The organism is Streptomyces sp. NRRL WC-3626 (genome assembly GCF_000718785.1).
Classification (GTDB): domain Bacteria; phylum Actinomycetota; class Actinomycetes; order Streptomycetales; family Streptomycetaceae; genus Streptomyces; species Streptomyces edwardsiae.
The window spans coordinates 56,041-170,186 of sequence record NZ_JOCA01000018.1 but is presented as its reverse complement, the minus strand read 5'-3'; the positions used below and the strand labels follow the sequence as shown (position 1 = coordinate 170,186).

The 114,146-nt window shown below is 71.4% G+C and carries 103 protein-coding genes, 3 pseudogenes and 1 riboswitch (2 of these 107 only partly in view); of the genes and pseudogenes, 57 read left to right on the top strand and 49 right to left on the bottom strand.

The annotated features are described in order from the left end of the window. Together IF28_RS0125365 and IF28_RS0125360 are read right to left on the bottom strand one after the other, a co-directional pair. On the bottom strand, positions 1–539 hold the 5' portion of the coding sequence (locus tag IF28_RS0125365; RefSeq protein WP_030224627.1) for an ABC transporter ATP-binding protein. It extends 214 nt beyond the left edge of the window; only the first 539 of its 753 coding nucleotides appear in the window; its start codon is at positions 537–539; its stop codon lies beyond the left edge, outside the window. Further along, positions 536–1,051, bottom strand: coding sequence for a PadR family transcriptional regulator (locus IF28_RS0125360; protein ID WP_030224625.1), 516 nt, complete (start codon positions 1,049–1,051; stop codon positions 536–538). Before IF28_RS0125360 ends, IF28_RS0125365 begins: the two co-directional genes overlap by 4 nt. A 126-nt stretch (positions 1,052–1,177) precedes the next feature. On the opposite strand from IF28_RS0125360, the gene IF28_RS0125355 reads away from it, so the two are divergent. From IF28_RS0125355 to IF28_RS0125335, 5 genes are all read left to right on the top strand, one after another. Beyond that, on the top strand, positions 1,178–2,449 hold the full coding sequence (locus IF28_RS0125355) for an ABC transporter substrate-binding protein (RefSeq protein ID WP_030224621.1): 1,272 nt from the start codon (positions 1,178–1,180) through the stop codon (positions 2,447–2,449). A gap of 182 nt (positions 2,450–2,631) precedes the next feature. After that, positions 2,632–4,254, top strand: a complete 1,623-nt coding sequence (locus tag IF28_RS0125350) for a glycoside hydrolase family 13 protein (protein ID WP_030224619.1) — start codon at positions 2,632–2,634, stop codon at positions 4,252–4,254. 45 nt (positions 4,255–4,299) lie between these two features. Then, positions 4,300–5,631 carry an ABC transporter substrate-binding protein gene (locus IF28_RS0125345; protein ID WP_030224615.1) on the top strand — a complete coding sequence of 444 codons (1,332 nt, stop codon included), beginning with the start codon at positions 4,300–4,302 and terminating at the stop codon, positions 5,629–5,631. A gap of 5 nt (positions 5,632–5,636) precedes the next feature. After that, positions 5,637–6,998, top strand: a complete 1,362-nt coding sequence (locus IF28_RS0125340; protein ID WP_030224614.1) for an ABC transporter permease subunit — start codon at positions 5,637–5,639, stop codon at positions 6,996–6,998. Continuing rightward, positions 6,995–7,834: a carbohydrate ABC transporter permease gene (locus tag IF28_RS0125335; RefSeq protein WP_030224613.1), complete on the top strand. Its 840-nt coding sequence runs from the start codon at positions 6,995–6,997 to the stop codon at positions 7,832–7,834. The genes IF28_RS0125340 and IF28_RS0125335 overlap by 4 nt, the downstream gene beginning before the upstream one ends. 130 nt (positions 7,835–7,964) lie before the next feature. Here the strand turns inward: IF28_RS0125335 and pgl are convergent, their stop codons facing one another. The 5 genes and pseudogenes from pgl to tkt all read right to left on the bottom strand — a co-directional run bounded on the left by pgl (position 7,965) and on the right by tkt (position 14,382). Further along, the gene (pgl, locus tag IF28_RS0125330) at positions 7,965–8,750 is read right to left on the bottom strand and encodes a 6-phosphogluconolactonase (RefSeq protein WP_030224612.1); all 786 of its coding nucleotides are present in this window, start codon (positions 8,748–8,750) and stop codon (positions 7,965–7,967) included. Beyond that, positions 8,747–9,784, bottom strand: coding sequence for a glucose-6-phosphate dehydrogenase assembly protein OpcA (gene opcA, locus IF28_RS0125325; protein WP_030224607.1), 1,038 nt, complete (start codon positions 9,782–9,784; stop codon positions 8,747–8,749). The genes pgl and opcA overlap by 4 nt, the downstream gene beginning before the upstream one ends. After that, positions 9,781–11,137 (bottom strand): annotated as a pseudogene (gene zwf, locus IF28_RS36530) (glucose-6-phosphate dehydrogenase). The gene opcA and the pseudogene zwf overlap by 4 nt, the downstream one beginning before the upstream one ends. Before the next feature lie 4 nt (positions 11,138–11,141). Continuing rightward, on the bottom strand, positions 11,142–12,260 hold the full coding sequence (gene tal, locus IF28_RS0125315) for a transaldolase (RefSeq protein ID WP_030224604.1): 1,119 nt from the start codon (positions 12,258–12,260) through the stop codon (positions 11,142–11,144). Positions 12,261–12,294: 34 nt separating this feature from the next. Beyond that, the gene (gene tkt, locus IF28_RS0125310; RefSeq protein WP_030224602.1) at positions 12,295–14,382 is read right to left on the bottom strand and encodes a transketolase; all 2,088 of its coding nucleotides are present in this window, start codon (positions 14,380–14,382) and stop codon (positions 12,295–12,297) included. 340 nt (positions 14,383–14,722) lie between these two features. Between tkt and IF28_RS0125305 the strand changes: the two genes are divergently transcribed. The 4 genes from IF28_RS0125305 to IF28_RS0125290 all read left to right on the top strand — a co-directional run bounded on the left by IF28_RS0125305 (position 14,723) and on the right by IF28_RS0125290 (position 18,118). Continuing rightward, positions 14,723–15,676: a heme o synthase gene (locus IF28_RS0125305; protein WP_030224600.1), complete on the top strand. Its 954-nt coding sequence runs from the start codon at positions 14,723–14,725 to the stop codon at positions 15,674–15,676. A 103-nt stretch (positions 15,677–15,779) separates the two neighbouring features. After that, positions 15,780–16,112, top strand: a complete 333-nt coding sequence (locus IF28_RS0125300) for a hypothetical protein (RefSeq protein ID WP_030224597.1) — start codon at positions 15,780–15,782, stop codon at positions 16,110–16,112. Positions 16,113–16,204: 92 nt separating this feature from the next. After that, on the top strand, positions 16,205–17,302 hold the full coding sequence (locus IF28_RS0125295; protein ID WP_030224595.1) for an amidohydrolase family protein: 1,098 nt from the start codon (positions 16,205–16,207) through the stop codon (positions 17,300–17,302). 18 nt (positions 17,303–17,320) lie between these two features. Next, positions 17,321–18,118: a nucleotidyltransferase domain-containing protein gene (locus tag IF28_RS0125290; protein WP_078621400.1), complete on the top strand. Its 798-nt coding sequence runs from the start codon at positions 17,321–17,323 to the stop codon at positions 18,116–18,118. Positions 18,119–18,164: 46 nt separating this feature from the next. Here the strand turns inward: IF28_RS0125290 and IF28_RS0125285 are convergent, their stop codons facing one another. The 3 genes from IF28_RS0125285 to IF28_RS0125270 form a co-directional block, all read right to left on the bottom strand. Next, positions 18,165–19,178: a COX15/CtaA family protein gene (locus IF28_RS0125285; RefSeq protein WP_078621398.1), complete on the bottom strand. Its 1,014-nt coding sequence runs from the start codon at positions 19,176–19,178 to the stop codon at positions 18,165–18,167. Between the two features lie 91 nt (positions 19,179–19,269). Next, positions 19,270–19,986: an ABC transporter permease gene (locus tag IF28_RS0125280; protein WP_078621408.1), complete on the bottom strand. Its 717-nt coding sequence runs from the start codon at positions 19,984–19,986 to the stop codon at positions 19,270–19,272. A 142-nt stretch (positions 19,987–20,128) separates the two neighbouring features. Continuing rightward, positions 20,129–21,052, bottom strand: coding sequence for an ABC transporter ATP-binding protein (locus IF28_RS0125270; RefSeq protein WP_030224585.1), 924 nt, complete (start codon positions 21,050–21,052; stop codon positions 20,129–20,131). A gap of 245 nt (positions 21,053–21,297) precedes the next feature. On the opposite strand from IF28_RS0125270, the gene IF28_RS0125265 reads away from it, so the two are divergent. From IF28_RS0125265 to IF28_RS0125210, 12 genes are all read left to right on the top strand, one after another. Next, a complete protein-coding gene (locus IF28_RS0125265) occupies positions 21,298–22,011 on the top strand; it encodes a helix-turn-helix transcriptional regulator (protein WP_030224582.1) in 714 nt (237 codons plus the stop codon). After that, complete coding sequence (sufB, locus tag IF28_RS0125260) at positions 22,008–23,429, top strand: Fe-S cluster assembly protein SufB (protein ID WP_030224579.1); 1,422 nt, start codon at positions 22,008–22,010, stop codon at positions 23,427–23,429. The genes IF28_RS0125265 and sufB overlap by 4 nt, the downstream gene beginning before the upstream one ends. A 58-nt stretch (positions 23,430–23,487) precedes the next feature. After that, positions 23,488–24,672, top strand: a complete 1,185-nt coding sequence (gene sufD / locus IF28_RS0125255) for a Fe-S cluster assembly protein SufD (RefSeq protein WP_030224577.1) — start codon at positions 23,488–23,490, stop codon at positions 24,670–24,672. Continuing rightward, positions 24,669–24,986 (top strand): non-heme iron oxygenase ferredoxin subunit, encoded by a 318-nt coding sequence (locus tag IF28_RS0125250; RefSeq protein WP_030224574.1) that lies wholly within the window; start codon positions 24,669–24,671, stop codon positions 24,984–24,986. The genes sufD and IF28_RS0125250 overlap by 4 nt, the downstream gene beginning before the upstream one ends. Positions 24,987–24,993: 7 nt before the next feature. Beyond that, complete coding sequence (gene sufC / locus IF28_RS0125245) at positions 24,994–25,758, top strand: Fe-S cluster assembly ATPase SufC (protein ID WP_030224572.1); 765 nt, start codon at positions 24,994–24,996, stop codon at positions 25,756–25,758. Next, complete coding sequence (locus tag IF28_RS0125240; protein ID WP_030224569.1) at positions 25,755–27,011, top strand: cysteine desulfurase; 1,257 nt, start codon at positions 25,755–25,757, stop codon at positions 27,009–27,011. Before sufC ends, IF28_RS0125240 begins: the two co-directional genes overlap by 4 nt. A gap of 11 nt (positions 27,012–27,022) precedes the next feature. Continuing rightward, on the top strand, positions 27,023–27,487 hold the full coding sequence (gene sufU, locus IF28_RS0125235) for a Fe-S cluster assembly sulfur transfer protein SufU (protein ID WP_030224566.1): 465 nt from the start codon (positions 27,023–27,025) through the stop codon (positions 27,485–27,487). After that, a complete protein-coding gene (locus IF28_RS0125230) occupies positions 27,484–27,816 on the top strand; it encodes a metal-sulfur cluster assembly factor (RefSeq protein ID WP_030224563.1) in 333 nt (110 codons plus the stop codon). The genes sufU and IF28_RS0125230 overlap by 4 nt, the downstream gene beginning before the upstream one ends. A gap of 114 nt (positions 27,817–27,930) precedes the next feature. Next, the gene (locus IF28_RS0125225) at positions 27,931–28,251 is read left to right on the top strand and encodes a DMT family transporter (RefSeq protein ID WP_030224560.1); all 321 of its coding nucleotides are present in this window, start codon (positions 27,931–27,933) and stop codon (positions 28,249–28,251) included. Beyond that, the gene (locus IF28_RS0125220; RefSeq protein WP_037893969.1) at positions 28,251–28,802 is read left to right on the top strand and encodes a TetR/AcrR family transcriptional regulator; all 552 of its coding nucleotides are present in this window, start codon (positions 28,251–28,253) and stop codon (positions 28,800–28,802) included. The genes IF28_RS0125225 and IF28_RS0125220 overlap by 1 nt, the downstream gene beginning before the upstream one ends. A gap of 58 nt (positions 28,803–28,860) precedes the next feature. Next, a complete protein-coding gene (gene dapD, locus IF28_RS0125215; protein ID WP_030224556.1) occupies positions 28,861–29,850 on the top strand; it encodes a 2,3,4,5-tetrahydropyridine-2,6-dicarboxylate N-succinyltransferase in 990 nt (329 codons plus the stop codon). Between the two features lie 127 nt (positions 29,851–29,977). Beyond that, positions 29,978–30,211 (top strand): hypothetical protein, encoded by a 234-nt coding sequence (locus IF28_RS0125210; protein ID WP_030224553.1) that lies wholly within the window; start codon positions 29,978–29,980, stop codon positions 30,209–30,211. A 27-nt stretch (positions 30,212–30,238) separates the two neighbouring features. Here the strand turns inward: IF28_RS0125210 and dapA are convergent, their stop codons facing one another. After that, positions 30,239–31,171, bottom strand: a complete 933-nt coding sequence (gene dapA, locus IF28_RS0125205; RefSeq protein ID WP_030224541.1) for a 4-hydroxy-tetrahydrodipicolinate synthase — start codon at positions 31,169–31,171, stop codon at positions 30,239–30,241. 133 nt (positions 31,172–31,304) lie between these two features. Between dapA and IF28_RS0125200 the strand changes: the two genes are divergently transcribed. Continuing rightward, a complete protein-coding gene (locus IF28_RS0125200; protein WP_030224540.1) occupies positions 31,305–31,721 on the top strand; it encodes a phage holin family protein in 417 nt (138 codons plus the stop codon). Then, positions 31,718–32,065 carry a DUF3618 domain-containing protein gene (locus IF28_RS0125195; protein WP_030224536.1) on the top strand — a complete coding sequence of 116 codons (348 nt, stop codon included), beginning with the start codon at positions 31,718–31,720 and terminating at the stop codon, positions 32,063–32,065. The genes IF28_RS0125200 and IF28_RS0125195 overlap by 4 nt, the downstream gene beginning before the upstream one ends. A 117-nt stretch (positions 32,066–32,182) precedes the next feature. On the opposite strand, the gene IF28_RS0125190 is transcribed toward IF28_RS0125195, so the two are convergent. Next, positions 32,183–34,000, bottom strand: coding sequence for a hypothetical protein (locus IF28_RS0125190; protein ID WP_030224533.1), 1,818 nt, complete (start codon positions 33,998–34,000; stop codon positions 32,183–32,185). Between the two features lie 185 nt (positions 34,001–34,185). Between IF28_RS0125190 and IF28_RS0125185 the strand changes: the two genes are divergently transcribed. The 4 genes from IF28_RS0125185 (at position 34,186) to IF28_RS0125170 (ending at position 39,908) form a co-directional block, all read left to right on the top strand. Next, positions 34,186–35,622 (top strand): hypothetical protein, encoded by a 1,437-nt coding sequence (locus IF28_RS0125185; RefSeq protein ID WP_030224531.1) that lies wholly within the window; start codon positions 34,186–34,188, stop codon positions 35,620–35,622. Between the two features lie 128 nt (positions 35,623–35,750). Next, a complete protein-coding gene (locus IF28_RS0125180; protein ID WP_030224528.1) occupies positions 35,751–37,187 on the top strand; it encodes an alkaline phosphatase PhoX in 1,437 nt (478 codons plus the stop codon). A gap of 481 nt (positions 37,188–37,668) precedes the next feature. Beyond that, the gene (locus IF28_RS0125175; RefSeq protein WP_030224525.1) at positions 37,669–39,252 is read left to right on the top strand and encodes a TROVE domain-containing protein; all 1,584 of its coding nucleotides are present in this window, start codon (positions 37,669–37,671) and stop codon (positions 39,250–39,252) included. 80 nt (positions 39,253–39,332) lie between these two features. Next, complete coding sequence (locus tag IF28_RS0125170) at positions 39,333–39,908, top strand: TetR/AcrR family transcriptional regulator (RefSeq protein ID WP_030224522.1); 576 nt, start codon at positions 39,333–39,335, stop codon at positions 39,906–39,908. A gap of 36 nt (positions 39,909–39,944) precedes the next feature. On the opposite strand, the gene IF28_RS0125165 is transcribed toward IF28_RS0125170, so the two are convergent. The 7 genes from IF28_RS0125165 to IF28_RS0125135 all read right to left on the bottom strand — a co-directional run bounded on the left by IF28_RS0125165 (position 39,945) and on the right by IF28_RS0125135 (position 47,480). Next, complete coding sequence (locus IF28_RS0125165) at positions 39,945–41,102, bottom strand: TerD family protein (protein ID WP_030224518.1); 1,158 nt, start codon at positions 41,100–41,102, stop codon at positions 39,945–39,947. Positions 41,103–41,288: 186 nt separating this feature from the next. Further along, entirely contained in the window at positions 41,289–42,278 is a 990-nt protein-coding gene (locus tag IF28_RS0125160) for a zinc-dependent alcohol dehydrogenase family protein (protein ID WP_030224516.1), read from the bottom strand. Then, entirely contained in the window at positions 42,275–43,150 is an 876-nt protein-coding gene (locus IF28_RS0125155; RefSeq protein WP_030224514.1) for a carbohydrate ABC transporter permease, read from the bottom strand. The genes IF28_RS0125160 and IF28_RS0125155 overlap by 4 nt, the downstream gene beginning before the upstream one ends. Then, positions 43,150–44,094, bottom strand: coding sequence for a carbohydrate ABC transporter permease (locus IF28_RS0125150; RefSeq protein WP_030224511.1), 945 nt, complete (start codon positions 44,092–44,094; stop codon positions 43,150–43,152). Before IF28_RS0125150 ends, IF28_RS0125155 begins: the two co-directional genes overlap by 1 nt. Next, positions 44,091–45,458, bottom strand: coding sequence for an ABC transporter substrate-binding protein (locus IF28_RS0125145; RefSeq protein WP_030224509.1), 1,368 nt, complete (start codon positions 45,456–45,458; stop codon positions 44,091–44,093). Before IF28_RS0125145 ends, IF28_RS0125150 begins: the two co-directional genes overlap by 4 nt. Before the next feature lie 115 nt (positions 45,459–45,573). Then, complete coding sequence (locus IF28_RS0125140) at positions 45,574–46,356, bottom strand: DeoR/GlpR family DNA-binding transcription regulator (RefSeq protein WP_030224508.1); 783 nt, start codon at positions 46,354–46,356, stop codon at positions 45,574–45,576. A 314-nt stretch (positions 46,357–46,670) separates the two neighbouring features. Beyond that, complete coding sequence (locus tag IF28_RS0125135) at positions 46,671–47,480, bottom strand: NAD-dependent epimerase/dehydratase family protein (RefSeq protein WP_030224506.1); 810 nt, start codon at positions 47,478–47,480, stop codon at positions 46,671–46,673. Positions 47,481–47,703: 223 nt separating this feature from the next. Here IF28_RS0125135 and IF28_RS0125130 point away from each other — a divergent pair, with 223 nt between their 5' ends. Together IF28_RS0125130 and IF28_RS0125125 are read left to right on the top strand one after the other, a co-directional pair. Continuing rightward, a complete protein-coding gene (locus tag IF28_RS0125130) occupies positions 47,704–48,663 on the top strand; it encodes a 5-dehydro-4-deoxyglucarate dehydratase (protein ID WP_324616056.1) in 960 nt (319 codons plus the stop codon). After that, positions 48,660–49,823 (top strand): hypothetical protein, encoded by a 1,164-nt coding sequence (locus IF28_RS0125125; RefSeq protein WP_030224500.1) that lies wholly within the window; start codon positions 48,660–48,662, stop codon positions 49,821–49,823. The genes IF28_RS0125130 and IF28_RS0125125 overlap by 4 nt, the downstream gene beginning before the upstream one ends. Positions 49,824–50,024: 201 nt before the next feature. Here IF28_RS0125125 and IF28_RS0125120 read toward each other — a convergent pair whose 3' ends face one another. After that, complete coding sequence (locus tag IF28_RS0125120; protein ID WP_030224496.1) at positions 50,025–51,212, bottom strand: MFS transporter; 1,188 nt, start codon at positions 51,210–51,212, stop codon at positions 50,025–50,027. A 123-nt stretch (positions 51,213–51,335) separates the two neighbouring features. Here IF28_RS0125120 and IF28_RS0125115 point away from each other — a divergent pair, with 123 nt between their 5' ends. The 14 genes from IF28_RS0125115 (at position 51,336) to IF28_RS0125050 (ending at position 67,092) form a co-directional block, all read left to right on the top strand. Beyond that, positions 51,336–51,929, top strand: coding sequence for a TIGR03086 family metal-binding protein (locus IF28_RS0125115; protein ID WP_030224493.1), 594 nt, complete (start codon positions 51,336–51,338; stop codon positions 51,927–51,929). A gap of 406 nt (positions 51,930–52,335) precedes the next feature. Beyond that, the gene (locus IF28_RS0125110) at positions 52,336–53,025 is read left to right on the top strand and encodes a GntR family transcriptional regulator (RefSeq protein ID WP_030224491.1); all 690 of its coding nucleotides are present in this window, start codon (positions 52,336–52,338) and stop codon (positions 53,023–53,025) included. Further along, a complete protein-coding gene (locus tag IF28_RS0125105) occupies positions 53,022–53,930 on the top strand; it encodes a dihydrodipicolinate synthase family protein (protein WP_030224489.1) in 909 nt (302 codons plus the stop codon). Before IF28_RS0125110 ends, IF28_RS0125105 begins: the two co-directional genes overlap by 4 nt. After that, positions 53,927–55,657: an L-arabinonate dehydratase gene (gene araD, locus IF28_RS0125100; protein ID WP_030224487.1), complete on the top strand. Its 1,731-nt coding sequence runs from the start codon at positions 53,927–53,929 to the stop codon at positions 55,655–55,657. Before IF28_RS0125105 ends, araD begins: the two co-directional genes overlap by 4 nt. Positions 55,658–55,753: 96 nt before the next feature. Continuing rightward, on the top strand, positions 55,754–56,686 hold the full coding sequence (locus tag IF28_RS0125095) for a carbohydrate ABC transporter permease (protein WP_030224485.1): 933 nt from the start codon (positions 55,754–55,756) through the stop codon (positions 56,684–56,686). Continuing rightward, positions 56,683–57,579, top strand: a complete 897-nt coding sequence (locus tag IF28_RS0125090) for a carbohydrate ABC transporter permease (protein ID WP_030224483.1) — start codon at positions 56,683–56,685, stop codon at positions 57,577–57,579. Before IF28_RS0125095 ends, IF28_RS0125090 begins: the two co-directional genes overlap by 4 nt. After that, positions 57,576–58,742, top strand: coding sequence for a Gfo/Idh/MocA family protein (locus tag IF28_RS0125085; protein WP_030224480.1), 1,167 nt, complete (start codon positions 57,576–57,578; stop codon positions 58,740–58,742). Before IF28_RS0125090 ends, IF28_RS0125085 begins: the two co-directional genes overlap by 4 nt. After that, a complete protein-coding gene (locus tag IF28_RS0125080) occupies positions 58,739–59,584 on the top strand; it encodes a PmoA family protein (RefSeq protein ID WP_030224478.1) in 846 nt (281 codons plus the stop codon). Before IF28_RS0125085 ends, IF28_RS0125080 begins: the two co-directional genes overlap by 4 nt. Beyond that, positions 59,581–61,110 carry a glycoside hydrolase 43 family protein gene (locus tag IF28_RS0125075; RefSeq protein WP_030224476.1) on the top strand — a complete coding sequence of 510 codons (1,530 nt, stop codon included), beginning with the start codon at positions 59,581–59,583 and terminating at the stop codon, positions 61,108–61,110. The genes IF28_RS0125080 and IF28_RS0125075 overlap by 4 nt, the downstream gene beginning before the upstream one ends. Positions 61,111–61,179: 69 nt before the next feature. Next, positions 61,180–62,538, top strand: coding sequence for an ABC transporter substrate-binding protein (locus IF28_RS0125070; RefSeq protein ID WP_030224473.1), 1,359 nt, complete (start codon positions 61,180–61,182; stop codon positions 62,536–62,538). 120 nt (positions 62,539–62,658) lie between these two features. Beyond that, positions 62,659–63,453: a rhamnogalacturonan acetylesterase gene (locus IF28_RS0125065; protein WP_030224469.1), complete on the top strand. Its 795-nt coding sequence runs from the start codon at positions 62,659–62,661 to the stop codon at positions 63,451–63,453. A gap of 33 nt (positions 63,454–63,486) precedes the next feature. After that, positions 63,487–64,821: a pectate lyase family protein gene (locus IF28_RS0125060; RefSeq protein WP_030224467.1), complete on the top strand. Its 1,335-nt coding sequence runs from the start codon at positions 63,487–63,489 to the stop codon at positions 64,819–64,821. 83 nt (positions 64,822–64,904) lie between these two features. Beyond that, positions 64,905–66,029: a pectinesterase family protein gene (locus IF28_RS0125055; RefSeq protein WP_030224464.1), complete on the top strand. Its 1,125-nt coding sequence runs from the start codon at positions 64,905–64,907 to the stop codon at positions 66,027–66,029. After that, positions 66,013–67,092, top strand: coding sequence for a dienelactone hydrolase family protein (locus tag IF28_RS0125050; protein WP_030224462.1), 1,080 nt, complete (start codon positions 66,013–66,015; stop codon positions 67,090–67,092). Before IF28_RS0125055 ends, IF28_RS0125050 begins: the two co-directional genes overlap by 17 nt. Here IF28_RS0125050 and IF28_RS0125045 read toward each other — a convergent pair. The 4 genes from IF28_RS0125045 to IF28_RS0125030 all read right to left on the bottom strand — a co-directional run bounded on the left by IF28_RS0125045 (position 67,070) and on the right by IF28_RS0125030 (position 71,928). Continuing rightward, complete coding sequence (locus tag IF28_RS0125045; RefSeq protein ID WP_030224461.1) at positions 67,070–69,280, bottom strand: family 43 glycosylhydrolase; 2,211 nt, start codon at positions 69,278–69,280, stop codon at positions 67,070–67,072. The genes IF28_RS0125050 and IF28_RS0125045 overlap by 23 nt on opposite strands. 277 nt (positions 69,281–69,557) lie before the next feature. Then, a complete protein-coding gene (locus IF28_RS0125040; protein WP_030224460.1) occupies positions 69,558–70,391 on the bottom strand; it encodes a pectate lyase in 834 nt (277 codons plus the stop codon). Positions 70,392–70,477: 86 nt separating this feature from the next. Further along, positions 70,478–71,326 (bottom strand): hypothetical protein, encoded by an 849-nt coding sequence (locus IF28_RS0125035; RefSeq protein WP_030224459.1) that lies wholly within the window; start codon positions 71,324–71,326, stop codon positions 70,478–70,480. Next, positions 71,323–71,928, bottom strand: coding sequence for a SigE family RNA polymerase sigma factor (locus tag IF28_RS0125030; RefSeq protein WP_030224455.1), 606 nt, complete (start codon positions 71,926–71,928; stop codon positions 71,323–71,325). The genes IF28_RS0125035 and IF28_RS0125030 overlap by 4 nt, the downstream gene beginning before the upstream one ends. 266 nt (positions 71,929–72,194) lie before the next feature. On the opposite strand from IF28_RS0125030, the gene IF28_RS0125025 reads away from it, so the two are divergent. Beyond that, entirely contained in the window at positions 72,195–73,646 is a 1,452-nt protein-coding gene (locus tag IF28_RS0125025; protein ID WP_030224452.1) for an NCS2 family permease, read from the top strand. Between the two features lie 81 nt (positions 73,647–73,727). On the opposite strand, the gene IF28_RS0125020 is transcribed toward IF28_RS0125025, so the two are convergent. From IF28_RS0125020 to IF28_RS0125010, 3 genes are all read right to left on the bottom strand, one after another. Continuing rightward, complete coding sequence (locus tag IF28_RS0125020) at positions 73,728–75,182, bottom strand: peptidoglycan D,D-transpeptidase FtsI family protein (RefSeq protein ID WP_030224450.1); 1,455 nt, start codon at positions 75,180–75,182, stop codon at positions 73,728–73,730. A 94-nt stretch (positions 75,183–75,276) separates the two neighbouring features. Beyond that, on the bottom strand, positions 75,277–75,750 hold the full coding sequence (locus IF28_RS0125015) for a GNAT family N-acetyltransferase (protein ID WP_030224448.1): 474 nt from the start codon (positions 75,748–75,750) through the stop codon (positions 75,277–75,279). Between the two features lie 3 nt (positions 75,751–75,753). After that, positions 75,754–76,527, bottom strand: a complete 774-nt coding sequence (locus tag IF28_RS0125010; protein WP_030224445.1) for an IclR family transcriptional regulator — start codon at positions 76,525–76,527, stop codon at positions 75,754–75,756. Positions 76,528–76,669: 142 nt separating this feature from the next. Here IF28_RS0125010 and IF28_RS0125005 point away from each other — a divergent pair, with 142 nt between their 5' ends. Further along, on the top strand, positions 76,670–78,199 hold the full coding sequence (locus IF28_RS0125005; protein WP_078621406.1) for an aldehyde dehydrogenase (NADP(+)): 1,530 nt from the start codon (positions 76,670–76,672) through the stop codon (positions 78,197–78,199). Between the two features lie 3 nt (positions 78,200–78,202). Here IF28_RS0125005 and IF28_RS0125000 read toward each other — a convergent pair whose 3' ends face one another. Together IF28_RS0125000 and IF28_RS0124995 are read right to left on the bottom strand one after the other, a co-directional pair. Then, positions 78,203–78,865: a response regulator transcription factor gene (locus tag IF28_RS0125000; RefSeq protein WP_030224441.1), complete on the bottom strand. Its 663-nt coding sequence runs from the start codon at positions 78,863–78,865 to the stop codon at positions 78,203–78,205. Positions 78,866–78,957: 92 nt separating this feature from the next. Continuing rightward, complete coding sequence (locus IF28_RS0124995) at positions 78,958–80,670, bottom strand: sensor histidine kinase (RefSeq protein ID WP_030224439.1); 1,713 nt, start codon at positions 80,668–80,670, stop codon at positions 78,958–78,960. A 222-nt stretch (positions 80,671–80,892) separates the two neighbouring features. Here IF28_RS0124995 and IF28_RS0124990 point away from each other — a divergent pair, with 222 nt between their 5' ends. From IF28_RS0124990 to IF28_RS0124975, 4 genes are all read left to right on the top strand, one after another. Continuing rightward, positions 80,893–81,489 (top strand): hypothetical protein, encoded by a 597-nt coding sequence (locus IF28_RS0124990; RefSeq protein WP_030224437.1) that lies wholly within the window; start codon positions 80,893–80,895, stop codon positions 81,487–81,489. A 50-nt stretch (positions 81,490–81,539) separates the two neighbouring features. Beyond that, on the top strand, positions 81,540–82,148 hold the full coding sequence (locus tag IF28_RS0124985) for a DUF1349 domain-containing protein (RefSeq protein ID WP_030224435.1): 609 nt from the start codon (positions 81,540–81,542) through the stop codon (positions 82,146–82,148). 82 nt (positions 82,149–82,230) lie between these two features. Beyond that, positions 82,231–82,941: a DsbA family oxidoreductase gene (locus IF28_RS0124980; protein ID WP_030224431.1), complete on the top strand. Its 711-nt coding sequence runs from the start codon at positions 82,231–82,233 to the stop codon at positions 82,939–82,941. 96 nt (positions 82,942–83,037) lie between these two features. Continuing rightward, entirely contained in the window at positions 83,038–84,090 is a 1,053-nt protein-coding gene (locus tag IF28_RS0124975) for an aminotransferase class V-fold PLP-dependent enzyme (protein WP_030224427.1), read from the top strand. Positions 84,091–84,160: 70 nt separating this feature from the next. On the opposite strand, the gene thpD is transcribed toward IF28_RS0124975, so the two are convergent. The 5 genes from thpD to IF28_RS0124950 all read right to left on the bottom strand — a co-directional run bounded on the left by thpD (position 84,161) and on the right by IF28_RS0124950 (position 88,980). Next, on the bottom strand, positions 84,161–85,060 hold the full coding sequence (thpD, locus tag IF28_RS0124970) for an ectoine hydroxylase (RefSeq protein WP_199809037.1): 900 nt from the start codon (positions 85,058–85,060) through the stop codon (positions 84,161–84,163). Positions 85,061–85,063: 3 nt separating this feature from the next. Continuing rightward, positions 85,064–85,462: an ectoine synthase gene (locus IF28_RS0124965; RefSeq protein WP_030224423.1), complete on the bottom strand. Its 399-nt coding sequence runs from the start codon at positions 85,460–85,462 to the stop codon at positions 85,064–85,066. 35 nt (positions 85,463–85,497) lie between these two features. Further along, positions 85,498–86,769, bottom strand: a complete 1,272-nt coding sequence (gene ectB / locus IF28_RS0124960) for a diaminobutyrate--2-oxoglutarate transaminase (RefSeq protein WP_030224421.1) — start codon at positions 86,767–86,769, stop codon at positions 85,498–85,500. 68 nt (positions 86,770–86,837) lie between these two features. Then, on the bottom strand, positions 86,838–87,344 hold the full coding sequence (gene ectA, locus IF28_RS0124955) for a diaminobutyrate acetyltransferase (protein ID WP_030224418.1): 507 nt from the start codon (positions 87,342–87,344) through the stop codon (positions 86,838–86,840). Positions 87,345–87,879: 535 nt separating this feature from the next. Then, positions 87,880–88,980, bottom strand: coding sequence for a pyridoxal-phosphate-dependent aminotransferase family protein (locus tag IF28_RS0124950; protein ID WP_030224415.1), 1,101 nt, complete (start codon positions 88,978–88,980; stop codon positions 87,880–87,882). Positions 88,981–89,166: 186 nt separating this feature from the next. Here IF28_RS0124950 and IF28_RS0124945 point away from each other — a divergent pair, with 186 nt between their 5' ends. The 5 genes from IF28_RS0124945 to IF28_RS0124925 all read left to right on the top strand — a co-directional run bounded on the left by IF28_RS0124945 (position 89,167) and on the right by IF28_RS0124925 (position 93,782). Next, entirely contained in the window at positions 89,167–90,018 is an 852-nt protein-coding gene (locus IF28_RS0124945; RefSeq protein ID WP_030224412.1) for a transporter substrate-binding domain-containing protein, read from the top strand. A 4-nt stretch (positions 90,019–90,022) separates the two neighbouring features. Next, positions 90,023–90,859 carry an amino acid ABC transporter permease gene (locus IF28_RS0124940; RefSeq protein WP_030224410.1) on the top strand — a complete coding sequence of 279 codons (837 nt, stop codon included), beginning with the start codon at positions 90,023–90,025 and terminating at the stop codon, positions 90,857–90,859. Beyond that, positions 90,856–91,653, top strand: coding sequence for an amino acid ABC transporter ATP-binding protein (locus tag IF28_RS0124935; protein ID WP_030224408.1), 798 nt, complete (start codon positions 90,856–90,858; stop codon positions 91,651–91,653). The genes IF28_RS0124940 and IF28_RS0124935 overlap by 4 nt, the downstream gene beginning before the upstream one ends. 21 nt (positions 91,654–91,674) lie before the next feature. Next, positions 91,675–92,766, top strand: coding sequence for an amidohydrolase family protein (locus tag IF28_RS0124930; RefSeq protein ID WP_030224404.1), 1,092 nt, complete (start codon positions 91,675–91,677; stop codon positions 92,764–92,766). A gap of 122 nt (positions 92,767–92,888) precedes the next feature. After that, entirely contained in the window at positions 92,889–93,782 is an 894-nt protein-coding gene (locus IF28_RS0124925) for an SCO1860 family LAETG-anchored protein (RefSeq protein ID WP_030224402.1), read from the top strand. 111 nt (positions 93,783–93,893) lie between these two features. Here the strand turns inward: IF28_RS0124925 and cobC are convergent, their stop codons facing one another. From cobC to cobM, 6 genes and pseudogenes are all read right to left on the bottom strand, one after another. Next, positions 93,894–94,961 (bottom strand): Rv2231c family pyridoxal phosphate-dependent protein CobC, encoded by a 1,068-nt coding sequence (gene cobC / locus IF28_RS0124920; protein ID WP_030224400.1) that lies wholly within the window; start codon positions 94,959–94,961, stop codon positions 93,894–93,896. Then, on the bottom strand, positions 94,951–95,856 hold the full coding sequence (locus IF28_RS0124915; protein ID WP_030224398.1) for a sirohydrochlorin chelatase: 906 nt from the start codon (positions 95,854–95,856) through the stop codon (positions 94,951–94,953). The genes cobC and IF28_RS0124915 overlap by 11 nt, the downstream gene beginning before the upstream one ends. Positions 95,857–95,997: 141 nt before the next feature. After that, positions 95,998–96,078: pseudogene (locus IF28_RS40210) on the bottom strand (precorrin-8X methylmutase); the annotation flags it as partial. Beyond that, on the bottom strand, positions 96,075–97,757 hold the full coding sequence (gene cobJ / locus IF28_RS0124905) for a precorrin-3B C(17)-methyltransferase (protein ID WP_030224395.1): 1,683 nt from the start codon (positions 97,755–97,757) through the stop codon (positions 96,075–96,077). The gene cobJ and the pseudogene IF28_RS40210, both read right to left, overlap by 4 nt. A gap of 113 nt (positions 97,758–97,870) precedes the next feature. After that, positions 97,871–98,026 (bottom strand): annotated as a pseudogene (locus IF28_RS38795) (bifunctional cobalt-precorrin-7 (C(5))-methyltransferase/cobalt-precorrin-6B (C(15))-methyltransferase); the annotation flags it as partial. Next, entirely contained in the window at positions 98,023–98,841 is an 819-nt protein-coding gene (cobM, locus tag IF28_RS0124895) for a precorrin-4 C(11)-methyltransferase (RefSeq protein ID WP_030224391.1), read from the bottom strand. The gene cobM and the pseudogene IF28_RS38795, both read right to left, overlap by 4 nt. 94 nt (positions 98,842–98,935) lie before the next feature. Here cobM and IF28_RS0124890 point away from each other — a divergent pair, with 94 nt between their 5' ends. After that, positions 98,936–99,703, top strand: a complete 768-nt coding sequence (locus tag IF28_RS0124890) for a ZIP family metal transporter (RefSeq protein ID WP_030224389.1) — start codon at positions 98,936–98,938, stop codon at positions 99,701–99,703. Between the two features lie 17 nt (positions 99,704–99,720). Here the strand turns inward: IF28_RS0124890 and cobI are convergent, their stop codons facing one another. The 9 genes from cobI to IF28_RS0124845 all read right to left on the bottom strand — a co-directional run bounded on the left by cobI (position 99,721) and on the right by IF28_RS0124845 (position 112,539). Further along, positions 99,721–100,452: a precorrin-2 C(20)-methyltransferase gene (gene cobI, locus IF28_RS0124885; RefSeq protein ID WP_030224387.1), complete on the bottom strand. Its 732-nt coding sequence runs from the start codon at positions 100,450–100,452 to the stop codon at positions 99,721–99,723. Next, on the bottom strand, positions 100,449–101,888 hold the full coding sequence (locus tag IF28_RS0124880; RefSeq protein WP_030224383.1) for a cobyrinate a,c-diamide synthase: 1,440 nt from the start codon (positions 101,886–101,888) through the stop codon (positions 100,449–100,451). The genes cobI and IF28_RS0124880 overlap by 4 nt, the downstream gene beginning before the upstream one ends. Continuing rightward, positions 101,882–102,481 carry a cob(I)yrinic acid a,c-diamide adenosyltransferase gene (gene cobO, locus IF28_RS0124875; protein WP_030224380.1) on the bottom strand — a complete coding sequence of 200 codons (600 nt, stop codon included), beginning with the start codon at positions 102,479–102,481 and terminating at the stop codon, positions 101,882–101,884. The genes IF28_RS0124880 and cobO overlap by 7 nt, the downstream gene beginning before the upstream one ends. Beyond that, positions 102,481–104,472 (bottom strand): putative cobaltochelatase, encoded by a 1,992-nt coding sequence (locus IF28_RS0124870; protein ID WP_030224376.1) that lies wholly within the window; start codon positions 104,470–104,472, stop codon positions 102,481–102,483. The genes cobO and IF28_RS0124870 overlap by 1 nt, the downstream gene beginning before the upstream one ends. Beyond that, complete coding sequence (gene cobN, locus IF28_RS0124865) at positions 104,469–108,122, bottom strand: cobaltochelatase subunit CobN (protein WP_030224374.1); 3,654 nt, start codon at positions 108,120–108,122, stop codon at positions 104,469–104,471. Before cobN ends, IF28_RS0124870 begins: the two co-directional genes overlap by 4 nt. Further along, positions 108,119–109,630, bottom strand: coding sequence for a cobyric acid synthase (locus IF28_RS0124860; RefSeq protein ID WP_030224372.1), 1,512 nt, complete (start codon positions 109,628–109,630; stop codon positions 108,119–108,121). The genes cobN and IF28_RS0124860 overlap by 4 nt, the downstream gene beginning before the upstream one ends. After that, complete coding sequence (locus IF28_RS0124855; RefSeq protein WP_030224370.1) at positions 109,627–110,568, bottom strand: cobalamin biosynthesis protein; 942 nt, start codon at positions 110,566–110,568, stop codon at positions 109,627–109,629. Before IF28_RS0124855 ends, IF28_RS0124860 begins: the two co-directional genes overlap by 4 nt. 120 nt (positions 110,569–110,688) lie before the next feature. Next, positions 110,689–110,827, bottom strand: a riboswitch (cobalamin riboswitch). A gap of 196 nt (positions 110,828–111,023) precedes the next feature. Then, positions 111,024–111,245 carry a hypothetical protein gene (locus IF28_RS0124850; protein WP_030224368.1) on the bottom strand — a complete coding sequence of 74 codons (222 nt, stop codon included), beginning with the start codon at positions 111,243–111,245 and terminating at the stop codon, positions 111,024–111,026. 40 nt (positions 111,246–111,285) lie between these two features. Next, the gene (locus IF28_RS0124845) at positions 111,286–112,539 is read right to left on the bottom strand and encodes an inorganic phosphate transporter (protein ID WP_030224366.1); all 1,254 of its coding nucleotides are present in this window, start codon (positions 112,537–112,539) and stop codon (positions 111,286–111,288) included. Between the two features lie 147 nt (positions 112,540–112,686). Here IF28_RS0124845 and IF28_RS0124840 point away from each other — a divergent pair, with 147 nt between their 5' ends. Both IF28_RS0124840 and IF28_RS0124835 read left to right on the top strand, forming a co-directional pair. Continuing rightward, the gene (locus IF28_RS0124840; protein WP_030224365.1) at positions 112,687–113,379 is read left to right on the top strand and encodes a class II aldolase/adducin family protein; all 693 of its coding nucleotides are present in this window, start codon (positions 112,687–112,689) and stop codon (positions 113,377–113,379) included. A 136-nt stretch (positions 113,380–113,515) separates the two neighbouring features. Next, positions 113,516–114,146, top strand: partial view of an alpha/beta hydrolase gene (locus IF28_RS0124835; RefSeq protein WP_030224364.1) — the 5' portion only. The gene runs 497 nt beyond the window's last position; 631 of the gene's 1,128 nt are visible here — the first part of the coding sequence; its start codon is at positions 113,516–113,518; its stop codon lies beyond the right edge, outside the window.

Below are 114,146 nucleotides of genomic sequence, written 5' to 3'. Positions count from 1 at the left end.
TCCAGGCTGCCCGCCGGCTCGTCGGCCAGCAGCAGCGGCGGATGGTTGACCAGCGCCCGGGCCAGCGCGACCCGCTGCTGCTCACCGCCGGACAGTTCGCCCGGCATGCTCCGCTCCTTGCCGTCGAGTCCCAGCTCGGCCAGGAGTTCCTCCCGTCCGGCGCGGGCCTTCTTCGGCGACACCCCGGCGAGCAGGGCGGGCAGCTCCACGTTGTCGGCGACGGACAGGCCGGAGACGAGGTTGAAGAACTGGAAGACGATGCCGATCCGCTTGCGGCGCTCCACCGCCCAGCGGGCCTCGCCGTAGCCGTCGGTGCACTCGCCGTCCAGCCAGATGCTGCCGGCGTCCGGCCGCTGCAGCCCGCCGAGCAGATGCAGCAGCGTCGACTTGCCCGCCCCGGACGGCCCGGTGATCGCCACGAACTCGCCGGGCGCCACCCGCAGACCGACCCCGCGCACGGCATGCGCCGGGGCGCCCTCGCCGTGGTGCGTCTTGACCAGGCCTTCGGCGCGCAGCACTTCAGCGGTGCGCTCGCTCACTGAAGCTCCTCCAGCTCCTCCTGGCACCGCTCCAGCCAGTCCAGGTCGGCCTGCAGATGCAGCATGGCGCCCTCGATCAGCAGTTGGGAGATGCGGTTGTCCCGGTCCTCGGCGGCGGCCAGCTTCGACAACTGCCGCATGGTGTTCAGGTACTGGCGCCGCTGTCGGTTGATCAGCGCGATCTGGTCGGCGAGACCGGTCTGCGGGGCCAGGGCCAGCTTCATGAAGAACTCGTCCCGCACCCGCGGTTCGTCCGCCGTCTCCTCGTACCAGGCGCGCAGCGCCTCCCGCCCGGCGTCGGTGAGGTGGTAGACCTTCTTGTTGGGCCGGCTCGACTGCTCGACGTCCTCGCCCTCGATCAGTCCCGCTCTCTCGAGGCGGCCGAGGGTGACGTAGATCTGGCCGACGTTCGGCTGAGGGTACGCGGAGCCCAGCAGTTGCTCAAGGTCCTGCTTGAGCTCGTAACCGTGTGCCGGGCCACGGGCGAGCAGCGCCAGGAGGGGCAGCCGCACTCGAGCTCTCCTCCTCGACGGTGGGTAATGTGCCGCAGGGCCTAGTATCGCGCATACCTAACAGGTATACATGGCCTCTGACCCCCGGACGATGGTGCCCGGGTGCCGGTGTACAGGGAGGAACCTATGCGGTGGATCCATGCCGCCGGTAGGGGCCTCCTCGTCCTGATCATCGTCCTGACCGGTTACGTCGCCTCCGGAGCGCAGGCCGACGAAGCCGCCGCGGAGGGCCGGGGACCACTCACCCTGGCCACCGCCGGCGACCTCACCGGCTATCTCGGCTCGGTGCTCGACGGCTGGAACCGCACCCACCCCGGCGAGCGGGTCACCCTCGTCGAACTGCCCGACTCCGCCGACGAGACCCGCGCGCAGATGATCACCGATCTGCGCGGCGGTGAGCGCGGCCGGTTCGACGTGCTCAACATCGACGTCAGCTGGACGTCGGAGTTCGCCGCCGCCGGCTGGATCCGCCCGCTGCCCCGCGAGCGCTTCCCGCTCGGCACCTTCCTGCCCCGGGTCGTGGACACGGCGACCTACGACGAACGCCTGTACGCGGTCCCGTACGTCACCAACGCCGGGCTGCTCCTGTACCGCAAGGACGTCCTCGACGCCGAGGGCGTCCCGCCGCCGCGTACCTGGGCCGAGCTCGAGGAGGCCGCCGAAACCCTCGCCCCGCGGCACGGACTCGGCGGCTACGCCGGCCAGTTCCTGCCCTACGAGGGCCTCACCGTCAACGCGGCCGAGGCCGTCTACTCGGCCGGCGGCACCATCCTCGGCGACGAGGGCGAACGCGTCACCGTCGACTCACGGGCGGCCAGGGACGGCATCGGCTTCCTCGCCCGCGGCGTCCGCGAGGGCTGGATCCCGCGCGAGGCGCTGGCGTACAAGGAGGAGGAGTCCAAGCGGGCCTTCCAGGAGGGCAGGCTGCTCTTCCTGCGTAACTGGCCCTACGCCTACGTCGCCGCCTCCGCCCCCGGGTCCCAGATCGCCGGCAAGGTCGGCGCCGTACCGCTGCCGGGACCGGACGGCCCGGGGACGAGTGTCCTCGGCGGGTCCAACCTGGCCGTCAGCAGCCACGCCCGGCATCCCGACTCCGCCGCGCGCCTGCTCGCGTACCTCACCAGCGAGCGCGTGCAGCGCCAGGTCCTCACACGCGGAGCGCTGCCGCCCGTACGGGCCGATCTGTACGACGATCCGGAACTGGTCCGGCGGTTCCCCTATCTCCCGACCCTGCGCGAGAGCGTGCTCGCCGCCGCCCCGCGCCCCAAGAGCCCGCACTACGACCAGGTGAGCCTGGTGGTGCAGGCGGTGGTGCACGACGCGATGACCGGGCGGCAGACGCCCGAGGCCGCGGTGCGCCGGCTGGCGGGCGAGCTCGCCGCCGTCTCCGCGCGCTAGCGGAGCCCTCCTAGTTACATGTTAGGTAACGCGGGTGTCTCAAAGGTGCCCGCTATGTCCCTGTAAAGACCTCTCTGTACCGGCCAACTCCCGGGTAGCTTACGTACGTTCATTGACACCCTCGCGACCGTGCTACCTAACATGCATGCATAACAAGCTTCCTCACAGACAGGTCCGATGGGGTGAACAGGCACCACTGGTGGCGTGACGCGGTGATCTATCAGGTCTACGTCCGCAGCTTTCTCGACAGCACCGGCGACGGCATCGGTGACCTCGCCGGCGTCAGGACCGGGCTGCCGTATCTGAAGAAGCTCGGCGTGGACGGGATCTGGCTGAGCCCCTTCTACCCCTCGCCGCAGCACGACCACGGCTACGACGTCGCCGACTACACCGGCGTCGACCCGGTCTTCGGCGACCTCGCCGAGTTCGACCTGCTGGTCGCCACCGCCCGGCGGCTCGGCGTCAAGGTGCTGCTGGACATCGTCCCCAACCACTGCTCCAGCGAGCACCCCTGGTTCCGCGCCGCACTCGACGCGGCCCCGGGCAGCCCCGAACGCGCCCGCTTCCACTTCGCCGACGGCCGCGGCCCCGACGGAGCCGAACCGCCCAACAACTGGCACGCCATGTTCGGCGGACCCGCCTGGACCCGGGTCACCGAGGCGGACGGCCGGCCCGGACAGTGGTACCTGCACATGTTCACGCCCGAACAGCCGGACTGGAACTGGCGCGAGCCCGAGGTCGCCGCCGAGTTCGACCGCATCCTCCGCTTCTGGCTGGACCGGGGTGTCGACGGCTTCCGTATCGACGTCGCCGCCGGCCTGTACAAGCACCCGCGGCTGCCCGACTCCCCGGACCCGGAGGCCGACGCCCGCACCCGCGACTCGGTCAACCCGCTCGCCTGGAACCAGCCCGAGGTGCACGACGTGTGGCGGCACTGGCGCACGGTGTGCGAGGAGTACACCGCCCGCGACGGCCGCGAACGCCTCCTGGTCGGCGAGGTGTCCGTCCCCACCGCCCGCGAACACGCCCGCTACGTCCGCCCGGACGAACTCCACCAGGCCTTCTTCTTCGACCTGCTCGGCGCCCCCTGGGACGCCGACGCCTTCCGCAAGGTCATCTCCGAGGCCATGCAGGACATCGCCGGCACCGGCTCCACCGTCACCTGGGTCCTCAACAACCACGACCAGGTCCGCACCGTCACCCGCTACGGCGAACCCACCCCCGACGGCAGCGGACTCGGCCCGGCCCGCGCCCGCGCCGCCGCCCTGCTGATGCTGGCGCTGCCCGGCGCCGCGTACATCTACCAGGGCGAGGAACTGGGCCTGCCCGAGGTCGTCGACCTGCCCGACGACGTGCTCACCGACCCGATCTTCCACCGCACCGGCAGCCGCGCGCGGATACGCGACGGCTGCCGGGTACCGCTGCCCTGGTCCGGACAGGCCTCGCCGTTCGGCTTCACCTCCGGTGCCGAGGGCGTACGGCCCTGGCTGCCGCAGCCCGAGTGGTTCGCCGAGCACGCCACCGACCGGGCGCTCGCCGACACCCGCTCCTTCTGGCACCTGTACCGCGATGGACTCCAACTGCGATGGGCCCTGGAGCAGTTGGGCGAGGGCACGCTCCGCTGGCTGGACACCCAGCCCGGCGTCCTCGCCTTCAGCCGCGGCGACGACCTGGTCTGCGCCGTCAACTTCGGCACCGCCCCCGTACCCGCCCCGGTGGCCGGCACCCCGCTGCTCGCCAGCGGCCCCTGCCCGCCCGGGACGCTCGCCGGTTCCACCGCCGCGTGGTGGATCGACGGCTCCTGAAGACCCGTACCGACGCAACTCCCGTACCCACGAAGGACATCGACGATGATGCGACGACGTACCACCCTGCTCACCGGATGCACCGCCCTGGTCCTCGCCCTCGGCGCGACCGCCTGCGGCAGCGGCGACCCCGTCACCGCCGGCGGCGGCGAAGGCCAGTCGCTCAGCGGCCAGACCGTCACCGTGGCCGGTGTCTGGTCCGGCAGCGAGCAGAAGAACTTCCAGAAGGTGCTCGACGCCTTCACCGAGAAGACCGGCGCCAAGACCGCCTTCGTCTCCACCGGCGACAACGTCTCCACCGTCGTCGGCAGCAAGATCGAGGGCGGCAACGCCCCCGACGTCGTCATGGTCCCGCAGGTCGGCGTACTCAAGCAGTTCGCCGAGAAGGGCTGGCTCAAGCCGCTCGACGAGAAGGTGAAGAGCCAGGTCGGCGGCAACTTCGCCGACGTCTGGCAGAACTACGGCAGCGTCGACGGCACCCTCTACGGCCTGTACTTCAAGGCCGCCCACAAGTCGACCGTCTGGTACAGCCCCGCGGCCCTCGAACAGGCCGGCGTCACCCCGCCGACGACGTACGACGCCATGCTGGAGAACGGGCGCACCATCTCCGACTCCGGACTCGCCGCGTTCTCCGTCGCCGGACAGGACGGCTGGACGCTCACCGACTGGTTCGAGAACGTCTACCTCTCCCAGGCCGGGCCCGAGAAGTACGACGCCCTCGCCGCGCACGAGATCAAGTGGACCGACCCGACCGTCGTCGGCGCGCTCACCACCCTCGGCAAGCTCTTCAAGGACAAGCAGCTCGTCGCGGGCGGCCAGAAGCAGGCCCTCAACACCGACTTCCCCGGCTCGGTGGAGAAGGTCTTCGGCCCGAAGGCCGAGGCCGCCATGGTCTACGAGGGCGACTTCGTCGCCGGTGTCGCCAAGGACCAGTTCGGCAAGGACATCGGCACCGACGCCGACTTCTTCCCGTTCCCGCCGGTCGGCGACGGCAAGGCCCCCGTGGTCAGCGGCGGTGACGCGGCCGTCGTCCTCAAGGACGGCAAGAACAGCGACGCCGGCATGGCACTCGTGGAGTACCTCGCCTCCCCGGAGGCCGCCGCCGTATGGGCCGAGGCGGGCGGCTTCCTCTCCCCGAACAAGAAGCTCGACCTCGCCTCCTACGGCGACGACGTCACCCGCGCCACCGCCAAGTCCCTGATCGAGGCGGGCGATTCGGTCCGCTTCGACATGTCCGACCAGGCCCCCGCCGCCTTCGGCGGCACCAAGGGCACCGGCGAGTGGAAGATCCTCCAGGACTTCCTGCGCGACCCGGCCGACCCGGCGAAGACCGCCGCCGAGCTCGAGAAGGCCGCGGCCAAGGCGTACGGGAACTGACCGCCATGACCGCCACCCTGGTGAAAGAGGCGAGCCCTCCGGCACCCGCACACCCCGACGGCGCGGGCGGCCGGCGCCTGCGCCGTCGGGGGCGCCTGATCGCCCTGCTGTTCGTCTTCCCGGCCCTGCTGCTGCTGGGCGCGCTCGTCGTGTACCCGGTGCTGTTCTCCGTCGGCCGCAGCTTCTTCGACGCCTCCGGCAACGAGTTCGTGGGCGGCGAGAACTACGCCGAGATGTTCCGCGACCCGACCACCCTCAAGGCCGTCCGGAACACCGCGATCTGGGTCGTCGTGGCTCCGACGCTGCTGACCGGGCTCGGGCTGATCCTCGCCGTCCTGGTGGAGAAGGTCCGCTGGGCCACCGCGTTCAAGCTGCTGCTCTTCATGCCGATGGCCGTCTCCTTCCTCGCCGCCGGCATCATCTTCCGGCTCGCCTACGACGACGACCCGGACAAGGGCGTGCTCAACGCGGCGGTCGTCTCCGTCCACGACGCCTTCGAGGGCTCCTCGTCGTATCCGGCCGCGCGTGCGCGGGAGGGGGAGGGGCTGGTCAAGGAGGCCGACGGGTCGTACGTCACCGGGGCGGAGGTGTCGCCCGGGGGAACGGCCGCCGTGCTGGGGCTGGTGGGGGTGGCGCCCAAGGATCTGCCGGGGGGTGCCGAACCCGCCGCCGCGGCGGGGGAGGCCGGCTCGGACGAGGTACGCGGTGTCGTGTACCTCGACTTCACGCCCGGCGGGGGAGGCAAGCCGGGGGTCGTCGACCCGGAGGAGAGCGGGCTGCCCGGTGTCACGGTCGAGGCGGTGCGGGACGGCGAGAAGGTGGCCAGTACGACCACGGCCGCCGACGGGTCGTTTCGGTTCGCGGGGCTCGACGGAGGGGCGTACGCCCTGAAGCTCCCCTCGTCGAACTTCGCGGCTCCCTACGACGGAATCTCCTGGCTCGGCCCGGCGCTCGTCACCCCCGCGATCATCGGGGCGTACCTGTGGATCTGGACCGGGTTCGCGATGGTGCTCATCGGGGCGGGGCTGTCCGCGCTGCCCCGGGACGCGCTCGAGGCGGCGCGGATGGACGGGGCCAATGAGTGGCAGATCTTCCGGCGGATCACCGTACCGCTGCTCGCGCCCGTCCTCACCGTGGTGTTCGTGACGCTGGTGATCAACGTGATGAAGGTCTTCGACCTCGTCTACATCATCGCGCCCGGCCCCGTGCAGGAGGACGCGACCGTGCTCGCGACGCAGATGTGGCTGGTGTCGTTCGGCGGCGGCAACAACCAGGGGCTGGGCAGTGCGCTGGGTGTACTGCTGCTGCTTCTGGTCATCCCCGCCATGGTGTTCAACGTCCGCCGTTTCCGGAGGAGTCAGCGATGAGTGCGGTGCGGCGTGTGCTGGGCAACGTGGTGGTGCAGGCGTTCCTGGTGGTGATCGGGCTGGTGTGGATGACCCCGCTGGCCGGGCTGTTCCTCTCCTCGCTGCGGTCCGCGCAGGACACGGCGGAGGGGGGCTGGTGGACCGTGTTCACCAGCCCGGGGGAGCTGTCCTTCGACAACTACTCCGCGCTGCTGGGGAATTCGGGGATCACTCAGGCGTTCTGGAACACCGTGCTGATCTCCGTGCCCACCACGGTGCTGGTGGTGGTGGTCGCCGCGCTCGCCGGATACGCCTTCGCCTGGCTGGACTTCCCCGGGCGGGAGCCTGTTTTCCTGCTGGTGGTCGCGCTGTTGGTCGTGCCCGTGCAGATCGGGCTGCTGCCGGTCGCCAAGCTCTTCGGGCAGCTCGGGCTGTTCGGGACCATTCCCGGGGTCGTGCTGTTCCATGTGGCGTACGGGCTGCCGTTCGCGGTGTTCCTGCTGCGGAACTACTTCGCGGAGATGCCGAAGGAGATGCTGGAGGCCGCCCGGATGGACGGAGGGAGCGAGTGGCGGATCTTCACTCGGCTGGTGTTGCCCGTGGGCCGGCCGGCCATCGCCAGTCTGGCGATCTTCCAGTTTCTCTGGGTGTGGAACGACATGCTCGTCGCGTTGTTGTTCGCGGACAGTTCCTCGCAGCCGTTGACCGTGCAGCTGCAGTCGCAGATCCGGCAGTTCGGCAGCAATATCGATGTGCTGGCGCCGGGGGCGTTCCTGTCGCTGGTGGTGCCGGTCGCGGTGTTCTTCGCGTTTCAGCGGCACTTCGTGCAGGGGGTCATGGCGGGGTCCGTCAAGTAGCGGGTGGGGGCGGTGGGGGCTTTTTCCCGCCCCCGCCGCCCCTTCCCGTTCCCGTCCCCTGAGGGCTGCGCCCCCGGACCCCCTTCTTCGGCCCTTCGGGCCTCGTCCTCGAACGCCGGACGGGCTGAATCTACGCCGACGCCGGTGGGTACAGCGCCCTTGGGAGCCGGGACGCCGCAGCGCTGTCCAGCAGCCACAGTGTGCGGGTGCGGCCGTACGCGCCCGCTGCCGGGGACTGGATCTCGCCCGCTCCCGACAGGGCGATCTCCGCTGCCTCCGCCTTGTCCTCGCCGGCTGCCAGGAGCCAGACCTCCCTTGCCGCCCGGATCGCGGGGAGGGTCAGGGTGATCCTCGTCGGCGGGGGTTTCGGGGCGCCGTGGACGCCCACCACCGTGCGCTCCGTTTCGCGGACCGCCGGGAACTCCGGGAAGAGCGACGCCACATGGGTGTCCGGGCCGACGCCCAGCATCAGGACGTCGAAGGACGGGACCGGGGCGTGGTGCGACGGGTCCGCCGCTGCCGCCAGTTCCTCCGCGTAGGCGGCCGCCGCCGTGTCGACGTCCGAGCCGTGCGGGCCGTCCGACGCGGGCATGGCGTGCACGCGCTCCGGGTCCAACGGCACCGCGTCCAGCAGTGCCTCACGAGCCTGCGTGACATTGCGCTCCGGGTCGCCCTCCGGCAGGAAGCGCTCGTCACCCCACCACAGGTCCAGCCGGGACCAGTCGATCGCGTCCCGCGCCGGGGCGGCCGCCAGCGCGGCCAGCAGGCCGTTGCCGTTGCGGCCGCCCGTCAGGACGACGGATGCGGAGCCCCGCGACGCCTGCGCGTCCACGATCCTCGTGATCAGCCGGGCCGCCGCGGCCTGCGCCATCAGCTCCTTGTCCCGGTGCACGACCAGCTGCGGTGCCGTACTCACTTCGCCGCCGCCTTCTTCACCGGGGCCTGCGCCGTCGCCTCTGCCGCGGGAGCTTTCGCAGCCGACTCGACGGGAGTGGGGACGCCTTCTCGTTCCCCTGCTCCTTTGGCCGACTTCAGCCGCTCCACGCCGTAGCGCAGCGCCGACGCGTACGTGTCGTCCGGGTCCAGCCGGCGCAGCTCCTCCGCGATCAGCTCCGCCGTGTCCCGGCGCTTGAGCGCCACCGCACGCTTCGGCTGACCCTGGATGGACAGCGTCGCCAGCGAACCGTCGGCACGGTCCAGCACGATCGGACCGCAGTCGGTGTCCATCCGGACGGCCGTCAGCCCGGGACCGCTGGAGCGGGCGCGCCTGACGGGGACGTCCAGCCGGTCCGCGAGCCACATCGCCAGCAGCTCACAGCTCGGGTTGAACTCCTCGCCCTCCACCTCGACGCCCTGCACCTCACAGGCGACCTGGTCCAGCGCCGCGGCCAGCATCGAACGCCAGGGCGTGATGCGGGTCCACGACAGGTCCGTGTCACCGGGGGTGTAGGCGTCGGCGCGGGCGGCCAGCTCTTGCACCGGCTTCTCGCAGGCGTAGGTGTCGGTCACCCTGCGCTGGCCCAGCGCGCCCAGCGGGTCCTTCGCCGGGTCCAGGGGGGAGTTGACCGGCCACCACACCACCACCGGGGCGTCCGGCAGCAGCAGCGGCAGCACCACCGACTGGGCGTGCTCGGCGACCTCGCCGTACAGGCGCAGGACGACGATCTCGCCGGTGCCGGCGTCCGCGCCGACCCGCACCTCGGCGTCGAGACGGGACTGGGTGCGGTCGCGCGGCGAACGGGAGACACGCTTGATGACGACCAGCGTGCGCGAGGGATGCTCGTGCGAGGCGTCGCCGGCCGACTTCAGCGCGTCGTACGCGTTCTCCTCGTCCGTGACGATGACCAGCGTGAGCACCATGCCGACGGCCGGTGTGCCGATCGCCCGGCGGGCCTGCACCAGCGCCTTGTTGATCTTGCTGGCGGTGGTGTCCGTGAGGTCTGTCTTCATGGCCGGCGCCAGCTCCGTCCGTCTCGCTCGAGCATTTCGTCCGCCTCGACGGGCCCCCAGGTGCCGGCCGGGTACTGGGCCGGCCTGCCGTTGCCGTCCCAGTACCGCTCGATCGGGTCGAGGATCTTCCAGGACAGCTCCACCTCCTCCGTACGCGGGAAGAGATTGGAGTCGCCGAGCAGAACGTCGAGGATCAGACGCTCGTACGCCTCCGGGGGGGGAGTGCGGCGCCCGCTGGAAGACCACCGCGATCTCGGTGACCCGGCGGCCCAGCCGCTTGCCGGTGCGCAGATAGAAGGGGACACCCGCCCAGCGGCGGTTGTCGACGCCCAGCCGGATCGCCGCATAGGTGTCGGTCTTCGAGGAGGCGTCGATGCCGTCCTCCTCCAGATACCCGACCGCCTTCGCGCCGCCCTGCCAGCCGGCCGCGTACTGCCCGCGCACGGTGTCCCGGCCCAGGTCCTTCGGCAGCCGCACGGCACCGAGCACCTTGGTCTTCTCCGCCGCCAGCGCGTCCGCGTCGAAGGAGGCCGGCTCCTCCATCGCGGTCAGCGCCATCAGCTGCAGAAGGTGGTTCTGGATGACGTCACGGGCGGCGCCGATACCGTCGTAGTAACCGGCCCGGCCGCCGATGCCGATGTCCTCGGCCATGGTGATCTGCACATGGTCCACGAACGACCGGTTCCAGATCGGCTCGAACATCGTGTTGGCGAACCGCAGCGCCAGGATGTTCTGGACCGTCTCCTTGCCGAGGTAGTGGTCGATCCGGAACACCTGCTCCGGGGCGAACACCTCGTGCACGAGGGCGTTCAGTTCCTCGGCCGACTTCAGATCGTGCCCGAACGGCTTCTCGATCACCGCCCGCCGCCAGGACCCGTTGGTCTGGTCGGCCAGCCCGTGCTTCTTCAGCTGCTGGATGACCACCGGGAAGGACCGGGGCGGCACCGACAGGTAGAAGGCGAAGTTGCCGCCCGTGCCCTGCGCCTTGTCCAGCTCCTCGATCGTGTCCCGCAGCCGCTCGAACGACTCGTCGTCGTCGAAGGTGCCCTGAACGAACCGCATGCCCTGGATGAGCTGCTGCCAGACCTCTTCACGGAAGGGGGTACGGGCGTGCTCCTTGACCGCGTCGTGGACCTCCTGCGCGAAGTCCTCGTTCGCCCACTCCCGGCGGGCGAAACCCACCAGCGAGAAGCCCGGCGGCAGCAGACCCCGGTTGGCGAGGTCGTACACGGCCGGCATCAGCTTCTTGCGCGACAGGTCGCCCGTCACGCCGAAGATGACCAGGCCCGACGGCCCCGCGATACGCGGGAGCCGTCGGTCGGCGGGGTCACGCAGCGGGTTGCTGCTCGACAAGGTTTCAGCCCTCCGAGGGGGCGAGGCGCTGCAGCTCCGCCTCGGTCGACTTCAGCAGGTCGTTCCAGGCGCCCTCGAACTTGTCGACGCCCTCGTCCTCCAGCAGCTGCACCACGTCGTCGTACGCGATGCCGAGCGCCTCGACCGCGTCCAGGTCGGCGCGCGCCTGCTCGTAGGTGCCGGCGACCGCGTTGCCGCGGATCTCGCCCTGCTGCTCGGTGGCGGCCAGCGTCGCCTCCGGCATGGTGTTCACCGTGTTCGGCGCCACCAGCTCGTCGACGTACATCGTCGCCTTGTACGCCTTGTCCTTCACACCGGTCGACGCCCACAGCGGACGCTGCTTGTTGGCGCCCTCGCGCTCCAGCGCGGCCCAGCGGTCGGTACCGAAGACCTCCTCGTACGCCTGGTAGGCCAGGCGCGCGTTGGCGACGGCGGCCTTGCCGCGCAGCGCCTTCGCCTCGTCGGTGCCGAGCGCGTCGATCCGCTTGTCGATCTCGGTGTCCACACGGGACACGAAGAAGGACGCCACGGAGTGGATCTTCGACAGGTCCAGGCCGCGCTCCTTCGCCTTCTCCAGGCCGGTCAGGAAGGCGTCCATGACCTTGCGGTAGCGCTCCAGGGAGAAGATCAGCGTCACGTTGACGCTGATGCCCAGACCGATGGTCTCGGCGATCGCCGGGATACCGGCCTCCGTCGCCGGGATCTTGATCAGCGTGTTGGGCCGGTCCACCAGCCACGCCAGCTGCTTGGCCTCGGCGACCGTCGCCCGCGTGTCGTGCGCCAGGCGCGGGTCGACCTCGATCGAGACCCGGCCGTCCTGGCCGTCGGTGGCGTCGAAGACCGGGCGCAGGATGTCGGCGGCGTCACGGACGTCCGCCGTCGTGATCATGCGGATGGCCTCTTCGACGGTGACCTTGCGGGCGGCGAGGTCGGTCAGTTGCTGCTCGTAGCCGTCGCCCTCGGAAATCGCCTTCTGGAAGATCGACGGGTTGGTGGTGACGCCCACGACGTGCTGCTGGTCGATCAGCTCGGCGAGGTTGCCGGACGTGATCCGCTTGCGCGACAGGTCGTCCAGCCAGATCGCCACGCCTTCGTCGGAAAGGCGCTTCAATGCGTCTGTCATGGAAATTCCATCTCCTACGTGTCGTATATAAGCGTCAGCGCTGGGCTGCGGCGAGTGATTCCCGGGCCTGCGCGGCCACGTTCTCGGCGGTGAAGCCGAACTTCTCGAACAGCACCTTGCCGTCGGCGGAGGCACCGAAGTGCTCCAGGGACACGATCCGGCCGGCGTCCCCGACGTACTTGTGCCACGTGAGACCGATACCGGCCTCGACGGCCACGCGCGCCTTGACGGCCGGCGGCAGGACGCTGTCCCGGTACCCCTGGTCCTGCTCCTCGAACCACTCCACGGACGGCATCGACACCACACGCGTGGGCACACCGTCGGCCTGCAGCCGCTCGCGCGCCTCCACGGCGACGTGCACCTCGGAACCGGTCGCGATGAGAACGACCTGGGCGTCGCCGCCCTCGGCGTCGAACAGCACATAGCCGCCCTTCGCCGCGTCCTCGTTCGGCTCGTACGTCGGCACGCCCTGGCGGGTCAGCGCCAGACCGTGCGGGGCGCCCTTGCCGAACTCCTTCGTCCAGCGGGTGAGGATCTCCCGCCAGGCGATCGCGGTCTCGTTGGCGTCCGCCGGGCGGACCACGTTCAGACCCGGGATGGCGCGCAGCGCGGCCAGGTGCTCGACCGGCTGGTGCGTCGGGCCGTCCTCGCCGAGACCGACGGAGTCGTGCGTCCACACGTACGTCACCGGCAGGTGCATCAGCGCCGACAGGCGCACCGCGTTGCGCATGTAGTCGGAGAACACCAGGAAGGTGCCGCCGTAGATGCGCGTGTTGCCGTGCAGCGCGATGCCGTTCATCTCCGCGGCCATCGCGTGCTCACGGATACCGAAGTGGATCGTGCGCCCGTACGGGTCCGCCTCCGGCAGCGGGTTGTCCGCCGGGAGGAACGACGACGTCTTGTCGATCGTCGTGTTGTTGGAGCCCGCCAGGTCGGCCGAGCCGCCCCACAGCTCAGGGACGACCGCGCCGAGCGACTGGAGCACCTTGCCGGACGCGGCACGTGTGGCGACGCCCTTGCCCGGCTCGAACACCGGGATCGACTCCTGCCAGCCCTCCGGCAGGTCACCCGCGGCGATCCGGTCGTACTCGGCGGCGCGCTCCGGGTTGTTGTCCCGCCACTGCTGGTAGGACTTCTCCCACACCGCGCGGGCCGCCTGGCCCCGCTCCAGCGCCTTGCGGGTGTGGCCGATGACCTCGTCGGTGACCTCGAAGGACTGCTCCGGGTCGAAGCCGAGGACCCGCTTGGTGGCCGCCACCTCGTCGTCGCCGAGCGCCGAGCCGTGCGCGGCCTCCGTGTTCTGCGCGTTCGGCGCGGGCCAGGCGATGATCGAACGCATCGCGATGAACGACGGCCGGTCGGTGACCTTCCTGGCCTCCTCGATCGCGTCGTAGAGCGCGTTCGGGTCCAGGTCGCCGTCCGGCTTCGGGGCGACCCGCTGGACGTGCCAGCCGTACGCCTCGTACCGCTTGACGGTGTCCTCCGAGACGGCCGTCTCGGTGTCGCCCTCGATCGAGATGTGGTTGTCGTCCCACAGCAGGACCAGGTTGCCCAGCTTCTGGTGGCCGGCCATCGAGGACGCCTCGGCGGAGATGCCCTCCTGGAGGCAGCCGTCACCGGCGATGCAGTACACGAAGTGGTCGAACGGCGACTCGCCCTCGGCGGCCTCCGGGTCGAACAGACCGCGCTCGTAGCGCGCGGCCATCGCCATGCCCACGGCGTTGGCGACACCCTGGCCCAGCGGGCCGGTCGTCGTCTCGACGCCCGTGGTGTGCCCGTACTCCGGGTGGCCCGGCGTCTTCGAGCCCCAGGTGCGGAACGCCTTCAGGTCGTCCAGCTCCAGGCCGAAACCGGCGAGGTAGAGCTGGGTGTACAGGGTCAGGGACGAATGCCCGGCGGACAGGACGAAACGGTCCCGCCCGACCCAGTCGGCGTCCGCCGGGTCGTGCCGCATCACCTTCTGGAAGAGGGTGTAGGCGGCAGGCGCCAAACTCATCGCCGTACCCGGATGGCCGTTACCGACCTTCTGTACGGCATCGGCGGCCAGGACGCGGGCGGTGTCGACGGCCCGCTGATCCAACTCGGTCCACTCGAGGTCTGTGGTGGTCGGCTTTGTGCTCACCCTGAGTCAGGGCTCCTCTCCACATGTCGGATGCCGGTGACGGCCCACCGGCGAGGTCGAGCCTACCCCTCTATAACGTGCGTTTTTCCGAGTCATTCCAGAGTGCGGGCACTCCCGTCGATCCGCCTCCTGGCTGGGAAGTTTCCGCATTCGGCAGATGAATACGGAGCCGCTCATCCGGGTGCTCAATCGAGCTTCGAACCGCACCTCGGAGGCTGCCGGCCAACACGAGCGGACCCCCGCGAATGTCCGGGTCTGGGCAACGTCTACAGTGGCGTGGTACGCGCGAGCCCTTACCCCCGCTTCACCTGGGGAGGCTTGCTGGGATGTCTCTGTAGGGGTGTACGTGACGGCCGTTGAATCCCGTCCAGCCGGGGTGCTGGGGACCAGTCAGAGCACTGCCCGTCGGCCGTTCGGGGCGCGTGTGATGGCCTTCGTGGCGCTCACCAAGCCGCGGATCATCGAACTGCTCCTCATCACCACCGTCCCGGTGATGTTCCTGGCGCAGCAGGGGGTGCCCGACCTGACGCTGGTGCTGCTGACCTGTCTCGGCGGCTACCTGTCGGCGGGGGGCGCCAACGCGCTCAACATGTACATCGACCGCGACATCGACGCGCTGATGGACCGCACCGCCCAGCGTCCGCTGGTGACCGGCATGGTCAGCCCGCGCGAGTGCCTCGCCTTCGGCATCTCCCTCGCGGTCGTCTCGACGCTGCTCTTCGGGCTGACCGTCAACTGGCTGTCCGCGTGGCTCTCCCTCGGCGCACTCCTCTTCTACGTCGTCGTCTACACGATGATCCTCAAACGGCGTACGTCGCAGAACATCGTCTGGGGCGGCATCGCCGGCTGCATGCCGGTGCTGATCGGCTGGTCCGCGGTCACCAACTCGATGGCGTGGGCGCCGGTCATCCTCTTCCTCGTCATCTTCTTCTGGACGCCGCCGCACTACTGGCCGCTGTCCATGAAGGTCAAGGAGGACTACGCGCGCGTGGGCGTGCCGATGCTGCCGGTCATCGCCTCCAACAAGGCGGTCGCCCAGCAGATCGTGATCTACAGCTGGGTCATGGTCGCGGTGTCGCTGCTGCTCACCCCGCTGGGCTACACCGGCTGGTTCTACACGGCGGTGGCCCTCGCGGCGGGCGGCTGGTGGCTGTGGGAGGCGCACGCGCTGCTGAACCGCGCGAAGGCCGAGGTGACGGGCGGCAAGCTCAAGGAGATGCGGCTGTTCCACTGGTCCATCACCTATGTGTCGCTGCTCTTCGTGGCCGTCGCGGTGGACCCGTTCCTGCGGTAACCGCTCCCTGCCCGCTCTTTTCCGCCGACCGGGCGGGGTACGTGGTCAAGGCCACGGACCCCGCCCGTCGCCGTTCGATCTACCCGTCGGTAGCATCCTGGTCATGGCAGACACGCAGCAAGTGGACCCGAAGGCCGAGCAGAAGGCGGCCCGGCTCGCCCGGCAGATCACCGGCTTCGCCACGGCTCACGGCGGCGCCGAGGGACAGATCGCGTACCTCGGGCAGCGCGGCGCCCGTATCGTCCTCGTCGGCGAGGACGGCGACTGGGGGGACGTGTTCGCCCCGTCGATGGAGATCGCCGAGAAGGCCGTCGAGAAGGCGGGCATCACCCGCCACGAGACCTTCGACGGCGAGTTCGCGGCGAAGGTGAGGACCGGGCCGTACGAGTGGAGCCGCATGGCGGGAATCCAGGTCGGCGGGTCCTCCAAGGACTGAGTGAAACCGGCCGGTACCCGGCAGGCGCGCGACCTCTTCCGGGGTTCACCCGTTAGGACTGTGACGGCCACGGTCCATCACGGGGAGCCCGGATGATCGAAACACCCTCACTCGTGGACCAGTACTGCCACGGAGTGCTCCGCACCGAGCTGGGCCTGGGCACGTTCGAGGCCCAGCTCACCCCCACCGAGGGCCCGCCCGCCCCCGGCACCACCCTCTTCGACACCCAGACCGGCTTCGCCGTACGCCGCTGGTGCCCGCCCCTGCTCGGCCTGGAGCCGCACTGCCCGCCCGCCAGCTATCTCGCCCGGCGCCGGGAACTGGGCGTGGTCGAGGCCGGGCGGCGGCTGCTGAGGGGCAGCGGGATCACGGCCTATCTCGTCGACACGGGGCTGCCCGGTGATCTCACCGGACCGACCGAGCTGGGCGTGGCCGGGGACGCCGACGCCCATGAGATCGTCCGTCTGGAACAGCTCGCCGAGCAGGTCGCCGACACCTCCGGCACCGTCGAGTGCTTCCTCGCCAACCTCGCCGAGTCGGTGCACGCCGCGGCCGCGCACGCCGTCGCGTTCACCTCGGTCGCCGGGGTCCGGCACGGCCTCGCCCTCGCGCCCGAGCCGCCCGGGCCGGGGGAGGTGCGGGGGGCGGCGGGGCGGTGGCTGGGGGCGCGGCGGGTCGGGGAAGCGCTGAGCGATCCCGTGCTGTTACGGCATCTGCTGTGGATCGCCGTCGCCTCGGGGCGGCCGCTCCAGTTGCACGCCGGGCTTGCGGCGCCGGGGCCGCGTACCGATCCCGTGCTGCTGATCGACTTCGTGCGGGCCACCGCGGGTCTGGGCACCGACCTCGTACTGCTGCACGGGTATCCGTACCACCGGCATGCCGCGCATCTCGCGGGCGTCTTTCCGCACGTGTACGCGGACTGCGGGGCCGCCCTGGTCCGCACGGGTGCCCGGGCGGCGACGGTCCTGGCGGAGCTTCTGGAACTCGCCCCGTTCGGCAAGATCCTCTTCTCCAGCGGGGCGCAGGGGCTGCCGGAGCTGCATGTGGTCGGGGCGCAGTTGTTCCGCGAGGCGCTGGGGCGGGTGCTGGGCACATGGGTGGCCGAGGGCGCGTGGTCGCTGGACGACGCGCAGCGGGTGGCGGGACTGATCGCCTCGGGGAACGCCGGCCGGGTGTACAGCCTGGACTGAGTTGTGAAGACTGGGCGGATGCGGACCGACGCGTTGCTCGACAGCTTCCTCAACGGCCTGGCGCCGCTCGCCCCCGTCGCCGTGTGGGCGCACGGCTCCCTGGCCGGCGGGGACTACCAGGAGGGCCGCAGCGACCTGGATCTGATCGCGGTCCTGGACCACCCCATCGCGCCCCGGACGGTGTGGCGCCTCGCGCTGCTGCACGCACGGCTGCGGAACGAGCCTCTCGCCGACCGGCTGCACTGCTCGTATTCGACACCGAAGACCGCGGCGGACGCCGGGCGGCGCCACCTCACCTGGGCGCACGGGCGGCTGTTCGAACGGCCGGTCACCCCGGTCACCCGCGCCGAGCTGCACACCTTCGGCCGGGTCCTGTACGGGGTGCCGCCCGCGGACGTCCTGCCGCCGGTGCCGGAGGAGGAACTCGCCGCGTTCGTGGTGCGCGACCAGCGTGACTACTGGCGGCGGGAGGTGGACCGGGCCGCCAACTGGACACGGGACGTATGGGTCGACCTGGGCCTGCTGACCTTCGCCCGCGCCACCGTCACACTGCGCGAGGGCCGGCTGATCTCCAAGCGGGAGGCGCTCGACGTACTGCCCGGCCTCGGCGCGCCCGAAGAGGTCGTGGAGGACATCGGGCGGCGGCGCTACGACGATCCCGTACCGCCCACCGAGGAGTGGATCGCGCGCCGGGCCCGGCTGACCCGCGGCTACCTGGGGCCGGCGATCGACGCGCTGGTGGCGGCTGCCGGGTGCGCCCCCGCCGAGACCGGGGCCCCGCCCCGGACCCCGCTCCTCAAAGGCCAAAGGGGCTGACTCTGCCGGACGGGGTGGAAGGCCGGCGGAGGCGACGCGAGCCCGTTCAGCCGGACGCGGGCTCCAGACGGGGCTCCGAGCCGGGGGCCGACTCGGCCGACGGGCCGGCGGGGCGTTCGCGCAGTGACAGGAGGACCCGGACCACCCAGATCCACATCACGCACGAGCCGAACATGTGCAGGCCGACCAGGACCTCGGGGAGATCGGTGAAGTACTGGACGTAGCCGATCGCACCCTGCGCGAGCAGGATCAGGAACAGTTCGCGGGTACGGGCCGGCGGCCCGGCGGGCGCGTCGACCGCCTTCAGGACGAACCACAGCGCGAACGTCAGCGTCACCACGATCCACGCGAGCACGGCGTGCAGCTTGCTGACCGTCTCCCAGTCCAGCGGCATCCGCGGCACCTCGCTGGAGTCGCCCGCGTGCGGACCCGCACCGGTGACCACCGTGCCGACCGCGATCAGCAGGACCGAGGCGGCGACCATGAACCACACCAGCTGCTGCACGGCCCTGCCGACCAGCGGGCGGGGCTCCCCGTCGCCCTCACGCGTGCGCTGCCACATCACCGTGGCGACCGCGATCAGCGCCGTGGACAGCAGGAAGTGTGCCGCGACCGTGTACGGGTTCAGGCCGACGAGGACCACGACGCCACCGAGGATCGCGTTGCCCATGACGACCCAGAACTGGGTCCAGCCCAGCAGGGTGAGGCTGCGCCGGTACGGCTTCTCGGAGCGCGCGGCGATGATCGCCCAGCCGACGGCGGCGCACAGCACGTACGTGAGCAGGCGGTTGCCGAACTCGATGACACCGTGCAGGCCCATCTCGGAGGTGGTGGTGAGCGAGTCGTCGGTGCACTTGGGCCAGGTGGGGCAGCCGAGGCCGGAGCCGGTGAGGCGTACGGCGCCGCCGGTGACCACGATGACCACCGCCATGACGAGTGCGGCGAGGGCCGCGCGGCGGACGGTCCGGGGGTCCGGGGTCCAGCGTGCGGCGATGAAGGCGAGGGGGTTGCGCAGGGCCGTACGGGCGTCGGCGCGGGTCACGTTTGGCACGTACCCCATCGTAGGGGGCCGCTTGTGCACGCGTTCACGAGGGTGCGCCTTGGGTGACGGGGTCCGTGTCGGCCGGGCGGGAGCGGGGCGGAGGAGGTTCTCACTCCCAGCGGAAGAATCTGCCCGCCGCCGCCAGTCCCGCCACCGCCCACGCCGTCAGGATCCCCAGGTCGCCCCACGGGACTCCCGTGCCGTGTTGCAGGACGTCCCGCAGACCCTCGGACAGGGCCGAGATCGGGAGGAGGCCGAGGACGTCCTGCGCCGCCGGCGGGAACTTGTCCAGGGGTACGACCACCCCGCCGCCCACGAGCAGCAGCAGGAACACCAGGTTCGCGGCGGCGAGCGTCGCCTCCGCCTTGAGGGTGCCGGCCATCAGCAGGCCGAGGCCGGAGAAGGCGGCGGTGCCCAGCAGCAGGAGCAGGAACACCGACACCGGGTCACCCTGCGGGGACCAGCCCAGCGCGAGGGCGATCACCGCCACCAGGATCACCTGGAGCACCTCGGTGACCAGCACCGACAGCGTCTTCGCCGTCATCAGGCCCCAGCGGGGCAGCGGCGAGGAGGCGAGCCGCTTCAGCACGCCGTACCGGCGCTCGAAGCCCGTCGCGATGGCCTGCCCGGTGAACGCCGTCGACATCACCGCGAGCGCGAGGATGCCGGGGGCGAGGAAGTCCACCGTCTCGCCCTCACCGGTGTCCACCACGTCCACGGTGCTGAAGAGCACCAGCAGCAGCGTGGGGATGATCACCGTCAGCAGCAGCTGCTCGCCGTTGCGCAGCAGCATCTTCGTCTCGAGCACGGCCTGCGCCGCGATCATGCGGGTCAGGGGGGCGGCCCCCGGCTTCGGGGTGTAGGCGCCGGTGGCCGTCACGAACGCAGCTCCTTGCCGGTCAGTTCGAGGCTGTGTCTTTCCGGGGGGCGACCCCCGGACCCCCGGCCGGTCTCCGTCTGGGCCGGAATCATGAACGCAGCTCCTTGCCGGTCAGTTCGAGAAAGACGTCTTCGAGCGTGTGCCGTTCCACCGAGATCCGGTCCGGCATCACTCCGTGCTGCGCGCACCAGGACGTCACCGTGGCCAGCAGCTGGGGGTCGATCGTGCCCGTGACCCGGTACGAGCCCGGGGTCACCTCGGCGCCCGAGGAGTCGGGGGGCAGGGCCTTCAGCAGGGAGGCCATGTCCAGTCCCGGGCGTCCCGAGAAGCGGAGCGTGTTCTCGGCGCCGCCCTTGCACAGCTCCTCGGGGGTGCCCTGGGCGATGACCCGGCCGGTGTCGATGATCGCCACGTCGTCGGCGAGCTGTTCGGCCTCGTCCATGTAGTGGGTGGTGAGGATCACGGAGACGCCGTCCGCGCGCAGATCCCGGACCAGGTCCCAGGTGGCGTGGCGGGCCTGCGGGTCGAGACCGGCGGTCGGCTCGTCGAGGAACACCAGCTCCGGGCGTCCCACCACGGCCATCGCCAGCGCGAGCCGCTGCTGCTGGCCCCCGGAGAGCCGCCGGTACGACGTACGGCCGCAGGAGCCCAGACCGAGACGCTCGATCAGCGCGTCCACGTCCAGCGGATGCGCGTGCAGCTTCGCCACGTGCCGGAGCATCTCGTCGGCCCGCGCGCCGGAGTAGACGCCGCCGGACTGGAGCATCACCCCGAGACGGGGCCGCAGGGCCGCCGACTGCCTGACCGGGTCGAGGCCCAGGACGCGCACCGTGCCGGAATCCGGCCGCCGGTACCCCTCGCAGGTCTCGACCGTGGTCGTCTTGCCCGCCCCGTTGGGGCCGAGCACGGCGGTCACGCCGCGCTGGGCCTCCAGGTCGAGGCCGTCCACCGCGGTCTTCGTGCCGTACCGCTTCACCAGGCCCTGCACCTGGACCACGGGCTCACTATGCATGGGTCACGAGTCTAGGGACGCGGACCGGGGGCCGGGGCGCCGGGTGACCAAACTCCTTCCCACGGGGAAAGTGGGCCGGTCGGAGGGGGTACGGGCGGTCCGGCGAGGGCCGCGGGGCGCCATCGGTTTGATCGATCAAAGATCGTTTCCGCAGGTCAATTAGGTTTACCTAAGTGATGCAGCGCACCTCTGGGCCGTTCGGGCGCGGCTTGCCCGGCCCAGATGAATTACGCAACAATGGCGTTGTGAAAAACGTTGGCGAGGCTTCCCACGAGGAACTGGCTACCGGTGAGCGGTCCACCCGCAACCGTGTCGCCCGCTCCGTCCTGGACCACGGCCCGTCGACCGTCGCCGAGCTCGCCGAGCGGCTCGGCCTCACCCAGGCGGCCGTGCGCCGGCACCTGGACGCCCTGGCCGCCGACAATGTCGTGGAGGCCCGCGAGCGGCGGGTCTACGGCGCGCGCACGCGCGGGCGCCCGGCCAAGGTGTTCGCCCTGACCGACTGCGGGCGGGACGCCTTCGACCAGTCGTACGACAAGCTGGCCGTGGACGCCCTCAGGTGGATCGGTGAGCAGGGGGGCGGTGACGACGCGATCGCGGCCTTCGCTCGTGCCAGGATCGCCGCCCACGCGGACGCGTACCGCGAGGCGGTCGAGGCCGCGGCCCCCGAGGACCGGGCCGAAGCCCTGGCCAAGGCCCTCACCGCCGACGGGTACGCTGCGACGGCGCGTCACGCGCCGGTCGGTGAGCAGCTCTGCCAGCACCACTGCCCGGTGGCCCACGCCGCCGAACAGTTTCCGCAGCTGTGCGAGGCCGAGACGGAATTTTTCGCCGAGCTTCTCGGTACGCATGTGCAGCGACTGGCCACCATCGCGCACGGCGACGGCGTCTGTACGACGTTCATCCCCAAGATTTCCCACCAAGCATCCGCAAGCACGTCCGGGAGGAACCCCGCATGACTCTCCCCACGGAGACTGCCCACCCCGAGCTGGAGGGTCTGGGCAACTACGAATACGGCTGGGCCGACCGTGACGAGGCCGGTGCGTCGGCGCGCCGCGGCCTGAACGAGGACGTCGTCCGGGACATCTCCGCGAAGAAGGACGAGCCGGAGTGGATGACCAAGCTCCGCCTCAAGGGCCTGCGCCTGTTCGAGAAGAAGCCCATGCCGAACTGGGGCTCCGACCTCTCCGGCATCGACTTCGACAACATCAAGTACTTCGTGCGCTCCACGGAGAAGCAGGCGGAGTCCTGGGAGGACCTGCCCGAGGACATCAAGAACACCTACGACAGGCTGGGCATCCCCGAGGCCGAGAAGAACCGCCTCGTCGCCGGTGTCGCCGCCCAGTACGAGTCGGAGGTCGTCTACCACCAGATCCGCGAGGACCTGGAGGAGCAGGGCGTCATCTTCCTCGACACCGACACCGCGCTGAAGGAGCACCCGGAGCTCTTCAAGGAGTACTTCGGGACCGTCATCCCCGTCGGTGACAACAAGTTCGCGTCGCTGAACAGCGCCGTGTGGTCCGGCGGCTCCTTCATCTACGTCCCGCCGGGCGTGCACGTCGAGATCCCGCTCCAGGCCTACTTCCGGATCAACACCGAGAACATGGGCCAGTTCGAGCGGACCCTGATCATCGTCGACGAGGGTGCCTACGTGCACTACGTCGAGGGCTGCACCGCCCCGATCTACAAGTCGGACTCGCTGCACTCCGCGGTCGTCGAGATCATCGTCAAGAAGAACGCCCGCTGCCGCTACACGACCATCCAGAACTGGTCGAACAACGTCTACAACCTGGTCACCAAGCGCGCCGTGGCCTACGAGGGCGCGACCATGGAGTGGGTCGACGGCAACATCGGCTCCAAGGTGACGATGAAGTACCCGGCCGTCTACCTGATGGGCGAGCACGCCAAGGGCGAGACCCTGTCCATCGCCTTCGCCGGCGAGGGCCAGCACCAGGACGCGGGCGCCAAGATGGTCCACATGGCCCCCAACACCTCGTCCAACATCGTCTCCAAGTCGGTGGCGCGCGGTGGCGGCCGTACGTCCTACCGCGGTCTGATCGAGATCGGCGAGGGCGCCCCGGGCGCCAAGTCCAACGTGCTCTGCGACGCGCTGCTCGTCGACACCATCTCCCGCTCGGACACCTACCCCTACGTGGACGTCCGCGAGGACGACGTGTCCATGGGCCACGAGGCGACCGTCTCCAAGGTCTCCGAGGACCAGCTCTTCTACCTGATGAGCCGTGGTCTGAGTGAGTTCGAGGCGATGGCGATGATCGTGCGCGGCTTCGTCGAGCCGATCGCCAAGGAACTGCCGATGGAGTACGCGCTCGAGCTCAACCGGCTGATCGAGCTGCAGATGGAAGGCGCGGTCGGCTAAAGCACCACGCCGTTCCGTCAAGCCCCTTACGCAAAGGAAAGCGAGCACTACGACAGCCATGGCTGAGGCTCAGAACATCCCCGTGGGTTCCACCACCGCGGGCTCGATCGCGGTCGCCGCCGAGTCGACCGTCGCGACCCGTATGAGCGCGCCCCCGTCCTTCGACGTGGCGGACTTCCCCGTCCCCCACGGCCGCGAGGAGGAGTGGCGGTTCACCCCGCTGGAGCGGCTGCGCGGCCTGCACGACGGCACCGCCACCGCCAACGGCGGCGGCGTCAAGGTCACCGTCGAGGCGCCCGAGGGCGTCAGCGTCGAGACCGTCGGCCGCGACGACGCCCGGCTCGGCCGTGCCGGCACCCCGGTGGACCGTGTCGCCGCCCAGGCGTACTCCGCCTTCGAGCAGGCCTCGGTCGTGACCGTGCCGAAGGAGACCGTCCTCACCGAGCCCATCCGCATCGCGGTGCACGGCGAGGGCGGCACCGCCTACGGTCACCAGGTGATCGAGCTCGGCGCCTTCGCCGAAGCCGTCGTGGTCATCGACCACACCGGCGACGCGGTGCTCGCCGCCAACGTCGAGTACCTGCTCGGCGACGGCGCCAAGCTGACCGTCGTCTCCGTCCAGGACTGGGACGACAAGGCCGTCCACGTGGGCCAGCACAACACCCTCGTCGGCCGCGACGCCTCCTTCAAGTCGGTCGTCGTCACCTTCGGCGGCGACGTGGTCCGCCTGCACCCGCGCGTCGCCTACGCGGGCCCCGGCGGCGAGGCCGAGCTGTTCGGTCTGTACTTCACCGACGCCGGCCAGCACCAGGAGCACCGCCTCCTCGTCGACCACAACGTCCCGCACTGCAAGTCCAACGTGGCCTACAAGGGCGCGCTCCAGGGCGAGGCCGCGCACGCCGTGTGGATCGGTGACGTGCTCATCGAGGCCAAGGCCGAGGGCACCGACACCTACGAGATGAACCGCAACCTGGTGCTCACCGACGGCGCCCGCGTCGACTCCGTGCCCAACCTGGAGATCGAGACCGGCGAGATCGTCGGTGCCGGCCACGCCTCCGCGACCGGCCGCTTCGACGACGAGCAGCTCTTCTACCTGATGGCCCGCGGCATCGCCGAGCAGGACGCCCGCCGTCTGGTGGTCCGCGGCTTCTTCGCCGAACTCGTCCAGCAGATCGGCGTCCCGGACATCGAGGAGCGCCTGATCGGCAAGATCGAGGAGGAGCTGGAGGCGGCGGTCGCATGACCTTCGTACGCGCCTGTGGGCTCAGCGAGCTGGAGGAGGACACCCCGAAGCGGGTGGAACTCGACGGCACGCCGGTCTCCGTCGTGCTCACCGGGGGCGAGGTGTTCGCGATCAACGACATCTGCTCGCACGCGAACGTCTCCCTCGCGGAGGGCGAGGTGGACGACTGCCACATCGAGTGCTGGCTGCACGGCTCGCGTTTCGACCTTCGTTCCGGCAAGCCCGACGCCCTTCCGGCGACGCGCCCCGTCCCCGTATACCCCGTAAAGATCGAAGGGGACGACGTGCTCGTCTCCCTCACCCAGGAGTCCTGAGGCACCCATGGCAACGCTTGAAATCCGAGACCTGCACGTCACCGTCGAGGCCGACAACGCCACGAAGGAGATCCTCAAGGGCGTCGACCTGACCGTGAAGCAGGGCGAGACGCACGCCATCATGGGCCCCAACGGCTCCGGCAAGTCGACCCTCGCCTACTCCCTCGCGGGTCACCCCAAGTACACGATCACCGGCGGCACCGTCACCCTCGACGGCGAGGACGTCCTCGAGATGTCCGTCGACGAGCGCGCCCGCGCCGGCCTCTTCCTCGCCATGCAGTACCCGGTCGAGGTCCCCGGCGTCTCCGTCTCCAACTTCCTGCGCACCTCCGCCACCGCCATCCGCGGCGAGGCCCCCAAGCTGCGCACCTGGGTCAAGGAGGTCAAGGAGGCCATGGAGCGGCTCTCCATCGACCCCTCCTTCGCCGAGCGCAACGTCAACGAGGGCTTCTCCGGCGGTGAGAAGAAGCGCCACGAGATCCTTCAGCTCGAGCTGCTCAAGCCGAAGGTCGCGATCCTCGACGAGACCGACTCCGGCCTCGACGTCGACGCCCTGCGCGTCGTCTCCGAGGGCGTCAACCGCGTCCGCGAGTCCGGCGAGGTCGGCACGCTGCTGATCACGCACTACACGCGCATCCTGCGCTACATCAAGCCCGACTACGTCCACGTCTTCGCGGCCGGGCGGATCGCCGAGTCCGGCGGTGCCGAGCTCGCCGACAAGCTGGAGGCCGAGGGCTACGAGGCATACACGAAGGGTGGCGCATCCGAGTGACACAGCTGCCGGGCCTCCTCGACGCAGAGGCGCTCCGCAAGGACTTCCCGATCCTGGACCGGGTGCTCCACGACGGCAAGAAGCTCGTGTACCTGGACAACGCGGCGACCTCGCAGACGCCCCGCCAGGTGCTCGACGTGCTCGCCGAGTACTACGAGCAGCACAACGCCAACGTCCACCGCGGCGTGCACGTCCTCGCCGAGGAGGCCACGGCGCTGTACGAGGGTGCGCGCGACAAGGTCGCGGAGTTCATCAACGCGCCCTCGCGCGACGAGGTGATCTTCACCAAGAACGCCTCCGAGTCGCTCAACCTCGTGGCCAACATGCTCGGCTGGGCCGACGAGCCCTACCGGGTGGACCACGAGACCGAGATCGTCATCACGGAGATGGAGCACCACTCCAACATCGTGCCGTGGCAGCTGCTCGCGCAGCGCACCGGCGCGAAGCTGAAGTGGTTCGGGCTGACCGACGACGGCCGGCTCGACCTCTCCAACATCGACGAGATCATCACCGAGAAGACGAAGATCGTCTCCTTCGTGCTGGTCTCCAACATCCTGGGCACGGTCAACCCGGTCGAGGCCATCGTGCGCCGCGCCCAGGAGGTCGGCGCGCTCGTCTGCATCGACGCCTCCCAGGCCGCCCCGCACATGCCGATGGACGTCCAGGCCCTCCAGGCCGACTTCGTGGCCTTCACCGGTCACAAGATGTGCGGCCCGACCGGCATAGGCGTCCTCTGGGGCCGCCAGGAACTGCTGGAGGACCTGCCCCCGTTCCTCGGCGGCGGCGAGATGATCGAGACCGTGTCGATGAGCTCGTCGACGTACGCCCCGGCTCCGCACAAGTTCGAGGCGGGTACGCCGCCGATCGCCCAGGCGGTCGGTCTCGGCGCGGCGATCGACTACCTGTCGGCCATCGGCATGGACAAGATCCTCGCCCATGAGCACGCCATCACCGAGTACGCGGTCAAGCGCCTGGCCGAGGTCCCGGACCTGCGCATCATCGGCCCCGCCACGGCCGAGGACCGCGGCGCCGCGATCTCCTTCACCCTGGGCGACATCCACCCCCACGACGTGGGCCAGGTCCTCGACGAGCAGGGCATCGCGGTACGCGTGGGGCATCACTGCGCCCGCCCGGTCTGCCTGCGGTACGGAATTCCTGCGACCACCCGGGCGTCGTTCTATCTGTACTCCACGACGGCCGAGGTCGACGCACTCGTCGACGGTCTGGAGCACGTACGGAACTTCTTCGGATGAGGGGCTGAGGCGTGAAGCTGGACTCCATGTACCAGGACGTCATCCTGGACCACTACAAGCACCCGCACGGGCGTGGTCTCAGGGACGGCGACGCCGAGGTGCACCACGTCAACCCGACGTGCGGCGACGAGATCACGCTCCGCGTGAAATACGACGGCACGACGATCAGCGACGTCAGCTACGAGGGGCAGGGCTGTTCCATCAGCCAGGCCTCCGCCTCCGTGCTGAACGACCTGCTGGTCGGCAAGGACCTCGCCGAGGCGCAGCGGATCCAGGGGACCTTCCTGGAGCTGATGCAGTCCAAGGGCAGGATCGAGCCCGACGACGCGATGGAGGAGGTGCTGGAGGACGCGGTCGCGTTCGCCGGCGTCTCCAAGTACCCGGCACGGGTCAAGTGCGCCCTCCTCAGCTGGATGGCGTGGAAGGACGCGACGGCCCAGGCGCTGGGCGCCGACGCCGAAAGGACTACGGCATGAGCGAGACCCTGGAGATGAAGCCGGCCTCGGAGGAGGAGCTCCGCGAGGCCCTGATGGACGTCGTCGACCCCGAGCTGGGCATCGACGTCGTCAACCTCGGACTCATCTACGGCATCCACGTCGACGACTCCAATGTGGCGACCGTCGACATGACCCTGACCTCCGCGGCCTGCCCGCTGACGGACGTCATCGAGGACCAGGCCAAGTCCGCCACGGACGGCCTGGTCAGCGAGCTGCGCATCAACTGGGTCTGGATGCCGCCGTGGGGCCCCGACAAGATCACGGACGACGGCCGTGAGCAGCTGCGGGCCCTGGGCTTCAACGTCTGAGACACGGTTCGACGGGAACGGCGGCACCCTCCGGGGTGCCGCCGTTCTCCCGTGTCCGGACCCCTCCGACGCCCGTTGTGTACGCCCGTACATTCGTTGTGTACGCTCGTACACATGGGATACCTTCTGCTGTCCGGCGCCATCGCCGCCGAGGTGTGCGCCACCACCGCGATGAAGTACAGCGACGGCTTCAGCAGGCTCTGGCCCTCACTGCTGACGGTGGCCGGCTACGTGGTCTCCTTCGCCCTCCTCGCCCAGACGCTGCGCACCGTCGCCATCGGCACCGCCTACGCGATCTGGGCCGGTGTGGGCACCGCCGCCATCGCCGCGATCGGCGTCGCGTTCCTGGGTGAGGGGCTCACCGCCGCCAAGGCCGCGGGCATCGCGCTGATCATCGTCGGCGTCGTGGTGCTGAATCTGGGCGGTGCGCACTGATGGCCCGGCGCCACGACCCCGAGCGGCGGCAGCGGATCATCGACGCGGCCATCCGGGTGGTGGGCCGCAGCGGCATCGCCGGGCTCAGCCACCGCAGCGCCGCCGCCGAGGCCGACGTCCCGCTCGGCTCCACCACGTACCACTTCAGGACCCTCGACGAACTGTTGGTCGCCGCCCTGCGCCAGGCCAACGAGGGCTTCGCCAAGGTCGTCGCCGCACGCGGCGGTCTGGAGGACCCGCGAAGCGATCTGGCGGCCGAACTCGCGGGCCTGATGGGCGAGTGGCTGGCCGGCGAGCGCACCGGCGTGGAGCTGGAGTACGAGCTGTATCTGGCCGCGCTGCGCCGGCCCGCCCTGCGCCCCGTCGCCGCCGAGTGGTGCGAGGACGTCGCCGAGCGGCTGTCCCGCCGTACGGACCCGGTCACGGCGCGGGCGCTGGTCGCGTTGCTGGACGGCATCTGTCTCCAGGTGCTGCTGACCGGCGCGCCCTATGACGAGGGGTATGCCAGAGAGGTGCTGGGGCGGGTGATCGTGGCCGGTTCCGGGGCCTGAGCCCGGCAGGTGAGATGCCGGTTCGCGTCCGTGGCCGCCGGGCCGTTAGGTTGCCCTCATGACCGACACGACTGCTCAGAGCACCACCGGCGCAGTGGCCGCCGGCCTCGCCACCATCGCCGCCGACGGCACCGTTCTCGACACCTGGTTCCCCGCCCCCGTCCTGGCCGACGAGCCCGGACCGTCCGGCACCGAGCGGCTCTCCGCCGAGCGCGCCGCCGAACTGCTCGGCGGCGGCGCCGGTGCCGCCGCCGGTCCGGACACGCGCCGGGGCGTCGAGGTGGTCGCGGTCCGTACGGTCATCTCCTCGCTGGCCGAGAAGCCGGTCGACGCGCACGACGTCTACCTCCGCCTCCACCTGCTCTCCCACCGCCTGGTCCAGCCGCACGGCCAGAACCTGGACGGGATCTTCGCCCACCTCGCCAACGTCGCCTGGACCTCTCTCGGCCCGGTCGCCGTGGACGACCTGGAGAAGGTACGGCTCAACGCCCGCGCCGAGGGCCTGCACCTCGCCGTCACGTCCGTCGACAAGTTCCCCCGCATGACGGACTACGTCGCCCCCAAGGGCGTCCGCATCGCCGACGCCGACCGCGTACGGCTCGGCGCGCACCTCGCCGAGGGCACCACCGTCATGCACGAGGGCTTCGTCAACTTCAACGCCGGCACGCTCGGCACGTCGATGGTCGAGGGCCGTATCTCGGCCGGTGTCGTCATCGGCGACGGCTCCGACATCGGCGGCGGCGCCTCCACCATGGGCACCCTCTCCGGCGGCGGCAACGTGCGCATCACCATCGGCGAGCGCTGCCTGGTCGGCGCCGAGGCGGGCGTCGGCATCGCGCTGGGCGACGAGTGCGTGGTCGAGGCCGGCCTGTACGTCACCGCGGGCACCCGCGTCACCATGCCCGACGGTGAGGTCGTCAAGGCCCGCGAACTCTCCGGCGCCTCCCACATCCTGTTCCGCCGCAACTCCGTCACCGGCACGGTCGAGGCCCGCCCGAACAACGCCGTCTGGGGCGGCCTCAACGACGTCCTCCACAGCCACAACTGAGCCGGTCCTCGTCCTCGTACGGGTTACTCCCCGTGACCTCCGGGTCGTTGTGGCGGATGAACGGGTGGACGGAGAGTCCGATCGGACGCCGGGACGGCCGGCACAGGGAAATGGGGACGAACGGGCGATGACGAACGAGTGGGCGAGGGGCGTGCTGCGCCGGGCGGTCGCGGTGTCGGGGACGGCCGCCGCGCTGACACTGTGCGGCGCACTGGCCGGTCCCGCGTACGCGGACGAGACCAACTCCGCCTCCCACAACGGCCACCGCGTCGGACTGATCAACGCCGGTCAGATCGACGATCCCGCCGAGGACGTACTGGAACACACCCTGCTGTTCGGGGACGGGTACGTCTGGGACTGAGCACGCGCTTCGGCGTGCCGGGCCGCGTCACGTTCCCACGTGACGCGGCCCTTCCGTCCTGGGCCGAGCGGCTGTCAGGTTCCGGTACTCCGCCTCGAGTCCGGCGGTCGTCGCACGGTCGGCCGGCTGCAGTGGCGGGCGCACCGGGCCCGCGGGGAGACCCAGCGTGGGGAGGAGCGCCTTCGCGGTGACCGTGCCGGGGAGGCCCTTCGCCATCATCGCCTCGATGAGGGGGGTCAGACGGTGCTGGAGGTGGGTCGCCCTTCTCGTGTCACCCGCGTCGTAGGCGTCCAGGACCGCGCGGATGTGGGCCGGGGCCACGTTGGCGACCGTGCTGACGCAGCCGGCGGCGCCCACCGAGTAGAGGGCCAGGTTGTGTTCGTCGCAGCCCGCGTAGTACGCGAGGTCCGTGCGCGACATGAGCTTCTGCGCGGCCAGGAAGTCGTACGAGCAGTCCTTGACCGCCGTGACGCGGGGGTGGTCCGCGAGGCGGAGGATCGTCGCCGGTTCGATGCGGACTCCCGTGCGGGACGGGATGTCGTACAGGACGAGAGGGAGGGCCGTCGCGTCGGCGACGGTGAGGAAGTGGGCCTCGATCGCGTCCTGCGGGGGGCGGCTGTAGTACGGGGCCACCGCGAGCAGGGCGTCCGCGCCCGCCTTCTCCGCCTCCCGGGCGAGGTGCGTGGTGTGGGCGGTGTCGGGGGTGCCGATGCCGGCGACGATCGTGGCGCGTGTGCCGATCGCCTCGCGTACCGCCCGGACGAGGGACGACTTCTCCGCGTCGGTGGTGGTGGGGGACTCGCCCGTGGTCCCCGAGAGGACCAGGCCGTCGCAGCCCTCGGTGACCAGATGGTCGGCGAGACGCTGGGCGCCGTCGAGGTCGAGAGCGCCGGTGGGGGTGAACGGGGTGATCATCGCGCACAGGGTGCGGCCCAGGGGGGCGGAGGGCGGTGGGGTCATGGGGGTAGTGTCTGGCGGGTGGTCGGCGTAGGTCTACTTAAATGTTCTGGCCCTTACCAGTAAGCGTTCCTTGATGGATAGCGCCGCTGGGGGAGGGGTACCCGGGGGGCCCGATCCCGAGAGGAGGCGCATCGTGACCGGAACCATCGAGCGACGGCCGGTACGTGACGAGCACAGTGTGGGTGAACTCGTCGGACAGGCCACCGAACAGATCTCGCGGCTGGCACGGCAGGAAGTGGCGCTCGCCAAGGAGGAACTGGCGGAGAAGGGGCGCCGCGCGGGGCTCGGCGGCGGGATGCTGGGCGCGGCGGGGGCCTTCGGCTACGCCGGACTGCTCGCGATGGCCGCCACCGGTGTCGTTGCGCTGGATCTCGTGCTGCCGCTGTGGGCGGCGGCGCTGATCGTCACCGGGGTGCTGTTCCTCATCGCCGGTGTGCTGGCGCTGGCGGGCCGGGGGCAGTTGCGCCGGGCCACGCCGCCCAAGCCCGAGCGGACCATGGGCAGCGTGAAGGCCGATGTCGAGGAGATCAAGGGAAGGGCGCACCGATGACGCACGAGGTGAGGCGCGCGGGGTCCGGGGCCCATCTGGATGCCGGCGCGGAGGCCGCGGCCGCCGGGCGCGGGGCCAAGGGGCCGGACGAGCTGCGGCGGGAGATCGAGCGGACGCGTCACGAACTCGGCGACACCGTGGAGGAGTTGGCCGGGAAGATGGACGTGAAGGCGCGTGCTCGGGCGCGGGCCGACGAACTCCGTGACCGGGCCGGGGCGATGACCGTGCAGATGCGGAGCAGTGCGGGGGAGGCCGGGGCGCGGTATCGCAAGCCGGTGCTCATCGGCTCCGCGGTGGTGGGCGTGGCGGTCGCCGGCGTGATGGTGCGGCGCCATCGGTGCTGAGGCCCGCGGCGCGGCCTCCGGTGCGGTGAAGGTGCGCGCGGCGCCCTCGGTTCCGTGGTGGGGCCGGGGCGTGTGCCCCGGCCCCGGCCTCCCACCGTCGTGGGCGGTCGTGCTTCCCTACGGGCGGAAGCGGAGCACCTGCGGGTCGTGGTCGCTGACCTGGTCGTGGAACTCCGCGTTGATGTGCACGCTGTCGTAGCTGAAGCGGTGGCCCCGCCTGATCGACGGGCTGATCAGGATCTGGTCCAGGGCCTGGCTGTTGCCCTGGTAGACGTACGAGTAACGCTCCGGGCGGGGGAGGGACCTGATCGCCGACCAGAGGGTGTTCTCGCCTTCGAGGAGTTCCGTGGTCGTGGAGAACTCGAAATCGTTGATGTCGCCCAGGGCCACCACGGCGGCGTTCCTCTGTGCCTTGAGGATCTTCGCCGTGAAGTCGTGGACCGCCTTCGCCTGGAGGTGACGCTGGGTCTCCGAGCCGCGGGACGGGGGCTGGTACTGCGACGTCAGGCCCTGGTCGCCGCCCTTGGAGGCGAAGTGGTTGGCGATGACGACGACCGTGCGGCCCCGGAAGGTGAACTCGCCGGCCAGGGGCTTGCGGCTGTCGGTGAAGGCCTCGGAGCCCGGGTCGATACGGCCGGGGGAGAGGGTCAGGGCCGCCTTGCCCCGGATCCTCGTGATGTCGGTGGGCGTGGTGGCGTCGCCGCCCGCGCGGTCGGTGAAGGAGACCCGCGCGGGGTTGAAGAGGAAGGCCTGGCGGATGTTGCCGCCCGGTTCGCCGCCGTCCTGCTTGTCGGCGGGGTCGATGGAGCGCCAGTCGTAGCGGGGTCCGCCCGCCGCCTCGATGGCGTCGATCAGCCCGGCCATCGTCCGGTCGGCCGCGACCGTGCCGTCGTCCGTGGCGCCGTTGTTGTCCTGGATCTCCTCCAGGGACACGATGTCGGGGGACTTGAGGTTGTTCACGATCGCGGCGGCGTGGGCGGCGAAGGTGCCGTCGGAGGGGTCCAGGTTCTCGACGTTGTACGTCGCGATCGCCAGTTCGCCGGTGTGCTGCGTCCGAGTCGACTCGCGGCGCAGGTTCCCGGGCTTCAGGGTGCCCAGCTCGCCGGCCACCAGGGTGTAGCCGCCGAACTGGTTGTAGTCCAGGGGGCCCGTGGTCCTTCCGGCGAGGGTGTCGCCGACGTTCGCGTCGGGGAAGTCGGACGCCTGGCCCAGCGACTGGATCTGGAGGCGGCCCGTGTTCTGGGCGTCGTAGGAGCCGTAGACCGTGCCGCCCCGCTGGTTGCGGTGCTCGTGGGGCTTCACCGTGACCCAGAGTTCGGTGTACGGGTCGGTGGCGCCCACGACGCGGGTGTCCGCCACCTGTACGGTCATGCCCTCCAGGGACTCGTAGAGGTCCAGGGCGTACTCGGCGGGGCGCAGGGGGAGCGCGTTGACCGAGCCGTTCGGCTCGGCGGTGTAGGCGGCCGGGACCGAGCGTGCGTCGAGCCCGGTGGGGGCGGGGAGGGGGTTGCCGCTGGAGACGACCGTGAAGACGGGCCGGGTGATCTCCGTCAGGGACTGGTTACCGGAGGACGTGCCGCCGGGGACGTACTCCGAGACCGTGCCGGAGACCGTCACGGCGTCGCCCACCGCGACACCCTTCGGCGTGGAGCTCGTGAAGACGAAGACGCCCTCGCTGGTGGCCGGGTCGGCGTCGGGGGCGGGATCCTGGATCCAGAAGCCGCGGGACGAGCCGTAGGCGCGGACACCGGTGACGATCCCGGTCACGTCGGTGACCTGCTGTCCCGCCAGCGGCGAGGTGCGGGTGCCGCCCTGGATGTCATGGATGCGCACCGTGTCGGCGTGCGCGGGAGTCGTGAGGACGACGGCGGACGCCGCGCAGCACGCGGCGGCGACGGTGAGCGCGGCGAGGCGCGCGGACGACTTGCTCGGCAACGGAATTCCTCCGGGAATCATGTGACCCGCCCATTTCTACGCGCGTCAATCTCCAGCCGGGCCAGGCCACTTGTCAAGGTTTCGGCCATGTACGCACCCTGAAGAGGAGATGAAGCGGGCGGCATGGGTGGAAATCCGTCTAGGCTGAGTTGTTGAGACGTGAGAGGTCCTAGGAGAAACAGCCGATGTCAGACAGCTCCATCCTGCCGCCCGCGCGGTTGCGTCCCGAGGCGGAGCTGGCGCGCGACGCCCTGTCCACCCCGCTGCTGTCCCGGGCCGCCCGGCTCGCCCGCTGGGCCGGGGCGGACACCCGGGTCGACGCCGGGGGCGGGCTCGTCGACGAGCAACTGCCCGCGGCCGCCGCCGAACTGGGGCTTACCGGGGACGACGCCGCGGCGGACGCCAGTGAGGCCTGGCGTGTCGCCGTGGACGCCGGACTCGTCGAGGTGACCGACGAGGAGGAGGGGACGGTCGCGGCGGGAGACGCCCTCGCCGCGCTCACCGGGGGCGCGCCGCAGGACGTGCTCGAGGTGTGGCTCGCGGCTCTGGAGACCGTGCTCGCGGACGCGAGCGTGCCCGATCTGGGCGGGCTGGTCGACGCCCTCGCCGACGGCGAGGGCCCGGGGGAGCTGGACCTCGAGGCGCTGGACTGGGATCCCGACGCCGAGGCCGACTTCCTGGACGGGGTGCTCGGAAACCTGTACCTGCTGACCGTCGGGGACGAGACCGGGACCGGGGCGCCGGTGCCGCTGCCCGCGCTGGCCGCGTCCGTGATCGTGCCCGACGACATGGCCGAACCCACCAACGACGTCCTGGAGCAGGTCTCCGACGCCATGATGCGGCTGGACGACCAGTTCCGCATGCTGGAGCCGGCCGGGCTCGTCGCCTACACGCCCGTGGACGAGGCGCTGATGGCCGACGCCGGCGAGGAACCCGCCGCGCCGGTGGACGAGACCGACGTCTCCCGCTACGGCATGGTGCGGCTGACCCCCCTCGGGCTGTACGGGCTGCGCGCCCGGCTGCTGGAGGCCGGGTTCGAGGCACCGGCGGTGGGCGACCTGGTGGACAAGGGCGCGGACGCCCTCCTCGACGGCACCGCCGTCTTCCCGCCCGCCGCCGCCCACGCGGAGACCGTGCGGTGGCTGGACCGGCGTGAGCCGCTGGCCGCCGCCCGCGAGCTGCTGGCCGCGGCACGGGGCGTGGACGAGGGGGCGCCGTTGCGGCGGCTGCGCTGCCAGCAGGCGCTGTCGCTGGTCGGCGCCTCGGCGCAGCCCGCGCTGCGGGAGGTGCTCGACGACCCCGAGCTCGGCGGGCTGGCCCGGGTGTGGCTGGCCGAACACGGCGCCGCCGATGTGCCGGCGCCGTCCCAGAGCCTGATCTTCTGGCTGACCATCGACACGGTCGCCGCCCAGCTGGCCGCCGAGGGCAACTCCGAGGAACTGCGCTCCCTGGTGGAAGGGCTGGCACGGCAGCACAGCGGCTTCTTCGACACCGCCTGGCGCGTGGAGCACCCGGCCACCGCGGACGTACTGGAGGCCATGGGACGGCTGCACCCCGACAAGCGGATCGCCAAGGAGGCGCGGAAGGCCGCGTTCAAGGCCAGGTCGCAGCACGGGGGCTGAGCCCGCGCGGTTCACGGAACCGAGAAGTCCCGTGGCCGCCGGTGTTCAACCGGCGTTCAGGCGAGGGCGGGAGCGTGACGGACGCGCGGGTTCGTCACCCCCGCACGGCCCACGTCACAGGAGACAGCATGTCGCTCACCCGCAGGGACTTCACCAGGACGTCCGCGGTCGCCGGTGCCGGTGTCGCGCTGGCGGGCAGTGTGGCCGTCCTCGCCTCCGCACCCCACGCCCTCGCCACCGCCGGCGCGGACGAGGAGACCGGGCGGCACGGCGGAGTGGGGTACGGACCGTTCCTCGCCGACCCCGCCGGACTGCTGGCCCTGCCCGCCGGGTTCACGTACCGCGTGCTCACCCGGAGCGGCGGAACCCGCCTGGAGTCGGGGGAGTTCACCCCGGCCGACCACGACGGCACCGCCGCCTTCCCCGGACCGCGCGGCAGCACCCTCCTGGTCAACAACCACGAGATCGACGGCCCCCGCGACGAGGTCGAGTTCCCGGTCCCGCTCGCCGAGGGCCTGGTGTACGACCCGGCCGCGCCCGGCGGCTGCACCGTCGTCGAGGTCCGCCCCGACGGCGGCGTCGCCGAATGGGTCGGCATCGCCGGCACCGCCCAGAACTGCGCCGGCGGCACCACCCCCTGGGGCACCTGGCTCACCTGCGAGGAGAACTCCGACCGGGCCGGCGAGAACGGCATGACCAAGGACCACGGCTACGTCTTCGAGGTCGACCCCGTCGACCGGCGCGCCAACCGCGACCCCAAGCCGCTGAAGTTCTTCGGCCGTTACGACCACGAGGCCGTCGTCATCGACGCCAGGCGCGGCCACGCCTACCTCACCGAGGACGCCGACGAACCCAACGGCCTGTTCTACCGCTGGACCCCGCCCGAGGGCTTCCGCCACGGCCCCCGCGCCCTGCGCACCCTCGTCGACGACGCCGGCCTCCTCCAGGCGCCCAAGTGCTACGACTCCGGCGGCCGTTACGTCGACGACCTCTCCCGCGCCACGAGAACCGGCACCGTGTACGGCGTCGACTGGGTGGAGGTACCCGACCGCGACGCCCGGACCACCGACGTGCGCGAGCAGTTCGAGGACGGCGAGGTCACCCGCGCCCGCAAACTGGAGGGCATGTGGTGGGGCGACGGCGGGGCGTACATCGTCTCCTCCTACGCCCGCGAGGAGAGCCCCGTGCGGCACGACGGGCAGGTCTGGTTCTACGACCCCCGGCACCGCACCCTCACCCTGAAGGTGCTGCTCGGCGTCAACCGGGACCCGGCGAGGGACGGCGCCCTCGACGGCCCCGACAACATCACCGTCTCGCCGTACGGCGGCCTGATCATCGCCGAGGACGGGGAGGGCGTGCAGCATCTGTTCGGGGCCACCGACAGCGGACGCACCTATCCCATCGCCCGGAACGAACTGAACATCGGCACCGAGGAGGAACCCGAGTTCAGCGAATTCACCGGCGTGACCTTCTCGCCCGACGGGAAGACCCTGTACGCCAACATCCAGGAACCGGGCATCATGCTCGCCATCACCGGCCCCTGGAAGCGGCAGAAGCGCCGCTGATTAATTCGCTCGCCCGTCCGACGGCCGCCCTCCTAGAGTGATGCACGTCCAGGTGCGAAGGCAGGACCTACTTCCACTCATAATGGGGCGGTCACGGGTTCGAGTCCCGTCGCCGGCACAACATGCCGGTGTAGCTCAGGGGTTAGAGCACCACTGTCGGTTCCGCCGGCCTCGATCTCTGGACACCTACAACTTCATGCACCTCCCGGTGCGCGGGCGACGGCTCCTTCGTTGCGATCGAATCCAGGCCGCCGCCGAATTGATCTCGGGAAGTGCGGCATTCGGTGGGTGCCCGGTGCGCAGGCAGCGGATACTTCTCGGATCGGGTTCACTGCGGGTTCGAATCCCGTCATCGGCTTCGGGCCGGTGTGGCGGAATGGGAAGACGCGCCTGACTCGTCTCCGTCGCCGACTCGTTTCTCGGGCACCCTCCTTTGTCGCGCCTCCCTCCGGAACGGACAGGAATTCGGGGGAATTTCACCATGGCGCGATTCAACACCCGGGCCGCCAAGGCGCAGCCGGCGTCGCGAGTGACGTCGACCGGCCGTGTGCTGCGCACCTACGAGGGCGGCCGGGGCCGCGAGCGGGAGCCGCGCGGCGAACTCTTCCTGCTCGCCGTCTCCAACTTCGTCACGCAGCAGACCTATTACGAGACCGGCGACGACCGTGACGACCGGTTCGCGGCGCTCGTGCGCGAGCTCGCCGTGAGCGACCCGTCCTGGACGGCCGGGCTGCTCGGCTGGCTGCGCGGCGAGGGCAACCTGCGCACCGCGTCGATCGTGGGCGCCGCCGAGTACGTCAAGGCCCGCCTCGACGCCGGCGCGACCGACGGCCCGTCGAACCGGCAGGTCGTCGACTCCGTACTGCGCCGGCCCGACGAGCCCGGTGAACTCCTCGCGTACTGGACGGCCCGGTACGGGCGGAGCATCCCGAAGCCGGTCAAGCGCGGTGTCGCCGACGCCGTACGACGGCTGTACGGGAGCACGTCCCTGCTGAAGTACGACACCGCGTCCAAGGGCTACCGCTTCGGCGACATCCTCAACCTGGTGCACGCGGCGCCCGACCCGGACAAGCCGTGGCAGGGCGAGCTGTTCCGGTACGCCCTCGACCGCCGGCACAACCCGGACACCGCGGTGCCGCCCGCCTCGATGCACGTCCTCACCGCGCACCGCGAGCTGATGGCGCTGCCCGTCGAGGAGCGGCGCGCGGTCGTCGGCGCACCCGACGGGGCCGAACGGCTCGCCGCCGCGGGCCTCACGTGGGAGGCGCTGGCGGGCTGGCTCCAGGGGCCGATGGACAAGGCGGCCTGGGAGGCGGTGATTCCGTCCATGGGAACGATGGCTCTCGTCCGCAACCTGCGGAACTTCGACGAGGCCGGGGTCTCGGACGAGGCGGCGGCCCGGGTCGCCGCCCGGATCGCCGACCCGGCGGAGGTCGCCCGGTCGCGGCAGTTCCCCTTCCGGTTCCTCGCCGCGTACCGGCACGCGCCGTCGCTGCGCTGGTCCTACCCGCTGGAGCAGGCGCTCGGCCACTCGCTGGCCAACGTGCCCGCGCTGCCGGGCCGCACCCTGGTGCTCGTCGACCGGTCGGGCTCGATGTTCTACTCGCGGATGTCGGACCGTTCCGAGCTCACCCGTGCCGACGCCGCGGCGGTCTTCGGCACGGCCCTGGCGCTGCGGTCCGAGAAGGCGGACCTGGTCGAGTTCGGCTCGACCAGCAAGCCGGTGCCGTTTCGCCGGGGCGAGTCCGTGCTGAAGATCCTCGGCCGGTACGGGGACCTCGGCGGCACCGACACCACCGAGGCGGTGCGCCGGCACTACGCGCGGCACGACCGGGTGCTGATCGTCACCGACGAGCAGTACGCCTACAGCCGGCACGGCGACCCGACCGGGCAGGTCCCGGCCGATGTGCCGGTCTACACCTGGAACCTGGCCGGGTACCGGGCGGGCCACGGTCCGTCGGGCACGGCGAACCGGCACACCTTCGGGGGGCTGTCGGACGCGGCCTTCCGGATGGTGCCGCTGCTGGAGGCCGGCCGGGACGCGGACTGGCCGTGGGCCGCGTGAGGGGCCGACCCGGCCCCGGACCCTCCCCGTACCCCGCTCGGTAGGGTACGGGGAGGGGTCCCGGGTCCGAGGAGTGGCTGATGACGCAGGTCAGGTCCATGCGCGCGGACGCCCGCCGCAACCGTGAACTGCTGCTGCGGGCCGCGGTGGAGGCGTTCGCCGCGCACGGCGAGGGTGCCTCGCTCGACGACATCGCCAAGCGGGCGGGCGTCGGCTCCGGCACCCTCTACCGGCACTTCCCGACCCGTCAGGCGCTGCTGGAGGCCGCCTACGTCGACCGCATCGACTCGATCGCGGCGCGGGCCGGTGAACTGGCCGGCCGCCTGCCGCCGGGCGAGGCGCTGGTGGAGTGGCTGAACGAACTCGGCGCCGGGATGCTCCGGATCCGGGGACTGTGCGCGCTGCTGGGCTCCGCCGTCGGGGGCGGTGACACGGAGTGCTGCGACCCGCTGAAGAGCGCCGTCTCCCGGCTGGTGGGGTCGGCGCGCGAGGCGGGGGTGCTGCGCCCGGACGTCGAGCCGGACGATGTGCTGCGGCTGGCCCACGGTGTGGCGACGGCCGCCGGACCGGCGGGCGGGGAGGCCGAGCAGATCCGGCGGATCCGCCGTTATCTGGAACTGCTGATGACCGGACTGCGCGCCCCGGGCGCCCCCTGAGCGGGGACGCCCCGCGGCTCGCGGCAGCGGTCGCCGTCACAGTGCCTGGGCGGCCGGCTTCACCATCCCGCGTACCGTGCGCGACTTCACGAAGTCGCCCATCGCGGTCATCTCCCACTCGCCGGAGAACTGGCGGATCAGCTTCGCCATGATGACGCCCGTCTGAGCCTCGGCGGCGGTGAGGTCGAAGCGGACCAGTTCCTCGCCCGTGGTGGCGTCCAGCAGACGGCAGTACGCCTTGGCGACCTCGGTGAACTTCTGGCCGGAGAACGAGTTGACCGTGAACACCAGGCCGGTGACCTCCATCGGGAGCCGGCCCAGGTCGACGGTGATCACCTCGTCGTCCCCGCCGCCCTCACCGGTGAGGTTGTCGCCGGAGTGACGGATCGCGCCGTTCACGATCTGCAGCTTGCCGAAGTAGCAGCTGTCGATGTGGTTGCGCTGCGGGCCGTAGGCGATGACCGAGGCGTCCAGGTCGATGTCCTTGCCGCGGTAGGCCGGCTCCCAGCCGAGGCCCATCTTGACCTGGGACAGCAGGGGCTGGCCGCCCTTGATCAGGGAGACGGTCTGGTTCTTCTGGAGGCTGACCCGGCCCTTGTCGAGGTTGATCTTCCCCGTGCCGGGGGCGGGGGCGGGGGGTGCGGCCGGGGCCGCGGGGGGCGTGGCCGGCATCGGGGGTGCCTGCGGGGCGGGAGCCGCCGGCTGGGCGGGAGCCGCCGGTTCCTCGACCGTGACGCCGAAGTCGGTGGCGATGCCGGCCAGGCCGTTGGCGTATCCCTGGCCGACGGCCCGGGCCTTCCAGGCGCCGTTGCGCAGATAGATCTCGACGATCACCAGCGCCGTCTCGGTACCGAGGCGCGGGGGAGTGAAGGTGGCCAGGACCGAGTTGTCGTCCGTGTTGCGGATGGTGGCGGTGGGTTCGATGCCCTGGAAGGACTGGCCGGCGGCGTCGGGGCTGGCGGTGACGACGATCTTCTCGATGCCGGGGGGTACGGCCGTGGTGTCGACCGTGATGCCGTCGGGACGGTAGGTCACGCCGGGGCCGCTCGGCTGGTTGTAGAAGATGAAGTCGGCGTCGGAGCGGACCTTGCCGTCGGCGGTGAGGAGGAGGCCCGAAACGTCGAGGCGCACGGGGGCGGCGACGTCCACCGCGATGTGGGCGGTGGGGAGAGGGATGTTCGAGCCGGGGGTCATAGCGGTCATGCCGGATCAACGAGCGAAGCCGTTTTACCGTTCCCTTACCTGTGGCCCGATCGGGTCAGAGGAATGTCGCCCCCGCCGCCCCTTCGCGTCCCGAACCCCGCTGGCGCCGCCCCGGACCCCCGCTCCTCGAACGCCGGAGGGGCTGATTTCAGCATCTCCGGCGTTCGAGGAGGACCCCTACGGCACCACCACGATCTTCCGGCCCACGCCCGACGCGAACTGGTCCAGTGCCTGCGGGTACTGGTCCAGCGGGACCCGGTCGCTGATGAAGACGTCCGGGTTCAGCACACCCCCGGCGAACAGCTCCGCCGCCCGCTCATAGCTGTGCAGCACGGCCATGGACCCCGTGATCGTGATCTCCTGGTTGTAGATCCGGTACGGATCGATCTGCACACGCGTCGCATAATCGGCGACACCGAACTGCAGGAACGTTCCCGCTTTGGCCACCCGCTCCAGCCCGTCCTGGATCGCCGCCGCGTTACCCGTCGCGTCGATGACGAGGTCCCAGCCCTGCGGCCGGTCGAGTTCGTCCGGGGTCGCCGCCGACCCGGAGACCCCCAGCGACCGTGCCGTCTCCAGCCGCGCCGGGTTCAGGTCCACCATGTCGACGCTCGCCGCGCCCGTCCGCTTGGCCAGCTCCAGCATCATCAGGCCCATGGTCCCGGACCCGTAGATCAGGACGTGGGCGCCGAGGCGCGACTGGAGCACGTCGTAGCCGCGCACCGCGCAGGAGAGGGGCTCGATCAGCGCCGCGTCCTGGGTGCGGACATGCTCGGGGAGCTTCACGCAGTTCGCCACGGGCGCCACCGCGTACTGGGCGGCGCCGCCCGCCGTGGTGACGCCGATCGCGGCCCAGCGCTCGCACATGTTGTTGTGCCCGACGCGGCAGTAGCGGCACTCGTGGCAGTACAGGGAGGGGTCCACCGCCACCTGGTCGCCGAGCGACACCTCGGTGACCTGGGAGCCGATCCCGACGACCTCGCCCGCGAACTCGTGCCCGGGCACGATCGGCAGCTTCGGCGCGAACTCGCCCTGGAGGATGTGCAGATCCGTGCCGCACAGCCCGCACGCGGCGACCTCGACGACGACGTCGCGCGGCCCTGGCGTCGGGTCCGGGACCTCGGTGACGACGGCCTTGCCCACGGACTCGATGACGGCGGCCTTCATTTCACGGCTCCCAACGACAGGCCCTGGACGAGTTTGTCCTGGGCGGCGAACCCCGCGGCGAGCACCGGCAGGGAGATGACGAGCGACGCGGCGCACACCTTGGCCAGGAAGAGGCCCTGGCTGGTGATGAAGCCGGTCAGGAAGACGGGGGCGGTCTCGGCGACCACACCCGTCAGGACCCGGGCGAACAGCAGTTCGTTCCAGCTGAAGATGAAGCAGATCAGGGCGGTCGCCGCGATGCCGGGCAGGGCGATGGGGGCGACCACGCGGCCGAGGACGGTGGGCAGTTTCGCCCCGTCGATCTGGGCCGCCTCGATGATCGCGACCGGCACCTCCGCGAGGAAGGACTGCATCATCCAGACCGCGATCGGCAGATTCATCGCCGTATAGAGGATGACGAGCGCCCAGATGTTGTCGAGCAGGCCCGTGTTCTTGGCGAACAGATAGATGGGGAGGAGGCCGGCCACCAGCGGCAGCATCTTGGTGGACAGGAAGAAGAAGAGGACGTCGGTCCACTTCTTCACCGGCCGGATGGACAGGGCGTACGCGGCGGGCACGGCCAGGAGCAGGGTCAGCAGCGTGGAGACCACCGAGGCGGTCATGGAGTTGATCATCGCGGGCCAGGGGCTGGCGCCGCCGGTCAGGCCGAAGAACTCCCGGTAGCTGTCCAGTGTCAGCGGGGCGGTCACCGACGGCGGGTTGGTCGCCGCGTCGGCCTCGGAGTGGAAGGACGTGAGGACCATCCACAGCAGGGGCGCCACGAAGGCGAGTCCGGCCAGCCAGGCGAGGATGCCCAGGGCGCTCGCCCGGAGCCTGCCCGGCCGTCCCGGCCGGGTGGACACGGTCTTTGTGGCGGTGGCGACGGTGGTCATCAGCGGGACACCTCCTCGCGGAACAGCGACGACACGACGCGCAGCGCGAAGGTCGCCAGGATGATCGACCCGATGACGACGATGACGCCCGCCGCGGAGGCGAGACCGTTCTCGTGCGCCTGGTAGAAGGTCTGGTAGATCGTGTAGGGCAGGTTGGCGGTGCCCAGGCCTCCGGAGGTGATGGTGAACACCGCGTCGAAGTTCTGCACGATGTAGATCGAGCCGAGCAGGACGCCCAGTTCGAGGTAGCGGCGCAGATGCGGCAGCGTGATGTGGACGAACACCTGCCAGTCGCTCGCGCCGTCCATCCGGGCGGCCTCGATCAGCTGGGAGTCGCGGCTCTGCAGTCCGGCGAGCAGGATCAGCATCATGAACGGCGTCCACTGCCAGATCAGCGAGGCCTCCACCGCCATCAGCGGCATCTCGGAGATCCAGTCCGGCTGCGCGGCACCTTCGCCGCCGATCGCGTTCAGGATGCCGTTGAACAGGCCGTACTCCGGGTTGAAGAGCACGTGCTTCCACAGCAGCGCGGCGGCCACCGGGACCAGCAGGAACGGCGCGATGAGCATGGTGCGCACCGCCGCCCGGCCGCGGAAGCGGCGGTCGAGGAGCAGCGCGAGCAGCAGCCCGAGGAGCAAACTGACCAGCACCACGGTGACCGTGAGCAGGATGGTCGTCCAGATCGACTTCCGCAGGGCGGGGTCGCTCAGCACATCGCCGTAGTTGGAGAATCCGGCGAACTTGCGGTCGTCGGGGTAGAGCGCGTTCCAGTCGAAGAACGAGATCACCAGGGTGGCCACGAAGGGCAGCTGCGTCACGACGATCATGAAGATCAGCGCGGGCAGCAGGGGCGCCCGGGTGGCCCAGGCGCGGATGCGGTTCGGCGGCGGGGCCGCCGCTCCTCCAGGAACGGCGGCGACCCGGTCGGTCTTCGTCAGCGTCATGATGCCTCGTACTTCTCGGCGACGGCCTCGGCGAGCTTCTGGGCCTTGGCCAGCGCGTCCTCCACCGACTGGCGGCCGGCGATGGCGGAGCTGATCTCCTGGGAGAACTTGGTGCCGAGGTCGGTGAACTCGGGGATGCCGACGAACTGGATGCCGGGCGCGGGCCGGGGCTGCACGCCCGGGTCCTCCGGCTTGGCGCTCGCGATGGCGTCACGGGTGACGTCGGCGAAGGCGCCGGCCTGCTCGCGGTACTCCGGGATGTCGTAGGTCGAGGCGCGCTTGCCGGCCGGCACGTTCGACCAGCCGATCTTCTCGCCGACGAGCTTCTCGTACTCCTTGCCGGACGCCCACGAGATGAACTTCCAGGCGTCCTCGGCGTTGTCGGACGACTTCTGGATGCCCCACGCCCAGGTGTAGAGCCAGCCGGAGCTGTCGGTCTTCTCGACCGGCGCGGGCACGTAGCCGATCTTGCCCTTGACCGGGGAGCCCTCGGCCTCCAGCGAGCCGGCGCCGGCCGTGGCGTCGTACCACATGGCGGTCTTGCCCTGGGTCATGTTGTTGAGGCACTCGGCGTAGCCGGACTGGGCGGCGCCGGCCTCGCCGTGCTCACGGACCAGGTCGACGTAGAACTTCGTGGCCTCCTTGAACTCCTTGGAGTCCAGGCGGGCGGTCCAGTCCTCGTCGAACCAGGTGCCGCCGAAGGTGTTGACGACCGTGGTGAGCGGGGCCGTCACCTCGCCCCAGCCGGGCAGGCCGCGCAGGCAGATGCCCTTCATCCCGGCGTCCGAGCCGTCCACCTTCGCGGCCAGGTCGGCGACCTGGGTCCAGGTGGGCTTCTCGGGCATCTTCAGCCCCTCCTTCTCCAGGACGTCCTTGCGGAACATCAGGAAGGAGGACTCGCCGTAGAAGGGCTCGCCGTAGAGCTTGCCGTCCTCGGCGGTGAGCGCCTTGGTCATCGGGGGCAGGATGTCGTCCTGGTCGAAGGCCTTGTCGCCCTTGACGTAGGAGTCCAGGGAGTGGAGCCAGCCGTTCTTGGCGTAGATCGGGATCTCGTAGTTGCTGAGGGTCGCGATGTCGTACTGACCGGCCTGGTTCGCGAAGTCCTGGCTGATCTTGTCTCTGACGTCGTTCTCCGGCAGCACCGTGAAGTTCACCTTGATGCCGGTGTCCTTGGTGAAGTTGTCCGCGGTGAGCTTCTGCAGCTCGACCATCTGCGGGTTGTTCACCATGAGGACGTTGATCGAGCGGCCGTCCGACGATCCGGACCCGCCGGCGCCGGAGCACGCGGCGAGCGGGGTGATCAGCGCCGCCGAGGCGGCCACGGCGTAGAGGCTGCGGGATATGCGTCGACTCTCGGTTCGCATGCGGTACTCCTGGTCGTATCTGAACAAAACGGGAGTTGTGGGGTCGTACGGGCTCACCCGGGGAGGTGTGCCCGGTGGTTCGGGGACGTGGTGGTGCGGCGGGGCGGCTCGGCCGTCAGACGCGGATGACCTGCGGACCGAGCAGGGAATGGCGGTGTGCCTCGGCGGCGGGGAGGAGGTTGCTGGTGACGATCGCCTCGAGTGCGCCGACCTCGGCGAAGCGGCAGAAGCTGACCGCGCCGAACTTGGTGTGCACCCCGGCGAAGATCGAGCGCCGGGCCGAGCGGATGGCCTGTGCCTTGACCTCGCTGACGGCGGGGTCGGGGGTGGTCAGTCCGTGTTCACGGGAGATGCCGTTGGCGCCGATGTACGCCAGGTCGACGACGAATCCGGCGAGCATCCTGGTGGTCCAGTGGTCGACGGTGGCCAGGGTGCCGGAGCGGACCCGGCCGCCGAGGAGCAGGACGGAGACGTTCTCGGTCTCGGCGAGGGCGCCGGCGGTGGGCAGGGACGCGGTGACCACGGTCAGCGGCCGGTCCCGGGGCAGGGCCTCGGCGATGAGCTGCGGGGTGAAGCCCTCGTCGACGAAGACCGTCTCGGCGTCGCCGAGGAGTTCGGCGGCGGCCGCCGCGATCCTGCGCTTCTCGGGTACGTGGCTGGTGGCGCGGAAGGCGAGGGTCGTCTCGAATCCGGCGCTCTCCACCGGGCAGGCGCCGCCGTGGGTGCGGCGGAGCAGGCCGTGGTCCTCCAGTACCCGCAGGTCCCGCCGTACGGTCTCCCGGGCGACGCCCAGATCGGTGGCGAGGGCGGTGACCTCGACGGAGCCGGTGGCCCGCGCCAGGCGAACGATCTCGCGCTGGCGTTCCTCGGCGCTCTGCGCCGCTCTGGTCGTCGTCATCGGCGACACCCGCTTCCGTACGTTCTTCCTCGCCTCTATCGCCTCCGTCCGGTGCTACGGAAGTGCCCGTTCGGGCTCGGTGGCGTCCATGGGGCAAGTTGTACAGCGGTCCTCGCGGCCTGAACAGGCCTGTTACTGATCCGATGCTGCCCGGTTGTGCCCGTTTGATTCGCCGCGTGCCCGTCTTCGACCTGCATGCCCGTGCGCGGTCACGTGGGTTCGGGCATTGCCGATGCCCGAATGCGGGAGCGGACGGGCCCGTTCGGTGCCCGTCCGCTCCTTTGAGGGTCGTGTTTTCGCCGTGGTGGCCGGTCTCAGTACGGCCAGATCGGCGGGTCGGTGACGAAGGGGCCGCCCAGGCTGGAGTGGGCCGGATTGTCCGGATCCAGCTCGCCCTGCTCGGCGATCAGCTTCTCGGCGTACTGCTCGGAGTCGTCCTGCGGCTCGTAGCCGAGCGCCCGCGCGGAGGTGAGGTCCAGCCACTGGCGGGTGTTCCGGGAGGAGCCGTTGACGACGGTGTGCCCGACGTCCTCGGCGGTGAGGGCCGCGTGGAAGAGGCGGGCGCCGTCCGCCGGGCTCATCCAGATCGACAGCATGCGCACGCTGGTCGGCTCGGGGAAGCAGGAGCCGATCCGCACGGAGACGGTCTCGATCCCGTGCTTCTCCCAGTAGAGCTGGGCGAGGTCCTCGCCGAAGCACTTGGACAGGCCGTAGTAGGTGTCCGGGCGGCGCGGCGTCTCGGCCGGGATGAGCGGGTCGCCGTCCTGTGGGCGGGGGGTGTAGCCGACGGCGTGGTTGGAGGAGGCGAAGACGATACGGCGGACCCCCTCCTCGCGGGCGGCCTCGTACAGGTTGTACGTGCCCTCGATGTTGGCCCTGAGGATCTTCTCGAACGAGGACTCCAGGGAGATGCCCGCGAGGTGGACGATCGCGTCGACACCGCGGACCGCCTCGCGCAGGGCGTCCCGGTCGGCGAGGTCGGCGACGATCGCGTCCGGTTCGCCGTCGATCGGGCGCATGTCGAGCAGGCGCAGCTCATGGCCGTGGTCCGGGAGCAGACCCCGCATCAGGGTGCCGAGGCCGCCGGCGGCGCCGGTGAGCAGAACGGTGCGGGGAGCGGGCATCCTCGGGTCTCCTTGCGTCGCCGGCCGCGAGACCGTACATATGGGCGCACGGCATTCATATTCTTGGACACGCTAAGGAGACGGGGCGCGGCGCGTCAAGTATTCCGCGACTTCCCGCGGAAGGGAAGAATTCGCTGGTGTGTGGCGGAGAGGGGTGCTTGACCGGGGTCCTCGGGGCGTCTTAGCGTGAACATGTTCAGGAATATGGACGTGAATCAGGAATATGGACCCGGGAGAGCTTGTGACGCCAGCCCCTCTCACCACCCGACTCGGTGTCCCCAGCGGGCCGCTGTTCTTCCCGGTCACCGCCTACGGACCCGACGGCACCCTTGATCTGGACACCTACCGGCTCCATGTACGGCGCGGGGTGGAGACCGGGGCCGCCGCCGTGTTCGCCTGCTGCGGCACCGGCGAGTTCCACGCGCTGACGCCCGAGGAGTTCGAGCTGTGCGTGGGCGCCGCCGTCGAGGCCGCCGGCGGTCGCGTCCCGGTCGTCGCGGGCGCCGGCTACGGCACCGCGCTCGCGGTCCGCTACGCCCGCCTCGCCGAGCGTGCGGGCGCCGACGGGCTGCTCGCGATGCCGCCGTATCTGGTGCGGGCCGCGCAGGAGGGGCTGCTGCGGCACTACCGGCAGCTGGCCGCCGCGACGTCCCTGCCGGTCGTCGTCTACCAGCGCGACAACGCCGTCCTCACCCCGGCGACCGTCGTCGAACTGGCCCGCACGGAGGGGATCATCGGCCTCAAGGACGGCGTCGGCGACCTCGACCTGATGCAGCGGATCGTCAGCACCGTACGCGCCGAAGGGCCCGCGGACTTCCTGTACTTCAACGGGCTGCCCACCGCCGAACTGACCCAGCCCGCGTACGGCGCCCTCGGTATCACCCTCTACTCGTCGGCGGCGTTCTGCTTCGCGCCCGAGATCGCGCTCGCTTGTCACAAGGCTTTCCGTACCGGCGACACGGTCACCGTGAACCGGCTGGTCGACGGCTTCTACCGGCCGTTCGTCGAACTGCGGGCCAAGGGGGATGGCTACGCCGTCTCCCTGGTCAAGGCGGGGGTGCGCTTGCGCGGCCTCGACGTGGGAGAGGTGCGGCCGCCGCTGCACGAACCGGCCGGGGATCATGTGAAGCAGCTCGCTCAGCTGATCGAGCGGGGACACGCGCTGCTCGAGGAGGGCAAGTGAAGGCGTCGGCGTTCGTCTATCCCTGGGATGTCAACGGGGACCCGGAGGCGGCCGGGCGGATCGCCGGGCTGGGGGTGGGGCAGGTGACGCTGGCGTCTGCGTATCACTCGACGCGGGCGCTGACCCCGCGGCATCCTCGGCAGCGGGTGGTGACCGCGGAGCACGCGGCGGTGCTGTACCCGCCGGGGGAGCGGTGGGCGGGACGTGTCCCGGGGCCCTACGCGGCCGGCGACTGGGCGCCCGGCGATGCCTTCGGTGAGGCCGCCGGCGCGCTCGCGGACGCGGGTCTCGAGGTGCACACGTGGGTGGTGCTCGCGCACAACTCCCGGCTGGGGGCCGAGCATCCGGACACCTCGGTGGTCAACGCCTACGGTGACCGTTATCCGTGGGCGCCGTGTATCGCGCAGGCCGGCACTCGTGCGTATCTGGTCGATCTCGCCGCCGAGGCGGCGGTGCGGCCCGGCGCGCGCGGTACCGAACTGGAGTCCCTCGGCTGGTACGGACTGGCCCATCTGCACGCACACGACAAGACCGCGGGGGTCGGACTGGGGGACGCCGGCCAGTACCTGATGTCCCTGTGCTTCTGCCCGGCCTGCCGTGAGGGCTACGGGGGCCGGGGACTGGACGCTGATGAGCTCGCCTCCTCCGTACGCGCCGCGCTGGAACCGGTGTGGCGGGGGGCGCCCTCCGACGGGGGGTGGGCGGGGGTTTCGGAACTCCTCGGTGAGGCGTCGGCGAACGCCACGCGTGCGTGGCGGGACGAGACGGCCCGGACGTTGCAGGAGGCGGCGGTCGGGGCGGTACGCCGGGCCGCTCCCGAAGGCTTTCAGGTGCTGCTGCACGCGGATCCGGTGTCCTATCACTGCGGGGCCAACGCGGGTGTGGATCCCGCGCACATCCTGGGTGTCGCCGATGGCGTGGTCGTGCCGTGCACGGGGGGTGCCGGTCTGCTGAGTCCGTTCGCCCGGGAGGCCCGCGGGGGCGCTGTCCTCGCCGCCAACTTCACCGTGGTCTCCGGCATGGGTGGCAGCCCCGCGGGCTTGGCGGCGGACGTGGTGGAGGCGCGGCGCCTCGGGGCGACGGAACTGCGGCTGTATCACGCGGGGTTGGCCGCGGATGCGGATCTGGAGGCGGTGCGGGGGGTGTTGGCGGGGCTCTGAGCCGCCGGTGCGGGGCTGGGGCGGGGGGTGTTCGCGCGGCCCGGCGCTCGCGGGGTGCCGTCGCGCCCACCCGTGCCGCCCCAGCGGCACGATTGCCCGCGGGAACGTGGGGTGGGTGTTCGCGGGAACGGGGGACGGTGTTCGCGGGAGCGTGGGGTGGGTGTCCGGGGGAGCGGGGGACGGTGTTCGCGGTTGGCGGTGTCAGGCCGGGGTGGGGTTTCGGGGGGTGAGGAGTGGTGTGGCCGTTGCTGTGAGGGCGCAGGCGATGGCGGCCAGGAGCAGGCGGTGGTCGGTGTGGTCGGCCAGGGCCGCCGCTGCGGCCAGGCCCAGGACGTTCGGGGTGTAGATCAGGGTGTTGGCCGTGGCCGTGGCTCTGCCCAGCAGGGCGGGCGGGGTCTCGCGCTGGAGTGCCGTCAGAGTGGCGATCAGTACCGCCGGCAGGGCCGCGCCGATGGCCGCGCTGCATACCCATGCCAGAGGGTCGTTCGGGATCGCGCGCAGTCCCACCGCCGCGGCCAGCAGGGCGATGCCGTACGCCGCGAAGCGCCGTTCGCCCAGGCGCCGCAGGGCCGGGCCCGAGAGCAGGCCGACGAGTACCGAACCCGCGCCCTGGACGGCGTACAGCACGCCCGCGTACGCCGGGGAGTGGCCGAGGGACTCGACCACGGCGTAGATCAGCGCCCCGTTCAGGCCCGCGCACAGCATCGTGGCGCCGGCCGCCAGTACCAGCGGGCGCAGGACCGGATGCGCCCACAGATGGCGGGCGCCCTCGGCCGTACGCTCGCCGGGCGCGCGCACCGGCCGGTCCTCCCGTACCCGCAGCGACGCGTACACGACCGTGGCGAGCAGGAAGGTGACCGAGTCCAGTACCGCGACGCCCGCCCCGCCGTATGCCGCGTACAGGCCCGCGCCCGCCAGCGGGGCCAGCAGTTTCATGCCCTCGTTGGCGGTCATCCGCAGTCCGTTGAAGTCGCCGAGCAGGGAGCGGTCCACGGCGGTGGCGATCAGCGCCGACTCGGCCGCGTCATGGACGACGCCCGTCGCGCCGTACACGAACAGCACCGCGTACAGCAGCCACAGCCCCCGCGGGGAATCGACGGCGCACAGGGTCGGCAGGAGCGCCGCCATCAGCAGGCTCGCGGCGATCAGCAGCGGCCTGCGGCGGAACCGGTCGGCCAGGGTGCCGAGGAGCGGGCCGGCCAGGGTGGGCGCCCACATCGCCAGCATGCACAGCGCCGCGAGACCGTCCGAGCCGGTGAGGTCCTTGACCCACACCCCCGAGGCCAGCCACAGCGCGGAGGTGCCGAAGCCGGAGATCACCACGCCGGTGAGGTAGAGGCCGGCGTTGCGGTCGCGCAGCACGCGGGCCGGCGTCCATGTCGTCGTCATGACTGGTCATCGTGGATCTAAGGCACCCGCCGGGGGATCGGGCAGGTGCCTTAGACGGGCGATGAGTTTCGCCGCCGGGCCCGGTCCACCTCTCAGGAGCACCGTGCGATGAGGAGCACTCCCATGACCGACACCACGCTCGACCTCGGACCGCAGACCCGGATCGTGGCCCGTCTCGCCGAGGGCGTCACCGACGGGCAGCTGGCGGACGGGACACCCTGTCCGCGGTACGCGGTACGCAACATGCTGGGCCACCTCCTCGGGCTGGCCGTCGCCTTCCGGGACGCCGGCCGCAAGAGCCTGGGCGCCACCACCGACACCAGCCCGGAGGCCGCCCTGCCGGACATCGGGCCCGGCTGGCGGGAGCGACTGCCCACCGTGCTCGACGAGCTCGCCGAGGTCTGGCGGGACCCGGAGGCGTGGACCGGCACGACCCGCGCGGGCGGTCTGGATCTGCCGGGCGGGGTCGCCGGTGCCGTCACCGCCGACGAGCTGGTGATCCACGGCTGGGACCTGGCCCGCGCGACAGGGCAGCCGTACGAGCCCGACCCGGCCGCGCTCCAGACGGCGCACGACTTCCTGCTGGCCGCCGCCGCGGAGTCCGACGGAGGCGGCGGCATCTTCGGCCCCGTCGTCCCCGTACCGCCCACCGCCCCCCTCCTCGACCGGACGATCGGCCTCAGCGGCCGCGACCCGGACTGGACGCGTTCCGCCTGACGGCGAACGGTTCAGGGCGTTCGCATCATCGCGGTGGCACACGGACCGGCCCGTCCGGTCCGTGCCGGTCCTCCGCCCGCCCGAAAGCCGGCGGACCGTGTGCCCACCTCGACGAACCGTGCGTGCAGCCGGCCCGACCCGCCCGCGCGCGGCTCGGCGTCCCCCCACCGCGCGCGGCGCCGGACATCGCGAAAGCGAACCCGGGCCACCCCGCCCGGCGCTCGTCTCCCGGCCCACGACCGCCCGCCGCGGCCGCACACGAGCCCCATCAGGCAACTCCAAGTTCCTTTGTCAGAAGCATTGACGAGCACTCTCGGTCACTCCTACGGTCATCCGCGTCGTACTTCGTACGTCATATATGAGACGCGATACGCGAGATCAGATACGCGAGATCCGAGAGGCGCGCATGACCTCTGTGCCCACGCCGATCCCCTCCCGCACGCAGTACGTGCTGGAGGAGATCAAACGCCGCATCCTCACCGGCCGGTTCACACCGGGCCAGGCCCTGGTCGAGACCGACCTCGCCGCACAGTTCGGGGTGTCCAAGACCCCGGTGCGCGAGGCGCTCAAGACCCTGGCCGGGACCGGACTGGTCGTGATGAGCCAGTACAAGGGCGTCACGGTGCGCATGGTCGACGCGGACATGGCGCGCGAGGTCTACGACGTGCGGCTGCTCCTCGAACCCGAGGCGCTGAAGCGCGCCGTGAAGCGCGGCGCCTCCCTGGACGCCGCCCGTGACGCGCTGACGCGGGCCGCCCAGGCCGGCGACACCGCCGAACGCTCCCTCGCCAACCGGGAGTTCCACCGCGCCCTCTACGTGCCCTGCGGCAACCCGCTGCTCGGCCGGATGCTCGACGAGGTCCGCGACCAGGCGGCGCTCGTCTCGGCCGTCGCCTGGGCCACCGACCCCTCCTGGGACCGGGAGGCCAGCGAGCACCGCGAGATCCTGCGGCTCGCCCTCGACGGCGACGCCGACGGCGCGGCGCGCGCCCTGCACTCGCACATCGCGTCGTTCGTACGACGGGCCTTCCCCGAAGCGGAGTTCGACGGGGAATTCGTGGCCCCGGAAGCCCAGAAAGAGGACGGTCAGGCATGACAACGACGTTCGAGACCCAGCGGGCGGCCCTGGCCGACGTGGTGGCGATCCCGGTGACCCCGTTCGCCGAGGACGGCTCCCTCGATTCAGGCACCTACCGGGCTTTGCTGCGTCGTCTCCTCGACGGTGGCATCACGACCCTCACCCCCAACGGCAACACCGGCGAGTTCTACGCCCTGACCCCCGACGAGCGCCGGCTGGTCACCGAGCTGACCGTGGAGGAGGCCGGGGACCGCTCGGTGATCCTGGTCGGGGTGGGCCACGACGTGCCCACCGCCGTCGCCTCCGCACGGCACGCCCGTGAACTCGGCGCGCAGATGGTGATGGTGCACCAGCCCGTCCACCCCTACGTCGCCCAGAGCGGCTGGGTCGACTACCACCGCGCCATCGCCGAGGCCGTGCCCGAACTGGGCGTCGTCCCCTACCTGCGCAACCCCCAGCTGACCGGCGCCCGGCTCGCCGAACTCGCCGACGCCTGCCCCAACGTCATCGGCGTGAAGTACGCCGTGCCGGACGCGTCGAAGTTCGCCGCCTTCGCCCGCGACGCGGGACTCGAACGGTTCGTATGGGTGGCGGGGCTCGCGGAGCCGTACGCGCCCTCCTACTTCTCGGCCGGCGCCACCGGCTTCACCTCCGGCCTGGTCAACGTCGCGCCGTCCGTCTCGCTGAACATGATCGAGGCGCTGCGCTCCGGCGACTACCCGGCCGCGATGAAGGTGTGGGAGCAGATCCGCCGCTTCGAGGAACTGCGCGCCGCAGGCGGCTCCGCCGACAACGTCACCGTCGTCAAGGAGGCCCTCGCCTCCCTCGGCCTGTGCCGCCGCGAGGTCCGCCCGCCCAGCCGACTGCTGCCGAAGAGCGAGCGCGCCGAGGTCGCCGCCATCGCCGCGGGGTGGTCGATATGAACGCCAGGAAGCCCCCGGAGCAGCTGCGCAGCCACCAGTGGTACGGCACCGACGGCCTGCGCTCCTTCAGCCACCGCGCCCGCACCCGCCAGCTCGGCTACCTCCCCGAGGAGCACCTGGGCAAGCCGGTCATCGCGATCCTCAACACCTGGTCCGACATCAACCCCTGCCACGTCCATCTGCGCGACCGCGCGCAGGCCGTCAAGCGGGGCGTGTGGCAGGCGGGCGGCTTCCCGCTCGAGTTCCCGGTCTCCACCCTCAGCGAGACCTTCCAGAAGCCGACCCCCATGCTCTACCGCAACCTCCTCGCCATGGAGACGGAGGAGCTGCTGCGGTCGTACCCGGTCGACGGGGCCGTGCTGATGGGCGGCTGCGACAAGTCCACGCCCGCCCTGCTGATGGGCGCCGCCAGCGTCGACCTGCCCGCCGTGTTCGTGCCCGCCGGGCCCATGCTGCCCGGACACTGGCGCAACGAGGTCCTGGGCTCCGGCACCGACATGTGGAAGTACTGGGACGACAAGCGGGCCGGCCTCATCGGCGACTGCGAGATGCTGGAACTGGAGAACGGCCTGGCCCGCTCGCCCGGCCACTGCATGACCATGGGCACGGCGTCCACACTGACCGCCGCCGCCGAGGCCCTCGGCGTCACCGTCCCGGGCGCCTCCAGCATCCCGGCCGTCGACTCCGGACACGACCGGATGGCTGCCCGGGCGGGCATGACGATCGTCGACCTGGTCCACAAGGACCGCAAACTCGGCGACATCCTCACCGCGGAGGCCTTCGAGGACGCCGTCACGACGGTCCTCGGACTCGGCGGCTCCACCAACGCCGTCATCCATCTGATCGCCATGGCCGGCCGTGCGGGCGTCAAGCTCACCCTCGACGACTTCGACCGCGTCGCCCGCACCGTCCCGGTGCTCGCGAACGTACGGCCCGGCGGACAGAAGTACCTGATGGAGGACTTCCACTTCGCGGGCGGACTGCCCGGGTTCCTCTCCCGGATCCCGGACCTGCTCCACCTGGACCGTCCCACCGTCTCCCACGACACCCTGCGCGAGCAGATCGCCGGCGCGCAGGTGCACGACGACGACGTCATCCGCACCCGGGACAACCCGGTCGCGGACGAGGGCGGGGTCGCCGTACTGCGCGGCAACCTCTGCCCGGACGGCGCCGTCATCAAGCACATCGCCGCCGAACCGCATCTGCTCAAGCACACCGGCCGAGCCGTCGTCTTCGACGACTACAAGCAGATGCAGCGCACCATCAACGACCCGGCGCTGGACATCACCGCCGACAGCGTGCTGGTTCTGCGGGGCGCCGGACCCAAGGGCGGCCCCGGCATGCCCGAGTACGGGATGCTGCCCCTGCCCGACCACCTGCTCAAGCAGGGCGTACGGGACATGGTGCGGATCTCCGACGCCCGCATGAGCGGGACGAGTTACGGCACGTGCGTCCTGCACATCGCCCCCGAGTCGTACGTCGGCGGCCCGCTCGCCCTCGTCCGCACCGGGGACTCGATCACCCTCGACGTCGAGAACCGTCTGCTCCGACTCAACGTCGACGACGAGGAGTTGGAGCGCCGCCGGGCGGACTGGACGCCGCCGCCCGTGCGTTACGAGCGCGGTTACGGCGCGCTCTACAACGAGCAGATCACGCAGGCCGACACCGGCTGCGACTTCGAGTTCCTCGCCCGACCGGGCACGGTCCAGGACCCGTACGCCGGCTGACCGGCCGCAGGTCCGGCCCCCCGCACACCCATGAAGAAAGCGCTTCACCCGCACACGCACCACACAGCACGACGTACCGAGAAACGGAGAACAGTCATGGCCCATGCCGCAGCCGTGGCGAAACCGCCCAGGCCACCCCGGCGGCGCCGTGCCTCCGCCACGCCCCGCAGGCTTCCCTATCTGCTGATCGCGCCGGCCGCCCTGCTCATGCTGGGCTTCATCGCCTACCCGGTCCTCAGCGTCTTCTACTACAGCCTGCAGAACTACAACCCCACCAAGCCCTGGCGCAACGGCTTCGCGGGCTTCGACAACTTCACCCACATCTTCACCGAGGACCCGCTGTTCTGGGACACCCTCGTCTTCAGCGCCAAGTGGGTCTTCGTCGAGGTCGGACTGCAGCTGCTGTTCGGCCTGGCGCTCGCCCTCATCGTCAACCAGACCTTCGTGGGCCGCGCCCTCGGCCGCGCCATGGTCTTCTCACCGTGGGCCGTCTCCGGCGTGCTGACCTCCGCGATCTGGGTGCTGCTCTACAACTCCCAGACGGGCATCACCCGTTACCTCGCCGACATGGGCATCGGCGACTACGGCGTCAGCTGGCTGTCGGACACCTCCACCGTGTTCCCGGCGGCCGTCGTCGCCGATCTGTGGCGCGGAGTCCCCTTCTTCGCGATCCTCATCCTCGCCGACCTCCAGTCCGTCTCGAAGGACCTCTACGAGGCCGCCGAGGTCGACGGGGCCAGCCGCTTCAAGCAGTTCCTGCACATCACGCTGCCGCACCTGAAGGACGCCATCATCCTGTCCACGCTGCTGCGCGCCGTGTGGGAGTTCAACAACGTCGACCTGCTCTACACCCTGACCGGCGGCGGACCCGCGGGCGAGACCACCACACTCCCGCTGTACATCGCCAACACCTCGGTCGACGCCCACAACTTCGGCTACGCGTCGGCACTGACCACGGTCGCGTTCGTCATCCTGCTCTTCTGCTCGATGGTCTATCTGCGGCTGAGCAAGTTCGGAGGCGAGAAGTGATCACCAAGGAGGCCACCGCGGCCGCCCCCGCCCCCGCGCGCACCGCCCCCGCGCCACCCCGGCCGGACAAGAAGCGCCGGGCCTGGGACGAGGCACCCCGCTGGCAGATCTATCTGCCGCTCGGCATCTACCTCGTCTTCACCCTCATCCCCTTCTACTGGATCCTGCTCTTCGCGCTCCGCCCGGCCGGCTCGACCTCGCTCGTGCCCTGGCCGATGACCACCGTCCACTTCGAGAAGGTGTGGACGGACCGGTCCTTCGGCGTCTTCTTCCAGAACAGCGTGCTCGTCGGCGTCGCCACCCTGGTCATGACGACCCTGGTCGCCCTGGCCGGCGGCTACGCCCTCGCCCGGTTCGACTTCAAGATCAAGCGGGCGTTCATGCTGGGCCTGCTCTGCTCCCAGTTCGTGCCCGGCGCGCTGCTGCTCGTCCCGCTGTTCGAGATCTTCGCCGAACTGCAGATGATCAACTCCCTCGGCAGTGTCATCCTCGCCGAGACGGTCTTCCAGCTCCCCCTGTCGATCATCCTGATCAGCAACTTCATCAAGAACGTGCCGTACTCCCTGGAGGAGGCCGCCTGGGTCGACGGCTGCAACCGGTTCAAGGCGTTCCGGGTGGTCGTCCTGCCGCTGCTGCGGCCCGGTCTGATCGCCGTCGGCTCCTTCGCCTTCGTCCACTCCTGGAACCACTTCCTGTTCGCCCTGATGTTCCTCAACAACCAGGAGAAGCAGACCATCCCGGTCGGCCTCAACACCCTGATGAGCGCGGACAGCGTCGACCTCGGCGCGCTCGCCGCGGGCGGCATCATCGCGGCGGTGCCCGTCGTGCTCGTCTTCGCCTTCATCCAGAAGTGGCTGATCACCGGCTTCAGCGCGGGGGCGGTGAAGGGATGACGGCCGGTACGCCCGTTCCCGTCGTCCTCGCGGGCGCCCGCGGCCACGGCCGCTGGCACGTGGCGAACATCCGCCGCCTCCAGGAGCAGGGGCTCGTACGGCTCGCCGGCATCTGCGAGCTCACCCCGCTCACCGAGGACGAGTTCGGCGGCGAACTCCCGGAGCAGTCGGCCGACTTCGGCGCGCTCCTGGAGTCCACCGGTGCCCGGATCGCGGTCATCTGCACCCCGATCCCGACCCACACCGACCTCGCCCTCGCGGCGGCCGGACGAGGCGTGCACATCCTGCTGGAGAAGCCGCCGGCGCCGTCCTACGCCGAGTACCGGCGGATGGCCGACGGGGTCGCCGCGGCCGGGGTCGCCTGTCAGATCGGCTTCCAGTCGCTCGGCTCGCACGCCGTGCCCGCCATCCGCGCCATGGTCGAAGAGGGCGCCGTCGGCCGGGTGGTCGGCATCGGCGGAGCCGGCGCCTGGGTGCGGCCCGAGGAGTACTTCCGCCGGGCCCCCTGGGCGGGCCGGCGCCGGCTGAACGGCGTCGACGTGGTCGACGGAGCGCTCACCAACCCGCTCGCCCACGCCGTCGCCACCGCCCTCGCGCTCGGCGACAGCACCCGCGCCGAGGACGTCGCCGGCATCGAGACCGAACTGCTGCGCGCCAACGACATCGAGTCCGACGACACCTCCTGCGTACGGGTCACCACCGCACGCGGCGGCTCCGTCACCGTCGCCGCGACCCTGTGCGCGGAGCGGGCCGACGAGCCGTACGTGCTGGTGCACGGCACCACCGGACGCATCACCTTCTGGTACAAGCAGGACCGCGTCCTGCTCCAGCGCGCCGACCACGGCCCCGAGGAGACCCGGTTCGACCGCACCGACCTGCTGGAGAACCTCGTCGCCCACCTCACCGACGGCACCCCGCTGCTGGTCCCCCCGGACGAGACGGGCGCCTTCATGCAGGTCGTCGAGGCGATCCGCAGGGCACCCGACCCGGCACCGCTCCCCGACGGCGCCTGGCGGCACGTCCCCGGTGAGAACCGCCGGGTCGTGCCCGGCGTCGACGGACTCGTCGCGGCCGCCGCCGACACCCTGTCCCTCTACTCCGAGCTGGGCGCCTCCTGGGCCCTGCCCGCCCATCACCTGCCGAAAGAGGTGAGCACCCGATGACCGGCAACGACTCCGTGGTGCTGCGCGTCGCCGGCCGGCCCGTCGGCCGGTACGTCACCCGGCCCGAACTGCGGGCCCGGCTCTCCCCACGGCCCTATCTGCACCCCGTCACCACCCTGGCCGGCACGGCGGTCACCGAACTCAGCCCCGCCGACCACACCCACCACCTCGGCGTCGGTGTCGCCGTTCCCGACGTCGAGGGGTTCAACTTCTGGGGCGGACGCACCTACGTCCGCGACCGGGGCCCGACCGAACTGGACAACCACGGCTCCCAGCGGCACGCCGCCTACCAGCTGCGCGACCCCGACGGCTTCGTCGAGGAACTGCGCTGGGTGGCCGCGCCCGGCGAGCTGCTGCGCGAACGCCGTACGGTCGCCGCCACCGGACTCACCGACACGGCCTGGGCGCTGGACTTCACGTTCTCCCTCACCAACGTCACCGGTGAGCCGCTCTCCCTCGGCAGCCCCGCCACCAACGGCCGGCCCGGAGCCGCCTACGGGGGCTTCTTCTGGCGGGCCCGCAAGGAGGAGACGGCACCGGACGTCCTCACCGCCGACGCCGAGGGCGAGAGCGAGGTCCACGGCCGGACGGCCGACTGGATCGCCCTCACCGGCTCCACCTGGACCCTCGTCTTCGCCGGGGCCACCGAACGGACCCGCCGGGACCCCTGGTTCGTGCGCACCGCCGCGTACCCGGGCGTCGGCTCCTCCCTCGCCCATACGGACCGGCTGCCCGTCCCGCCCGGCGAGACCGTGGTCCGCCGGATCGTCACCGTCGTCGCCGACGGCCGGCTCGACCGCACCGAGGCCGCCGCCCTGGTCCGCAAGGCGGTGAGCCCGTGACCGCCGCGCCGACCGACACCACCTACCGCAACCCGGTCCTGAACGCCGACTGGTCCGACCCGGACGTGATCCGCGTCGGCGACGACTTCTACCTCACCGCCTCCAGCTTCGGCCGCGCCCCCGGACTGCCCCTGCTGCACTCCCGCGACCTGGTCAACTGGACCCTCGTCGGCCACGCCCTCGAACGCCTCGGCCCCGAGAGCGAGTTCACCACCCCCCGGCACGACTGCGGTGTCTGGGCACCCGCCCTGCGCCACCACGACGACCGCTTCTGGATCTTCTGGGGCGACCCCGACCAGGGCATCTTCCAGGTCAACGCCCCCGAGATCCGCGGCCCTTGGAGCAGCCCGCTGCTGGTCAAGGCCGGCAAGGGCCTGATCGACCCGTGCCCCCTGTGGGACGACGAGACCGGCGAGGCGTACCTGGTGCACGCCTGGGCCAAGTCACGCTCCGGTGTCAAGAACCGGCTCACCGGCCACCGGATGCACCCCCACGGCACCGAACTCCTCGACGAGGGCAAGGTGATCGTCGACGGCGACGGCATCCCCGGCTGGTTCACCCTGGAGGGGCCCAAGCTCTACCGGCACGACGGCTGGTTCTGGATCCTCGCCCCCGCCGGGGGAGTGGAGACCGGCTGGCAGGGCGCCCTCCGCTCCCGCGCCTTCTTCGGACCGTACGAGGAGAAGGTGGTCCTGGAGCAGAAGGACACCGACGTCAACGGCCCCCACCAGGGCGGCTGGGTGCGCACCCCGTCCGGCGAGGACTGGTTCCTGCACTTCCAGCAGCGCGGCGCGTACGGCCGTGTCGTCCACCTCCAGCCGATGAGCTGGAGCGCCGACGGCTGGCCGGTGCTCGGGGACGACGGCGCCCCCGTCGCCGTCCACCGCCGGCCGGACCTGCCCCCGCAGCCGCCCGCCGCGCCCGCCACCGACGACGACTTCCCCGGCGGACGCCACGGCCGCCAGTGGACCTGGACCGCCAACCCCAGGGAGGGCTGGGCCACCCAGCACTCCGCCGACGGGCTGCGGCTGACCTGTGTCCGCTCCGCCGACGCGCACGACCTGCGCCGGCTGCCCCACGTCCTCACCCAGCGGCTGCCCGGCACCCCGTGCACCGTCGAGGTGGAACTGCGGCTCGACAGCGGGGAACCCGGGGCACGCGCCGGGCTCGCCGTCCTCGGCGACGCCTACCGCTGGATCGGACTCCAGCGCGGCACCGACGGTGCCGTACACCTGGTGCACCGGTTCGCCGAGACGGTCGCCGAGCAGGAACGCGACGCCGGCCACCCTCGGCCCGCACCCGACGGCACCGCCCTGCTGCGGATCGAGATCGGCGCCGGGGCGCGCTGCCGCTTCCTCGCCGACACCGGGGACGGCTTCCGCCCCACCGGCCAGGTCTTCGCGGCCACCCCCTGGCGCTGGGTCGGGGCGCTCCTCGGCCTGGCCGCCGTGGCACCGGCCGGTCAGGGACACGCCGGCACCGCCACGTTCACCCGGTTCCGGATCAGTACCCCCGAGAGGGGCTGAGCGGCGCCGGCCACGCCAGACCCCCCACAACTTCATAGTCCGTTGGATCCAGAAGAAGAGAGCCGACCAATGAAGATCAGCAATCTCAGAAACAGCACGAGGCGCCGTGCATCGGCCGCCGTCGCCCTGGGGGCCGTGCTCGCCCTGACCGCCACCGCCTGTGGAGACGACGGCAGCGGCGGGGGCGGCGACAAGGGCGCCGAGGGCAGCGGCAAGGGCAAGATCGTCTTCTGGGACAACAACGGCGGTGTCCGCACCGAAATCTGGAAGGAGGTCATCGCGGACTTCGAGAAGGCGAACCCGGACATCGACGTCCAGTACGTCGGTATCGCCTCCACCGAGTACCAGTCCAAGGTCGACACCGCCATCCAGGGCGGCGGCCTCCCGGACGTCGGCGGTATCTCCGCCTCGATGCTCGCGGGCTTCGCCGCCCAGGGCGCGCTCGAGACGCTGGACTTCCGGCTGGCCAAGTCCCCGCTGAACGGCAAGCTCAACAAGGACATGATCGAGTCGATGCGCGCCGCGGGCGGCGGCGACGACAAGCTGTACTCGATCCCCACCTCCGCGAACAACGGCGTGCTGTACTACCGCACCGACCTGTTCGAGAAGGCGGGCCTGGAGGAGCCGACCACCTGGGACCTGTTCTACAAGGCCGCCGAGAAGCTGACGAACAAGGGCAAGAACGAGTTCGGCTACACCATCCGCGGCGGCGCCGGCTCCATCGCCCAGGCCCTGGACGCGGCGTACGGCCAGTCCGGCATCACCTCGTTCTGGGACTCCTCCGGCAAGAAGACCACGGTCAACGACCCGAAGAACGTCGAGGCCCTGGAGAAGTACGCGGCCCTGTTCAAGAAGGTCACTCCCGCGGCCGACCTCAACAACGACTTCACCAAGATGGTCGCGCAGTGGGACTCCGGCACCATCGGCATGCTGAACCACAACCTCGGTTCGTACCAGGACCACGTCAAGGCGCTCACCACCGACAAGTTCCGGGGCATCCCGCAGCCGATCGGTCCCGGCGGCAAGCGCGTCCAGGTGTCCAACCCGGTCGACGGCGTCGGCATGTTCCAGAGCTCCAAGAACAAGGAAGCCGCCTGGAAGTTCATCGAGTTCGCCACGTCGGCGGCTTCCAGCTCGAAGTTCAACGAGTCGGCCGGTCAGGTGCCGGCGCACGCGGACGCGGCGAAGGACGACTGGATCGGCAAGGCGGAGCCGACGAAGCTGGCGGCGGACGCGTTGAGTGACGGTTCCACCAGTATCGTGCAGCTGCCCTACTACCTGCCGGACTGGAACACCATTTCCAAGGCGGACAACGAGCCGAACTTCCAGAAGGTGCTTCTGGGGGACATGAGTGCGAAGGAATTCCTGGACACGATGGCTGAGCAGTTGAACGAGGCTCAGGCCGAGTGGCAGGAACAGAAGGGTTAAGAAGCGGTTTCGCCGGGGGCGGCCTGGTCGTCTTTTGGCCGCGGGCCGTCCCCGGCTGGTCGCGCAGTTCCCCGCGCCCCTGGGTAGTTGTCCGTCACCCTCGTCGAAAGGGATACCGGCGTGTCGCTCAGCCGTAGACAGGTTACTTCCGCTGCCGTTGCTTCCGTTCCTCTGGCGTTCGGCGCGGCCGGTGTTGCTCAGGCCGGTTCGCGGCGCCGGCGCACTCTTCACATCGCCGGGGATTCCACCGCTGCTCAGAAGTACGCCGATGCCGCGCCCGAGACCGGGTGGGGGATGGCGTTGCCCTTCCTGCTCCACCGGAGTCTCACCGTCTCCAATCACGCCGTGAACGGGCGGAGTTCCAAGAGTTTCGTCGACGAGGGGCTGCTCGAGGGGATCCTCTCCTCCATCCGGCCCGGGGATCTCCTCCTCGTGCAGTTCGCGCACAACGACGAGAAGAGTGCCGATCCCACCCGCTACACCGAGCCCTGGTCGACGTATCAGGAGTATCTGCGGATGTACGTCGACGGGGCGCGGGCACGCGGGGCGCGGCCCGTGCTGGCGACCGCCGTGGAGCGGCGGCGGTTCGACGCCGACGGGCGGGCCCTGCCGAGCCACGGGGAGTACCCGGCGGCGATGCGGGCGCTGGCCGCCGAGGAGCGGGTCGCGCTGCTCGACGTGCAGGCGCTGTCGCTGGCCCTGTGGCAGGAGCTCGGGGCCGAGGAGACCAAGAAGTACTTCAACTGGACGGCGACCGAGCAGGACAACACGCACTTCAACCCGCCGGGCGCGATCGCCGTCGCGAGGCTGGTGGCCCGGGAACTGCTGCGCACCCGGGTGCTCGGCCCGCGCGACGTGCGGCCGGACGCCGGGATCCCGGAGTCGTGGATCACCTGGCCGGAGCCCGTCGCGTAACACCCCCTGGACCATGAGAAGGAGAGCCGCACCATGAGCAGATCGAAATGGCATGGGCATGCCACGGTGAGAGCCGCCTCGCTGGCCGGCTGCACCGCCCTCGTACTGGCCCTGACCGGGACCGGCGCCCAGGCGCACTCCCCGTCGCACCACCACCGTGACGCCGCCCGGCAGACCCTGGGCGCCCACGACGGCTGGGGCTCCTACGGCACCGGCACCACCGGAGGCGCCGACGCCGACCGCGCGCATGTGTACACCGTGCGCACCTGGGCCCAGTTCAAGGAGGCCCTCGCGGCCGGCGGGGACGCGCCGAAGATCATCAAGGTGAAGGGCACCATCGACGCCGTCTCCGAGGGCTGCGACGCGTTCGCCGCGCCCGGCTACGACTTCGACGACTACCTCGAGACGTACGCACCGCAGACCTGGGGCCTGGAGCAGGACCTCGCCGCGGAGCCCGACGACAGCCCGGAGGGACTCCGCAGGGCATCCGCCGCCGCCCAGGACACGGCCATCAAGGCGAACGTCCCCTCCAACACCACGATCATCGGGGTCGGCCGCGACGCCGGCATCAAGGGCGCCAGCCTCCAGATCAAGAACGTGGACAACGTCATCGTCCGCAACCTCACCCTCGAGAGCCCCCTCGACTGCTTCCCGCAGTGGGACCCGACCGACGGCGACCAGGGCAACTGGAACTCCGAGTACGACACCGCCGTCGTCTACGGCTCCACCCATGTCTGGCTGGACCACAACACCTTCACCGACGGCGAGCACCCCGACAGCGAGGCCCCCACCTACTTCGGGATGCTGTACCAGCAGCACGACGGCGAACTGGACATCGTCCGGGGCGCCAACTACGTCACCGCGTCCTGGAACGTCTTCACCGAGCACGACAAGACGATCCTCATCGGCAACAGCGACAGCGAGTCCACCGCCGTCGGCGACCGGGGAAAGCTGAAGGCCACCTTCCACCACAACCTGTTCGACGGCCTGGTGGAGCGCGCGCCGCGCGTCCGCTTCGGACAGGTCGACGTGTACAACAACCACTTCGTGGCGAAGGCCGGCTACGCCTACAGCCTCGGCATCGGCAAGGAGTCCCAACTCGTCGCCGAACACAACGCGTTCACGCTCGCCAAGGGCGTCAGCCCGGCGACGGTCCTCAAGAAGTGGAGCGAGGCGCCGCTCACCGCCGCCCACAACGTGGTCAACGGCAAGCGGACCGACCTGATCGCCGTGCACAACGCGGAGATCCCCGCCGAGACCCTCCAGTCCGGTGCGGGCTGGACGCCCACCCTGCGGACGGCCGTCCACCCGGCCCGGACGGTCCCGTTCCTGGTCGAGCACGGCGCGGGCGCCGGCCGTATCCGCTGACCCTCCCCGACGGCCGGCCGGTGCGGTCCGCCCCCACTGCGGCCCGCACCGGCCGGTCCGAAGTCACCCAAGGAGCACCCGCGATGCCCTCGCCCCTGTCCCGAAGGAACGTCCTCCTCGCCGGCGCCACGGCCGGCACCGCCCTCGCCCTCGCCGCCGCCCCGGCCCACGCCGGCCACCACCGGCCCCGCCGCCCCTTCGGCCGGTACGGCTCACCGTCCGCCCGGCTCACCCCCGGCACCCTGTACGTCCACCCGGGCGGCGCCGGTGACTTCACCTCCGTCCAGGCCGCCGTCACCGCCGCGACCGGCACCGGACGCACCCTCGTCATCGCCCCCGGCACCTACCGCGGGACGGTCTCCGTCGACGCCGACCGCACCGGTATGACCTGGCTCGGCGCCTCCGAGGACCCCCGCGACGTGGTGATCGTCCACGACAACGCGGCCGGCACCCCCAAGCCCGACGGCTCCGGTACCCACGGCACCTCCGGCTCCGCCACCACCACCCTGCGCCCCGACGGCTTCACCGCCCGCTGGATCACCTTCGCCAACGACTGGCTGCGCACCGACCTCCCCGGCACCAGCGGCACCCAGGCCGTCGCCCTCAAGGTCCAGGGCGACCGCAGCGCCTTCACCCACTGCCGCTTCCTCGGCCACCAGGACACGCTGTACGCCGACACACTCTCCCTGAACACCTTCGCCCGCCAGTACTTCGCGCACTGCTACGCCGAGGGCGACGTCGACTTCGTCTTCGGCCGGGCCACCGCCGTCTTCGAGCACTGCCACTTCCGCACCCTGATCCGCCCCGACCTCGCGCAGGCGCCGTACGGTTTCGTCTTCGCGCCCTCCACGGCCGGCCCCAACCCGCGCGGCTACCTCGTCACCCGGAGCAGGATCAGCAGCGAGGCCCCCGACGGCTACTACAAGCTGGCCCGCCCCTGGGTGCCCAGCTCCGACGTCACCGCCCGCCCCATGCTCACCGTGCGCGAGACCCGGCTCGGCGCCGGCCTCGACGCGGTCGCGCCCTACACCAACATGGCGAGCGGCTACCCGTGGCAGGACCAGCGGTTCGCCGAGTACCGCAACACCGGCCCCGGCGCGGCGATCACCGTGCCCGAGAACCGGCCGCAGCTCACCCGCGCCCAGGCGGCGACGCAGACGCGCGAGGCGTACCTCGGGGACTGGCGGCCGTATGACCGGCACCGCTGACCTGCCCGGCTACCTCACGGCGCTCAAGGACGAGCTGGCCTTCCCGCTGGCCTGGGGCACCTCGCCGGTCCGGGACTTCGACCAGTGGCGGCGCACCGCCCGCGCCGTGGTCGAGGAGCACCTCATCGTCGGCCGGCAGGACGGGACACCGTACGACCCCGAGTTCACCGCCCGTTCGGACGGCGACGGATACACGCGGGAGCTGGTCACCCTCTCCCTCACCCGCCACGGACGGGTGCGCGGCGCCCTGCTCACCCCGCACGGCACCGGCCCGTTCCCGGCGGTCCTGCTGCTGCACGACCACGGGTCCCGGTTCGACATCGGCAAGGAGAAGAACGTCCGGCCCTGGTACGACGACGCCCGGCTCGCCTCCGCCGAGGAGTGGGCCGGCCGGTACTTCGGCGGACGCTTCACCGGCGACGAACTGGCCCGCCGCGGGTACGTGGTGTTCTGCGCCGACGCCCTCGGCTGGGGCGAACGCGGCCCGCTGGCCTACGAACAGCAGCAGGCGCTGGCCAGCAACCTCTACCACCTCGGCTCCTCCCTCGCGGGACTGCACGCCCGCGAGGACCAGCGCGCCGCCGCCTTCCTGGCCGGGCTCGGCCGCGTGGACGCCCGGCGGATCACCGCGCTCGGCTTCTCCATGGGCGGCTACCGCGCCTGGCAGGCCGCCGCGCTCAGCGACGACGTCACCGCCGCGGCCAGCGTGTGCTGGATGACCGGCCTCAGGGAGATGATGGTGCCGGGCAACAACACCCTGCGCGGCCAGTCCGCGTTCCACATGCTCCACCCGGGGCTCTCCCGGCACCTCGACATCCCCGATGTGGCGGGCATCGCCGCGCCGAAGCCGATGCTGTTCTTCCACGGCGGGCGCGACGCCCTGTTCCCCGCCGACGGGGTGCGGGCCGCGTACGACAGGCTGCGGGCCGTCTGGCGTGCGTGCGGTGCCGAGGAACGGCTGCGGCTGAGGACGTGGCCGGAGCGCGGCCACGCCTTCGACGCCGAGATGCAGGACGAGGCCTACGCCTGGCTGGAGTCGGTCACCGCCGCCGCGCGGGGCTGACCGACTCCAGGGTCGGCACCACCGGCTCGATACCGCCGTCGGCCGCGAACTCCAGCCGGTCGACGGTGGTTTCGCGGTGCGTGCCGTCCCCGCCGGACACACCGGGGCCGTTCAGCGCGAACCGGTGGTAGACGATGTACCAGTCGTCCGTGCCGGGCGTGTTCACCACGGAGTGGTGGCCGGTGCCGAGGATGCCGTACTCGGGCCGCTTGGACAGGATGGTGCCGCGCTTCGTCCAGGGGCCGAGCGGGGACGGGCCGGTCGCGTAGGCCACGTGGTAGTCCTCGCTGCGGGTGTCGTCCTCGGACCACATGAAGTAGTACGTGCCGTCCCGCTTCATCACGAACGAGCCCTCACGGAAGCCGTCCGGGGTGATGTCCTTCACCTGCGCGGGGTCGAAGGACACCATGTCGTCGTCGAGCGGCACCACGTAGCCGTGCCCGTTGCCCCAGTAGAGATACGACCGTCCGTCGTCGTCGGTGAACACGGCCGGGTCGATCATCTGGCCGCTGAACCGCGTCTTCCCGATCAGCGGCTCGCCGAGCGCGTCCTTGAACGGACCGGCCGGGGAGTCGGCCACCGCGACACCGATCTGCTGCTCGGCGCAGAAGTAGAAGTAGTACTTCCCGTCGCGCTCCGCGATCGCGGGTGCCCAGGCGTTCCTGTCCGCCCACGGCACATCGGGACCGAGGTCGAGGATCACCCCGTGGTCCTTCCAGTGGACCAGATCCTGCGACGAGAACGCCTTGAACCGCGTCCCGCCCCAGCCGGGGAAGCCGTCCGTGGTCGGATAGATCCAGTACCGGCCGTCCATGTACCGCACATCCGGGTCCGCGTACAGGCCGGGCAGCACCGGGCTGCGGGTCGGTACCGCCTCCACCGTCCAGGTGCGCCGCGTACCGTCGGCGGCCGTCACCGTGTAGGTCCTCGGCTCGCGGAAGTCACGGCGCGCACCGGGCCGCGGGGTGACCGTCGCACCCTCGCCCACCCACAGTCTCGGGGCGAGCCGCCGCAGGTCCGCGCCGGGTTCCATGGGCAGTACGACCCTGCCGGTCTCCTCGCTGACGACGGCGTACCCCTTCTGCCCGGGGGCGGTGGCGTCCACGACCGAGGCGGGGCTCGCCGGGTACGCGGCCAGCAGCCGGTCGTACTCCGTTTGCGTCACCGGGATGACGGTGCCGTGCCGGGGGCTCGCGGGGAGCTGGTAGCCGGTCGACGGGGTCCACTCGCCCGAGCCGAGGTCGGTGGTCTCGAAGGGGAGGTAGCCGCGGCCGCCGTACTCGTCGATGAACAGGTACCACTTCTCCTCGGTGTTCGACTTGAACACCGTCGGTCCCTCGCCCCGGCTCATCGCACCGCTGCCGATGCAGTCGGCGACGAAGTCGTACGACGTGCCGGTCAGCGACGCCGACTTCTCACCGGTGATGAACTTCGAGCACGGGGAGCCCGAGGACGGGTCGCGCTCGTCCTTGGTGTAGCGGTAGTACGTGTCCTCGTGCTTGACCACGGTCGAGTCGATGACCGAGTAGCCCGGGTCGTTCCACACCTTCGGCTCGCTGAAGGTAAGGAAGTCCTCCGTCGTCGCGTACAGCATCCTGTTGTACGTCGAACCGGTGTGGCCCGGGTCGTCGTCCGCGTACAGCTTCGACGCCCAGAACACGACGTACGCGTCCAGCTCGTCGTCCCAATAGGCTTCCGGGGCCCAGGTGTTGCCCGCATTGTCCGGGGACACCTCCACCAGGCGCCGATCGGTCCAGTGGACCAGGTCGGTGGACTCCCACACCATGACCGACCTGCTGCCGTGCCGCTGGACCTCGTCCCAGCTGCCGCTGCTGTTCCGGTACATCCGCAGATCCGTGGCGATCATGTAGAACCGATCGCCTCCGGGGGAGCGGATCACGAACGGGTCGCGCAGGCCCTTCTCGCCGGTCGTGGAGGTCAGCACCGGCTTGCCCGCGTTGAGTTCACGCCAGTGCAGGGCGTCGTTGCCCCGGCTGAGGGCGTACCGGATCTGCTCCCCGTCGGCGGTCCCCTCGCCGGTGAAGTAGGCGAAGAGATAACCGGCGTACGTGGGCTTCTTCAAGGGCGGTGCTCCGGGGTGTGCGGTGGCCGGCGGGGCGGCGAGCAGGGCGAGGAGAAGGGCGAGGAACGGGACGAGAAGTGTGCGACGGACGGTGTGACGGCGCATGACACTTCCTGTCGGAGTGTGGGGGATTCTGTTGTTTCCCGGAGTCTCGCCAGTGGTGTGCGGCGCGTCAACCGATACGGACGGGACGTGGAGCGCCGAAAGTTTTCGGGTGTTTTCGCTGTTCGGGGTCTCGGACAACGACGGACGCCCCGCCGTTTCACCGTCGGCGGGGCGTCCTGGTGGGCGGGCCCGGATGGGGGTCCGGACCGCCCGGGTTCCGGCCGCCCGAGGGGGGCCCGGGCGAAACCGGGGTCTGGCGAAACCGGGGTCTGCGGGACTACTTGTAGGTGATGTCCGAGGAGGAGAACACGCAGTACGTGCCGTCGGCGCCGGAGCCGAGGTCCTTCGGCTCCTTGCCCGAGCTGTTGCCCTGGTAACGGGTGCACGTCTTGATCTTCTTCTTGCTGTCGCCGTGGATGCGGATCTTCGACAGCGTGGCGGTGTCACCGTAGTTGGTGTTGATGCCGACGATGGACTTGCCGGGTGCGGTCACGTCGATGTCGCTCAGCACGATCGTGCGCTTGTACTGCTTCTTGCAGTTGCCGCAGGAGCGCACCAGCTTGCCGAAGTCCTCGACCTGGAAGCCCGTGACGGTCAGCCTGCCGGCGCCGTTGAACTGCAGCACCTTGTCGTCGGCCTTCTTCGCGCCGCCGCCGATCACCGTGTACCGGGCCGACGACGACGTGCCCTTGAAGCTGGCCGCGTCCTCTCCGACGTCCAGCCACCACACGTTCTGCAGGGTGCAACTGCCCTTGCAGTGCACGCCGTCGGCGGCGGGGGTGCCGATGATCACGTTCTTCAGCGTGGCGCCGTCCGCCAGTTCGAAGATGGGGTCCTGGCCCTCGTCCTGGCCGTCGCCGCCCAGGTCGCCGGTGCCGTAGAACCGCTTCATGCCGCCGTCGTACGTGCCGGAGACCGGGACGGTGCTGGACACCGGCTTGCCGCCGGTGTCGGAGGGCCAGGAGGAGGTGGCGGCGCCCGCGGTGGAGAGCATCGACGTGGTGACGATCGCGGCGCCGGTGAGGCCGAGTGCGGAGAGGCCGGCGATCGTGGCCCGCCGCCCGGCGCTCCCGCGGCGGTGGGAGACGCGCTGTCCGGGTCGTGCAGTCATGCGCTGTGTCCTTGCGTGGTGAGGGTCTTTGCGTCTCCTGGTCGCCGCCGTCGCCAGAAGGGTTGCCGTACCCGACGATCTTTTTCCTACGAGTCCCCGTCGCCCCGCGCCGCGAAGTCGCCGCCGACCGAGAAGTCCCCGGAGCCGCTGGCCGCCGTCGCCCCGTAGGTGTCGTTCCCGGCGTCCCGGCCGCCGCGTTCGTGGTCGTACTGACCGGCGAAGACCCACTCGCCGGGCTCGACCGCGCGGCCCTCCTCCAGGGTCCAGGTGTAGACGAGGAAGCCGTCCCGCTCGTCCACCGTGAGGTCGAAGTCGCCCTCGGGCAGCGAGCGCCAGGCGCCCGTGGAGGTCACCCCGCCGGTCTGCGCGATCCGCAGCCGCACGGTGAGCGCGGTCAGACGGGCGCTCGTCCTCACGGTGACGTTGCTCTGCGCCCAGAACTCGTTGCTGTGCGGGTCCACCGAGCCGTCCGACCACAGCGGCCCGTCCTCGACCCCGGCCGGCGGCCGGGTGGGCCGGTGGGGCGGACTCGGCGTCCCCGACGGCGGGGTGACGGAGTTCCGGGGCGCGTCCGGGGTGTCCGGCGGCGCGGACGGCGCCGGCGGCGGCACGGGTGCCCGGCTCGTCGCCTCCGGGGACGGCGTGGACGTCGGCGAGACCGCCACCTGCCGCTGCGGCGAGGGCTCCTCGCTCCTCACCGCGGACGCGACCGCGTACCCGCCCACCGCCAGCACCCCGGCCACCGCGGCCGTGGCGCCCGCCACCCGGACCCAGCCGAACAGCGGCACACGCGCGGCCCGGTGCTCCGGGCGGGCCGGTCCGGCCATGCCGCGTTCCACCCGGGCCAGCATGCGCTCCCGGTCGGGCTCGTGCGCCCCGGCCGCCTCGTGCAGCCGGGCGCGCAGCTCCTCGTCCACGTCCCGCCGCGTCGTCACCGGTTTCCTCCCGTGGCCCCGCCGGGACGTTCTCGCCCGCCGTCGGCCCTCTCCTCGCGGGTGGCCGCCGCCACCGCCGCGTGCACCCGGTGCGGTACCTCCCGTGTGCCCAGCAGCCGCTGCAGTTCGGTCATCCCCTTCGAGGTCTGGCTCTTCACCGTACCCACCGAGATCCCCAGGGCCAGCGCGGTGTCCTTCTCCGACAGATCGAAGGCGTGCCGCAGCACCACACACGCCCGCTTGCGGAACGGCAGCCGGCGCAGCGCCTCCCGCACATCCACCACGCCCGGCACGTCCGGGTTCTCGGCCCGTTCTTCGCGCGGCGACCAGAACAGCGCGATCCGCCGCCGCTCCCGTACCGCGCTGCGGATCCGGGTACGGGCCAGATTGGCCACCACACCCCGGGCGTACGCGGCCGGATGGTCCGCCGCGCGCACCCGGTCCCAGCGGTGCCACAGTGCGAGCAGCGCGTCCGCCGCCAGATCGTCGGCGGTGTCCGGCTCACCCGTCAGCAGATGGGCCAGCCGGGACAGTTCGGCGTAGTGGCGTTCGAAGAACGCGTGGAATTCCACGGAGGCGGCGTCGTCGACGACGGTGCCCACGGGCGACCTCCCCTCGCAGCGTCGGGCGCCCGTCGGGCACCGGTGACGGTGTGTGTCATGTAGATGACATGTGAATGTCCGGAGTCGACCGGCGCGAGTTCCGGAGCGTAGCAGTGATCATTCACAGGGTCGTGCGGAGGGTCGAACAGCGTCTGGCCGGTCGGCATGTGAATCCGTAACACGAACCACACCTGAACGAGGTTCGGCGCGGGCACAATCCAGCCAGCATCCGCCAGATCAACTCACCGGTATCGAGGAGCAGTCGTATGTCCGAGGCGCAGAAGACGGCCGGCCGACGGGACGCCGGGCCACCCGCGGCGAACAGCCTCGACCGGTTCTTCCGGATATCCGAGCGGGGATCGACCCTCGGCCGGGAGATACGCGGCGGCTTCGCCACGTTCTTCACCATGGCGTACATCCTTGTCCTGAATCCCCTCGTCCTCGGCAGCGCGAAGGACAAGTTCGGCGAGCAGCTCGACGCCGTCCAGCTCACCACCGTCACAGCCCTGGTGGCCGCCGTGATGACGGTCATCATGGGTGTCGCCGGGAATCTGCCGCTCGCGCTCGCCGCCGGACTCGGCCTGAACGCCGTCGTCGCCTTCCAGATCGCCCCGCTGATGAGCTGGGACGACGCCATGGGACTGATCGTCCTCGAGGGCCTGCTCCTGTGCGTGCTGGTGCTGACCGGGCTGCGCGAGGCCGTCATGCACGCCATCCCGCGGCCGCTCAAACAGGCGATCAGCGTCGGCATCGGCCTGTTCATCGCGTTCATCGGCTTCGTCGACGCCGGATTCGTCACCCGCGTCCCGGACGTGGCCGGCACCACCGTGCCCGTCCAGCTCGGCGGCACCGGTACCCTCTCCGGCTGGCCGATGCTGGTGTTCTGCCTCGGCCTGCTGCTCACCGTGGCGCTGCTCGCCCGCAAGGTGCGCGGCGCCATCCTCATCAGCATCGTCGCCATGACCCTGGTGGCGCTCGTCGTCAACGCCGTCGCCGACGTCCCCGGCTGGGGACTGACCACACCCGAGTGGCCCGACCGGATCGTCGACACCCCCGACTTCGGACTCCTCGGCAGCTTCAGCCTGTTCGGCGCCTTCGGGCAGGTGAGCGCGGTCACCGTGATCCTGCTGGTGTTCACCCTGCTGCTGTCCGACTTCTTCGACACCATGGGCACCGTCGTCGGCGTCAGCGCCGAGGCCGGCCTGCTCGACGAACAGGGCAAGGTGCCGAACCTCGGCCGGGTGCTGTTCATCGACAGCGCCGCGGCCGTCGCGGGCGGCGCCTCCTCCGCGTCCTCGGCGACCTCGTACATCGAGTCGGCGGCCGGTGTCGGCGAGGGCGCCCGTACCGGCTTCGCCAACCTGGTCACCGGCGGCCTCTTCGGCCTGGCCCTCTTCCTGACCCCGCTGCTCACCATCGTCCCGCTGCAGGCGGCCGCGCCCGCCCTCGTCGCGGTCGGCTTCCTGATGATGACCCAGGTCAAGCACATCGAGTGGGACCGCTACGAGATCGCCATCCCGGCGTTCCTGACCATCGCCGTGATGCCGTTCACGTACTCCATCACCAACGGCATCGGCGCCGGCTTCCTCGCCTACGTCGTCATCAAGACGGTCCTCGGCCGGGCGAAGGAGGTCCACGGGCTGCTGTGGGGCGCGTCGGCGCTGTTCCTGGTGTACTTCGCGATCGACCCGATCGAGCAGCTGCTCGGCGTCAAGTAGCCGCGTGCGCACGGCGGACGGGCCGCCCCCGGGGGGAGGGGGGCGGCCCGTCCGTGAAGACGGTCACGCGGCCCGCGGGGTTCATTCCTTCAGCGCCGCTTCCATCGCGGCCCTGGCGACCGGGGCCGCCAGACCGTTGCCGCTGACCTCCGAGCGGGCCGCGTCGGACTGCTCCACCAGGACCGCCACGGCGACCTTCTGGCCGGAGTCCGACTCGGCGTACGAGGTGAACCAGGCGTACGGCGTCCTGCTGTTGTTCTCGCCGTGCTGCGCGGTACCCGTCTTGCCGCCCACGGTGGCGCCGGGGATCCGCGCGTTCGACCCCGTGCCCTCCTCGACGACCGTCTCCATCGCCGACCGGAGCTGCCCGGCGGTCGAGGCGCTGACGATCCGCTCCGTCGTGCTCTCGTCGTCGTAGTCCTTCAGCACATCGCCGCCGCTGTCGGTGACCCGGCTGACCATATGGGGCGACACCAGCTCCCCGCCGTTCGCCAGGGCCGCCGACACCATCGCCATCTGCAGCGGTGTCGCGGTCACGTCGAACTGGCCGATCCCGGTGAGCGCGGTCTGTGACGGCTCCATGTCCGACGGGTACACGCTGGGGTAGGCGCGCACCGGCACGTCCTGCGTCTCGTCGTTGAAGCCGAACTTCTCCGCCATCGCCCGCACCTTGTCCTGGCCCAGGGCGACGGCCGTCTTCGCGAAGACGTTGTTGCAGGAGTACTGGAGCGCGACCCGGATCGACGCGTTCTCACAGGGCGCGCTCGGATTCTCGTTGGTGAGCTCCTTCACCGTGCCCGGCAGGGTGTACGGGTCCGGGCTGTCGGTCCTCTCGTCCACCGATGTGTACAGCCCGTCCTCCAGCGCGGCCGCCGCGACGACCAGCTTGAACGTCGAGCCCGGCGGCAGCGGCTGGCGCAGCGCCCGGTTGGTGAGCGGCTTGTCCGGATCCGCGGTCAGCTTCTTCCACGCCCCGCCCGCGGTGTTGGCGTCGGTCAGCGACGACGGGTCGTACGACGGGGTCGACACCGCCGCGAGGATCCTCCCCGTCTCCGGGTCGATCGCGACGGCCGCGCCCTTCTTGTCGCCGAGCGCCTCGTACGCCGCCTTCTGCACCGCCGGGTCCACGGTCGTCACCACGTCGCCCGGCTTCGCACGCCGGTCGGTGACGGTGTCCATCACCGTCTTCAGCCGGGAGTCCGTGCCATTGAGCAGGTCCTCGTAGATGCCCTCCAACTGCGTCGGCGCGTAGGCCTGCGAGGCGTAGCCCGTCACCGCCGCGTACAGCGGGCCGTTCTCGTACGTGCGCTTGTACGCGAGGTCGCCTCCCCGGGTCCGTGCCGAGCCGGTGACCGACTCGCCGGCCACGATGATGTTCCCGAGCGGCTCCGCGTACGTCTCGATCGCGTTGCGCCGGTTGTCACTGTCGTCCGCGAGTGCCCGGCCGTCGTAGAACTGCACCCAGGTCGCCCTGACCAGCAGGGCGAACACCAGGAGCAGGGTGAAGACCGAGGCACGCCTGATCGTCTTGTTCATTACGTCCGGACAGACGAACGGGAGGCGTCGGACCGTTCCCGTCCGCCCCGGTTTCTCATCGGATGTTCATCGGCCGGGCGCGCCGCCGCCGGGGTCAGTGGTCCAGCGTGAGGACGAGTTCGCCGATCTTCTCGCCCCGTGCGGGCGCGTAGCCCGCATCGTGTCCGGAGACCTCGAAACCGCACCGCTCCAGCACCCGCCGCGACGCCACGTTGTCTGCGGCCACCCGCGCGTGCACCGGCCGCTCGGGGACCTCCGCCAGCAGACCGCGCAGCGCGGCCGTGGCGATGCCCTTGCCCCAGTAGGCGCGGTCCACCCAGTACGTCACCTCGCGCTCGCCCGGTTCCCCGTACACCGACACATGGCCCAGCACGTCGCCGTCGACCAGGACCGTGCGGACGACGATCTCCGGCGTGCTGCGGATCTTCGCCCAGTGGGCGTCGAAGCGGTCCCGGTCGGCCGGGTCCTCGGGGGTGAAGGCCGCCATGTGCAGCGACTCCGGGTCGTTCAACTGCCGGTAGAACACCGGCAGATCGCTGTCGTGCACCGGGCGCAGGGCGATGTCCACGGGTCAGAGCCTCCGGGTGGCGAGGGTCAGCCGGTCACGTGCGTCGAACAGGGCGTCCTTGACCATCTGCTCGTGCGCGGGCGTCAGCCGCGCCACCGGCACCGAGCAGCTGATCGCGTCCCGCGCGGGGGTGCGGTAGGGGATCGCCACACCGAAGCAGCGCAGCCCCAGCGTGTTCTCCTCGCGGTCCACCGCGAAGCCCTGCTCCCGCACCAGGTGCAGCTCCTCGATGAGCTTCTCCCGGTCCGTGATGGTGTGCTCGGTCAGCGCGGGCAGCGTCTCCGGGAGCATCTTGCGCACCTGCTCGTCCGGGTACGTGCTGAGCAGCGCCTTGCCGAGGGACGTCGAGTGCGCGGGCAGCCGGCGGCCGACGCGGGTGAACGGCCGCAGGTAGTGCTGCGACTGGCGGGTGGCGAGATAGACCACGTTGGTGCCGTCGAGCCGGGCGAGGTGGATCGTCTCCGTGGTGTCGTCCGAGAGCCGGTCCAGCGTGGGACGGGCCGCCGCGACGACCTCGTCGCCGTCGATGTACGACGTGCCCACCAGCAGCGCCCGTACGCCGATGCCGTACCGCGTGCCCGTGGCGTCCGTCTCCACCCAGCCGAGGTCCACCAGCGTGCGCAGCAGCATGTAGAGGCTCGACTTCGGGTAGCCGACGGCCTCCTGCACCGCGGCCAGGGAGTGCATGCCGGGGCGCCCGGCGAAGTATTCGAGCAGTTCAACGGTCCGCACCGCGGACTTGACCTGCGCCCCGCCGCCCGTCTCGCCAGCCGACATCGCCCTTGACCCCTTCGTTCGCCTGGAAATAGTCTCCGAAGTGCATTCATCAACAGAGACAGCGTTCAGTATATCGAACACCCCTGTTGGATGACGTACATACTGCGGCATTGCATGCGGCAATCAAGTGGAGGTACCCGCGGTGGCAGCAGCACCAGTCTGGAGTGTCGACCCCCGAACCGGGAAGCAGCGTGAACAGGTTGCGGTGGAGGCCACAGCCCAGGAGGTCGACGCCGCCGTCCGCGCCGCGCACGACGCGCGCGGCGCGCTGACCGACCGCACCGTCCGCGCGGCCTTCCTGCGCACGGCCGCCGACGAGCTCGAGGCCGCCAGGGACCAGCTCGTCGAGGCCGCCGACGCCGAGACCGCGCTCGGCCCCGTCCGGCTCACCGGCGAGCTCGCCCGCACCTGCTACCAGCTGCGCGCCTTCGCCGGCATCGTCGACGAAGGCGCCTTCCTCGACGTCGTCGTCAACCACCCCGACGACACCGCGACCCCGCCCATCCCGGACCTGCGCCGCTACAAGCTGCCGCTGGGCGTCGTCGCCGTCTACTCGGCGTCCAACTTCCCCTTCGCCTTCTCCGTGGCCGGCGGCGACACGGCGAGCGCGCTCGCGGCCGGCTGCCCGGTCGTCGTCAAGGCCCACCCCGACCACCCCGGACTGTCCGAGCTGGTCGCCAAGGTGCTGCGCCGGGCCGCAGCCCGCCACGACCTCCCCGAGGGCGTGCTCGGCCTGGTGCACGGCTTCGAGGCCGGCATCGAGCTGATCAAGCACCCGCAGGTCGCCGCGGCCGGCTTCACCGGATCCATCCGCGGCGGCCGCGCCCTCTTCGACGCGGCCGCCGCCCGGCCGGTCCCGATCCCCTTCCACGGCGAACTGGGCTCGCTGAACCCGGTCGTCGTCACCGAGGCCGCCGCCGCCGAGCGCGGCGAGGCGATCGGCGCCGGACTCGCCGGTTCGATGACGCTGGGCGTCGGCCAGTTCTGCGTCAAGCCCGGCCTGGTCCTCGCCCCGGCCGGCGCGGCCGGTGACACGCTCGTCAAGTCCCTCACGGACGCCGTCAGCAACACCGACGCGGGCGTACTGCTCGACCATCGCATGCGCGACAACTTCGTCGCCGGGGTCGCCGAGCGCGCCGGGCTGCCCGACGTGGAGTCCCCGGTGACGCCGGGCGCGGGCGGCGAGCACACCGTCAGCGCGGGGTTCCTCACCGTGCCGGCGAGCAGGCTGGCACAGGCGGGGGAGCACGACCTGCTGCTGGAGGAGTGCTTCGGGCCGGTCACCGTCGTGGCCCGCTACGCGGACGAGGCTGAGGTCCGGGACGTGCTGTCGCGGCTGCCGGGGAACCTCACGGCGACGGTCCAGCTGTCCGACGGCGAGGCCGCGGGGGAGGGGCGCGGGGCGGAACTGGTGCGGGACCTCACACCGTTGGCGGGGCGTGTGCTGGTGAACGGGTGGCCCACCGGGGTCGCCGTCGCGGCGGCCCAGCATCACGGGGGGCCCTACCCGGCGACCACTTCGACGTCCACGTCGGTGGGCGGGACGGCCATCGAGCGGTGGATGCGGCCGGTTGCCTATCAGGCTGTGCCCGAGGCTCTGCTGCCCGCGGAGCTGCAGGACGACAACCCGCTGGGGCTGCCCCGGAGGTTCAACGGCCGGCTGGAGCGCTGAGGCTCACCCCGCGCTCGGCTCCAGGCCCGCGTCGCGGGCCAGGAGCGCCGCCTGCACCCTGTTGTCGCAGTCGAGCTTGGTCAGGATGCGGCTGACGTACGTCTTCACCGTGGCCTCGCTCATGTGCAGGCGGGCGCCGGCGTCAGCGTTGGACAGGCCCTCGCCGAGCAGGGACAGCACCTCGCGTTCGCGTGCCGTCAGCCCGGCCACGCGGCGACGCGCCTCCTCGCCGCGCACGGTGGCGGCGGGGGAGGCGAGGGTGTCCACCACGTGCCGGGTGGCGGCCGGGGACAGATAGGCGTTGCCGGCCGCCGCCGCGCGGACCGCCTGGATCAACTCCTGCGGCGCGGAGTCCTTCAGCAGGAAGCCCGCGCCGCCGTGGCCGAGCGCCCGCAGGACGTTGTCGCGTTCCCCGAACGTCGTCAGGATCAGCACGCGTACCCGCGGCGTTGCGCGGCCCATCTCGGCCAGCGCGGTCAGCCCGTCCATCACGGGCATCTGGATGTCCAGCAGGGCCACGTCGACCGGGGTGCCGCGGGCGGTCTCCACCGCCTCCCGGCCGTCCCGCGCCTCGGCGACGACATCGATGTCGTCGGCCGAGGTGAGGATCATCCTGATGCCGGCCCTGATGAGCGGCTCGTCGTCGGCGACGAGGACCCGGATCACGCGGCCTCCTGCACGGTGTCGGTGTGACAAGCGGATGGCGAAGCCCGCCCATCATGCCCGATCCGGTCGCGAGTGCGGCCATGAACCGTGGGTCATATCTCGTGCTTGTAGGACTCCTTGGAGGACAGCTTGCCGTCGCGGAAGCAGAACCGGTAGACGATGTCCTCCTCGTCGTCCACGAAGTGCTCGCAGGTGGCGTCCTCGGGCAGCGGCGGACCGTCCTTCTCCACGCCGTCGGTGAGCAGCGAATCACCTTCCGGGAACTTCTTCCGGATGTCCGCCTCGGCGTCGCCGACCCGGGCCGACTCGTACACACTCGCCGGGATGACGCCCTTCTCCACCTCGTCCATCAGTTTCGACACCCCCCACACCAGGAGGGCCCCGACACCTGCGACGAGGACCACGGCGGTGAGGGCGCACCCGAGGGTGACGTTCTTCTTGCTGCTCATGATGGCGGCGAACTCCTTCTGCGGATCAGCGCGTTCGATGACGCCACCACCGTCGCCCGCGGAGCCCCCGCCGATCTGCCCCCGGAAGTCGTCGCCCGCGGCGACGGAAGTCGCACCGTCCGGACGGGCCCGCCGCTCGCCGTCGCCGTAGGGCAGCACACCGGCGAGGCGGAATCCACCGCCGGGGGCGGGGCCGGTGTGCACCATCCCGCCGACCAGCCGGGCCCGCTCCTGCAGGCCCGTCAGACCCTGACCGCCGCTGATCGCGGGCGGCCCGGCCGGTGCCCCGGCCGGTACCGGTCCGTTGGCCACCTCGACCACCAGGCTGTCCGGTTCGTAGCGCAGCGCCACGGTGATCGGGGCGCCCGGCGCGTGCTTGTGCGCGTTGGTCAGGCCCTCCTGGACGATGCGGTACACCGCATGGTCGGCGGCGGGCGCGAGGGGCCGTTCGGTGCCGGAGCGGTGCAGCTCCACCGTCACGCCCGCGGCCCGCGACGACGCGACCAGCTTGTCGACGGAGGCCGCCACACGGGCCGTCGAAGGCTCGGCGTCTTCCTCGGGGCCCGGCACGGGCGCTGCCACGCCGTCCCGCAGGATGCCCACCGCCTCGCGCAGCTCCCGCATCGCCGACCTGGATGCCTCCCGGAGGATGCCCACCCCTTCCCGCTGGCGGTCGCCCAGGTCCGGGTCCACCTCCAGCGCCCCGGTGTGCACGGCGATCAGGGCGAGCTGGTGGCCGAGGCTGTCGTGCATGTCCTGGGCGATGCGCTGCCGTTCCAGCAGCCGGGCCTGATGCGCCACCATCGCCTGTTCGCGCACCAGTTGGGCGTTGTGCCGCCGCAGGGCGTCGAGCAGGGCGTGACGCTGGGCGCGGTACCGTGAGGCGAGCCCCGGCACGACCGCCAGCACCAGGAACGGGCTCCCGCTCAGCACGGCCGTCACCAGCAGCGACATCCCGAGCTCGTCGTCGGCCGCGGTGACGGCGAAGTAGAGCGCGAGCCCGGCGGCGTACGCGGCCAGCGCGTGCGCCGGACGCCTGATGCGGCTGCCCGCCGACCAGCTCGCGTAGATCAGCAGCGGGAACGTGCCGACGACCGCCCCGGCCAGGGCCGACGAGACCATCAGCACCGTCGCCGGCAGGGCGCGACGGGCCAGGGACAGCACGGCGACGGCCAGGGCCAGGGCACCGCCCTTCGCCCCGGCCCCGGTCTCCGTCGTGTAGAGGAGACCCGCGATCCCGGAGAGCACCAGGGTGAGCACGACCTCCCCGGCGATCCGCTTGCGGGGCCAGGGGGAGGCGGCGATGAGCCGGGAACGGAGCGGCAGGCCGGTGCGGGGTGTCTCTGGTACGTCCACGCGCAGACGATAGAGGGCAGCCCCCGGACGCCCGCATCCCCCCTTCGGCGCGGTCCCGGACGACGAAAGTCGACTCCCCGCCGCCAAGGGCCCTGTCATCTTTGGTCGTTGCGGGTGGCGACTTACGGAGACTGCTCCGGGCCGGGGCACGCGGTGACGATGGTTCCGCCGGACACGCACACAAGCGACGGCGCGGGGACCAACGGCTCGGGGAGCGGAACAGTGGACGGTGCGGGGCAGTGGACGAACGGACGTTTCACCATTCGGCAGAAGACCGCCCTCACGACCGACCGGTACACCGTGAGCGAGTTGCTGCCCGACGGTTCCGACGGCGGGGTCCTCGCCTTCGCCGAGCTGAAGCGCCTCTCGCTCGAGGAGGAGATGACCTTCTACACCGACGAGTCCAGGACGCGGGTCTCCTTCACCGTCAAGGGACGCAGCCTCCTCGCGGTCGGCGACGGCTACGACGTGCGGGACGCGGAAGGCAACCCCATCGGCGCGTTCGAGGAGAGGTTCTTCGCCTCCCTGCTGCGCTCGACGTGGGTGCTGGACCAGCCGGGCTCACCCGTGGCCGTCGGGCGGGAGCGCAACCGGTTCGTGGCCGTGCTCCGCCGCGTCTGGGACTTCCTGCCGTTGGACCTGGTGCCGTTCGTGTGGCCGTACCACTTCGATTTCGAGACGGACGGCAAGCCGGTCATGAAGGTCGACAAGAAGTTCGGGCTGCGCGACAGCTATGTGGTCGACATGGCCGCGTCCGGTCTCGACCCGCGCCTCGTCATCGCACAGGCCGTGGCCCTGGACACGTTCCAAGGCCGCTGACCGGGACCCCCGGGCCCTCGGCGCCGGGCCCCGCCTGGAAGAATCCCGGCATGGACCTGAACATCCCCGAACTGCCCTTCTCCCTGCGCACCTACGGCCCCGACGGCCACTGGTCCCACGAGGACGGCGTCCTCACCGGGTGGGCCGGGGCCCGGCAGGACCGTTTCGTGCCGCCCACCGGGGAGGGGCTGGAGCCCGCCGCCGACGCTCCCCGGCTGCTGGGGGCTCCCGAAGGGGACTTCCAGCTGATGGCGAGGGTCACCGTCGGGTTCGCCGGGGCCTTCGACGCCGGGGTGCTCTACGTCCATGTGGGCGAGCGGGCCTGGGCCAAGCTCTGCCTGGAGTACTCGCCGGACGTGCCCACCGTCTGCACCGTGGTCACCCGAGGGCACTCCGACGACGCCAACTCCTTCACCGTCGACGGCAGTTCCGTATGGCTCCGGGTGAGCCGCACCGGACGTGCCTTCGCCTTCCACGCCTCCCGCGACGGCGAGCGCTGGACCTTCGTACGGCTCTTCACCCTCGGTGAGGAGAAGGAGACCGGCGCCGCCCTGGTCGGCTTCATGGCCCAGTCGCCGATGGGGGAGGGCTGTGTCGTGACGTACGACCACATCGAGTACCGGCCCCACTGGCCGAGTGATCTGCGCGACGGCAGCTGAGGGAATGCGCGCGGCTCGTTGAACGTTCACGTAGTCGCCGGAGGGAGTCTCCGTACCCGCACGACCTGGAGTGCCGATCACGATGCGCGTCGAAATCTGGTCCGATATCGCTTGCCCCTGGTGCTATGTCGGCAAAGCCCGCTTCGAGAAGGCGCTGGCCGCGTTCCCGCACCGTGAACAGGTCGAGGTGGTGCACCGCTCCTTCGAGTTGGACCCGGGCCGCGCCAAGGGCGACATCCAGCCAGTGATCTCGATGCTCACCAAGAAGTACGGCATGAGCGAGGCGCAGGCCGAGGCCGGCGAGGACAACCTGGGCACCCAGGCCGCCGGCGAAGGCCTGCCCTACCGCACCCGGGGCCGCGACCACGGCAGCACCTTCGACATGCACCGGCTGCTGCACTTCGCCCGCGAGCAGGGCCGTCAGGTGGAGCTGCTCGACCTGCTGTACCGGGCGAACTTCGCCGAGGAGCGGTCCGTCTTCGACGACGACGACCGGCTCACCGAGCTCGCCGTCGCCGCAGGTCTGGACGCCGCCGCCGTGCGCGAGGTGCTGGCCGACCCGAAGGCGTACGCCGACGAGGTCCGCGCCGACGAGCGGGAGGCCGCCGAGCTCGGCGCGAACGGTGTGCCGTTCTTCGTCCTGGACCGCAAGTACGGCGTCTCCGGCGCCCAGCCCGCCGAGGTGTTCACCCAGGCGCTGACCCAGGCCTGGGGCGAGCGCCCGCCGCTGCGGATGGTCGACGGCGACGCGGAGGCCTGCGGCCCGGACGGATGCGCGGTGCCGCAGAAGTAGAACGCGCAGGTCAGCGCGTACCCATAAGGGTCCCTTTTCGGTATCGCGCAGAATTCGGCAATGGACGGGGAGGTCCCGGGGCCGCAGAGTGGTCGCATGGAGACCTTCGAGAATCTCGTCCGTGCCGAGTTCACCCCGAAGAACACCTATCTGAACACCGCGAGCAACGCCCTCCTGCCCGCCCGTACCGTGACCGCGCTCCACGACGCGGTACGGCTGCGCGCGGAGGGCCGTTCGCTGGACCCGCTGCACGCCGACGTCGAGGCCTGCCGTGCCGCGTACGCCCGGCTGGCCGGCGTCCCGGTTGAGCGGGTGGCGGCCGGGGCCACGGTCGCCCTGCACACCTCGCTGGTCGCCGCCTCGCTGCCGCCGGGCGCCGAAGTCCTCACCGTCGAGGGCGACTTCACCTCCGTGCTGAACGCCTTCCACGCCCGCGGCGACCTCAAGGTGCGGGCCGTGCCGCTGGAGCGGCTCGCCGACTCCGTCCGGCCCGGCACCGCGCTGGTCGCGGTCAGCGCCGCGCAGTCCGCCGACGGCCGGATCGCCGACCTCGCCGCCCTGCGGGAGGCGGCCCGCAGCCACGGTGCGCGGACCTACGTCGACGTCTCCCAGGCGGCCGGGTGGCTCCCGGTCGACGCCGACGCCTACGACTACAGCGTCACCATCACCTACAAGTGGCTCCTCGGCGCGCACGGCGTGGCCTTCCTCGTCGTACCGGAGGACTTCGGGGACCTGACGCCGGTGCAGGCGAGCTGGGTGGCGGGGGAGCACCCCTGGGACAGCTGCTACGGCCCCCTCGCCGAACTCGCCCACTCGGCGCGGCGGTTCGACTCCAGTCCGGCCCTGTTCGAGTACGCGGCGCTGCGGGCGTCCCTCGAACTCGTCGAGGAACTCGGCGTGGAAGCGGTCCGCGCCCACGACCTGGCCCTCGCCGACCGCTTCCGCGCCGGGCTCGCGACCCTGGGCCGCGCCCCGCTGCCCGCACCCGGCTCCCCGATCGTGTCCGTGCCCGGACTCGGCGGACTCCAGGAGGAGTTGGCGCGGGCGGGTGTCTCGGTGTCCGCCCGTGCGGGCAATCTGCGGGCTTCCTTCCACGTCTACAACACGGCCGCCGACGTGGACCGCCTGCTGGACGTGCTGTCCCGCTGACACACGGCGGCGGGCCGGTGCCTCCTTGTCCCACACGAGGAGGCCCGGCCCGCGGTCTGTCACGACGCCGCTACCTCACGGGCGTGAAGTCCCGGGCCCCGATGAACTCGGGCCGCCGGATCGGTGCCGCGAACGGCTCGACCGCCGTGTTCTCGACGCTGTTGAAGACGATGAACACATTGCTGCGCGGGAACGGCGTGATGTTGTCCCCGGAGCCGTGCATGGCGTTGCAGTCGAACCACGTCGCCGAGCCGGCCTTGCCGGTGAACAGCTTGATGCCGTACTCCGACGCCATCCTCGTCAGCGCCTCGTCGGACGGCGTCCCCGCGTCCTGCATCTGCAGGGACTTCTTGTAGTTGTCCTTCGGCGTGGCCCCCGCGCATCCGAGGAACGTCTTGTGCGACCCCGGCATGATCATGAGACCGCCGTTGGTGTCGTAGTTCTCGGTGAGCGCGATCGAGACCGAGATCGTGCGCATGTTCGGCAGACCGTCCTCGGCGTGCCAGGTCTCGAAGTCCGAGTGCCAGTAGAAACCGCGGGCGCCGAAGCCCGGCTTGACGTTGATCCGCGACTGGTGGACATAGACGTCCGAGCCGAGGATCTGCCGGGCGCGCCCGACCACCCGCTCGTCGCGCACCAGCCTCGCGAACACCTCGCTGATCCGGTGCACCTCGAAGACCGACCGGATCTCCTTGGACTGCGGCTCCACGATCGACCGCTCGTCCGCGCGGATCGCCGGGTCGGAGGTCAGCCGCTCCAGCTCGCGCTGGTACTCGCCCACCTCGTCCGCTCCGATGAGCTGGTCGATGGCGAGGAAGCCGTCGCGCTCCAGGGCCTGGAGGTCACCGGCCGGGACGGGACCGGGGGTGTCCGGGGAGCCCCAGACGACCGGGTCCTGCCGGGGAGTCGCCACCTCGGTGGCGCCGCGGGTCGGATAGAGATCGGTGACGTTCGTGGTCGTGGTCACGATGACTCACACCTCCTCGGTGAGCAGCGGATAGACGCCGTTCTCGTCGTGGTCCTCCCGTCCGGTCACGGGCGGGTTGAACACGCAGATGCAGTGGAAGTCCTCCTTGACCTTGAGCGTGTGCCGCTCATGGCCGTTCAGGAGGTACATGGTCCCGGGCGTGATGTGGTAGGTCTGCCCGGTCTCGCGGTCGGTCAGCTCGGCATCGCCCTTGGTGCAGACGACGGCCTCGATGTGGTTCGCGTACCACATGTTCGTCTCGGTACCCGCGTACAGGATCGTCTCGTGCACGGAGAAGCCGACCTTCTCCTTGGCGAGGACGATGCGCTTGCTCTCCCAGGTGCCGGACGCCGATTTCACGTGCCGGTCGGTGCCTTCGAGCTCCTTGAACGAACGGACGATCACGGTGTTGCGATGCCTCCTCGGCTCGGTTACGGGTTTCAGGCGGTTTCCCGGACGGCGCGGGCGAGGGTGGTGAGACCCTCGTCCAGCTCGTCCGGGGTGATGGTCAGGGCCGGCAGCAGCTTGACGACCTCGCTCTCGGGACCGGACGTCTCGATCAGCAGCCCCAGCTCGAAGGCCCGCTTGGCGATACGGCCCGCGCGCTCCTTGTCGTGGAACTCGATGCCCCACACCAGGCCGCGGCCGCGGTACTCCTTGACGTCGGCGAGGTTCTCCTCGGTGATGGCGATCAGCGCCTGCTCGACCTGCTCGCCGCGCGAGCGGGTCTGCTTCTCCATCGCCGAGCCGTCGGCCCAGTACGCCTCCAGCGTCGCGGTGGCGGTGACGAAGGCCGGGTTGTTGCCGCGGAAGGTGCCGTTGTGCTCGCCCGGCTCCCAGACGTCCAGCTCGGGCTTGAACAGGGTCAGTGCCATGGGCAGCCCGTAGCCGCTGATCGACTTGGAGACGGTGACGATGTCCGGCGTGATGCCGGCCTCCTCGAAGGAGAAGAAGGCGCCGGTACGGCCGCAGCCCATCTGGATGTCGTCGACGATCAGCAGCATGTCCTGGCGTTCGCACAGCTCGGCCAGGGCGCGCAGCCACTCGGGCCGGGCGACGTTGATGCCGCCCTCGCCCTGCACCGTCTCGACGATCACGGCGGCGGGCTTGTTGAGCCCGGACCCCTGGTCCTCGAGCAGCCGCTCGAACCAGAGGAAGTCCGGGACCTGGCCGTCGAAGTAGTTGTCGAACGGCATCGGCGTGCCGTGCACCAGCGGGATGCCGGCGCCGGCCCGCTTGAACGCGTTGCCGGTGACGGCGAGCGAGCCCAGCGACATGCCGTGGAAGGCGTTGGTGAACGACACGATCGCCTCGCGCCCCTTCACCTTCCGGGCCAGCTTCAGCGCGGACTCCACGGCGTTGGTGCCGGTCGGGCCCGGGAACATGACCTTGTACGGCAGGTCGCGCGGGCGCAGGATCCAGTTCTGGAAGGACTCCAGGAAGGCGCGCTTGGCCGTCGTCGACATGTCGAGGCCGTGGGTGACGCCGTCCCGCTCCAGGTAGTCGATGAGCGCGCGTTTCAGCACGGGGTTGTTGTGCCCGTAGTTGAGTGAGCCCGCTCCGGCGAAGAAGTCGAGGTACTCATGGCCGTCCTCGTCGTACATGCGGCTGCCGTGCGCACGGTCGAAGACGGCGGGCCAGCCGCGGCAGTAGCTGCGGACCTCGGACTCGAGGGTCTCGAAGACACTGAGGTCGGGCTGGGTGATGGTCACGACGAATCGCTCCTCGGTGGCGTGGGAGGTCGGAGGAAGTCGGAAAAAGTCGGGGGCGGGCCGCGCGGTCAGCGCGTGAGCGGCCCGATGCGGTACAGCACCTCGGGGTCGTGCGGCCCGTCGGGGAACTGGCCGGCGTCGAAGAGCACCTCGCGCTCCAGCAGGGCGCCGTGACGCTCCGCGAACGCGGTGAACAGACGCTCGGACGCGGTGTTGCCGGGGGCGATGGTGGTCTCCACGGTGTCCACCGCGTGCTCCTTCGCGGTCCTGGCGGCGAGTCCGTCGAGCATCGCGGCGGCGAGACCGCGGCCGCGGTGCGACGCGTCGACCGCGACCTGCCAGACGAGCAGGGTGCGGGGGCTGTCGGGCCGCAGATATCCGCTGACGAATCCGACCGGTTCCCCGCGTTCGTCGCGGGCCACGGCCGAGGTGGCGGCGAAGTCGCGGCACCACAGCAGATAGCTGTACGACGAGTTCAGGTCGAGGACCTTCGAGTCCCTTGCTATCCGCCACAGCGCGGCTCCGTCCGCCACGGTGGGGCGGTCGATTTGCAGGTCTGCTTGTGCGGCAGTCATGCGAATTGAACTTACCGAGGTAAATTCAAAATTGCATCGTCTGTCGGGGTTACGTGCGGGCTTGATCTATGTTATCGCGCGGGCGGGTGGGACCGCGCGGAAACTCGGCGAGATGCCCCGTTTGTCCCGGTATATAGGCCGCAAACCGGACGCGATGTGGAACCGGTCACAACTGTGTAACTCCCGTGACGGCGTCCGGAATGCTCGCGAGATCGTGTCGTTTAGGTCCGGGGAAACCGGGCAGAAGAAGACGGGAAGCTGCTCGGAAAGCTAATCGTGAAATAGGTCCGGTAATACCTGGGGAGGGATTTCGATAATCCCGGGGAATTCATGGGCCGGCCATGTCGTGGATACGCCCCCGCCGCCCCTTCCCGTCCCGAACCGGGGGCGCCGCCCCCGGACCCCCGCTCCTCGAACGCCGGAGGGGCTGTCTTCAGCCCGTCCGGCGTTCGAGGACGAGGCCCGAAGGGCCGACAGGGGTCTGGGGCGCAGCCCCAGGGAGGGGACGGGAAGGGGTGGCGGGGCGAAGAAGGAATCAGATCCAGGCCGTGTCCGCGGCTCGCAGGGCGGCCTCCACGTCCACGCCCGGCCCCTGCTCACCGAGCGCCGCCCCCAGCGCCGCCAGACTCGCCCGCACCGCCCCCGGCGCCGCCTCGGAACCATAGTGGTTGACCCGGATCATCTCCTTGGCGAGAGCACCCCCACCCGCGGCCAGCGGAAGCGCCGGATCGGCGGCCAGCGCGCGGGCCACCAACTCCGCCGCCACCGTGCCGGACGGCACCCGCAGAGTCGTGGCGACCGGCGCCGCCTCCGCCGCGTCCCGCACATACGGCTCGAGCCCCCCGCCCAACGCCAGCGCCCCCGCCCGCGTGGCAGCCGCGGCGGCCGCGTGCCGCGCCATCACCGCGTCGAGCCCCACCGCCGCGATCCGCTCCACACACGCCTGAAGCGCCAGCATCTCCAACTGCGCCGGAGCGTGGAGCAGCACCTTCCGCCCGCCGTCGATCCAGCGCTCCTTCCAGTCCAGCAGCGACAGATACGATCGCCGCGGCGCCAGCGGGTTCGCCGCCATCCGTGCCCACGCCCGCTCGCTCACCGACACCGCCGACACCCCGGCCGGACCGCCCATCGCCTTCTGCGCCCCGATCACGCACAGGTCCACGCCCCACGCGTCCGGCAGCACCGGCTCCGCCCCGATCGACGCCACCGCGTCCAGATAGAACAGCGCCCCGTGCGCCCGCACCACCTCGCCGATCTCCGCGACCGGGTTGGTGTTCCCGGTCGCCGCCTCCGCGTGGACCAGCGACACGAAGTCGATCTCCGGATGCTCGGCGAACGCCTCCCGGACCTGCCCGGCCGTCACCGCCGTATGGAACGGAACCGCCAGATCGATCACGGTGGCACCGCAGTCCCGCAGCCAGTCGCCAAAGGTCTGCCCGTAGGGGCCGGTGATGACGTTCAGTGCCGTCGTGCCGGGGCCGGCCGTCGCGCGGATCGCGCCCTCCAGCGGCAGCAGCGCCTCACCCTGCATGATCACGACGTCCTGCTCCGTACGCAGCAGCCGTGCCACCCCGTCCTCGACCGACGCGAAGTGCGCGGCGCTCAGCGGGGGCAGATCGAGAAAGGGATGGGTCACGGCGGTGCTCTCTTCACTTCGCGGCGGTGCGGGTACGTACGACGTGATCGAGGGTAGACCTTCGCCCGTGGCGCGGTCCGACCGCAGGTTTCTCAGGCCGGATCGCTCCGCGACCATCGGATTGGTTTGAGAGCCTCAAACCTCTCCTTATAATCGGAACGCAAAGTTCCCTGACAGGAGGCTCCCGTGACAACGCTCCTCGGCCGCCGGACCCGTGTTCTGGCCGCCACCACCGCGACGGCCGGGCTGGTCCTCCTGTCCGCCTGCACCTCCAGCGACGACGGAGGCAGCGGCTCCAAGACCGCCGCCGGCGGAGTCGAGCTCGTCAAGGCGGGACAGCTCACCACCTGCACCCACCTTCCGTACCCGCCGTTCCAGTCGGAGATCGACGGCAAGGTGCAGGGCTTCGACGTCGCGCTCATCGACCTGGTCGCCGACGAGCTGGGCGTGAAGCAGGAGATCCTCGACACCCCCTTCGAGAACTTCAAGACGGGTGCCTTCCTCAACTCCGGCGAGTGCGACCTGGCCGCGGCCGGTATGACCATCACCGACGAGCGGAAGAAGAACGTCGACTTCTCCGACCCGTACTTCAACGCCACCCAGGCCGTCCTCGTCGCCAAGGGCAGCGGCGTCGGCTCCCTCGCCGACGTGAAGTCGAAGAACGTCAAGCTCGGCGCGCAGGCGCAGACCACCGGCGAGGACTACGTCAAGGGCCAGGGCTTCGACCCGGTCTCCTTCGAGTCCTCCGACGCCGTCCTCAACGGACTGCGCACCGGCCAGGTCAAGGCCGTCGTCATCGACTACCCGGTCGTCCAGGGCTGGCTGAAGGACAAGGCCAACGCCGACGCCTTCGAGGTCGCCGAGCAGATCGACACCGGCGAGGAGTACGGCTTCACGGTGAAGAAGGGCAACACCAAGCTGCGCGAGGCCGTCGACAAGGCCCTCGCGGACGCCAAGGCCGACGGCACGTACAAGGAGCTCTACGAGAAGTGGATCGGCCCGTACGACGAGTCCGCCGCCTCGCCGGCCGCGTCCTGATCCCATGGCCGACACGGAGAAGCTCGACCTCCAGCCGAAGAAGAAGGGCCTGACCCGGCGGCAGAAGCGCCGTCTGTCGCGCGGCGTCCAGTACGTCGTCTTCGTCGCGGCCGTGATCGCCTTCGCGGTCGCGGCCGACTGGGGCAGGCTGAAGAACCAGTTCGCGCAGGCCGACATCGCCGAGCGGATGTTCCCGGACGTCATCACGCTGGCGCTGAAGAACACCGTGCTCTACACGGTCACCGGCTTCGCCGTCGGGCTCGCCCTCGGCATGCTGATCGCTCTGATGCGGCTGTCGTCGGTCGGCCCCTACCGCTGGCTGGCCGGCATCTACATCGAGATCTTCCGCGGCCTGCCGGCCCTGCTGATCTTCATCTTCATCGGCGTCGCCGTGCCCCTCGCCTTCCCCGGCACGGAGATCATCGGCGGTACCTACGGCAAGGTCGCCCTCGCGCTCGGCCTGGTGGCGGCCGCCTACATGGCCGAGACGATCCGGGCCGGCATCCAGGCCGTACCCAAGGGACAGATGGAGGCGGCCCGTTCGCTGGGCTTCTCGCCCGCCCGCGCCATGGTCTCCATCATCATCCCGCAGGCGTTCCGCATCATCCTCCCCCCGCTCACCAACGAACTCGTCCTGCTCTTCAAGGATTCCTCGCTGGTGCTGTTCCTCGGCGTCACCCTGGAGGAGCGCGAACTGTCCAAGTACGGCCGTGACCTGGCCAGCCAGACCGCCAACTCCACGCCCATCCTGGTGGCCGGCCTGTGCTACCTGCTGATCACCATCCCGCTCGGCCTCGTCGTGCGCCGGATGGAGGCCAAGGCCCAGGAGGCCGTGAAATGAGCCCGAGCCGATCCGAGATCCACGTCAGCGGACTGCACAAGTCCTTCGGCGACAACCATGTGCTGCGCGGCATCGACCTGGAGATCGGCCAGGGCGAGGTCGTCTGCGTCATCGGCCCGTCCGGCTCCGGCAAGTCGACCCTGCTGCGGTGCGTGAACCTGCTGGAGGAACCCACGAAGGGGCAGGTGTTCGTCGGCGGCACGGAACTCACCGACCCCGACGTCGACATCGACGCCGTACGCCGCCGTATCGGCATGGTCTTCCAGCAGTTCAACCTGTTCCCGCACCTCACCGTGACCGAGAACCTCACCCTGCCGCAGCGCAGGGTGCTGCGCCGGGGCAAGTCCGAGGCGGCGAAGGTGGCCGCCGAGAACCTCCGGCGCGTGGGCCTCGCCGAGAAGGCGGACGCCTACCCGTCCTCCCTCTCCGGCGGCCAGCAGCAGCGCGTCGCCATCGCCCGCGCGCTGGCCATGGGCCCCGAGGTGATGCTGTTCGACGAGCCGACCTCGGCGCTCGACCCCGAACTGGTCGGTGACGTCCTGGCCGTCATGCGCATGCTGGCCGACGAGGGCATGACGATGATGGTCGTCACCCACGAGATGACGTTCGCCCGCGAGGTCGCCGACCGGGTCGTCTTCATGGACGGCGGGGTCGTCGTCGAGGACGGCACCCCCGCACAGGTCATCGGCGACCCACGCCACGACCGCACCCGCCACTTCCTCTCCCGTCTCCTCGACCCCGCCATGGCGAACGTGGAGGAGGAGACCTCGGACCAGGTGGGCAAGTCCGAGTAGCGGGTCATTAGGGTGCCGGGTATGAGCGAACGCGCGGTGCTGCACGTGAAGGGGCGGATCCTCGTCGGCCCGGACGAGGTCCGCGACGAACTGTGGGTGGTCGACGGCCGGATCGCCTACGACCGTCCCGCCGGCGCCCGCGACATCCGTACCGTCGACGGCTGGGCACTGCCCGGTCTGGTCGACGCCCACTGCCATGTGGGCCTCGACCGGCACGGCGCCGTCCCCGAGGACGTCGCCGAGAAGCAGGCGCTCGCCGACCGGGAGGCCGGCGCCCTGCTGCTGCGTGACGCCGGCTCGCCCTCCGACACCCGCTGGATCGACTCCCGCGACGACCTCCCGAAGATCATCCGGGCGGGCCGGCACATCGCCCGCACCCGCCGCTACATCCGCGGCTACGCCTGGGAGGTCGAGCCGGACGACCTTGTCGCGTACGTCGCCCAGGAGGCCCGGCGCGGCGACGGCTGGGTGAAACTGGTGGGCGACTGGATCGACCGCGATCTGGGCGATCTGTCGGCCTGCTGGCCGCGCGGCGCCGTGCGGGCCGCGATCGCCGAGGCGCACCGGCTGGGCGCCCGCGTCACCGCGCACTGCTTCGCCGAGGACTCGCTGCGGGACCTGGTGGAGGCCGGCATCGACTGCGTCGAGCACGCGACGGGTCTCACCGACGACACCATCCCGCTGTTCGCCGAACGGGGCGTCGCGATCGTCCCCACCCTCGTCAACATCGCCACCTTCCCCGCCCTCGCCGACGGCGGCGAGTCCAGGTTCCCGCGCTGGTCGGCCCATATGCGCCGGCTCCACGAACGCCGCTACGACACCGTGCGCTCCGCCTACGACGCCGGCATCCCCGTCTTCGTCGGCACGGACGCCGGCGGGACGCTCCCGCACGGCCTGGCGGGCGAGGAGGTCGCCGAACTGGCCAAGGCCGGCATCCCGCCCGTCGAGGCACTGGCCGCCGGTACCTGGGCCGCCAGGAAGTGGCTCGGCCGCCCGGGCCTGGAGGAGGGCGCCCCGGCCGACCTGGTGGTCTACGGCTCCGACCCGCGCGCGGACCTCCGTGTACTCGCCGATCCGCGCCGGGTGGTACTGAACGGGCGCGTGGTCGGGTGACGGCAGGGAACAGCCGTACCTCCTGATTCGAACGCATCCGCCATATCGACTCGAAGGAGTGAAGAGGTGGCGGATCGCTGACGGTTCGTCGTACATACGGACATTCTTTGCGGGTCCCAGTAATGTCCCATGGGGGTCCCGCCACCGTGAACACCAGCTTCCGTACGCCCGCACGCCGTTGGTCCGCCGTCGCCGCGGCCGCCGTCCTCGCCGCCCTGTCCGGCACGGGCTCCACCGCCGCCCATGCCACCGAGGGCGACCCCGGCAGCGCGAGCGCCGCCGTCCTGCGTACCGGGCTGGACGTGTCCCTGCTCAACAGAACCGTCCACGCGCCGCTCACCGTCTCCCTCAACGAGGTCTCCGCCCCGCAGAGCGCACGCGAGACGGCGCTGACCGCCACCCTCGACGGCGTCGACGGCGGCAAGCCGTTCAGCGTGCTGCGGGCGGAGGCGGCCGACGCGGCCTCCACGGTGCGGGACGGGCGGGCGGAGGCGTCCGCCCACCTGGCCGCCGCCCGGCTCCATGTCCCGGGGCTGCCGCTGCTGTCGGTCGTCGAGCTCGAGACGGTGAGCTCGAAGGCGGTGTGCGTGGCGGGGGAGACGCCGAAAGCCTCCGTGACGCTGCCGGCGGCGGTGACGGTGCTGGGGAAGCGGGTGCGGCTGACGTCCGGGGGGCCGACGGATGTCGAGGTGCCGGGGGTGGGGTCCGTCCGGCTGAACCTGTCCGGGACGAAGACGACGTCGGAGTCGGCTGCGGCGACGGCGCTGCGGCTCGACGTGTCCGTCAACCCGTTGAAGCTGAACGTGGCCGAGGTCGAGGGGACAGTGACGGTGGCGGAGGCCCGGTGCTCGGCTCCGGCGGTCGCGGCCGGGGCTGAGCCGCAGGGGGTGCGGGCGGAGGCGGACCTGGCGGAGACGGGGAGTTCGTCGACGACCCCGTACGTCGCGGCCGGCGCGGTCGCCCTCCTGGCGGCGGGGGGCGGAGCGGTGGCACTGGCGCGGCGGCGGGTGGGGTAGGGGATTTCCTCAAACGCCGGAGGGGCTGAGTTTCAGCCCCTCCGGCGTTTGAGGAGCGGGGTCTGGGGCGGAGCCCCAGGTTCGGGACGGGAAGGGGCGGCGGGGGCGACATCACTCCGTGCCCAGCGCACGCCCGAGCGCCCCCAGAAACCCGTCCACCGTCCCCCGGTCCCGCACCGCGACCCGCAACCACTCCTCACCCAGTCCCGGAAACGTGTCCCCACGCCGCACCGCGTAACCGAGCGCCCGCAACCGCCGCCGCACCACCGCAGCCCGCTCCAACCGAACCAGAACGAAGGGCCCCTCGGCGGGTTCCACGACCCGCAGCCCGTGCCCGGCGAACTCCCCCAGCCCCGCCACCAGATACGAACGGTCCGCCGCGATACGCCGTGCCGCCTCAGCCGCCTCCGAAACCCCCCGCGCCCCCACACACGCCTCCGCCGCCACCAGCGCCGGCGTCGACACCGCCCACAACGCCTGCGCCCGCTCCAGCTCCGCGACGGTCGACTCCGCCGCCAGCACATACCCGATCCGCAGCCCCGCCAGCCCCCACGTCTTCGTGAGACTCCGCAGCACGACGAGCCCGGGCACATCCGTCCGCCCCGCCAGCGCCTCGCGCTCGCCCGGCACCGCGTCCATGAACGCCTCGTCCACCACCAGCGTCCGCCCCGGCCGGGCGAGCCCGGCGACCGTACCGGCCGGATGCAGCACCGACGTCGGATTCGTCGGGTTACCGATCACCACCAGGTCCGCGTCCGGCGGCACCGCCGACGGGTCCAGCCGGAAACCGTCCGCCTCCCGCAGCAGCACCCGGTCCACCGCATGCCCCGCGTCCCGCAGCGCCGCCTCCGGCTCCGTGAACTGCGGGTGCACCACCACCGGCCGGCGCACCTTCAGCGCCCGCGCCAGCAGCACGAACGCCTCCGCCGCACCGGCCGTCAGCAGTACCCGCTCCACCGCCAGCCCGTGCCGCGCCGCCACCGCCGCCCGCGCCGCCCGCCCGTCCGGGTAGGCGGCGAGCCCGGACAGCGACCCGGCGATGTGCTCCCGCAGCCACACGGGAGGCGTGTCCGCGCGGACGTTCACCGCGAGGTCGACCAGCGCGGACCCGTCGTCGCGCACCTCCGCGTCCCCGTGATGCCGCAGATCGTGCCCGCCGCCCCCGGACTCAGTGCGCATGGGAGTGCGCGTGGCCGTGCCCGTGATGATGGTGACCGTCGTCGTCGGGGTGGAAGTGCGGCTGCTGCGCCAGCCCCACCTTGTCCTCGAACCCCGGCAGCGCGATCCGGTACACGCAGGTGTCGCAGTTCATCCGGAGATCACCCTTCACGGCCTCCACGTACCGCTCCCACACCAGGTCCAGCAGTTCCGGCTCCGGGCCTATGACGTCCGCCGACCGCACCTCGGTCTCCGGATGCGCCGCCGCCCACTCCTCCGTCTGCCGCCGCACCCGGTCCGGCAGGATCCCGGTGAACAGGAAGTACGGCAGCACCACGACCCGGCGCGCACCCAGCCGCGCGCACCGCTCCAGCCCGTCCGGCACGTCCGGCGCGGCCAGCGACACGAACGCCGTCTCCACCCCCGCGTAGCCGCGCCCCTCCCACAGCAGCCGGGCCGCCTTGAACACCTCGGCGTTGGCGTCCGGGTCCGTCGACCCGCGCCCCACCAGGAGCACCGTCACCCCCGCCGGATCCCAGGACGGGTCGACCGCCTGGGCCAGCCGCCGCTCCAGCACGCTCAGCAGCGCGGGGTGCGGGCCCAGCGGACGGCCGTACGTGTACGTGATCCCGGGGTGGCGTTCCCTCTCGCGGGCCAGCGCCGCCGGGATGTCGCCCTTGGCGTGACCGGCGGACACCAGCATCAGCGGCACGGCGGCGAACCGTCGTGCCCCCCGCTCCACCAGTTCGGCGACGGCCTCACCCAGGGGCGGCGGGGACAGCTCGATGAACCCTCCGGCGACGGGCAGTCCGGGGTGGCGGCGCCCCAGCTCCCGCACGAAGTCACGGAACGCCTCCGCTCCGGCGTCGTCACGGGTGCCATGGCCGGCGATGAGCAGCGCGGGCGGGGTGGTCACAGGTTCTCCTCGGGTGAAATCGGGTGGTACAGCGGGGCGTTGAGCGCGGCGGCCGCGATGACGCCGGCCGCACGGCGTGCGCCGGAACGGGTCAGGCCGTCACCGGCGACGGCGTCCCCCAGCCGGCACACGGTGGGCCGGCGGCGGGACGTGCGAGGTGCCGAGGCGGGCGCGCAGCCGCCGGAACGACTCCCGCTCGACGGGGTGCACCACGCGGTTCACGGCGTCTCCTCCTGCCAGCGGTAGCCACGCGGGGTGACCATGCGCCCCGCGATCTCGCGGGTCGCCGTGTTGCCCACGGTCACGACCGTCATCATGTCGACCGTCGCCGGGTCCAGCGCGGCCAGCGTGGTCAGCCGGCTCGACTCGTCCGCACGGGACGCGTTGCGCACGACCCCGACCGGCGTCGCCGGCTCCCGGTGCTCCGCGAGGATCGCGAGGGCCTTCGGCAACTGCCAGTCACGGCCCCGGCTGCGCGGGTTGTAGAACGTCACCACGATGTCCGCCTCGGCCGCCGCCCGTACGCGCCGCTCGATGACCTCCCACGGCGTGTGCAGGTCGGACAGGCTGATCGACACATGGTCGTGGCCCAGCGGCGCCCCCAGGATCGCCCCGGCCGCCAGCGCCGCCGTCACCCCCGGCACCCCGACCACGTCGATGTCGTCGGACGCCTCCGCCAGCGCCGGGGACGCCATCGCGTACACCCCGGCGTCCCCGCTGCCGATGAGCGCGACCGCCTGCCCGCGCCGGGCCTCGGCGACGGCCGTGCGCGCCCGCTCCTCCTCGGCGCCGAGACCGGACTCCAGCACGCGCGTGCCGGGCCGCAGCAGATCGCGGATCTGGTCGACGTACTGGTCGAGCCCCACCAGCACGGAGGCGCGCCGCAGTTCGTCCCTCGCGCGCGGGGTGAGCAGGTCCCGGGCACCGGGCCCCAGTCCGACCACCGCGAGCCGCCCGCGCCCCGGCCGCCGTACGACCGCGCAGGTCGCCATCGCGGGCCGCGCCGCCGACTTCCGCTTCGGCACGAGCAGTTCGCCCCCGCCCACCAGCGCCGCGGCCTCCGCGACCGACGGGGTGCCGACGGCGGCGAGCGGCGCGTCGGACGGATTGGGCACGTCGACCCGCGCCAACTCCTCGGCGGAGTACGTCACCAGCGGTACGCCGAGCCGCCGCGCCGCCTCCACGATGCCGGGCTCCCCGGCCTTGGCGTCCACGGTGGCGAGCTCGGCGACCGACGCCGCCGACAGCCCGGCCTCGCGCAGGGCGCCCTCGACCAGAGCGAGTACCTCGTCCGCCGGGGCGCCCTTCGAGGCGCCGACACCGACGACGAGGGCCGGCGGCCGGAGCACCGCCTCCCGCTCGCCGGGCTCGACCAGCCGGTCCGTGACCCGGATCGTGTACGCGCCCTCGTCCGCGACCGGCAACGGCGGCAGCGGCCAGGCCACTTCGGCGCGCAACGCGACCGCCTCGCCGTCCAGCAGCGCCCGCGACACGGCGGCGACGTTCCCCTCCACCGGCAGTCCGAGGGTGTCCAGACCCGGCAGGCCGGCCGCGTCGGTCGCCGTCGTCACCACCGGCTCGGCGCCCAGCACCTCGCCCACCGCGCGGGCCAGCTCGTTCGCCCCGCCGCCGTGCCCGCCGACCAGCGACACGGCGAACCGCCCGCCCTCGTCGACGCAGACGACACCCGGATCGCTCGCCTTGTCACCGAGCAGCGGTGCCACCAGCCGCACCACGGCCCCCGTGGCGAGGAAACAGACGAGCTGACCGCACTCGGCGAACGCGGCCCGTACGGCGTCCGGCACGGGACCCTCGTACACGCGCGTACGACCCGGCCACGCGGCCGCCAGCCGGTCCCGCGCGACCGCGCCCGCCGCGGTGGCGGAGATGAGGCCGATCACTGGGTGACTCCTTCTCTGTGTGCCGGGAGCCGGACGCCCCGCGGCAGGAAGACGGGATGGGCGGCCGCCAGCCGGGTCACGTCCCCGGGCAGCGGTGCGAGGCGTGACGACCGCAGCGCCGGCGCCAGCGGCCCCAGCACGACCCGCTCGGCCCCCCGCGGCAGCCGTACGGCGTCCAGATGCCGCCGCCCGCCGCCCACCAGCTCCGCCCCCGCAGCCACCTCGGAGCCGGCCGGGGCACCGGCCCCCATCCCGACCACGGTGATCATGTGCTCGCACCCCGCGAACGCAACGCCCGGCGTGCCTCCGGATCGGCCTTGCGGAAACCGTGGAAGTGACCCGGGTGGTACAGGTGCGAGCGGGTGCCGTGCGCGTCGAGCGCCGGACCGACCAGGAACAGCGTGTGCTTCCACAGCTTGTGCTCCTTGACCGTCTCCTCCAGCGTCCCGATCGTGCACTTCACGACCAGCTCCTCCGGCCAGGTCGCCTGGTGGGCGACGACGACCGGCGTGGACGTCGGATAGCCGCCCTCCAGCAGCTCCCGCACCAGCTGCCCGCTGCGCGCGGCCGACAGGAAGATCGCCATGGTGGTGCCGTGCCGCGCGAACTCGCGGACCTCCTCACCGGGCGGCATCGGCGTCTTGCCGCCCCCGAGCCGGGTCAGCACGACCGACTGCGCCACCTCCGGAATGGTCAGCTCCCGCCGCGCGAGCGCCGCGACGGCGGAGAACGACGACACACCGGGCACGATCTCGGTCGCGATACCGAGCTCCGCACACCGGTCGACCTGCTCCTGCGTGCCGCCCCACAGCGCGGGGTCACCCGAATGGATCCGTGCGACCCGCAGCCCCTCCGCGCGGGCCCGCCCGTACACGGCGACGACGTCCTCCAGGGACATCGTCGCCGAGTCGAGGATCTCGGCGCCCTCACGCGCGTGCCGCAGGACCTCCTCCTGCACCAGGCTGGCGGCCCAGATCACGACATCGGCCTCGGCGATCGCACGCGCGGCACGGAACGTCAGCAGATCGGCGGCGCCGGGACCGGCCCCGACGAAGGTCACCTTGCCGGTGGGGGCGTCGGCCATGGAAGTGGTCCTCTCCAACGAGTCACGGGAAGAAGTGGGGGGTGAGCGGCTGTCACGCGTGCGCGACCGGCCGCCGATCGGATACGAAGAGCACATGGCGGTCCTCGTCGCGCTCGGCGCGTTCCTGATGACGCTGGCCGGCGGCTGGACGGCGCACCGCGTGACCGACCGCCGTCATCTGGTGCTGGGCCTGGCCGGCGGACTGATGCTCGGCGTCGTCGGCCTCGAACTCCTCCCGGAGTCCCTGGAGACGGCCCCCACCGAGGTCTACGGCGTGCCCGCGGCCCTGCTGCTCTTCGTCGCCGGCTTCCTCCTCGCCCACGTGGTGGAACGCCTCCTGGCCCACCTCCCCCGCTCTCGGCTTCGCTCGAGCGGGGGGACCCCCATGGCCGTCCACGGTGCGGAGGAGAGCAACGGCCGCACCCCCGAGGTCGGCCTTACCGCCGCCGCCGCGATGGTCGGCCACAGCGCCATGGACGGCGTCGCCATCGGCGCCGCCTTCCAGGTCGGCGAGGGCATGGGCGCCGCCGTCGCGGTGGCCGTCATCGCCCACGACTTCGCGGACGGCTTCAACACGTACACGCTCACCCACGTGTACGGGAACGCCCGCCGCCGCGCGCTCATGATGCTGTTCGCGGACGCGGCGGCACCGGTCGCCGGCGCGGCGTCGACCCTGTTCTTCACCATTCCGGGCCCGCTGCTCGGCGGCTACCTCGGCCTGTTCGGCGGCGCCCTGCTCTACCTCGCCGCGGCCGAGATCCTCCCCGAGGCCCACCACGAACATCCCGCCCGCTCCACCCTGCTGTGCACGATCGCGGGCGTACTGTTCATCTGGCTCGTGGTGGGCACCGCGCACGGGTGACCTCCGGGCGGCCCGGCTCACAGTTTCCCGCCCCGTCCGCCGTCCCGCCGGGGCGGCGCGATGAGCGTCGACAGATACGGCAGCGGCTCCCCGTCCAGCTCGGCGGCCGGGCGCACCGACTCCTCCGGCAGCCCCAGCGCCGACCCCCACACCGCGTCACCGATCCGCCCGGTCTCCCGCAGCGCCTCGGCGACCTCACCGGCCAGCCGCCCGAACTTGTACGCGACGACGGTCCCGGGCCCGGCCAGCGCGTCCTTGAGCACGGCGGCCCCCGCGGTCACCGGAACCAGCGTGAGCGGCTCGGTCCCCTCGGTCAGCACGGCCCCGGAACGTGCGGCGAGCTCCTGCATGGCGGTGATCCCCGGAACGGTCTCGACGACGGTGTCCGGCACCAGCTCCACGATGGTGTGGGCGAGATACGTGAACGTCGAGTACACATTAGGGTCCCCGATGGTCGCGAAGGCGACGGCCCCGTGCTCCCGCAACAGCCCGGCGACCCGCTCACCGGCGGCGTCCCAGGCCGCCTCGCGCCGCGTCCGGTCGGTCCGCTCGTTCAGCGCGAACACCACCCGGACGACCTTCCCGGCGGGCACGTAGTGCAGCACGGTCGCCTCGGCCCGCCCGCGCTCGCCGCTGTCCATCACCGGTACGACGACGACATCCGCGGCCCGCAGGGCGTTGACCCCCTTGACGGTCACCAGCTCCGGATCCCCGGGCCCGACCCCGACCCCGATCAGCCTGCTGCTCATGACGTCCGGCACCTCTCCACGAACCGACGGGCGACACCGGGCTCGGACGCCCAGTGCGTGTGCAGATAACTCGCGTGCACACCGCGCTGCACAAATCCCTCGACCCGCCGCTCCGGTGCCCGGATCCCCCAGGCGGGGGCGGCCCCGGAGCCGGGCTCGACCACGGTCCGGTGGAACTCGTGCGCCCGCATCCGCGTACCGGCCCCGGCCAGCGCGCTGTCACTCACGGCCACGGCGTCGCGATACCCCAGCGTCAGCCGCTCCGACATCCGCGCGGAGGCGTCCAGCACCCCGCACATGGGCAGCCCGTCGAGTTCCCGGCACAGGTACAGCAACCCGGCACACTCGGCCGCGACGGGAGCACCGCCCAGCGCCAGCCCGGCAACGGCCTTCCGCAACGACTCGTTGGCGGACAGCTCGGAGGCGTACACCTCGGGGAAGCCACCCCCGATGACCAACCCGGCGGTCCCCTCGGGCAGTTCCTCGTCACGCAACGGATCAAAGGCGACCACCTCGGCCCCGGCGGCGGAGAGCAACTCGGCATGCTCGGCATAGGAGAACGTGAACGCCGCTCCACCGGCAACAGCCACGACCAGCCCGTCCGGCGTTTGAGGACGAGGCCCGTCCAGGGCCGACAGGGGGTCTGGGGGCGAAGCCCCCAGGGACGGGACGGGAAGGGGCGGCGGGGGCGAAGAAGCCAAAGCCTCACCCGCGTCCCACCCCGCACCGTGCAACGGCCCCGCACTCCGCGCCAGCGCGACCAACGCGGACAGATCACACCCGTCCGCCACCCGAGCGGCCATCGCGTCCACCGCGTCAACCGCCGGGGCCCCCCGCTCGGCAACCGGCACCAGCCCCAGATGCCGCGACGGCGTCTCCACCGGCGCGGCCCGCCGCAGGGCACCGAGCACCGGCACCCCGACGGACTCCAACGCCTCCCGCAACAACCCCTCATGCCGATCCGAGGCGACCTTGTTGAGGATCACGCCCCCGACCCGCACCTCCGGATCCCAGCTCACGAACCCGTGCACCAGCGCCGCAACGGACCGCGACTGCGACGACGCGTCGACGACGAGCACGACCGGCGCCCGCAGCAGCTTGGCCACATGGGCGGTGGACGCCAGTTCACCTTGCCCCGCGGCCCCGTCGTACAGCCCCATCACCCCCTCGACCACGGCGACGTCACATCCCCGCGCCCCGTGCGCGAAGAGCGGAGCCACCAGCTCGGGACCGCACAGATACGCGTCGAGGTTCCGCCCCACCCGCCCGGTGGCCAGCGAGTGATACCCGGGATCGATGTAGTCGGGCCCCACCTTGTGCGGAGACACGGCGAACCCCCGCGCGGACAGCGCGGCCATCAACCCCGTGGCAACGGTGGTCTTGCCACTGCCCGACGAGGGCGCGGCGATCACCAACCGTGGGACGGAACTCACCACTCGATGCCCCTCTGCCCCTTCTGCCCGGCATCCATGGGGTGCTTCACCTTGGACATGTCGGTCACCAGATCGGCGGCCCCGACGAGCTTTTCGGGCGCGTTCCGCCCCGTGATCACCACATGCTGTGTCCCCGGCCGCTCCCGCAGCACGGACACCACCTCGTCGGTGTCCACCCACCCCCAGTGCATCGGGTAGGCGAACTCGTCCAGCACGTACAGCCGGTACGTCTCGGCGGCGAGGTCCCGCTTGACCTGCTCCCAGCCCTCGCGGGCCTTCTCCTCGTTGTCCAGCTGCGAGTCCCGCTGGACCCAGGACCAGCCCTCGCCCATCTTGTGCCAGTCGACGGTCCCGCCCTCACCGGAGGCACCGAGCACCCGCAGCGCGTTCTCCTCGCCGACCTTCCACTTCGCCGACTTGACGAACTGGAACACCCCGATCGGCCACCCCTGGTTCCAGGCCCGCAGCGCGAGCCCGAAGGCGGCGGTGGACTTGCCCTTCCCGATCCCCGTGTGCACGACGACCAGCGGCCGATTACGCCGCTGCCGCGTCGTCAGCCCGTCATCCGGTACGACACTCGGCTGCCCCTTCGGCATTACGCGGCCCTCCTCTGCACGTCCTTCACGAGCCCGGCGATGCTGTCCGCCCGCAGCTCGTCCAGCGTCACGGCGCTGCCGCCCAGCTCACCGGCCAACCGCCCGGCGAGCCCCAGCCGCACCGGCCCCGACTCGCAGTCCACGACCACGGACGCGGTCCCCTCGGCCGCGAACAGCCGCGCCGCACGCGAGGCCAGCGCCACCGGCTCAGGACCACCGGTCGCCCGCCCGTCCGTCACCACCACGACCAGCGCCCGCCGTGCCGGGTCCCGCAACCGCTCCACCCGCAGCACGTCGTGCGCCTTGAGCAACCCCGCCGCCAGCGGCGTACGCCCGCCCGTCGGCAGCGACTCCAGCCGCGCGGCGGCGGCGTCCACCGACGAGGTGGGCGGCAGCGCCACATCGGCCGACGCCCCCCGGAAGGTCACCAGACCCACCTTGTCCCGCCGCTGATAGGCGTCGAGCAGCAGCGACACCACGGCCCCCTTCACGGCACTCATCCGCTGCCGCGCGGCCATGGACCCGGAGGCGTCCACGACGAACAGCACGAGGTTCGACTCACGCCCCTCGCGCGTGGCCTGCCGCAGATCGTCCCGCCGCACCACCAGCCCCGGCCCGGACCGTCCCCGCGCCCGCTGATGCGGCGCCGCGGCCTGGACAGTGGCGGCCAGGTGCAACTTGGTCAGCGCACCCCGCGGCCGCCGGGCCCCCGTGGTCCGCCCGTGCTCGGTCCGCGCCCGCGACCGCCGCCCGGCGGCACCTTCACCGATCCCGGGCACGTTCAGCACCCTCGTCCGGAACGGCTCCGCGGCACCCACCGGGGACCGCTCACCGGAGCCGGCCCCCGAGGGCTGCCCCGCCTCCCCGGCCTCCGCCGGCACCTCCGCGTCACCACCGCCCTCCGGGCTCTCCGGACCCTCCGCGGGAGGCTGCCCGCCACCCCCGTCGGGCCCGTCCGGATCGGTGTCGGGATCGTCGTCGCCCCCGAACTCCTCCAGCGTCTCGTCGAGCTTGTCCTCGTCCAGACCGGGCGCGTCGAACGGATTCCGCCGCCGCCGGTGCGGCAGCGCCAACAGCGCCGCCTGCCGCACGTCCTCGGCCAGCACCTCCGTCCGCCCCGCCCAGGCGGCCAGCGCGGTCGCCGTACGCGCCATCACGATGTCGGCCCGCATGCCGTCGACTTCGAAAGCAGCGCACGTCGCCGCGATCTGCCGCAGCGCCCCGTCCCCGAGCCGCACCGACGGCAACAGCTCCCGCGCCGCGACGATCCGCGCCCGTACGGCGGCCTCCTCGCCGGCCCACCGCGCGGCGAATCCGGCCGGATCGTCGTCGTAGGCGAGCCGTCGCCGTACGACCTCGACCCGCTGGTCGGGTTCGCGCGAGGCGGCGACCTCGACGGTCAGACCGAACCGGTCGAGCAATTGCGGCCTCAGTTCCCCCTCTTCGGGGTTCATGGTGCCGACGAGCAGGAACTTCGAGGCGTGCCGTACGGAGACACCCTCGCGCTCGACGTAAGAGGCCCCCATGGCGGCGGCGTCCAGCAGCAGGTCCACGAGGTGGTCATGCAAGAGGTTGACCTCGTCGACGTACAGGATCCCGCGGTGCGCGTCGGCCAGCAGGCCGGGCTCGAACGCCTTCACGCCCTCCGCCAGCGCCCGCTCGATGTCGAGCGCGCCCACCAGCCGGTCCTCGGAGGCCCCGACGGGCAGTTCGACCATCCGGGCAGGCCGCCCGGCACCGCCCCCGCGCTCGTGCGGACCGTCGGGACAGCCGGGGTCGGGCGCCGAGGGATCACAGGAGAAGCGGCATCCGGGCACCACCGTGACGTCCGGCAGCAGCGTCGAAAGCGCCCGCACGGTGGTGGACTTGGCAGTGCCCTTCTCACCTCGGACGAGTACTCCACCGACCTGCGGTGACACCGCGTTGAGCAGCAGCGCGAGCCGCAGGTCGTCCTGACCGACGACGGCCGTGAACGGAAAGGGGGTGGTCACTGGTTGTCTCCCTCCAGATCGCCTTCGAGTTCCAGGTAGGTGGCGCGCAGCCGTTCCAGCGTGTCCGCGTCCGGCTCCGCCCACAGGCCGCGGTCGGCGGCCTCCAGCAGCCGTTCCGTGATGCCGCGCAGCGCCCAGGGGTTGGAGTTCTTCATGAAGTCGCGGTTCTCCGCGTCGAAGACGTACTCGCTGGCCAGCTTCTCGTACATCCAGTCGTCCACGACCCCGGCGGTGGCGTCGTAGCCGAAGAGGTAGTCGACGGTCGCCGCCATCTCGAAGGCACCCTTGTAGCCGTGCCTTCTCATGGCCGCCATCCAGCGAGGATTGACCACACGGGCGCGGAAGACCCGGTGCGTCTCCTCGCCCAGCGTGCGCGTCCTCACCTGGTCCGGAGTCGCAGAATCCCCCACGTACGCCTCGGGGCTGGTCCCCGTCAGATGGCGCACCATGGCGACCATGCCGCCGTGGTACTGGAAGTAGTCGTCGGCGTCGACGAGATCGTGCTCGCGTGTGTCGACGTTCTTCGCCGCCACCGCGATCCGCCGGAACGCCGTCTCCATGTCGCCGCGCGCCGCCCGCCCGTCGAGCCCCCGCCCGTAGGCGTAGCCGCCCCACACCGCGTACACCTCGGCGAGGTCCGCGTCGGAGCGCCAGTTGCGGGCGTCGATCAGCGGCAGCAGCCCGGCCCCGTACGCCCCCGGCTTCGAGCCGAAGACGCGGGCCGTGGCCCGGCGCCGGTCGCCGTGCTCGGCGGTGTCCTCGTCGGCATGGGCGCGGACGTAGTTCCGCGAGGCCGGCTCGTCCAGCTCCGCCACCGCCCGCACCGCGTCGTCGATCAGCCCCACCACATGCGGGAACGCGTCCCGGAAGAACCCGGAGATGCGGACCGTGACGTCGATGCGCGGCCGGCCCAGCTCCTCGAGCCCGACCACCTCGAACCCGGTCACCCGGCGCGACGCGTCGTCCCACACCGGGCGGCAGCCCAGCAGCGCCAGGATCTCGGCGATGTCGTCGCCCTGGGTGCGCATCGCCGACGTACCCCACACCGTGAGGCCCACGGACCGCGGATACTCGCCCGTGTCGTGCAGATACCGCTGCACCAGCGAGTCGGCGAGCGACTGCCCGACCTCCCAGCTCAGCCGCGACGGGATCGCCTTGGGGTCGACGGAGTAGAAGTTCCGCCCGGTCGGAAGCACGTTGACCAGCCCGCGCGTGGGCGACCCCGAGGGACCGGCCGGGACGTAACCCCCGTCCAGCGCACGCAGGATGTGCCCGATCTCGTCCGTCGTACGGGCCAGCCGGGGTACGACCTCCTCGCACGCGAACCGCAGCACGGCCACCGCGTCGGGCAGTTCGGTGCCCAGCACGTCCCGCACCAGCGAGGGGACCGTGCCGGCCGCCCAGCCGCGCTCCTCCATGCCCTCCGCGAACCGCCGGCACAGCTGCTCCAGCAGGTCGATGGCGTCGGAGGCCGACCGCGCGGGACCGTCCACCAGATCCGTCAGCTCCGCCGGCACCTTCAGCGGGGCGCCCGGCTCGGCCAGCAGCTCCTTCTCCACCAGCCCGAAGTGCTCGGCCAGCGCCGCCCGCAGACCCGGCAGGGCGTTCGCCTGCCCGCCCCACACCTGTGCGGCGCGCAGCACCGCCAGCACCAGGTTCACGCGCGGTTCGCCGACCGGGCCGCCGCCGAGGACGTGCAGGCCGTCGCGGATCTGCACGTCCTTGATCTCGCACAGATAGCCGTCGATGTGCATGACGAACGAGTCGAAGTCGTCGTCGTCCGGCTGGTCGTCCACCTGCAGGTCGTGGTGGAGTTCCGCCGCCTTCACCAGCGTCCAGATCTGCGCCCGCACCGCCGGAGCCTTCTCCGGGTCCAGGTCCGAGACCAGCGCGTACTCGTCGAGCAGCTGCTCCAGCTTCGCCAGATCGCCGTACGTGTCCGCCCGCGCCATCGGCGGCACCAGATGGTCGACCACGGTCGCGTGTCCGCGCCGCTTGGCCTGGGTGCCCTCGCCGGGGTCGTTGACGATGAACGGGTAGATCAGCGGCAGGTCGCCCAGCACCGCGTCCGGCGCGCACCCGGCGCTCAGCCCGAGGCCCTTGCCCGGCAGCCACTCCATGGTGCCGTGCTTGCCCATGTGCACGATCGCGTCGGCGCCGAAACCGCTGTCCAGCCAGCGGTAGGCCGCCATGTAGTGGTGGGAGGGCGGCATGTCGGGGTCGTGGTAGATCGCGATCGGGTTCTCCCCGAAGCCGCGCGGCGGCTGGATCATCACGACGACGTTCCCGAACCGCAGCGACGCCAGCACGATGTCGTCCCCGTCGACGTACAGCGAGCCCGGCGGTTCGCCCCACGCCTCCCGCATGCCGTCCCGCAGCCGCGGGTCCAGCTTCTCGAACCACGCCCGGTAGTCCGCCAGCGGCACCCGCGCGGGCGCGGCGGCCAGCTGCTCCTCGGTCAGCCATTCCACGTCGTGTCCGCCGGCCGCGATCAGCCGGTGGATCAACTCGTCGCCCCCGGACGGGTATCCGTCGACGGCGTAGCCCGCGTCCCGGAGCGCGTCCAGCACCCGTACCGCCGAGGCGGGGGTGTCCAGGCCCACCGCGTTGCCGACGCGCGAGTGCTTCGTCGGGTAGGCGGTGAAGACGAGCGCGACCTTCTTCTCCGCGTTCGGCGTGTGCCCCAGCCGGGCGTGGCGTACGGCGATCCCGGCCACCCGCGCGGCCCGCTCGGGGTCGGCGACGTACACCGGGACGTCGTCGGGGCCCTGCTCCTTGAAGGAGAACGGGACGGTGACGATCCGGCCGTCGAACTCGGGGATGGCGACCTGCATCGCCGCGTCCATGGGGGACAGGGCGGCGTCGGACGCCTCCCACGCGGCACGCGAGGACGTGATGCACAGCCCTTGCAGCACCGGCACGTTCAGGTCGGCCAGCGCGCCGATGTCCCAGGCCTCCTCGTCACCGCCCGCCGATGCCTGCGAGGCGTGGGTTCCGCCGGCCGCGAGCACGGTCGCGACGAGGGCGTCGGTCCTCGACAGCAGGGCGTACAGACCGGGATCGGCGCCGCGCAGCGAACCGCAGTACACGGGAAGGGCGTTGGCGCCGCGCGCCTCGATGGCGTCGCACAGGGTGTCCACGAAGGCGGTGTTGCCGCTCAGCTCGTGCGCGCGGTAGAAGAGCACGCCGACCGTCGGCCGGCCGTCCACCGGAACCCGGGTGCCGTGCACGCCGAACTCCGGCATCGCGCACGGCGGTTCGAAGCCCTCGCCGGTCAGCAGCACGGTGTCCGACAGGAACCGGGCCAGCTCGGTGAGGTTCCCGGGGCCGCCCTCGACGAGGTACCGCAGCGCTTGTGCCACCACACCGGCCGGCACCGTCGACTCGGCCATCAGCTCCGCGTCCGGCACGGTCTCCCCGCCGAGCAGCACCGTCGGGACACCGGACGCCCTCAGCGCCGCGAGCCCGTCCTCCCAGGCACGCTTGCCGCCCAGCAGCCGTACGACGGCCAGGTCCGCCCCGTCCAGCAGCGCGGGCAGTTCGGCCGCCACGTCCACGCGGGTCGGGTTGCCGATCCGGTAGGAGGCGTCGGCGGCACGGGCCGCCAGCAGGTCCGTGTCGGCGGTCGACAACAACAACACAGTGCTCATGCGGGCGCTCCCGGTGGAATGAAAGGCAGTCCTCGTGGCGCGCCGGACTCGATGAGCCGCCACAGCGCGTCCGTGTCCGCGTGCTGTTCGATCAGGTCGCCGAGCCGGTCGAGCTGCTCCTCGCGCAGCGCGGCGAACGAGGTGCCGGGGGCGGGCACGAAGCGGCGGCCCGCCGCCCGCGCGACCTCGCGCAGGAAGGCCCGCCGGAAACCGTCCGACTCCAGCGAGCCGTGCCAGTGCGTGCCCCAGGTCCCGCCGACCCGGCAGCCGTCCAAGAAGGCCTCCCCGCCGAGGACCTCGGCGACGCCGTGATGGATCTCGTACCCCTCGACGGGCTCCCCGAGGGCTTCCCCGACGGGCCGGGTGAGGGTCTTCTCGCGGGCGAACCGCACCCGCACGGGCAGGACGCCGAGCCCGTCCACGTGTCCCGCGCGGCTCTCGACGTCGTCCTCGATGTGCTCCCCGAGGAGCTGGAAGCCGCCGCAGATCCCGAGCACCGGACGCCCCTCGGCCGCCCTCCGCTTCAGCGCGTCCGCCAGACCGCGCTCCCGGAGCCACTCCAGCGCCCTCACGGTGCCGCGCGTGCCCGGCACCACCACGAGGTCGGCGTCGGCCAGCTCCTCGGGCCGGTCCACGAACCGCACCACGACACCGGGTTCGGCGGCCAGGGCGTCCACGTCGGTGAAGTTGGACATCAGCGGCAGCGCGCACACGGCGACCCGCAGCACGTCCTCGCCCACCGGCGCGGCGACCACGGACTCCCGCACGGTGCCCCGCAGGGACACCCTCAGTCCGTCCTCCTCGTCGATGCCGAGCCCGTGCCGGAACGGCAGCACGCCGTACGTCCGCCGCCCGGTGAGGCCGTGCAGCATGTCCAGGCCCGGTTCCAGCAGCGACACATCGCCCCGGAACTTGTTCACCAGGAACCCGGCGACCAGGTCCTGGTCCTCGCGCGACAGCAGGGCGACGGTGCCGAAGAAGGACGCGAAGACGCCGCCCCGGTCGATGTCGCCGACCACCAGGACCGGCAGCCGGGCACCCCGGGCGATCCCCATGTTCACGATGTCGGTGCGCCGCAGGTTGATCTCGGCCGGGCTGCCGGCCCCCTCACAGATCACCGCGTCATACGTGCCCCGCAACTGCTCCAGACAGTCCAGCACCGTGCCCAGCAGCCGTTGTTGGCGCCCCCCGTGGTAGCCGCGGGCGCTCATCTCGCCGACCGGCCTGCCCAGCAGCACCACCTGGCTCGACCGCTCGCCGCCCGGCTTGAGCAGCACCGGGTTCATCAGCGCCGTCGGCTCGAGGCGGCAGGCCTGCGCCTGCATGGCCTGCGCCCGGCCGATCTCGGCGCCCTCCCGGGTGACGAACGAGTTCAGCGACATGTTCTGCGCCTTGAACGGCGCGACCTTGACACCCTGCCGCGCCAGCCACCGGCAGATCCCGGCGGTCACCACGCTCTTGCCGGCGTCCGAGGTGGTCCCGGCGACCAGCAGCCCCCCACCGCTCACGCTGCACGTCCCTTCATCAGGCTCCGCGCGGCGACGCCGGCCCCGAGGGCGAGCCAGCCGACCCGCCGCGAGAGCCGTACCGCCCGGTCGATGTCGGCCACGGCCACGGCACGCCCGCCGCCGTTCAGGACGGGCCGGTGCTCGACCCGTCCGCCGTAGGAGAGGGTCCCGCCGAGCCGTACGCCGAGGGCGCCGGCGAAGGAGGCCTCGACGGGCCCGGCGTTGGGACTCGGATGCTTCGCCGCGTCCGCGCGCCACGCCCGTACGGCGCCGCGCGGATCGGGTCCGGTGAGCACGGCGAGTACGGCGGTCAGCCGCGCCCCCGGCCAGCCGGCCACGTCGTCGAGACGGGCGGAGGCCCAGCCGTAGCGGCGGTGCCGGGGCGACTTGTGGCCGACCATCGCGTCCAGCGTGTTGACGGCCCGGAAACCGAGCAGTCCCGGCACCCCGGCGACGGCACCCCACACCAGCGCGCCCACGACGGCGTCGGAGGTGTTCTCGGCGACGGACTCGACCACCGCGCGGGCGATCCCGTCGGCGTCCAGGGCCTGCGGGTCCCGGCCGCACAGATGCGGCAGCCGTGTCCGGGCCGCCTCGACGTCCCCCGCCTCCAGCGCCCGTGCGACGGCGCGGGCCTCACGGGCCAGCGAGGTGCCGCCGACGACGGCCCAGGTGGCGACACCGGTCAGGACGGTGGAGGCGGCGGGGGAGGAGCGTACGAGACGGGCGGCGAGGCTTCCCAGCGCGACGGTCCCGCCGACGCACACGGCGGTGTGCACGGCGCCCCGGCCCCGGTCGTCCCGCCACAGCACCCGCTCGACGGCGGCCGCGGCCCGCCCGAAAGCGGCGACCGGATGCCCCCGGCGGGGATCGCCGAGCAGCAGGTCGCCGAGAAGGCCGGCGGCGGCGCCGTACGCGAACACGCGATCGGCACCCATGGGTTCAGCCGGTGACGGGTCCGGAAGGGGTGGCCCCGAAGTGGGGTGGGGTGTCGCTGGTCGACCTCGGCAGGCAGCCGCGCATGGAGATATGTCCTCACTCAGGGTGTCCACGCCCTGGTTCGACGAGACCGGCGGTGAGAGTTCCTGGCTTCCGGGTGTGCACCCGGTGACAGTGGCGGGACCGCGCCGGAATCGCACCGGCTTCCTCTTCTGCCGCCGTAATGGCTGAGGCAGTCCACCACGGCCCTCGAAGAGCCGTCAACTTGCCGTTGACCTGCGAGGCTGAAGTGTGCTGAGGCCCACAGAGGGGTTCCGGAGGGTGATTCGCGGGAAGGGGCGCGCACACGTGAGCGGGCGGTGCGGGTGCCGAAGCTCCCGCACCGCCCGCTCGTACGCGTGGGCCCGCGATCAGGCCGCGTTCGGTGCGCTGTCCGTGTGCTGTGAGGCCGGTGTCAGGCCATGATCAGGTAGATGCCGTAGCCCACCGCCGCCACGCACGCCGCGAAGCAGGCGTAGGCGCCGGTGACCGCCAGGGCCGCGGACCGGCCCTGTGCGGCGGCCCGCTCCTGGCGGGACAGGCCGTTGATGCCGAGGGTGAACAGGGCCACCAGGGCCACGGTGACCACGAGGCTGACGCCGAAGACGGAACCGAGGGCCGCCCAGTCGATCTTCATGGTGCTCTTCTTCCTTCGTACCGGGTCTCGCGGGGCGCGGTCAGACGGTGGTCGCGGCCGGCGGGGCCGCCGGGTCGGCGGGGACCGGTGCCGGGATGGTGGCCGACAGGTCGTCGGTCACGGTGCCCGTCGGGGGCGGGGTGACCGCGGCCATCGCGGTGGTCACCACACCGGCGGGCTCCTCGTCGGCCGCCTCGGTGCCGTTGACGTTGGTGTGGTCGACGATCTCGCGGCGGGAGATCTTCCAGATGGCGGCGCTGGAGGCGACCAGGAAGACGGCCACGACGGCGGTGCCCCAGTCACCGGCCCGGCAGACCCATTCGGCGAGCGCCGCGACGAGGGCCGCCGCGGGCAGCGTCAGTCCCCAGGCGATGAACATCCGGGTGGCCGTCGACCAGCGGACGACACCGCCCTTGCGGCCCAGGCCCGCACCCATCACGGAACCGGAAACGGAATGCGTGGTGGAGAGCGAGAAGCCGAGGTGCGAGGAGGCCAGGATGACCGTCGCGGCACTGGTCTGGGCGGCGAAGCCCTGCTGCGGCTGGAGGTCGGTCAGGCCCTTGCCCATGGTGCGGATGATGCGCCAGCCGCCGAGGTAGGTGCCGAGCGCGATGGCGAGGCCCGCGGAGAGGATGACCCACAGCGGCGGGTCGGAGTCGGGGGAGACGGCGCCGCCGGCGACCAGGGCGAGGGTGATGATGCCCATCGTCTTCTGGGCGTCGTTGGTGCCGTGGGCCAGGGAGACCAGGCCGGCGGAGGCGATCTGGCCGGCGCGGTAGCCCTTCTCGGAGGCCTTGCCGTCGGCGTTCCGGCCCAGACGGTAGGTGAGCCGGGTGGCGAACATCGCCGCGACGCCGGCCACCAGCGGGGCGGCGACGGCCGGGAGCAGGACCTTGGTGACGAGGACGTCGCCGTGGACCGCGCCGAAGCCGGCCGAGGCGACCGCGGCGCCGATCAGGCCGCCCATGAGGGCGTGCGAGGAACTGGACGGCAGACCGACCAGCCAGGTCAGGAGGTTCCAGAGGATCGCGCCCACCAACGCGGCGAAGATGACCTCGGGACGGATGCCGGCCTCGTCCACGAGGCCCTTGGAGATCGTGTTGGCGACCTCCACCGAGAGGAATGCGCCGACAAGGTTCAGCACGGCGGACATGGCCACCGCGACCTTGGGCTTGAGCGCACCGGTCGAAATGGTCGTTGCCATCGCGTTCGCGGTGTCGTGGAAACCGTTCGTGAAATCGAACGCGAGTGCGGTTACCACCACAATCGCGAGGATCAGCGAGAAGCTTTCCATTTACCCAGGCAATCGTTCGAGGTCATTGGCTGGACGAACGTAGGTAACCAGGGTGAACGGAAGATGAACTGGAATGGGCATCGTGGTGACCGTAAGAGGGGGCGGGTGCTCCGCCGGACGGGGGAGACCGCCTGAAAGGATCACGGCATGGCGGAGCAGTGGGCGAGCGGGCGGATGACAGGGGCCGGACGAGTGCGCGAGGAGGAGGCGCACGCCTGGGCGGAACTAGTCGGCACCGCGCGCCGGACCGTCACCGACGGTCTCGTCGTCGGCACGTCCGGCAACGTCTCCGTACGGGTCGGCGACGTCGTCCTCGTCACACCCTCGGGCGTGCCGTACGACCGGCTGACGCCGGACGACGTGACCGGTGTCGACCTCACCGGCCGGCAGGTCCTCGGCACGCTCGTCCCCACCAGCGAGCTGCCCATGCACCTGGCCGTCTACCGTACGACCGGCGCGCGCGCCGTCGTGCACACGCACGCCGTGCACGCCACGGCCGTCTCCACGCTCGTCGACGAACTGCCGCTGATCCACTACATGGCCGCGGCCCTGGGCGGCCCCGTACGGGTCGCCCCCTACGCCACGTACGGCACCGCCGAACTGGCCGAGAACATGCTCCGCGCCCTCGACGGCCGCACCGCCTGCCTCCTCCAGAACCACGGCACGATGGCCCACGCCCCCACCCTCACCCAGGCCTACGACCACACGGCCCAACTGGAGTGGATGTGCCGGGTCTGGCTGACCGCGTCCTCCCTCCCGGGCCTCTCCCCCCACCTGCTGACCTCGGACCAGGTGACCGAGGCCGGCGCGCGTCTGCGGGGGTACGGCCAACCCGGCTGACCTCTCGCGACCGCGGTGGCCGCACGGGTGCCCGCGGCGGCACACCGTGGCGCCGGGCTGCGCGACCCCACCCGCCCGGCCCCTCGCCGTGGCCGCCCACTGGCCGGGTACCCGTTCCCCCATGACACTGAAGAACGTGCGCACTGTCAGAGCGGCGGCCGCAGCCGTCACCACCGTGCTGGGCGCCGCCGCGGCGGCGGTCGCCGCCGGCCGCCTCGCCAGCGACGCCGCCCTCGGAACACCGCCGGACGGCCCCCTCCCCGGCGACCCCAGGCTCACCGTCCACGCCACCGCCGCGGGCCGCATCGCCCTCACCCGCGACCTCGCCGCCCTCCGCCCCGGCCGCCACGGTCTGACCGGCGACGACTTCCACGCGGTCGTGGGCCCCGTACTGGCCGGCCCCCCGGACTCCGCGGACACCGTCGTACGCCGCCTCGAACACGTCACCCGCGGCACCCCGGAACCCGGCGACCGCGCCTGGCTCACCCCGAACCTGTACGTCGGCGACCCGGGCAGCGCCCTCGGCCTGGACCACACCTCCCTCGACCTCCCGGGCGAACTCGGCCCACTGCCCGCATGGTTCGTGCCGGGCGCCCGCGACACCTGGGTGATCGCCGTCCACGGCCTCGGCACCACGCGGGAACACACCATGAACGTCATGGAGTTCCTGCACCGCCACCGCTTCCCGGTGCTCGCGCCCGCCTACCGGGGCGACCCCGGCGCACCGCGCTCCCCGGACGGTCTCAACCACCTGGGCGAGACCGAAT

Bases quoted from the DNA above. Each gene is read 5' to 3' on its own strand.
- IF28_RS0125355 (WP_030224621.1), top strand. From the start codon at position 1,178: ATGCGGTGGATCCATGCCGCCGGTAGGGGCCTCCTCGTCCTGATCATC.
- IF28_RS0125345 (WP_030224615.1), top strand. From the start codon at position 4,300: ATGATGCGACGACGTACCACCCTGCTCACCGGATGCACCGCCCTGGTC.
- IF28_RS0125340 (WP_030224614.1), top strand. From the start codon at position 5,637: ATGACCGCCACCCTGGTGAAAGAGGCGAGCCCTCCGGCACCCGCACAC.
- IF28_RS0125335 (WP_030224613.1), top strand. From the start codon at position 6,995: ATGAGTGCGGTGCGGCGTGTGCTGGGCAACGTGGTGGTGCAGGCGTTC.
- opcA (WP_030224607.1), bottom strand. From the start codon at position 9,784: ATGAAGACAGACCTCACGGACACCACCGCCAGCAAGATCAACAAGGCG.
- tal (WP_030224604.1), bottom strand. From the start codon at position 12,260: ATGACAGACGCATTGAAGCGCCTTTCCGACGAAGGCGTGGCGATCTGG.
- IF28_RS0125300 (WP_030224597.1), top strand. From the start codon at position 15,780: ATGGCAGACACGCAGCAAGTGGACCCGAAGGCCGAGCAGAAGGCGGCC.
- IF28_RS0125295 (WP_030224595.1), top strand. From the start codon at position 16,205: ATGATCGAAACACCCTCACTCGTGGACCAGTACTGCCACGGAGTGCTC.
- IF28_RS0125290 (WP_078621400.1), top strand. From the start codon at position 17,321: ATGCGGACCGACGCGTTGCTCGACAGCTTCCTCAACGGCCTGGCGCCG.
- IF28_RS0125285 (WP_078621398.1), bottom strand. From the start codon at position 19,178: ATGGGGTACGTGCCAAACGTGACCCGCGCCGACGCCCGTACGGCCCTG.
- IF28_RS0125280 (WP_078621408.1), bottom strand. From the start codon at position 19,986: ATGATCGCGGCGCAGGCCGTGCTCGAGACGAAGATGCTGCTGCGCAAC.
- IF28_RS0125270 (WP_030224585.1), bottom strand. From the start codon at position 21,052: ATGCATAGTGAGCCCGTGGTCCAGGTGCAGGGCCTGGTGAAGCGGTAC.
- sufB (WP_030224579.1), top strand. From the start codon at position 22,008: ATGACTCTCCCCACGGAGACTGCCCACCCCGAGCTGGAGGGTCTGGGC.
- sufD (WP_030224577.1), top strand. From the start codon at position 23,488: ATGGCTGAGGCTCAGAACATCCCCGTGGGTTCCACCACCGCGGGCTCG.
- IF28_RS0125250 (WP_030224574.1), top strand. From the start codon at position 24,669: ATGACCTTCGTACGCGCCTGTGGGCTCAGCGAGCTGGAGGAGGACACC.
- sufC (WP_030224572.1), top strand. From the start codon at position 24,994: ATGGCAACGCTTGAAATCCGAGACCTGCACGTCACCGTCGAGGCCGAC.
- IF28_RS0125230 (WP_030224563.1), top strand. From the start codon at position 27,484: ATGAGCGAGACCCTGGAGATGAAGCCGGCCTCGGAGGAGGAGCTCCGC.
- IF28_RS0125225 (WP_030224560.1), top strand. From the start codon at position 27,931: ATGGGATACCTTCTGCTGTCCGGCGCCATCGCCGCCGAGGTGTGCGCC.
- IF28_RS0125220 (WP_037893969.1), top strand. From the start codon at position 28,251: ATGGCCCGGCGCCACGACCCCGAGCGGCGGCAGCGGATCATCGACGCG.
- dapD (WP_030224556.1), top strand. From the start codon at position 28,861: ATGACCGACACGACTGCTCAGAGCACCACCGGCGCAGTGGCCGCCGGC.
- IF28_RS0125210 (WP_030224553.1), top strand. From the start codon at position 29,978: ATGACGAACGAGTGGGCGAGGGGCGTGCTGCGCCGGGCGGTCGCGGTG.
- dapA (WP_030224541.1), bottom strand. From the start codon at position 31,171: ATGACCCCACCGCCCTCCGCCCCCCTGGGCCGCACCCTGTGCGCGATG.
- IF28_RS0125195 (WP_030224536.1), top strand. From the start codon at position 31,718: ATGACGCACGAGGTGAGGCGCGCGGGGTCCGGGGCCCATCTGGATGCC.
- IF28_RS0125185 (WP_030224531.1), top strand. From the start codon at position 34,186: ATGTCAGACAGCTCCATCCTGCCGCCCGCGCGGTTGCGTCCCGAGGCG.
- IF28_RS0125180 (WP_030224528.1), top strand. From the start codon at position 35,751: ATGTCGCTCACCCGCAGGGACTTCACCAGGACGTCCGCGGTCGCCGGT.
- IF28_RS0125175 (WP_030224525.1), top strand. From the start codon at position 37,669: ATGGCGCGATTCAACACCCGGGCCGCCAAGGCGCAGCCGGCGTCGCGA.
- IF28_RS0125170 (WP_030224522.1), top strand. From the start codon at position 39,333: ATGACGCAGGTCAGGTCCATGCGCGCGGACGCCCGCCGCAACCGTGAA.
- IF28_RS0125165 (WP_030224518.1), bottom strand. From the start codon at position 41,102: ATGACCCCCGGCTCGAACATCCCTCTCCCCACCGCCCACATCGCGGTG.
- IF28_RS0125160 (WP_030224516.1), bottom strand. From the start codon at position 42,278: ATGAAGGCCGCCGTCATCGAGTCCGTGGGCAAGGCCGTCGTCACCGAG.
- IF28_RS0125155 (WP_030224514.1), bottom strand. From the start codon at position 43,150: ATGACCACCGTCGCCACCGCCACAAAGACCGTGTCCACCCGGCCGGGA.
- IF28_RS0125150 (WP_030224511.1), bottom strand. From the start codon at position 44,094: ATGACGCTGACGAAGACCGACCGGGTCGCCGCCGTTCCTGGAGGAGCG.
- IF28_RS0125145 (WP_030224509.1), bottom strand. From the start codon at position 45,458: ATGCGAACCGAGAGTCGACGCATATCCCGCAGCCTCTACGCCGTGGCC.
- IF28_RS0125140 (WP_030224508.1), bottom strand. From the start codon at position 46,356: ATGACGACGACCAGAGCGGCGCAGAGCGCCGAGGAACGCCAGCGCGAG.
- IF28_RS0125135 (WP_030224506.1), bottom strand. From the start codon at position 47,480: ATGCCCGCTCCCCGCACCGTTCTGCTCACCGGCGCCGCCGGCGGCCTC.
- IF28_RS0125130 (WP_324616056.1), top strand. From the start codon at position 47,704: ATGGACCCGGGAGAGCTTGTGACGCCAGCCCCTCTCACCACCCGACTC.
- IF28_RS0125120 (WP_030224496.1), bottom strand. From the start codon at position 51,212: ATGACGACGACATGGACGCCGGCCCGCGTGCTGCGCGACCGCAACGCC.
- IF28_RS0125115 (WP_030224493.1), top strand. From the start codon at position 51,336: ATGACCGACACCACGCTCGACCTCGGACCGCAGACCCGGATCGTGGCC.
- IF28_RS0125110 (WP_030224491.1), top strand. From the start codon at position 52,336: ATGACCTCTGTGCCCACGCCGATCCCCTCCCGCACGCAGTACGTGCTG.
- IF28_RS0125105 (WP_030224489.1), top strand. From the start codon at position 53,022: ATGACAACGACGTTCGAGACCCAGCGGGCGGCCCTGGCCGACGTGGTG.
- araD (WP_030224487.1), top strand. From the start codon at position 53,927: ATGAACGCCAGGAAGCCCCCGGAGCAGCTGCGCAGCCACCAGTGGTAC.
- IF28_RS0125095 (WP_030224485.1), top strand. From the start codon at position 55,754: ATGGCCCATGCCGCAGCCGTGGCGAAACCGCCCAGGCCACCCCGGCGG.
- IF28_RS0125085 (WP_030224480.1), top strand. From the start codon at position 57,576: ATGACGGCCGGTACGCCCGTTCCCGTCGTCCTCGCGGGCGCCCGCGGC.
- IF28_RS0125080 (WP_030224478.1), top strand. From the start codon at position 58,739: ATGACCGGCAACGACTCCGTGGTGCTGCGCGTCGCCGGCCGGCCCGTC.
- IF28_RS0125070 (WP_030224473.1), top strand. From the start codon at position 61,180: ATGAAGATCAGCAATCTCAGAAACAGCACGAGGCGCCGTGCATCGGCC.
- IF28_RS0125060 (WP_030224467.1), top strand. From the start codon at position 63,487: ATGAGCAGATCGAAATGGCATGGGCATGCCACGGTGAGAGCCGCCTCG.
- IF28_RS0125055 (WP_030224464.1), top strand. From the start codon at position 64,905: ATGCCCTCGCCCCTGTCCCGAAGGAACGTCCTCCTCGCCGGCGCCACG.
- IF28_RS0125050 (WP_030224462.1), top strand. From the start codon at position 66,013: ATGACCGGCACCGCTGACCTGCCCGGCTACCTCACGGCGCTCAAGGAC.
- IF28_RS0125045 (WP_030224461.1), bottom strand. From the start codon at position 69,280: ATGCGCCGTCACACCGTCCGTCGCACACTTCTCGTCCCGTTCCTCGCC.
- IF28_RS0125040 (WP_030224460.1), bottom strand. From the start codon at position 70,391: ATGACTGCACGACCCGGACAGCGCGTCTCCCACCGCCGCGGGAGCGCC.
- IF28_RS0125025 (WP_030224452.1), top strand. From the start codon at position 72,195: ATGTCCGAGGCGCAGAAGACGGCCGGCCGACGGGACGCCGGGCCACCC.
- IF28_RS0125020 (WP_030224450.1), bottom strand. From the start codon at position 75,182: ATGAACAAGACGATCAGGCGTGCCTCGGTCTTCACCCTGCTCCTGGTG.
- IF28_RS0125010 (WP_030224445.1), bottom strand. From the start codon at position 76,527: ATGTCGGCTGGCGAGACGGGCGGCGGGGCGCAGGTCAAGTCCGCGGTG.
- IF28_RS0124985 (WP_030224435.1), top strand. From the start codon at position 81,540: ATGGACCTGAACATCCCCGAACTGCCCTTCTCCCTGCGCACCTACGGC.
- IF28_RS0124980 (WP_030224431.1), top strand. From the start codon at position 82,231: ATGCGCGTCGAAATCTGGTCCGATATCGCTTGCCCCTGGTGCTATGTC.
- IF28_RS0124975 (WP_030224427.1), top strand. From the start codon at position 83,038: ATGGAGACCTTCGAGAATCTCGTCCGTGCCGAGTTCACCCCGAAGAAC.
- ectA (WP_030224418.1), bottom strand. From the start codon at position 87,344: ATGACTGCCGCACAAGCAGACCTGCAAATCGACCGCCCCACCGTGGCG.
- IF28_RS0124940 (WP_030224410.1), top strand. From the start codon at position 90,023: ATGGCCGACACGGAGAAGCTCGACCTCCAGCCGAAGAAGAAGGGCCTG.
- IF28_RS0124935 (WP_030224408.1), top strand. From the start codon at position 90,856: ATGAGCCCGAGCCGATCCGAGATCCACGTCAGCGGACTGCACAAGTCC.
- IF28_RS0124930 (WP_030224404.1), top strand. From the start codon at position 91,675: ATGAGCGAACGCGCGGTGCTGCACGTGAAGGGGCGGATCCTCGTCGGC.
- IF28_RS0124925 (WP_030224402.1), top strand. From the start codon at position 92,889: ATGTCCCATGGGGGTCCCGCCACCGTGAACACCAGCTTCCGTACGCCC.
- cobC (WP_030224400.1), bottom strand. From the start codon at position 94,961: ATGCGCACTGAGTCCGGGGGCGGCGGGCACGATCTGCGGCATCACGGG.
- cobM (WP_030224391.1), bottom strand. From the start codon at position 98,841: ATGGCCGACGCCCCCACCGGCAAGGTGACCTTCGTCGGGGCCGGTCCC.
- IF28_RS0124890 (WP_030224389.1), top strand. From the start codon at position 98,936: ATGGCGGTCCTCGTCGCGCTCGGCGCGTTCCTGATGACGCTGGCCGGC.
- cobI (WP_030224387.1), bottom strand. From the start codon at position 100,452: ATGAGCAGCAGGCTGATCGGGGTCGGGGTCGGGCCCGGGGATCCGGAG.
- cobO (WP_030224380.1), bottom strand. From the start codon at position 102,481: ATGCCGAAGGGGCAGCCGAGTGTCGTACCGGATGACGGGCTGACGACG.
- cobN (WP_030224374.1), bottom strand. From the start codon at position 108,122: ATGAGCACTGTGTTGTTGTTGTCGACCGCCGACACGGACCTGCTGGCG.
- IF28_RS0124855 (WP_030224370.1), bottom strand. From the start codon at position 110,568: ATGGGTGCCGATCGCGTGTTCGCGTACGGCGCCGCCGCCGGCCTTCTC.
- IF28_RS0124850 (WP_030224368.1), bottom strand. From the start codon at position 111,245: ATGAAGATCGACTGGGCGGCCCTCGGTTCCGTCTTCGGCGTCAGCCTC.
- IF28_RS0124845 (WP_030224366.1), bottom strand. From the start codon at position 112,539: ATGGAAAGCTTCTCGCTGATCCTCGCGATTGTGGTGGTAACCGCACTC.
- IF28_RS0124840 (WP_030224365.1), top strand. From the start codon at position 112,687: ATGGCGGAGCAGTGGGCGAGCGGGCGGATGACAGGGGCCGGACGAGTG.